The sequence below is a fragment of the Bradyrhizobium sp. 192 genome (assembly GCF_023100965.1).
Taxonomy (GTDB): Bacteria; Pseudomonadota; Alphaproteobacteria; order Rhizobiales; family Xanthobacteraceae; genus Bradyrhizobium; species Bradyrhizobium symbiodeficiens.
On sequence record NZ_CP064690.1, the window covers coordinates 8,002,501 to 8,114,996 of the forward strand.

Annotated in this window: 105 protein-coding genes, 1 tRNA gene, 1 rRNA gene and 1 riboswitch; of the genes, 53 read left to right on the forward strand and 54 right to left on the reverse strand. The window is 65.1% G+C overall.

Annotated elements, in window-relative coordinates; translation table 11 throughout:
* Positions 1-101: 101 nt before the first annotated feature.
* Positions 102-1,590, reverse strand: a 16S ribosomal RNA gene (locus IVB24_RS37630).
* A gap of 1,188 nt (positions 1,591-2,778) precedes the next feature.
* On the opposite strand from IVB24_RS37630, the gene IVB24_RS37635 reads away from it, so the two are divergent.
* The gene (locus IVB24_RS37635; RefSeq protein ID WP_140482495.1) at positions 2,779-4,845 is read left to right on the forward strand and encodes a M23 family metallopeptidase; all 2,067 of its coding nucleotides are present in this window, start codon (positions 2,779-2,781) and stop codon (positions 4,843-4,845) included.
* A 151-nt stretch (positions 4,846-4,996) separates the two neighbouring features.
* Positions 4,997-6,607 (forward strand): hypothetical protein, encoded by a 1,611-nt coding sequence (locus IVB24_RS37640; RefSeq protein ID WP_247771573.1) that lies wholly within the window; start codon positions 4,997-4,999, stop codon positions 6,605-6,607.
* Between the two features lie 145 nt (positions 6,608-6,752).
* Here IVB24_RS37640 and clpB read toward each other — a convergent pair whose 3' ends face one another.
* A complete protein-coding gene (gene clpB / locus IVB24_RS37645) occupies positions 6,753-9,392 on the reverse strand; it encodes an ATP-dependent chaperone ClpB (RefSeq protein WP_247771574.1) in 2,640 nt (879 codons plus the stop codon).
* 254 nt (positions 9,393-9,646) lie between these two features.
* Between clpB and IVB24_RS37650 the strand changes: the two genes are divergently transcribed.
* Entirely contained in the window at positions 9,647-10,435 is a 789-nt protein-coding gene (locus IVB24_RS37650; RefSeq protein WP_247774248.1) for an MOSC domain-containing protein, read from the forward strand.
* A 108-nt stretch (positions 10,436-10,543) separates the two neighbouring features.
* On the opposite strand, the gene IVB24_RS37655 is transcribed toward IVB24_RS37650, so the two are convergent.
* Entirely contained in the window at positions 10,544-11,296 is a 753-nt protein-coding gene (locus IVB24_RS37655; RefSeq protein WP_247771575.1) for a TIGR02594 family protein, read from the reverse strand.
* A gap of 217 nt (positions 11,297-11,513) precedes the next feature.
* On the opposite strand from IVB24_RS37655, the gene IVB24_RS37660 reads away from it, so the two are divergent.
* The gene (locus IVB24_RS37660; RefSeq protein ID WP_247771576.1) at positions 11,514-12,377 is read left to right on the forward strand and encodes an alpha/beta hydrolase; all 864 of its coding nucleotides are present in this window, start codon (positions 11,514-11,516) and stop codon (positions 12,375-12,377) included.
* A gap of 137 nt (positions 12,378-12,514) precedes the next feature.
* Here the strand turns inward: IVB24_RS37660 and metW are convergent, their stop codons facing one another.
* Both metW and IVB24_RS37670 read right to left on the reverse strand, forming a co-directional pair.
* The gene (metW, locus tag IVB24_RS37665; protein WP_162308336.1) at positions 12,515-13,177 is read right to left on the reverse strand and encodes a methionine biosynthesis protein MetW; all 663 of its coding nucleotides are present in this window, start codon (positions 13,175-13,177) and stop codon (positions 12,515-12,517) included.
* Position 13,178: 1 nt separating this feature from the next.
* Positions 13,179-14,375, reverse strand: a complete 1,197-nt coding sequence (locus IVB24_RS37670; RefSeq protein WP_247771577.1) for a homoserine O-acetyltransferase — start codon at positions 14,373-14,375, stop codon at positions 13,179-13,181.
* A 91-nt stretch (positions 14,376-14,466) separates the two neighbouring features.
* Positions 14,467-14,546, reverse strand: a riboswitch (SAM riboswitch).
* Positions 14,547-14,703: 157 nt separating this feature from the next.
* On the opposite strand from IVB24_RS37670, the gene IVB24_RS37675 reads away from it, so the two are divergent.
* Genes IVB24_RS37675 through IVB24_RS37685 form a run of 3 tightly spaced genes read left to right on the forward strand, consistent with a single transcriptional unit; the run spans position 14,704 to position 17,618 of the window.
* Positions 14,704-15,552 carry a chorismate mutase gene (locus IVB24_RS37675; RefSeq protein WP_094973254.1) on the forward strand — a complete coding sequence of 283 codons (849 nt, stop codon included), beginning with the start codon at positions 14,704-14,706 and terminating at the stop codon, positions 15,550-15,552.
* 36 nt (positions 15,553-15,588) lie between these two features.
* Positions 15,589-16,686: a histidinol-phosphate transaminase gene (hisC, locus tag IVB24_RS37680; protein ID WP_247771578.1), complete on the forward strand. Its 1,098-nt coding sequence runs from the start codon at positions 15,589-15,591 to the stop codon at positions 16,684-16,686.
* Positions 16,683-17,618: a prephenate/arogenate dehydrogenase family protein gene (locus tag IVB24_RS37685; RefSeq protein WP_166467297.1), complete on the forward strand. Its 936-nt coding sequence runs from the start codon at positions 16,683-16,685 to the stop codon at positions 17,616-17,618. Before hisC ends, IVB24_RS37685 begins: the two co-directional genes overlap by 4 nt.
* A gap of 86 nt (positions 17,619-17,704) precedes the next feature.
* Here the strand turns inward: IVB24_RS37685 and IVB24_RS37690 are convergent, their stop codons facing one another.
* The gene (locus tag IVB24_RS37690) at positions 17,705-18,889 is read right to left on the reverse strand and encodes a DUF2125 domain-containing protein (protein ID WP_247771579.1); all 1,185 of its coding nucleotides are present in this window, start codon (positions 18,887-18,889) and stop codon (positions 17,705-17,707) included.
* Positions 18,890-18,999: 110 nt separating this feature from the next.
* Here IVB24_RS37690 and IVB24_RS37695 point away from each other — a divergent pair, with 110 nt between their 5' ends.
* Complete coding sequence (locus IVB24_RS37695) at positions 19,000-19,608, forward strand: gamma-glutamylcyclotransferase (RefSeq protein ID WP_162406986.1); 609 nt, start codon at positions 19,000-19,002, stop codon at positions 19,606-19,608.
* Here the strand turns inward: IVB24_RS37695 and IVB24_RS37700 are convergent.
* The 4 genes from IVB24_RS37700 to ftsE all read right to left on the reverse strand — a co-directional run bounded on the left by IVB24_RS37700 (position 19,605) and on the right by ftsE (position 22,810).
* Positions 19,605-20,378, reverse strand: a complete 774-nt coding sequence (locus IVB24_RS37700; protein WP_166467299.1) for a lysophospholipid acyltransferase family protein — start codon at positions 20,376-20,378, stop codon at positions 19,605-19,607. The two genes, IVB24_RS37695 and IVB24_RS37700, sit on opposite strands and share 4 nt — an antisense overlap.
* Before the next feature lie 34 nt (positions 20,379-20,412).
* On the reverse strand, positions 20,413-21,117 hold the full coding sequence (locus tag IVB24_RS37705) for a YdcF family protein (protein WP_094973260.1): 705 nt from the start codon (positions 21,115-21,117) through the stop codon (positions 20,413-20,415).
* Between the two features lie 72 nt (positions 21,118-21,189).
* A complete protein-coding gene (locus IVB24_RS37710) occupies positions 21,190-22,158 on the reverse strand; it encodes an ABC transporter permease (RefSeq protein ID WP_094973261.1) in 969 nt (322 codons plus the stop codon).
* Positions 22,151-22,810 (reverse strand): cell division ATP-binding protein FtsE, encoded by a 660-nt coding sequence (ftsE, locus tag IVB24_RS37715; protein WP_063694655.1) that lies wholly within the window; start codon positions 22,808-22,810, stop codon positions 22,151-22,153. The genes IVB24_RS37710 and ftsE overlap by 8 nt, the downstream gene beginning before the upstream one ends.
* A gap of 161 nt (positions 22,811-22,971) precedes the next feature.
* Between ftsE and IVB24_RS37720 the strand changes: the two genes are divergently transcribed.
* Both IVB24_RS37720 and IVB24_RS37725 read left to right on the forward strand, forming a co-directional pair.
* Positions 22,972-23,853, forward strand: coding sequence for an MJ0042-type zinc finger domain-containing protein (locus IVB24_RS37720; RefSeq protein WP_247771580.1), 882 nt, complete (start codon positions 22,972-22,974; stop codon positions 23,851-23,853).
* A 46-nt stretch (positions 23,854-23,899) separates the two neighbouring features.
* On the forward strand, positions 23,900-24,277 hold the full coding sequence (locus IVB24_RS37725; protein ID WP_094895924.1) for a response regulator: 378 nt from the start codon (positions 23,900-23,902) through the stop codon (positions 24,275-24,277).
* Positions 24,278-24,423: 146 nt separating this feature from the next.
* On the opposite strand, the gene IVB24_RS37730 is transcribed toward IVB24_RS37725, so the two are convergent.
* On the reverse strand, positions 24,424-25,569 hold the full coding sequence (locus tag IVB24_RS37730) for a DUF4175 family protein (protein WP_247771581.1): 1,146 nt from the start codon (positions 25,567-25,569) through the stop codon (positions 24,424-24,426).
* On the reverse strand, positions 25,557-27,494 hold the full coding sequence (locus IVB24_RS37735) for a TIGR02302 family protein (RefSeq protein WP_094973264.1): 1,938 nt from the start codon (positions 27,492-27,494) through the stop codon (positions 25,557-25,559). Before IVB24_RS37735 ends, IVB24_RS37730 begins: the two co-directional genes overlap by 13 nt.
* Before the next feature lie 168 nt (positions 27,495-27,662).
* Here IVB24_RS37735 and IVB24_RS37740 point away from each other — a divergent pair, with 168 nt between their 5' ends.
* Complete coding sequence (locus tag IVB24_RS37740; RefSeq protein ID WP_247771582.1) at positions 27,663-28,046, forward strand: carboxymuconolactone decarboxylase family protein; 384 nt, start codon at positions 27,663-27,665, stop codon at positions 28,044-28,046.
* A 212-nt stretch (positions 28,047-28,258) separates the two neighbouring features.
* On the forward strand, positions 28,259-29,164 hold the full coding sequence (locus tag IVB24_RS37745) for an NAD(P)-dependent oxidoreductase (RefSeq protein ID WP_247771583.1): 906 nt from the start codon (positions 28,259-28,261) through the stop codon (positions 29,162-29,164).
* A gap of 191 nt (positions 29,165-29,355) precedes the next feature.
* Here IVB24_RS37745 and lysA read toward each other — a convergent pair whose 3' ends face one another.
* The 3 genes from lysA to argH all read right to left on the reverse strand — a co-directional run bounded on the left by lysA (position 29,356) and on the right by argH (position 32,432).
* Positions 29,356-30,621, reverse strand: a complete 1,266-nt coding sequence (gene lysA / locus IVB24_RS37750; protein ID WP_247771584.1) for a diaminopimelate decarboxylase — start codon at positions 30,619-30,621, stop codon at positions 29,356-29,358.
* A gap of 23 nt (positions 30,622-30,644) precedes the next feature.
* Positions 30,645-30,941: a lipoprotein gene (locus IVB24_RS37755; RefSeq protein WP_094973268.1), complete on the reverse strand. Its 297-nt coding sequence runs from the start codon at positions 30,939-30,941 to the stop codon at positions 30,645-30,647.
* Positions 30,942-31,034: 93 nt separating this feature from the next.
* Positions 31,035-32,432 carry an argininosuccinate lyase gene (gene argH / locus IVB24_RS37760; protein WP_247771585.1) on the reverse strand — a complete coding sequence of 466 codons (1,398 nt, stop codon included), beginning with the start codon at positions 32,430-32,432 and terminating at the stop codon, positions 31,035-31,037.
* A 101-nt stretch (positions 32,433-32,533) separates the two neighbouring features.
* On the opposite strand from argH, the gene IVB24_RS37765 reads away from it, so the two are divergent.
* Positions 32,534-33,199, forward strand: coding sequence for a TlpA disulfide reductase family protein (locus IVB24_RS37765; RefSeq protein ID WP_166469956.1), 666 nt, complete (start codon positions 32,534-32,536; stop codon positions 33,197-33,199).
* A gap of 6 nt (positions 33,200-33,205) precedes the next feature.
* Here IVB24_RS37765 and IVB24_RS37770 read toward each other — a convergent pair whose 3' ends face one another.
* The 6 genes from IVB24_RS37770 to IVB24_RS37795 form a co-directional block, all read right to left on the reverse strand.
* Positions 33,206-33,400, reverse strand: coding sequence for a hypothetical protein (locus tag IVB24_RS37770; RefSeq protein WP_094973271.1), 195 nt, complete (start codon positions 33,398-33,400; stop codon positions 33,206-33,208).
* Between the two features lie 176 nt (positions 33,401-33,576).
* The gene (locus tag IVB24_RS37775) at positions 33,577-34,458 is read right to left on the reverse strand and encodes a 3-hydroxybutyryl-CoA dehydrogenase (RefSeq protein ID WP_094973272.1); all 882 of its coding nucleotides are present in this window, start codon (positions 34,456-34,458) and stop codon (positions 33,577-33,579) included.
* Positions 34,459-34,668: 210 nt separating this feature from the next.
* A complete protein-coding gene (locus tag IVB24_RS37780; protein ID WP_094973273.1) occupies positions 34,669-35,613 on the reverse strand; it encodes an FAD-binding protein in 945 nt (314 codons plus the stop codon).
* Positions 35,613-36,362, reverse strand: a complete 750-nt coding sequence (locus tag IVB24_RS37785; RefSeq protein WP_247771586.1) for an electron transfer flavoprotein subunit beta/FixA family protein — start codon at positions 36,360-36,362, stop codon at positions 35,613-35,615. The genes IVB24_RS37780 and IVB24_RS37785 overlap by 1 nt, the downstream gene beginning before the upstream one ends.
* A gap of 126 nt (positions 36,363-36,488) precedes the next feature.
* A complete protein-coding gene (locus IVB24_RS37790; protein ID WP_094973275.1) occupies positions 36,489-37,061 on the reverse strand; it encodes a cob(I)yrinic acid a,c-diamide adenosyltransferase in 573 nt (190 codons plus the stop codon).
* Between the two features lie 2 nt (positions 37,062-37,063).
* The gene (locus tag IVB24_RS37795; RefSeq protein ID WP_014491643.1) at positions 37,064-37,258 is read right to left on the reverse strand and encodes a twin transmembrane helix small protein; all 195 of its coding nucleotides are present in this window, start codon (positions 37,256-37,258) and stop codon (positions 37,064-37,066) included.
* A gap of 320 nt (positions 37,259-37,578) precedes the next feature.
* On the opposite strand from IVB24_RS37795, the gene IVB24_RS37800 reads away from it, so the two are divergent.
* Positions 37,579-38,472, forward strand: a complete 894-nt coding sequence (locus tag IVB24_RS37800; protein ID WP_094973277.1) for a YihY/virulence factor BrkB family protein — start codon at positions 37,579-37,581, stop codon at positions 38,470-38,472.
* Here the strand turns inward: IVB24_RS37800 and IVB24_RS37805 are convergent.
* A complete protein-coding gene (locus IVB24_RS37805; protein ID WP_247771587.1) occupies positions 38,399-39,661 on the reverse strand; it encodes an ATP-binding protein in 1,263 nt (420 codons plus the stop codon). The genes IVB24_RS37800 and IVB24_RS37805 overlap by 74 nt on opposite strands.
* Before the next feature lie 105 nt (positions 39,662-39,766).
* Positions 39,767-40,636, reverse strand: coding sequence for a tRNA glutamyl-Q(34) synthetase GluQRS (gene gluQRS / locus IVB24_RS37810; RefSeq protein ID WP_247771588.1), 870 nt, complete (start codon positions 40,634-40,636; stop codon positions 39,767-39,769).
* Between the two features lie 181 nt (positions 40,637-40,817).
* On the opposite strand from gluQRS, the gene IVB24_RS37815 reads away from it, so the two are divergent.
* Complete coding sequence (locus tag IVB24_RS37815) at positions 40,818-41,471, forward strand: DNA-3-methyladenine glycosylase 2 family protein (RefSeq protein WP_247771589.1); 654 nt, start codon at positions 40,818-40,820, stop codon at positions 41,469-41,471.
* Here IVB24_RS37815 and IVB24_RS37820 read toward each other — a convergent pair.
* Positions 41,468-42,355 (reverse strand): LysR family transcriptional regulator, encoded by an 888-nt coding sequence (locus IVB24_RS37820; protein WP_247774249.1) that lies wholly within the window; start codon positions 42,353-42,355, stop codon positions 41,468-41,470. The genes IVB24_RS37815 and IVB24_RS37820 overlap by 4 nt on opposite strands.
* A 179-nt stretch (positions 42,356-42,534) precedes the next feature.
* Between IVB24_RS37820 and IVB24_RS37825 the strand changes: the two genes are divergently transcribed.
* The 6 genes from IVB24_RS37825 (at position 42,535) to IVB24_RS37850 (ending at position 50,018) form a co-directional block, all read left to right on the forward strand.
* Positions 42,535-43,509: a nitronate monooxygenase family protein gene (locus IVB24_RS37825; protein WP_247774250.1), complete on the forward strand. Its 975-nt coding sequence runs from the start codon at positions 42,535-42,537 to the stop codon at positions 43,507-43,509.
* 34 nt (positions 43,510-43,543) lie between these two features.
* Complete coding sequence (locus tag IVB24_RS37830; protein WP_247771590.1) at positions 43,544-44,728, forward strand: ABC transporter substrate-binding protein; 1,185 nt, start codon at positions 43,544-43,546, stop codon at positions 44,726-44,728.
* Between the two features lie 24 nt (positions 44,729-44,752).
* On the forward strand, positions 44,753-46,279 hold the full coding sequence (locus IVB24_RS37835) for an acyl-CoA synthetase (RefSeq protein ID WP_247771591.1): 1,527 nt from the start codon (positions 44,753-44,755) through the stop codon (positions 46,277-46,279).
* Positions 46,280-46,443: 164 nt separating this feature from the next.
* On the forward strand, positions 46,444-48,219 hold the full coding sequence (locus tag IVB24_RS37840; protein WP_247771592.1) for an NAD(P)/FAD-dependent oxidoreductase: 1,776 nt from the start codon (positions 46,444-46,446) through the stop codon (positions 48,217-48,219).
* A gap of 48 nt (positions 48,220-48,267) precedes the next feature.
* Entirely contained in the window at positions 48,268-49,245 is a 978-nt protein-coding gene (locus IVB24_RS37845; protein ID WP_247771593.1) for a peptidyl-alpha-hydroxyglycine alpha-amidating lyase family protein, read from the forward strand.
* Between the two features lie 215 nt (positions 49,246-49,460).
* On the forward strand, positions 49,461-50,018 hold the full coding sequence (locus IVB24_RS37850; RefSeq protein WP_094973281.1) for an HNH endonuclease: 558 nt from the start codon (positions 49,461-49,463) through the stop codon (positions 50,016-50,018).
* Positions 50,019-50,027: 9 nt separating this feature from the next.
* Here the strand turns inward: IVB24_RS37850 and IVB24_RS37855 are convergent, their stop codons facing one another.
* From IVB24_RS37855 to IVB24_RS37865, 3 genes are all read right to left on the reverse strand, one after another.
* A complete protein-coding gene (locus tag IVB24_RS37855) occupies positions 50,028-50,201 on the reverse strand; it encodes a hypothetical protein (protein ID WP_247771594.1) in 174 nt (57 codons plus the stop codon).
* Between the two features lie 2 nt (positions 50,202-50,203).
* Positions 50,204-51,205: a glycoside hydrolase family 16 protein gene (locus IVB24_RS37860; protein WP_247774251.1), complete on the reverse strand. Its 1,002-nt coding sequence runs from the start codon at positions 51,203-51,205 to the stop codon at positions 50,204-50,206.
* 140 nt (positions 51,206-51,345) lie between these two features.
* Entirely contained in the window at positions 51,346-52,227 is an 882-nt protein-coding gene (locus IVB24_RS37865) for a DMT family transporter (protein WP_247771595.1), read from the reverse strand.
* 163 nt (positions 52,228-52,390) lie between these two features.
* Between IVB24_RS37865 and IVB24_RS37870 the strand changes: the two genes are divergently transcribed.
* Both IVB24_RS37870 and IVB24_RS37875 read left to right on the forward strand, forming a co-directional pair.
* Positions 52,391-52,612 (forward strand): dodecin, encoded by a 222-nt coding sequence (locus tag IVB24_RS37870; RefSeq protein WP_094973283.1) that lies wholly within the window; start codon positions 52,391-52,393, stop codon positions 52,610-52,612.
* 80 nt (positions 52,613-52,692) lie between these two features.
* Positions 52,693-53,340 (forward strand): HAD family phosphatase, encoded by a 648-nt coding sequence (locus IVB24_RS37875; RefSeq protein WP_346771351.1) that lies wholly within the window; start codon positions 52,693-52,695, stop codon positions 53,338-53,340.
* Between the two features lie 16 nt (positions 53,341-53,356).
* Here the strand turns inward: IVB24_RS37875 and IVB24_RS37880 are convergent, their stop codons facing one another.
* The 6 genes from IVB24_RS37880 to IVB24_RS37905 all read right to left on the reverse strand — a co-directional run bounded on the left by IVB24_RS37880 (position 53,357) and on the right by IVB24_RS37905 (position 60,659).
* Positions 53,357-54,325: a dipeptide ABC transporter ATP-binding protein gene (locus IVB24_RS37880; protein ID WP_094973285.1), complete on the reverse strand. Its 969-nt coding sequence runs from the start codon at positions 54,323-54,325 to the stop codon at positions 53,357-53,359.
* A complete protein-coding gene (locus tag IVB24_RS37885) occupies positions 54,322-55,317 on the reverse strand; it encodes an ABC transporter ATP-binding protein (RefSeq protein WP_247771597.1) in 996 nt (331 codons plus the stop codon). Before IVB24_RS37885 ends, IVB24_RS37880 begins: the two co-directional genes overlap by 4 nt.
* On the reverse strand, positions 55,317-56,234 hold the full coding sequence (locus IVB24_RS37890) for an ABC transporter permease (RefSeq protein ID WP_166467315.1): 918 nt from the start codon (positions 56,232-56,234) through the stop codon (positions 55,317-55,319). Before IVB24_RS37890 ends, IVB24_RS37885 begins: the two co-directional genes overlap by 1 nt.
* Positions 56,200-57,159 (reverse strand): ABC transporter permease, encoded by a 960-nt coding sequence (locus tag IVB24_RS37895; RefSeq protein WP_140482449.1) that lies wholly within the window; start codon positions 57,157-57,159, stop codon positions 56,200-56,202. The genes IVB24_RS37890 and IVB24_RS37895 overlap by 35 nt, the downstream gene beginning before the upstream one ends.
* Before the next feature lie 29 nt (positions 57,160-57,188).
* On the reverse strand, positions 57,189-58,979 hold the full coding sequence (locus tag IVB24_RS37900; protein ID WP_094973289.1) for a peptide ABC transporter substrate-binding protein: 1,791 nt from the start codon (positions 58,977-58,979) through the stop codon (positions 57,189-57,191).
* Between the two features lie 261 nt (positions 58,980-59,240).
* Positions 59,241-60,659, reverse strand: a complete 1,419-nt coding sequence (locus IVB24_RS37905; RefSeq protein ID WP_247771598.1) for a M20 family metallopeptidase — start codon at positions 60,657-60,659, stop codon at positions 59,241-59,243.
* Between the two features lie 286 nt (positions 60,660-60,945).
* On the opposite strand from IVB24_RS37905, the gene IVB24_RS37910 reads away from it, so the two are divergent.
* The 3 genes from IVB24_RS37910 (at position 60,946) to IVB24_RS37920 (ending at position 63,298) form a co-directional block, all read left to right on the forward strand.
* Positions 60,946-61,917, forward strand: coding sequence for a S1C family serine protease (locus IVB24_RS37910; RefSeq protein ID WP_094973291.1), 972 nt, complete (start codon positions 60,946-60,948; stop codon positions 61,915-61,917).
* Between the two features lie 22 nt (positions 61,918-61,939).
* Entirely contained in the window at positions 61,940-63,010 is a 1,071-nt protein-coding gene (locus IVB24_RS37915; protein WP_247771599.1) for a phospholipase, read from the forward strand.
* Positions 63,011-63,091: 81 nt separating this feature from the next.
* Entirely contained in the window at positions 63,092-63,298 is a 207-nt protein-coding gene (locus IVB24_RS37920) for a hypothetical protein (RefSeq protein ID WP_094973293.1), read from the forward strand.
* Positions 63,299-63,381: 83 nt separating this feature from the next.
* Here IVB24_RS37920 and IVB24_RS37925 read toward each other — a convergent pair whose 3' ends face one another.
* The 3 genes from IVB24_RS37925 to IVB24_RS37935 all read right to left on the reverse strand — a co-directional run bounded on the left by IVB24_RS37925 (position 63,382) and on the right by IVB24_RS37935 (position 65,231).
* Positions 63,382-64,041: a DsbA family protein gene (locus IVB24_RS37925; protein ID WP_166476924.1), complete on the reverse strand. Its 660-nt coding sequence runs from the start codon at positions 64,039-64,041 to the stop codon at positions 63,382-63,384.
* Positions 64,042-64,128: 87 nt separating this feature from the next.
* The gene (locus IVB24_RS37930; RefSeq protein ID WP_247771600.1) at positions 64,129-64,851 is read right to left on the reverse strand and encodes an LrgB family protein; all 723 of its coding nucleotides are present in this window, start codon (positions 64,849-64,851) and stop codon (positions 64,129-64,131) included.
* Positions 64,848-65,231: a CidA/LrgA family protein gene (locus tag IVB24_RS37935; RefSeq protein ID WP_106949364.1), complete on the reverse strand. Its 384-nt coding sequence runs from the start codon at positions 65,229-65,231 to the stop codon at positions 64,848-64,850. Before IVB24_RS37935 ends, IVB24_RS37930 begins: the two co-directional genes overlap by 4 nt.
* A gap of 195 nt (positions 65,232-65,426) precedes the next feature.
* On the opposite strand from IVB24_RS37935, the gene IVB24_RS37940 reads away from it, so the two are divergent.
* Positions 65,427-65,975 (forward strand): TetR/AcrR family transcriptional regulator, encoded by a 549-nt coding sequence (locus tag IVB24_RS37940; RefSeq protein ID WP_247771601.1) that lies wholly within the window; start codon positions 65,427-65,429, stop codon positions 65,973-65,975.
* 46 nt (positions 65,976-66,021) lie between these two features.
* Here the strand turns inward: IVB24_RS37940 and IVB24_RS37945 are convergent, their stop codons facing one another.
* Positions 66,022-66,522 carry a hypothetical protein gene (locus IVB24_RS37945; RefSeq protein WP_247771602.1) on the reverse strand — a complete coding sequence of 167 codons (501 nt, stop codon included), beginning with the start codon at positions 66,520-66,522 and terminating at the stop codon, positions 66,022-66,024.
* A 198-nt stretch (positions 66,523-66,720) separates the two neighbouring features.
* Between IVB24_RS37945 and IVB24_RS37950 the strand changes: the two genes are divergently transcribed.
* On the forward strand, positions 66,721-67,002 hold the full coding sequence (locus IVB24_RS37950; RefSeq protein ID WP_094973298.1) for a PsiF family protein: 282 nt from the start codon (positions 66,721-66,723) through the stop codon (positions 67,000-67,002).
* Between the two features lie 99 nt (positions 67,003-67,101).
* The gene (locus IVB24_RS37955; protein WP_247771603.1) at positions 67,102-68,187 is read left to right on the forward strand and encodes an AbrB family transcriptional regulator; all 1,086 of its coding nucleotides are present in this window, start codon (positions 67,102-67,104) and stop codon (positions 68,185-68,187) included.
* A gap of 169 nt (positions 68,188-68,356) precedes the next feature.
* On the opposite strand, the gene IVB24_RS37960 is transcribed toward IVB24_RS37955, so the two are convergent.
* Positions 68,357-68,896: a disulfide bond formation protein B gene (locus IVB24_RS37960; protein ID WP_247771604.1), complete on the reverse strand. Its 540-nt coding sequence runs from the start codon at positions 68,894-68,896 to the stop codon at positions 68,357-68,359.
* Positions 68,897-69,054: 158 nt separating this feature from the next.
* On the opposite strand from IVB24_RS37960, the gene IVB24_RS37965 reads away from it, so the two are divergent.
* The 6 genes from IVB24_RS37965 (at position 69,055) to IVB24_RS37990 (ending at position 76,334) form a co-directional block, all read left to right on the forward strand.
* Positions 69,055-69,139, forward strand: a tRNA-Leu gene (locus IVB24_RS37965).
* 185 nt (positions 69,140-69,324) lie between these two features.
* Positions 69,325-69,627 (forward strand): hypothetical protein, encoded by a 303-nt coding sequence (locus IVB24_RS37970; RefSeq protein WP_094973301.1) that lies wholly within the window; start codon positions 69,325-69,327, stop codon positions 69,625-69,627.
* Between the two features lie 770 nt (positions 69,628-70,397).
* Positions 70,398-70,625, forward strand: coding sequence for a hypothetical protein (locus IVB24_RS37975; RefSeq protein ID WP_247771605.1), 228 nt, complete (start codon positions 70,398-70,400; stop codon positions 70,623-70,625).
* A gap of 179 nt (positions 70,626-70,804) precedes the next feature.
* Positions 70,805-73,564, forward strand: a complete 2,760-nt coding sequence (locus IVB24_RS37980; RefSeq protein ID WP_247771606.1) for a DUF2235 domain-containing protein — start codon at positions 70,805-70,807, stop codon at positions 73,562-73,564.
* 143 nt (positions 73,565-73,707) lie between these two features.
* Positions 73,708-74,391, forward strand: coding sequence for a response regulator transcription factor (locus IVB24_RS37985; protein WP_247774252.1), 684 nt, complete (start codon positions 73,708-73,710; stop codon positions 74,389-74,391).
* Positions 74,388-76,334, forward strand: coding sequence for an ATP-binding protein (locus tag IVB24_RS37990; RefSeq protein ID WP_247771607.1), 1,947 nt, complete (start codon positions 74,388-74,390; stop codon positions 76,332-76,334). Before IVB24_RS37985 ends, IVB24_RS37990 begins: the two co-directional genes overlap by 4 nt.
* Before the next feature lie 135 nt (positions 76,335-76,469).
* On the opposite strand, the gene IVB24_RS37995 is transcribed toward IVB24_RS37990, so the two are convergent.
* Positions 76,470-76,775 carry a hypothetical protein gene (locus tag IVB24_RS37995; RefSeq protein WP_247771608.1) on the reverse strand — a complete coding sequence of 102 codons (306 nt, stop codon included), beginning with the start codon at positions 76,773-76,775 and terminating at the stop codon, positions 76,470-76,472.
* A 236-nt stretch (positions 76,776-77,011) separates the two neighbouring features.
* Between IVB24_RS37995 and IVB24_RS38000 the strand changes: the two genes are divergently transcribed.
* Complete coding sequence (locus IVB24_RS38000) at positions 77,012-77,236, forward strand: hypothetical protein (protein WP_036020653.1); 225 nt, start codon at positions 77,012-77,014, stop codon at positions 77,234-77,236.
* Between the two features lie 224 nt (positions 77,237-77,460).
* Here the strand turns inward: IVB24_RS38000 and IVB24_RS38005 are convergent, their stop codons facing one another.
* Positions 77,461-77,883: a GFA family protein gene (locus tag IVB24_RS38005; protein WP_094973306.1), complete on the reverse strand. Its 423-nt coding sequence runs from the start codon at positions 77,881-77,883 to the stop codon at positions 77,461-77,463.
* A 215-nt stretch (positions 77,884-78,098) separates the two neighbouring features.
* The gene (gene mddA / locus IVB24_RS38010) at positions 78,099-78,887 is read right to left on the reverse strand and encodes a methanethiol S-methyltransferase (RefSeq protein ID WP_166467319.1); all 789 of its coding nucleotides are present in this window, start codon (positions 78,885-78,887) and stop codon (positions 78,099-78,101) included.
* Between the two features lie 133 nt (positions 78,888-79,020).
* On the opposite strand from mddA, the gene IVB24_RS38015 reads away from it, so the two are divergent.
* The gene (locus tag IVB24_RS38015; protein ID WP_247771609.1) at positions 79,021-80,568 is read left to right on the forward strand and encodes a winged helix-turn-helix domain-containing tetratricopeptide repeat protein; all 1,548 of its coding nucleotides are present in this window, start codon (positions 79,021-79,023) and stop codon (positions 80,566-80,568) included.
* A 145-nt stretch (positions 80,569-80,713) separates the two neighbouring features.
* On the opposite strand, the gene IVB24_RS38020 is transcribed toward IVB24_RS38015, so the two are convergent.
* Positions 80,714-81,334: a TetR/AcrR family transcriptional regulator gene (locus IVB24_RS38020; protein WP_247774253.1), complete on the reverse strand. Its 621-nt coding sequence runs from the start codon at positions 81,332-81,334 to the stop codon at positions 80,714-80,716.
* Positions 81,335-81,596: 262 nt separating this feature from the next.
* On the opposite strand from IVB24_RS38020, the gene IVB24_RS38025 reads away from it, so the two are divergent.
* Complete coding sequence (locus IVB24_RS38025; RefSeq protein WP_247771610.1) at positions 81,597-82,586, forward strand: alpha/beta hydrolase; 990 nt, start codon at positions 81,597-81,599, stop codon at positions 82,584-82,586.
* A gap of 88 nt (positions 82,587-82,674) precedes the next feature.
* Here IVB24_RS38025 and irr read toward each other — a convergent pair whose 3' ends face one another.
* A complete protein-coding gene (gene irr, locus IVB24_RS38030; RefSeq protein ID WP_247771611.1) occupies positions 82,675-83,163 on the reverse strand; it encodes a Fur family transcriptional regulator Irr in 489 nt (162 codons plus the stop codon).
* Between the two features lie 186 nt (positions 83,164-83,349).
* Here irr and IVB24_RS38035 point away from each other — a divergent pair, with 186 nt between their 5' ends.
* The 5 genes from IVB24_RS38035 to IVB24_RS38055 all read left to right on the forward strand — a co-directional run bounded on the left by IVB24_RS38035 (position 83,350) and on the right by IVB24_RS38055 (position 89,036).
* A complete protein-coding gene (locus IVB24_RS38035; protein WP_094973309.1) occupies positions 83,350-83,661 on the forward strand; it encodes a hypothetical protein in 312 nt (103 codons plus the stop codon).
* A gap of 296 nt (positions 83,662-83,957) precedes the next feature.
* The gene (locus tag IVB24_RS38040) at positions 83,958-85,508 is read left to right on the forward strand and encodes an ABC transporter substrate-binding protein (protein ID WP_094895868.1); all 1,551 of its coding nucleotides are present in this window, start codon (positions 83,958-83,960) and stop codon (positions 85,506-85,508) included.
* Positions 85,509-85,606: 98 nt separating this feature from the next.
* Positions 85,607-86,578, forward strand: a complete 972-nt coding sequence (locus IVB24_RS38045; protein WP_094973311.1) for an ABC transporter permease — start codon at positions 85,607-85,609, stop codon at positions 86,576-86,578.
* Positions 86,575-87,414 (forward strand): ABC transporter permease, encoded by an 840-nt coding sequence (locus IVB24_RS38050; RefSeq protein ID WP_166476917.1) that lies wholly within the window; start codon positions 86,575-86,577, stop codon positions 87,412-87,414. The genes IVB24_RS38045 and IVB24_RS38050 overlap by 4 nt, the downstream gene beginning before the upstream one ends.
* A 2-nt stretch (positions 87,415-87,416) precedes the next feature.
* Positions 87,417-89,036 carry an ABC transporter ATP-binding protein gene (locus IVB24_RS38055; RefSeq protein WP_247771612.1) on the forward strand — a complete coding sequence of 540 codons (1,620 nt, stop codon included), beginning with the start codon at positions 87,417-87,419 and terminating at the stop codon, positions 89,034-89,036.
* 18 nt (positions 89,037-89,054) lie between these two features.
* Here IVB24_RS38055 and IVB24_RS38060 read toward each other — a convergent pair whose 3' ends face one another.
* From IVB24_RS38060 to IVB24_RS38070, 3 genes are all read right to left on the reverse strand, one after another.
* The gene (locus IVB24_RS38060) at positions 89,055-89,321 is read right to left on the reverse strand and encodes a hypothetical protein (protein WP_247771613.1); all 267 of its coding nucleotides are present in this window, start codon (positions 89,319-89,321) and stop codon (positions 89,055-89,057) included.
* Between the two features lie 99 nt (positions 89,322-89,420).
* A complete protein-coding gene (locus tag IVB24_RS38065) occupies positions 89,421-89,705 on the reverse strand; it encodes a hypothetical protein (RefSeq protein WP_094973518.1) in 285 nt (94 codons plus the stop codon).
* A 116-nt stretch (positions 89,706-89,821) separates the two neighbouring features.
* Positions 89,822-90,163: a hypothetical protein gene (locus IVB24_RS38070; RefSeq protein ID WP_094973315.1), complete on the reverse strand. Its 342-nt coding sequence runs from the start codon at positions 90,161-90,163 to the stop codon at positions 89,822-89,824.
* A gap of 118 nt (positions 90,164-90,281) precedes the next feature.
* Here IVB24_RS38070 and IVB24_RS38075 point away from each other — a divergent pair, with 118 nt between their 5' ends.
* The 4 genes from IVB24_RS38075 (at position 90,282) to IVB24_RS38090 (ending at position 95,065) form a co-directional block, all read left to right on the forward strand.
* Positions 90,282-90,602 carry a hypothetical protein gene (locus tag IVB24_RS38075; protein WP_094973316.1) on the forward strand — a complete coding sequence of 107 codons (321 nt, stop codon included), beginning with the start codon at positions 90,282-90,284 and terminating at the stop codon, positions 90,600-90,602.
* Positions 90,603-90,828: 226 nt separating this feature from the next.
* Positions 90,829-91,554 (forward strand): outer membrane beta-barrel protein, encoded by a 726-nt coding sequence (locus IVB24_RS38080; protein WP_166476912.1) that lies wholly within the window; start codon positions 90,829-90,831, stop codon positions 91,552-91,554.
* A gap of 164 nt (positions 91,555-91,718) precedes the next feature.
* Positions 91,719-93,872, forward strand: coding sequence for a methyl-accepting chemotaxis protein (locus tag IVB24_RS38085; protein WP_140482411.1), 2,154 nt, complete (start codon positions 91,719-91,721; stop codon positions 93,870-93,872).
* A 131-nt stretch (positions 93,873-94,003) separates the two neighbouring features.
* Positions 94,004-95,065: an MBL fold metallo-hydrolase gene (locus IVB24_RS38090; protein WP_247771614.1), complete on the forward strand. Its 1,062-nt coding sequence runs from the start codon at positions 94,004-94,006 to the stop codon at positions 95,063-95,065.
* Between the two features lie 39 nt (positions 95,066-95,104).
* Here the strand turns inward: IVB24_RS38090 and aroQ are convergent, their stop codons facing one another.
* Complete coding sequence (gene aroQ / locus IVB24_RS38095; RefSeq protein ID WP_094973319.1) at positions 95,105-95,536, reverse strand: type II 3-dehydroquinate dehydratase; 432 nt, start codon at positions 95,534-95,536, stop codon at positions 95,105-95,107.
* 343 nt (positions 95,537-95,879) lie between these two features.
* Between aroQ and hemA the strand changes: the two genes are divergently transcribed.
* Both hemA and IVB24_RS38105 read left to right on the forward strand, forming a co-directional pair.
* Positions 95,880-97,109, forward strand: coding sequence for a 5-aminolevulinate synthase (hemA, locus tag IVB24_RS38100; RefSeq protein ID WP_247771615.1), 1,230 nt, complete (start codon positions 95,880-95,882; stop codon positions 97,107-97,109).
* Positions 97,110-97,513: 404 nt separating this feature from the next.
* Positions 97,514-101,023 (forward strand): PAS domain-containing hybrid sensor histidine kinase/response regulator, encoded by a 3,510-nt coding sequence (locus IVB24_RS38105; protein ID WP_247774254.1) that lies wholly within the window; start codon positions 97,514-97,516, stop codon positions 101,021-101,023.
* Between the two features lie 6 nt (positions 101,024-101,029).
* Here IVB24_RS38105 and IVB24_RS38110 read toward each other — a convergent pair whose 3' ends face one another.
* The 4 genes from IVB24_RS38110 to IVB24_RS38125 all read right to left on the reverse strand — a co-directional run bounded on the left by IVB24_RS38110 (position 101,030) and on the right by IVB24_RS38125 (position 103,981).
* Positions 101,030-101,860 (reverse strand): SDR family NAD(P)-dependent oxidoreductase, encoded by an 831-nt coding sequence (locus tag IVB24_RS38110; protein ID WP_094973321.1) that lies wholly within the window; start codon positions 101,858-101,860, stop codon positions 101,030-101,032.
* Positions 101,861-101,871: 11 nt separating this feature from the next.
* A complete protein-coding gene (locus tag IVB24_RS38115) occupies positions 101,872-102,429 on the reverse strand; it encodes a cytochrome P460 family protein (RefSeq protein ID WP_247771616.1) in 558 nt (185 codons plus the stop codon).
* A 71-nt stretch (positions 102,430-102,500) separates the two neighbouring features.
* Entirely contained in the window at positions 102,501-103,529 is a 1,029-nt protein-coding gene (locus IVB24_RS38120; RefSeq protein WP_247771617.1) for an alpha/beta hydrolase, read from the reverse strand.
* Between the two features lie 32 nt (positions 103,530-103,561).
* The gene (locus IVB24_RS38125) at positions 103,562-103,981 is read right to left on the reverse strand and encodes an organic hydroperoxide resistance protein (RefSeq protein WP_166476907.1); all 420 of its coding nucleotides are present in this window, start codon (positions 103,979-103,981) and stop codon (positions 103,562-103,564) included.
* Positions 103,982-104,177: 196 nt separating this feature from the next.
* Between IVB24_RS38125 and IVB24_RS38130 the strand changes: the two genes are divergently transcribed.
* Positions 104,178-107,027 (forward strand): tetratricopeptide repeat protein, encoded by a 2,850-nt coding sequence (locus tag IVB24_RS38130; protein ID WP_247771618.1) that lies wholly within the window; start codon positions 104,178-104,180, stop codon positions 107,025-107,027.
* 78 nt (positions 107,028-107,105) lie between these two features.
* Here the strand turns inward: IVB24_RS38130 and IVB24_RS38135 are convergent, their stop codons facing one another.
* Positions 107,106-107,777 carry a response regulator transcription factor gene (locus IVB24_RS38135; RefSeq protein WP_247771619.1) on the reverse strand — a complete coding sequence of 224 codons (672 nt, stop codon included), beginning with the start codon at positions 107,775-107,777 and terminating at the stop codon, positions 107,106-107,108.
* Between the two features lie 342 nt (positions 107,778-108,119).
* On the opposite strand from IVB24_RS38135, the gene IVB24_RS38140 reads away from it, so the two are divergent.
* Complete coding sequence (locus tag IVB24_RS38140; protein WP_247771620.1) at positions 108,120-109,745, forward strand: MFS transporter; 1,626 nt, start codon at positions 108,120-108,122, stop codon at positions 109,743-109,745.
* A gap of 122 nt (positions 109,746-109,867) precedes the next feature.
* Here IVB24_RS38140 and IVB24_RS38145 read toward each other — a convergent pair whose 3' ends face one another.
* Complete coding sequence (locus IVB24_RS38145; RefSeq protein ID WP_140482397.1) at positions 109,868-110,341, reverse strand: secondary thiamine-phosphate synthase enzyme YjbQ; 474 nt, start codon at positions 110,339-110,341, stop codon at positions 109,868-109,870.
* 8 nt (positions 110,342-110,349) lie between these two features.
* Positions 110,350-110,871, reverse strand: coding sequence for a hypothetical protein (locus IVB24_RS38150; protein ID WP_140482395.1), 522 nt, complete (start codon positions 110,869-110,871; stop codon positions 110,350-110,352).
* 360 nt (positions 110,872-111,231) lie between these two features.
* On the opposite strand from IVB24_RS38150, the gene IVB24_RS38155 reads away from it, so the two are divergent.
* Both IVB24_RS38155 and IVB24_RS38160 read left to right on the forward strand, forming a co-directional pair.
* Positions 111,232-111,606: an AtpZ/AtpI family protein gene (locus IVB24_RS38155; protein WP_094973329.1), complete on the forward strand. Its 375-nt coding sequence runs from the start codon at positions 111,232-111,234 to the stop codon at positions 111,604-111,606.
* Between the two features lie 112 nt (positions 111,607-111,718).
* The gene (locus tag IVB24_RS38160) at positions 111,719-112,468 is read left to right on the forward strand and encodes a F0F1 ATP synthase subunit A (RefSeq protein ID WP_094973330.1); all 750 of its coding nucleotides are present in this window, start codon (positions 111,719-111,721) and stop codon (positions 112,466-112,468) included.
* The last annotated feature ends 28 nt before the right edge of the window (positions 112,469-112,496 follow it).

A 112,496-nucleotide genomic window follows, 5' to 3' on the forward strand; every position in this document is an offset into this window, starting at 1 on the left:
ATCCCGCCAATGCAGCTCAACAATCCTGACGATCGTTGGCCACTGATGTTTCTAAAACGATCCGATAGTTAGCCGAAGCTAAGCTGAAGGATCATCCTTAGAAAGGAGGTGATCCAGCCGCAGGTTCCCCTACGGCTACCTTGTTACGACTTCACCCCAGTCGCTGACCCTACCGTGGCCGGCTGCCTCCCTTGCGGGTTAGCGCACCGTCTTCAGGTAAAACCAACTCCCATGGTGTGACGGGCGGTGTGTACAAGGCCCGGGAACGTATTCACCGTGGCGTGCTGATCCACGATTACTAGCGATTCCAACTTCATGGGCTCGAGTTGCAGAGCCCAATCCGAACTGAGACGGCTTTTTGAGATTTGCGAAGGGTCACCCCTTAGCATCCCATTGTCACCGCCATTGTAGCACGTGTGTAGCCCAGCCCGTAAGGGCCATGAGGACTTGACGTCATCCCCACCTTCCTCGCGGCTTATCACCGGCAGTCTCCTTAGAGTGCTCAACTAAATGGTAGCAACTAAGGACGGGGGTTGCGCTCGTTGCGGGACTTAACCCAACATCTCACGACACGAGCTGACGACAGCCATGCAGCACCTGTGCTCCAGGCTCCGAAGAGAAGGTCACATCTCTGCGACCGGTCCTGGACATGTCAAGGGCTGGTAAGGTTCTGCGCGTTGCGTCGAATTAAACCACATGCTCCACCGCTTGTGCGGGCCCCCGTCAATTCCTTTGAGTTTTAATCTTGCGACCGTACTCCCCAGGCGGAATGCTTAAAGCGTTAGCTGCGCCACTAGTGAGTAAACCCACTAACGGCTGGCATTCATCGTTTACGGCGTGGACTACCAGGGTATCTAATCCTGTTTGCTCCCCACGCTTTCGTGCCTCAGCGTCAGTATCGGGCCAGTGAGCCGCCTTCGCCACTGGTGTTCTTGCGAATATCTACGAATTTCACCTCTACACTCGCAGTTCCACTCACCTCTCCCGAACTCAAGATCTTCAGTATCAAAGGCAGTTCTGGAGTTGAGCTCCAGGATTTCACCCCTGACTTAAAGACCCGCCTACGCACCCTTTACGCCCAGTGATTCCGAGCAACGCTAGCCCCCTTCGTATTACCGCGGCTGCTGGCACGAAGTTAGCCGGGGCTTATTCTTGCGGTACCGTCATTATCTTCCCGCACAAAAGAGCTTTACAACCCTAGGGCCTTCATCACTCACGCGGCATGGCTGGATCAGGGTTGCCCCCATTGTCCAATATTCCCCACTGCTGCCTCCCGTAGGAGTTTGGGCCGTGTCTCAGTCCCAATGTGGCTGATCATCCTCTCAGACCAGCTACTGATCGTCGCCTTGGTGAGCCATTACCTCACCAACTAGCTAATCAGACGCGGGCCAATCTTTCGGCGATAAATCTTTCCCCGTAAGGGCTTATCCGGTATTAGCACAAGTTTCCCTGTGTTGTTCCGAACCAAAAGGTATGTTCCCACGCGTTACTCACCCGTCTGCCGCTGACGTATTGCTACGCCCGCTCGACTTGCATGTGTTAAGCCTGCCGCCAGCGTTCGCTCTGAGCCAGGATCAAACTCTCAAGTTGGACTTGAACTTTGAACCGGCTGATCACAACGTTTGACGAGGTCCCACCATTATCGACCGAAGTCGATGTGCTGCCTGCGATTCACATCGCGGGCAACGATGGTGTTTCCTTGAAAACGTGTACCGCCGAAGTCTTTCGTCCGGTCCCGATCCAAAAAGCCGAAGCTCTTTAAATGCGAGACCCGCAAGGACTCCGCCGTCCACGTTTCTCTTTCTTCATCTTCACTTGTCAAACAGCCCGGGACCCAGAGGCCCCATCCTTCCCTAGAGGAAAGGTTCCGACACCCTTACTGACGACGAACGAACTCCAACCGATTTGTGTCGGCTGTTGTGCACTCAACGAGGTGAGGAGCATCAGTGGCGCGTTCGCTCGCCTTGGTCAGTGACCCGGCGGCGCCGCGCTCAGTGGTCGGGTTATAGGCCCCCGCACTCGGGATTGTCAACGCCCATTGTCAACAAATCGTCGCACGGTGGATTGTCGCAAAAAACAACGTGTTTCCAGATGGTTAGAAGGGCCGCAAATGCGCCAATCCGATCGGGCCGGTGAAAAAACTTGAAAAAAGTTTGCCCCCCAGGGGGCTCCCGGAGCCGACCTGAGGGGGGTTGTGGAGGGGGCGTGGGAAGCGACCTGTGAAGCCAGGGGAACGGCCTGGCGAGGGGATTGCGCGCGGGTCGGGCGACTTGGACAGGATGCTTGGCCGCATACTTGGACAGGATGCCTGGGCCGGATACTTGGGCCGGATATCTGGGCCGGATAGTTGGGGAGGCTGGAGGGACGGCTTGCCGTACCATTGCGGTGGAAGCGGCTTGTGGCGCCCTCTCGGGAGGCCCCCGCCCCCGGACGTTCAGGAAACTTTTTCCATGACAGGCGCCGTACTTGAGCCACAATCCCGCGGCGTTCTGATAAGAGACGAGCTTGAATCGCAGGGATGCCAGTGGGGGCTGCCGGCGGTTTTCATGGTGTCAGAGGAAGGCGATCTTGCAGATGACGCGGCCTTCCTCCGACATTCGAGAGACATCGAGAGAGCTTTTTCCGTCCAGCTGTTCGTAATTTCGGCCGGGCCCTCCGCGAGGCCTTCTGAGCGCGAACAACTGCGCGGCTTGCCTTTTCCCGGCGATCCCCCTTCAAGAGGGCGGCTAGGGACAGGGCTAGAATCGGGCTTCTTGGGTCGTTGATTGGGGGACTTGAGTGAACCACAGGACATCACGCGGCGCTTACGGGCGTGAGACCGGGATCATCGATCTCGGCCACGAGCCGCCGCTGTCCGTCGATGGTTCCGAGGCCGCCGTGATCGATCGCCGCCGCGTCTCGGTGCAATGGTTCAGCGGGACAATCCTGACCGGACTCTGCGGCGCAGCCCTGATCGGCGGCGCCGTTTTCGCATCGCTCGACGGCGAGATGACCTTCGCCAAGGTGCCGGAGCGGGTCGAGGGCGCGCTGCGCGGTGCATTCGGCGCCGCCGATCGCGCCGCCACGCTGCACAAGAGCGACCGCCTGCCGCCGCCGAGCGAATCCACGGCGTCCCGCAACATCGTGCGCGTCTCCACCGTCGCCCGTGTCGGCAACCGCGACGTGATGCGGGTGCGTCCCTTCGTGCGGATCGCCGGCAATCTGTCGATGACCACGAGCGACCTGTCGGCGAAGATCCCGCCGTTCAACGCCCAGCGCCTGCTCACCGATGTCGGCTCCGATCCGAAGACGGCAGCCGAGGACCCGAACAACCCGGAAGCCGTCGAGCCCGACGCGGAAGTCTCCTTCGTCACCAAGGACCTGTCGGCGGTGCTGCCGAAGGCCAAGATTTCCGCCGTGGTGGCGCTCGACGACATCCTGATGCGGGTGCGCGACGCCGCCAACTGGCGCGGCAATGGCGGGGTGCGCTACGCCTCGCTCGCCAACGCCGCCGCCGACATCTCGGGCGCGACCGGCCCCTCCGACATGAGAAGCGCCTACGCCGCCGAAGCCTCGCCGTCCGATCCCTATGCCGGCTTCGAGACCCGCGTGGTGCCGGAAAACGTGACGCTGCTGCCCAAGACCAAGGAGCAGATCACCGGCGGCAATCCCAACGGCGAACGCGTCCATCTGGTCAAGAAGGGCGACAGCGTCGCCTCGGTGCTGCGCGATCTCGGCGCGACGGCCGAGGAAATCAAGGCGATCGCCGCGACGCTCGGGCCCCGCGGCCGCGACGGCGGCCTGAAGGAAGGCGAGAAGCTTCGCATCCTGATGGCGCCCGCAAGCCCCGGCGCCCGCCTCCAGCCCTATCGCGTCGTGGTTGCAAACGAAACCGTGGTCGAGGCGATCGCGGCGCTGTCCGATCTCGGCAAATACGTCGCGGTCGACGTCTCCAGCATGAACACCGTTGCCGACGCTGCCGCCAACGCGAGCAGCGAAGACGATGAGGACGATGACGGCAGCGGCGTGCGGCTCTACCAGAGCATCTACGAGACCGCGATGCGCAACAAGGTCCCGATGCCCGTCATCGAGGACATGATCAAGATCTACTCCTACGACGTCGATTTCCAGCGCAAGGTGCAGCCGGGCGATTCCTTCGACGTGTTCTACGCAGGCGAGGACGAGGGCGTAACCTCGAGCGAAAAGAACGACGTGCTGTTCGCCTCCCTCACCGTCGGCGGCGAGACCAAGAGATACTATCGCTACCAGAGCCCCGACGACGGCGTCGTCGACTACTATGACGAGACCGGCAAGAGCGCGAAGAAGTTCCTGGTCAGGAAGCCCGTCAACAACGCCATCATGCGCTCGGGCTTCGGCGGCCGCCGCCACCCGATCCTGGGCTATGTGAAGATGCACACCGGCGTCGACTGGGCCACCGCCTACGGCACGCCGATCTTTGCCTCCGGCAACGGCGTGATCGAGAAGGCCGGCCCCGAAGGCGGCTACGGCAAATATATCCGCATCAAGCATTCCAACGGCTACGAGACGGCCTACGGCCACATGTCAGCGTTCGCCAAGGGCATGGAGCCGGGCAAGAAAGTGCGGCAGGGCCAGGTGATCGGCTTCGTCGGCTCGACCGGCCAATCGACGGGCCCGCACGTCCACTACGAAATCCTCGTCAACGGCCGCTTCGTCGATCCGCTGCGCGTGAAGCTGCCGCGCGGCCGTTCGCTGGAAGGCGCGGTGCTGGCGGGCTTCGAGAAGGAGCGCGACCGGCTCGACAGCATGATGAGCGGCCGCGGCGGCGCGATCGCCCGCATGTCGGATGCGACCGGCGGCCCCTTGCAGGTCAGCAACCGGCAGTAGCAGCCGGCCGGCATCGGCCTGACAATCTCCAGCTACGATCCGAACTCCGACGTTCTCGCGCGCGGCCCGCGTCACAGCTTCACAATTTAAAGTTTCGTTTGCCAAACCCGCATCAGGGGCGAATACTTTCCAGAAAACGGGAGGTCTCGCCATGGACGACAGGCTCGCCTGCGCAGCATTCGTTGCAGCTCTTTTTGCCACCACGAGCGTATCGGCCGAGGTCACCAAGCTGGTCCAGGGTTCGGCATTCCATGGCGTGCACGGGCTCGGCATCGACAAGGCCGGCCGCCTGTTCGCCGGCAGCGTCGCCGGCGCGGCGCTCTACGAGGTCAACATATCCGGCGGTACCGCCAAGGTTGCAATCCCTATTCCGGTCGGCATGGCCGACGACATCGCCTTCGCGCCCGACGGTACCATGGCCTGGACCGGATTCCTGACCGGCGATCTCTATTCGCGCAAGGGCGACGGCCCGATCAAGAAGCTCGCCAGCGGCCTTCCCGGCATCAACTCGCTCGCCTTCCGCAAGGACGGCAGGCTCTACGCCACCACAGTCTTTCTCGGCGACACGCTCTATGAGATCGACATCGAGGGTGTAAAACCGCCGCGCCAGATCATGGAGAAGATGGGCGGCCTCAACGGCTTCGAGTTCGGTCCCGACGACAGGCTCTACGGTCCGCTCTGGTTCAAGGGCCAGGTCGCAAAAGTCGACGTCGACAAGGCCGAGCTGACCGTCGTCGCCGACGGCTTCAAGATCCCGGCCGCGGTGAACTTCGATTCCAAGGGCAATCTGTTGGTGGTCGACACCGCGCTCGGCCAGCTCGTCCGGGTCGATCCCAAATCGGGCACCAGGACCACGGTCGCGCAGCTGAAGCCGTCGCTGGACAATCTCGCCATCGACGACAAGGACCGCATCTTCGTCTCCAACATGGCCGACAACGGCATCCAGGAGGTCGATCCCGCGACCGGCCAGGCCAGGCAGATCATCATCGGCAAGCTCGCGCTGCCCGGCGGTATCGGCATCACGTCGGAGAGCGGCAAGGATACGATCCACGTCGCCGACGTGTTCGCCTATCGCACGGTGGACGGTGCGACCGGTGAGGTCACCGAGAAGGCGCGCATGCACGCCGCCGGCACCACGCTCGAATATCCGATGAGTGCGACGGCGCGAGGCAACGACGTGGTGCTGTCGAGCTGGTTCACCGGCACCGTGCAGGTGATCGACGGCAAGACCGGCGCGACGCGCGACATGCTGCACGGCTTCAAGGCGCCGCATGATGCGATCGTGCTCGCGGACGGCAGCATCCTGGTGGCCGAGCTCGGCACCAAGTCGCTGGTCAAGGTGAGCGGCGAGCACGGCAAGGATCGCACCACGCTGATCGGCAACCTCGAGGGCCCGGTCGGGCTCGTCCGTGGCAAGACCGACGAAGTCTACGTCACCGAGGCCTTTGCTGGCACCGTATCCCGGATCGACACCAACGGCGAAAAGACCGTGATCACCAAGGAGCTGAAAATGCCGGAAGGCATTGCACGCGGCCGCGACGGCACGCTGGTCGTCGCGGAAGTCGGCGCCAAGCGGCTGATCGCGATCGCGCCGGATAGCGGCACGGTCACGGAGATCGCCGCCAATCTCCCGATCGGCCTGCCGAGCACGCCTGGCGGGCTGCCAACGAATATTCCGACGGGCGTGGGGGTCGGCACGACTGGGGTGATCTACTTCTCGTCAGACATCGAGAACGCGATCTACAAGGTAACAAAAAAATAGCGTCTGATCCGCAGTGCAAGCTTCGTGGGGTGCTGCGCACCGTTTCGGACCACGCTTTTAGCCAGCAGACGCGACCAAAAAACCGCCCCGGAGAGGCTGTCCTCCCCCGGGGCGTTTTATCTTTTCAGGCTTCGATCGCCTGCCCTCAGTTCAGCTTCCGCTTCGTCACCGGCGCCTCGAACGGGGTGATCTCGGCGGTCTGCGGGGCCTTGCCGTTGAAGGTCAGCACGTTGCCTTCGGACGAGATCGCGACACTGTCGCCGTCCCTGACGTCGCCGGCCAGGATCATCTCGGCGAGCGGGTCCTGGACATGGCGCTGGATCACGCGCTTGAGCGGCCTTGCGCCATAGGCGGGGTCCCAGCCCCTTGCGGCGAGCCAGTCGCGGCCGGCGGCGTCGAGCGTCAGCACGATCTTGCGATCGGTCAAAAGCTTCTGGAGCCGGGAGAACTGGATCTCGACGATCCGGCCCATCTCGCTGCGCTGCAGGCGGTGGAACAGGATGATCTCGTCGACGCGGTTGAGGAATTCGGGGCGGAAGTGCCCACGCACCATTCCCATCACCTGCTCGCGCACGGCCGAAGTGTCCTCGCCCTCCGGCTGGTTCACCAGGAATTCCGAACCAAGATTCGAGGTCATGATGATCAGCGTATTGCGGAAGTCGACCGTGCGGCCTTGGCCGTCGGTCAGGCGGCCGTCGTCGAGCACCTGCAACAGGACGTTGAAGACGTCGGGATGCGCTTTCTCGATCTCGTCGAACAGCACGACCTGGTAGGGCCGGCGCCGCACCGCCTCGGTGAGCGCGCCGCCCTCGTCATAGCCGACATAGCCCGGAGGCGCGCCGATCAGCCGCGAGACCGAGTGCTTCTCCATGTACTCGGACATGTCGAGGCGGACCATCGCGGTCTCGTCGTTGAAGAGGTACTCCGCAAGGGCCTTGGTCAGCTCGGTCTTGCCGACGCCGGTGGGGCCCAAGAACATGAACGAGCCCATCGGCCGGTTCGGGTCCTGCAGGCCCGCGCGCGAACGGCGCACGGCGGTCGCAACCGCATGCACGGCTTCGGCCTGTCCGACGACGCGCTTGCCGAGGGAGTCCTCCATCTTCAGGAGCTTGTCTTTCTCGCCCTCCAGCATCTTGTCGACGGGCACGCCGGTCCAGCGCGAGACCACCTGCGCGATGTGGTTGGCGGTGACCGCCTCCTCCATCATCTCGCCGGAGTTCTCCTTGGCCTCGATGTCGGCAAGCTGCTTCTCGAGCTCGGGGATCCGGCCATAGGCCAGCTCGCCGGCCTTCTGGAATTCACCGCGCCGCTGGGCGTTGGCAAGCTCGACCCGCAAGCCGTCGAGCTCGGCCTTCAGCTTCTGGGCGTCGGAGAGCTTGTTCTTCTCCGCACTCCAGCGTGCCGTCAGCGCCGCGGACTTCTCCTCGAGGTCGGCCAGCTCCTTCTCCAACGTCTGCAGGCGGCTCTTCGAACCGGCATCGTTCTCCTTCTTCAGTGCTTCCTGTTCGATCTTCAGCCGGATGATTTCCCGATCCATCGAATCGAGCTCCTCCGGCTTGGAATCGACCTGCATCTTCAGCCGCGCCGCGGCTTCGTCCATGAGGTCGATCGCCTTGTCGGGCAGGAAACGGTCGGTGATGTAGCGGTTGGACAGCGTCGCCGACGCCACGAGCGCGGAATCGGTGATCCGCACGCCATGGTGCTGCTCGTACTTGTCCTTGAGGCCGCGCAGGATCGAGATGGTGTCCTCGACCGAGGGCTCGCTGACGAAGATCGGCTGGAACCGCCGCGCCAGCGCAGCGTCCTTCTCGACGTGCTTCTGGTATTCGTCGAGCGTGGTCGCGCCGATGCAGTGCAGTTCGCCGCGGGCCAGCGCCGGCTTCAACAGGTTCGACGCGTCCATCGCGCCGTCGCCCTTGCCGGCGCCGATCAGCGTGTGCATCTCGTCGATGAACAGGATGAAGGTGCCCTCGCTCCCGGTCACTTCCTGGAGCACGGCCTTCAGCCTTTCCTCGAACTCGCCGCGGTATTTTGCACCCGCGATCAGCGCGCCGAGATCGAGCGAGAGCAGCTTCTTGTCCTTCAGGCTCTCCGGCACGTCGCCATTGACGATGCGGAGCGCGAGCCCTTCGGCGATGGCGGTCTTGCCGACGCCGGGTTCGCCGATCAGGACGGGATTGTTCTTGGTCCGGCGCGAGAGCACCTGGATGGTGCGGCGGATCTCCTCGTCGCGGCCGATGACCGGATCGAGCTTGCCGTCGCGCGCGGCCTGGGTCAGGTCGCGGGCATATTTCTTCAGCGCGTCGTACGCGTTCTCGGCTGTGGCCGAGTCGGCCGTGCGGCCCTTGCGCAGCGCCTCGATCGCGGCATTGAGATTTTGCGGGGTGACGCCGCCCTTGGCGAGGATCGCGCCGGCCTCGCTGGTCTTTTCCAGCGTCAGGCCGAGCAGCAGCCGCTCGACCGTGACGAAGCTGTCGCCGGCCTTCTCGCCGGCCTTTTCGGCGGCATCAAAAGTGCGGGCGAGCTCGGGCGCCAGATAGATCTGGCCGGCGCCGCCGCCGGAGACCTTCGGCACCTTGCCGAGGGCGTCCTCGGTCGCCTTCAGGATTGCGCGGGAATTGCCGCCGGCGCGGTCGATCAGACCGCCGGCCAACCCCTCGCTGTCGTCGAGAAGCACCTTGAGGAGGTGCAGGGTCGAAAATTGCTGGTGCCCCTCGCGCATCGCAAGCGACTGCGCGGACTGGATGAAGCCCCTGGAGCGTTCGGTATATTTGTCGATATTCATCTTTTCTGTCCCTCGGCCTGCCCCTGGAGCCCACTAAGGCACTCCAAACGGCATCTTCATTGGGTTTCCGATGACCGCATTGACGTTTCTCAACCGGTAACGGTCGTGTTTCGCCGACGTTGCCACCGGCCTGAGGCAGATGTGGGAAGCAGGTTGCAGATGCGAAAGAGGCGAGTTCACAATTTCGTGCGCCGACCCGCCGGCTTGGCGGGACCGGGTCGAATCCCTTAAGTAGCAGCATGACCCCGACCGCAATGCCAGTCAGCCACACTGCCGAAATCACCGGGCTCTTCCGCTACCCGATCAAGGGCCTGACGCCGGAACCGCTTACCCGCGTTCCCCTACAGCCCGGCCGGACCCTTCCCGCCGACCGCCGCTACGCCATCGAGAACGGCCCGAGCGGGTTCGATCCCGAGCAGCCCGAATGGAAGCCGAAAATCCAGTTCCTGATGCTCGCGCGCAATGAGCGGCTTGCCTCTCTCGACAGCCGCTTCGACGACGCCACCAATGTCTTGACCATCCGCCGGGACGGCCAGACCGTCACCAGCGGCGATCTCGAGACCGCGGCCGGGCGGGCCGCCATCGAGAGGTACTTCGCGGAGAATTTTCAGCCGGAGCTGAAGGGTCCGCCGAAGCTGCTGTCAGGCCGCGACCACAGCTTCTCCGACGTCGCCCGCAAGGTCGTCTCCATCATCAATCTCGGCAGCGTCCGCGCCATCGAGACCATGCTGGGCGGCACTGCCGTGCATCCGCTGCGCTTTCGCGCCAATCTCTACCTGAAGGGCTGGCCGGCCTGGTCCGAGCTCGACCTAGTCGGCCAGACGCTGGCGATCGGCGCGGCACGGCTGAAGGTGGTCAAGCGCATCGTCCGCTGCCCGGCGACCAATGTCGACCCGGTGACGGCCAAGCGCGATCTCGAAATCCCGCCGACACTCTCGCGCAACCTTGGCCACATGGATTGCGGCATCTATGCCGAGGTGATCGAAGGTGGCGAGATCGGCGTGGGTGATGCGGTGGCGATCGAAGAGCCGAAACTAATCTGACGACTTGCCTGTTCAACGACTGCCGTCATTGCGAGGAGCGAAGCGACGAAGCAATCCAGACGAATTCCGCGGAGGGATTCTGGATTGCTTCGCTCGCAATGACGGGCGTTAGTTCGGCATCACATAGGCGTAGATCCGGCCGCGCGAGACCGGGGCTTCGCGGACGCGGTTGCCGTTGTTGCCGGAGATCATGATCGGATTGCCCTGCGCGTCGACGCCGGTGATGATGCCGACATGACCGCCACGGCGGCCGCGCGACATCACTGCGATGGCACCCACCTGCGGGCCGGAGACACGCGTGCCGTAATGCGCGAACGAGTTCGCCATGTCAGATCCGGTGCCGCGGTGGCCGGTTTTCTCCAGTACCATGTTCATGAAGCGCGCGCACCAAAGGCTCCCGCGGCCGGTCGGATTGCCGCCGACGTAACGGCGCGCCTCGGATACGAGGCTCGATCCGCCGCCGAAGCCGCCGCTGCTCGTGGCATCACTCGCCATGCCGCTGTTCGCGCTCATGGCCGCGCGACGGGTAGCGCTCGTGACCATTCGTCCGCCGCCGCTGATGATCGTCCCACCATTGCCGCTCATGGCAACGCCGGGGCTATTGGTGTTCGGATCATAGCTCGCAAATGTGTTGCCAAATCCGCTCGCCTGCAATTGCGCCGCGCCGCGCTCGAAGCGCGAGCTGCGTACGTGGTGGCGGTAATGATGATGTCTGGCGTGATGCACGTGAGTGTGCCGCTCTGCGCTGTGACGATGATGCGGCCGCGCTGAGGCCGGAGAAGCCAACGCGGCGACCGCCGCGAACAAGATCGCCAGCGCGACAACACAACGCGACAGGCGAGACGCAAACAACTCAAACATTCTTCATCCTTCGTTGACACCCCACTTCCCAATCGGCCCGTGCAACGGCCGACATCGGTCTGGCCGTTAAGCCGCCCGATGTGGCGAGAAAAAGACGCGGGCTGCCAGCGAATAGCTGCGATGATTTTGTGCCGATACTGGCTTGAGGCTGCCGCATTGCCGACAACAACATTAACTGCAATCCTGCAAAGGCGGCTTCAAGAGAGGGAAACGGTTAATGCCCCACGCCACGACCAGGGACGACGTCCGCATTTATTTCGAAGAGGCGGGCCAGGGAACGCCGATCATTTTTCTGCACGAGTTCGCGGCCGACCATACCAACTGGGAGCCGCAGATGCGCTACTTCGCGCGCGGCCACCGCTGCATCACCTATTCGGCGCGCGGCTACGCGCCGTCGGGCGTGCCTGATGGCGAGGTCTACAGCTACACGCATTTCTACACCGATGCCCTCGCGGTGCTCGACCATCTCAAGATCGAGCGCGCGCATCTGGTCGGCCTGTCGATGGGCGCCTACTCCTCGCTCCAGATCGGGCTCAACGCGCCGCAGCGCGCGCTGTCGATGACGCTGGCCGGCGTCGGCTCCGGCTCCGAGATCGAGAATCTGGAGGCCTGGCGCAAGCAGTGCCGCACCAATGCCGAGCAGTTCGAGACGCTGGGCTCCGCCGAGGTCGCGAAAGTCACGCGCGAGGCGCCGAGCCGGATTCCCTTCCTGGTGAAGGACCCCCGCGGCCATGCCGATTTCTATGCCGCGCTGGCGCGGCACGATTCCAGGGGATCGGCAAACACGATGCGTGGCTTCCAGGGCGGCCGCCCCTCGATCTACACGATGACGGATGCGATCAAGAAAGCGTCCACGCCGGCGCTGATCGTCTGCGGTGACGAGGACGATCCCTGCGTCGGACCGAGCCTGTTCCTGAAGCAGCATCTGCCGGCGGCCGGGCTCGCCATGTTTCCGAAGTCGGGCCACGTGCTCAACCTCGAAGAGCCCGCGCTGTTCAACGAGACGGTGGCGCGGTTCGTGACGCTGGTGGAAGCGGGAAGATGGCCAGTGCGCGATCCGCGGTCGCTGGCGGCGCATTAGAGCTGTCATTCCGGGATGCGCCGAAGGCGCAGCCCGGAATCCATGAGACCATAAATACTGTTGCGCGATGGATTCTCAGATGCGCAATTGCGCATCATAGCTCGCGCTACGCGCGCCCCGGAATGACGCCTACAGCGTCACTTCCCCCCGCCCCTGCTCAGCAGAAACACGCCCTGCTCGCCGAACATGTTCCACACCCACCATGGCAGGTTCAGCGGGATCGGGCGACCATAGAGATCGAGCGCGATGGCGCGCTCCATCTTGACGTTGATCTCGTCGCAGAGCTCGACGAAATCCTTGATGGTGCAGAAATGGATGTTGGCGGTGTCGTACCAGGTCGCCGGCAGATTCTCGGTGCGCGGCATGTGGCCGCCGATCAGGAGCTGGAGCCGCATCTTCCAGAAGCCGAAATTCGGGAACGAGACGATGGCACGGCGGCCGATGCGCAGCAGATTCTCCAGCACCACGCGCGGCTGCCGTGTTGCCTGCAGCGTCTGCGACAGGATCACGTAGTCGAAGGCGTCATCCGGATAATTGACGAGGTCGGTGTCGGCATCTCCCTGCACCACCGCGAGCCCCTTGGCGACGCAGCGGTTGACGCCCTCGCGCGACAGTTCGATGCCGCGGCCGTCGATGCCGCGGGTTTCCAGCAACTGAAGCAGATCGCCCTCGCCGCAACCGACATCGAGCACTTTCGAGCCGGGCTTGACCATCTCGGCCACCAGCCGATGATCGGTGCGAAAATCACCGGACTGCCCGGTCGCGACGCCGCCCAGCGGCAATACTTCCTGCACGGACATGCTAGCCATCCTTCAGTCCGCGCGCCTTGCCTGCCGATTGCAGGAAAGCGCGGGAGATATCGAGGAATTCGGGCACGTCGAGCAGAAAGGCGTCGTGGCCGCGATCGGTCTCGATCTCGGCGAACGACACCCGCGCGCTCGACGCATTCAGCGCATGCACCAGCGCGCGCGATTCCGAGGTCGGGAACAGCCAGTCGCTGGTGAAGGAGACGACGCAGAAGCGGGTCTTGATTTCCGCGAACGCCTTCGCGAGCACGCCGCCATGGTCGGCGGCGATGTCGAAATAATCCATCGCGCGCGTCAGATAGAGATAGGAGTTGGCGTCGAAGCGCTCGACGAAGGACGAGCCCTGGTAGCGCAGATAGGACTCGACCTGGAAGTCGGCGTCGAACGAGAAGGTCGGCAGCTCACGGTCCTGCATGCGGCGGCCGAACTTGCGATGCAGCGCGGCGTCGGAGAGATAGGTGATGTGCGCGGCCATCCGCGCCACCGCCAACCCGCGATGCGGATGGATGCCCTGATCGGCGTAGCCGCCAGCGTGCCAGTCGGGATCGGCCATCACGGCCTGACGGCCAAGCTCGTGAAAGGCGATGTTCTGCGCCGAGTGCCGCGTCGCGCAGGCAATCGCCAGCGCGGAGAACACGCGAGCAGGATAGGCCGCGGTCCATTGCAGCACCTGCATGCCCCCCATCGAGCCGCCGACCACCGCGAACAGCGTGTCGATGCCGAGCCGGTCGATCAGCATGGCCTGCGCGCGCACCATGTCGGGGATGGTGATGACGGGGAATTCCAGGCCCCAGACCTTACCGGTGGCGGGATTGATCGACGCCGGCCCGGTCGAGCCCATGCAGCCCCCGATCACATTGGAGCAGATGATGAAGTAGTGCTTGGGATCGATGGGGCGGCCGGGACCGACCAGCGTCTCCCACCAGCCGGGCTTGCCGGTGACGGGGTGCACGTTGGCGACATGCTGATCGCCGGTCAGCGCATGGCAGATCAGCACCGCGTTGGAGCGATCGGCGTTGAGTTCGCCATAGGTCTGGTAGGCGATCTGAAACGGGGTGAGATCGACGCCGCAATCGAGCCGTAGCGGCTGCTCGCCGCCGAAATGTGCGACCTGCGAACTCGGATGACCCACCTCGTGCGATCGCTCGTCGGCGCTGATCGCAGGACTCGGTATCGACTTGACGTCACCCATCTGACCATCGACCTCGTTTGCGGTCGAGCTCGAGACCGCATTTGAAATCAGGCCATGAAAAACCCGGCCTGAACGAAAGGTTCGGCCGGGATCGAAAACGTCCCCGGCCTGTTTAGCGAGTTTTTTAACGTGGCTGCAAGCCGGCCGGCTCAAATGACCACGGAACGGGCAAAAGCTACCGTCTTGGGCGGTTTTCGTCAAGTCGCGGCCCGGATCGACCAAATTCGCCTGCTGCGCCTTCGGCGGAAAGCAGCGTCATTTCTCTTTGCTTTCGCGGCCCCGACTGCCTAATCAGGGCATTCCCCATCGGAACAATCGACAGCCAGACATGTCCCAAATTCCGCCCGCGCCACCATCGCTGCAGGAACTGCGCAAGGAGATCGACGCGATCGACGACGGCATGCATCGTCTGTTGATGCAGCGTGGCGACATCATCGACCGCCTGATCCAGGTGAAGCAGACCCAGGAGGTCGGCTCGGCGTTCCGCCCGGCGCGCGAGGCCGCCATGATGCGCGACCTCGTGCAGCGGCATCGCGGCATCCTGCCACTCGACACGGTCGAGAGCATCTGGCGCGTCATCATCTCGACGTTCACTTACGTGCAGGCGCCGTTCTCCGTGCATGCTGACATCTCCGTGAGCGAGCCGGCGATGCGCGATTCCGCGCGCTTCCATTTTGGTTTCACCGTGCCTTACGTCGCGCATTTCAGCGCGCAGGCCGCGGTCGAGGCGGTGGCGAAATCCAAGGGCGACCTGGCGCTGGTCTCGGCGACCTCCAGCCGCACGCCGTGGTGGCTCTCGCTCGAGGAAAAAGGCGCGCCGAAGATCATCGCGCGCATGCCGTTCGTCGAGCGCGCCGACCATCCGGCCGCACTGCCGGTGTTCGCGATCTCGCGCGTCCCCGACAGCGCCCTAGTGACCGAGGTCGAGACCTTCAGCGTGCGCGTGTCCGGCTGGAACGCGGAGGTGGCGCGCGCCCTGTCGCCGCTCGCCGAAATCGTGGCGGTGCCCGATACCGCCTTCGACGGCGCGGCGCTGCTAGTCTCGGTCACGAGCGCGACCAGCATCGACAAAATCAGGGCTGCCCTGATCGAAGCGGGGGCCTCGGTGCGCTCCACGGCCCTCGTCGGCAGCCACGCAACGCGCTATACGGTGCCCCCGACCGGGGCGAAATCGTAAGTCACGCGCCGCGCCCCGCCATTTTCGGAGTTCAAGATGTCACGCCCCGTGCCGAATCCCGGCATTCTCGATATTGCGCCCTACACGCCCGGCAAGAGCCCGGTCGCCGAGCCGGGCCGCAAGGTGTTCAAGCTCTCCGCCAACGAGACGCCGTTCGGGCCCTCGCCCAAGGCGATCGAGGCGTTCAAGCACGTGGCGGATCACCTGGAAGACTATCCGGAAGGGACCTCGCGCGTGCTGCGCGAGGCGATCGGCCGCTCTTTCGGGCTCGATCCCAACCGCATCATCTGCGGCGCCGGCTCGGACGAGATCCTCAATCTGCTCGCCCACACCTATCTCAGCCACGGCGACGAGGCGATCTCCACCACGCACGGATTCCTGGTCTACCCGATCGCGACCATGGCGGTCGGCGCCAAGAACGTCGTCGCGGCCGAAAAGAACCTCACTTGCGACGTCGACGCCATTCTCAAGGCGGTGACGCCGAAGACCAAGCTGGTCTGGCTCGCCAACCCCAACAATCCGACCGGGACCTATATTCCATTCGACGAGGTCAAGCGGCTGCGGGCCGGCCTGCCCTCGCACGTGCTGCTGGTGCTCGACGCCGCCTATTCCGACTACGTTTCGCGCAACGACTACGAGATGGGGATCGAGCTCGTCGCCACCACCGAGAACACGGTGGTGACGCACACCTTCTCCAAGATCCACGGCCTCGCCGCGCTGCGCATCGGCTGGATGTTCGGCCCCGAGCACATCATCGACGCGGTCAACCGCATCCGCGGTCCCTTCAACGTGTCGACGCCGGCGATGTATGCCGCGGTCGCCGCGATCGAGGACACCGCGCACCAGGCGATGTCGAAGCAGTTCACCGAGACCTGGCGCAACTGGCTGACCGAGGAGATCGGCAAGCTCGGGCTGAAGGTGACGCCGAGCGTCGCCAATTTCGTGCTGATCCACTTCCCGACCGACAAGGGCAAGACCGCTGACGAGGCCGATGCGTTCCTGACCAAGCGCGGCCTGGTGCTGCGCGGCCTGAAGAACTACGGCCTGCCGCATTCGCTGCGCATGACCATCGGCACCGAGGAGGCCAACCGCCTCGTCGTAGAGGGCCTGCGCGACTTCCAGGCCGGCAAATGAGCAGCGCGCCGCACTTCCAGCGCGTCGCGCTGATCGGCTTCGGCCTGATCGGCGGCTCGATCGCGCGCGCTGCGAAGCTCCAGGGCCTGGCCGGCGAGATCGTCACCACCGCGCGCTCGGAAAAGACCCGCGCGCGGGTGATGGAGCTCGGCATCGTCGACCAGGTCGTGGCGACCAATGCAGACGCCGTGAAGGATGCCGATCTCGTCATCCTCTGCATTCCCGTCGGCGCCTGCGGGCCGGTGGCGCAGGAGATTGCCGCTCACCTGAAGCCCGGCGCGATCGTCTCCGACGTCGGCTCGGTCAAGGGCGCCATCGTCAGGGACATGGCACCGCACCTGCCGAAGACGGTTCATTTCGTGCCCGCGCATCCTGTCGCCGGCACCGAGCATTCGGGACCGGATTCGGGTTTCGCCGAGCTGTTCATCAATCGCTGGTGCATTCTCACCCCGCCGGAAGGTGTCGATGCCGCGGCCACCGATCGCCTGCGCGCGTTCTGGGCGGCAATGGGTGCCAAGGTCGAGGTGATGACGCCGGATCATCACGATCTCGTGCTGGCGATCACCAGCCATCTGCCGCATCTGATCGCCTACACCATCGTCGGCACCGCCGACGAGCTGGCGCAAGTGACGGAATCCGAGGTGATCAAGTTCTCGGCCGGCGGTTTCCGCGATTTCACCCGCATCGCGGCCTCCGACCCGACGATGTGGCGCGACGTCTTCCTCGCCAACAAGGAAGCCGTGCTGGAGATGCTCGGCACTTTCACCGAGGATCTCGCAAAACTGACGCGCGCGATTCGGCGCGGCGACGGCGAAGCGCTGTTCGACCATTTCACCCGCACCCGCGCCATCCGCCGCGGCATCGTCGAGATCGGCCAGGATTCGGCAGCCGCGGATTTCGGCCGCCAGCACGGGGCGCTGAAGAAGCCGTAGCGGACAGACCCGTAGCCCGGATGAGCGAAGCGACATCCGGGACGGTCCCCGCATGTCGCTTCGCTCATGCGGGCTACGGCATCCAACTAATACAGCGGCGGGATCTGGCCGACCTTGACCGGGCCGAGCAGCACGGCGCCGTCGACGAATTTCAGCGGGAAGCTGCGCGCCTTCCTGCCTTCCAGCGTGCTCTCGGTACCGATCGAGTTGATGCCGGCGGCGACGCCGGCATTGGCGTTCTGCTTGATGACCTTGCCGAGACCGGGAACGGCGCGATCGAGCGCACCGAACAGATTGTTGAGGTCCTGCGACTTCACGCCGGGCGCGACGCGGTCGAGCGTGGCCTGCGGCACGCCCTCTTCCAGCATCTTCTCGATGCCGAGCGCCGGGATCACGCGTTCGAGGCCAGTCACCGTCATCTGCAATTCGCCGTCGAGCCGGCCGTTGACCGAGAGGCCGAGCGTGCCGGCCGCAACCGCGATCATCTCGCCCTGCTGGATCCGCGACTGCACGATCTCGATGTGGCCGCCGGCGGCCTGGATCTCGCGGAACCGCTGCGGCCAGGGCTTTGGCGTGAGGTCGGACAGGCCGGTGATCTTCGCGCGCGTGTCGGCCTCGAACGGCTCGGCGAGCAGGGGATGAACGCCCTGGATGCTTCCTTGCGCGACATGGAGCACGGTCTCGATCACAGGGTGATCGGCTGGCGAGCCCTCGGCGAGGCGCCCGTGCAGCTCAACCTGCTTGGCGCGCGCGAGCGGCACCTGCACGCTGCCGTCGAGACGATTGAGACTGGGATCATCGAACACGAGCGAGGCGCGGTCCGGGATGGCCGGCAGGCCGACCACGCTGCTGCGGCCCTTGCTCCAGTTCACCACGAAGGTATTTTGCGTGACGCCGTCGGTCAGCGTCGCGGGCGCGGAGAATTCGGCGATGACGAGCTTGGGATCGTACACCTGGGCAACGACCAGGATGTTGTCGAGCTTGGCCGTGAACGGCGTCTTGCTCGCGTTCTGCGACACCAGCGAGACGCTGGCGCCGGCGCACTGGACCTCGAAGCGGAACGGGAAGCCGGCGATCGAGCGCTTGGCGCAGTCATAGATGCGGCCGGACTTGGCCTCCTGCGCCCGCCAGGCGTCGGCGGCCACTTCGGCCTGCGAGGCCGCATAGAACCAGAAACAGCTCCACGCGACGGCAAGGATCAGGACGAGGACGGGGGCGATGAAAAGGCCCCAACGGGAGCGCCGGCCTGCGGAAACGGTCATATCGGACATGCGGCGACCCTTTGACCCCAGATGATGGCAAATGTAAGCGAGGTTCGGCTGCGACGAAAGGCGGAGAATCCGCTTCGCTTGGGAGCGCGGTTCTGGTAGCCGTGCCCGAAATGTCCGAAATCACCCTCCCCTCCGTCACCACAGCCACGGGCGACCTCTGGGTGTTCGGCTATGGTTCGCTGATGTGGCGGCCGGGCTTCGAGTTCGAGGAGCGCGTCCCGGCGCGGCTGGTCGGCGAGCACCGCGCGCTCTGCGTCTATTCCTTCGTCCATCGCGGCACGCCGGAGAAGCCGGGCCTGGTGCTCGGGCTCGACCGCGGCGGCGCCTGCCGCGGCATTGCCTTTCGCGTCGCTGAAAAAAACCGCGCTGACGTCGTCGCGTATTTGCGCGCGCGCGAGCAAGTCACCTCGGTCTATCGCGAGGTGATGCGCTCGGTCTGGCTGGAGAACGATGCGCGCCAGCGCGTCCCTGCGCTCGCCTATGTCGTCGACCGCGGCCATGTGCAATATGCCGGCCGTCTCTCGCTCGCCGAGCAGCACCGCCACGTCGTCCAGGGCCACGGCCAGTCCGGCGCCAACCGCGACTACGTCACCGCGACGGTGAAGGCGATCGAGGCCGAAGGTTTTCGCGATACGCAACTGCATCAGCTCGCGACCATGCTCCATGGCGATGCGCATTCGCTGCACGCGCCGGCTCCCGACGATCGAGACGGCCGCTAGCTCTCCGACGGCGCGTAACTCGGCGATGCGCCGATCAATTGCTCCTGCTCCTTGCGGCCGGCTTCGACGAGGCGGCTCGTTGCCTCTTCGATCGCCGTTTGCACACGAGAGAGAAACTCATCCTTCGGCAGGCCCGACGGCAACGGATCGAGGAATTCCACCACGAGCGTTCCGGGATAGCGCATGAAGGTGCGGCGCGGCCAGAACAGGCCGGAGTTGAGCGCGATCGGCAGGCACGGCACGCCGCAGGACGAATAGATCTGCGCAAAGCCGGTCTTGTAGTCGGGCGGCGCGCCCGGCGCGCGGCGCGTGCCTTCCGGAAAGATCACGAGCTGCTTCCCACTGCGCACCGCCTCGCGCGCCCGCCGGGTCATGTCCAGCAGCGCCTTCACGCCGGCCTTGCGGTCGATCGCGATCATCCCGGTCTTGACCAGGAATTGACCGAACACCGGGATCTGCATGAGCTGACGCTTGAGGATGAAGATCGGACGATTGAAGAATCCGGGCAGCACGAACGTCTCCCAGAACGACTGGTGCTTGGCCGCGATCACCAGCGGTCCTTGCGGGATGTTCTCGACGCCGCGGAATTCGACCTTGATGTTGCAGACCACGCGCATCAGCACCAGCGTCGCCTTCGCCCACCATTGCGCGACGGTCAGCATGGCGCGCGGCGGCAGCAGGAAGGTCGGCAGCGCCACGATCGCGAGGCACACCAGCACGGTGTAGAACAGCACGTTGAACACGAGCGAGCGCAGGAAAATCAGGAACATCGACGATCCGATTAATTTGCCGATCAATTGCCGGTCAATTGGCCTGTGCGGTGGCGGGCCGCTTCGGTTGCTGACCTGCAGGCTGCTCCGACATCTCGGGCGAAAGGTCAATCCCGAAATCCTCCAGCCGCACCCTGAGCTCGGCCGCGATGTACTTGACATATTCCAAAAGCAGCAGCCGCAAGGTGGACGCCGAAGTCCACCACGGCTCCTCGCGCCATTTGTCGCCGACCACCGCGAACGGGATCAGCGTCGTCTGTGGCATCGCGTGCGAGAATTCCACCAGCGCGCGCGGCATGTGATAGTTTGAGGTGACCACGATCAGCGACTTGAACCGGCGGCCCTCGGCCCAGCGCCGCGCCTCCGCCGCATTGCCGCGGGTCGAAAGCGCGGTGCGGTCGAGATCGACGCAACAGGTCATGAAGGACTGGTTCTCCGGCAGCGTCCGGGAGATGTCGCTCGCCGTCGACGTCGGGTGCACGCCGGAGATCAGCAGCCGCCTGCCGTAGCCGGAAGCAAGCAGCTCCATCGCATCCGACACCCGCGAGGAACCGCCGGTCAGGACCACGATGCCGTCTGCCTTCCGGCTTGGGGCGATCTCGGCGCCGCGCAATTGCGACAGGAACGCGATGAAGCCCGCCGCCGCCCCGACAAAGGCGAACGCAATCGTCGACACCAATGCCGCGCGCAGCCAGCCGCGCGGCAGGTTCGGCGATCGATCGTCGGTCGGCGAGGTCATGTGATGTCAGTGAACCCTTCCCTAGAGTGATTTTAAAACGTTTTGAGGCGAAGTGGAGTCCGGTTATCAACCCTAGTCGACATCGTTCAATGTCGCGAACAGGGTCTGGCGTGAGGCCACCGCGGTGATGGCGCCGATCAGCACGGCCTGGACCACGAGCACGATGTAGCCGGACGGCCGCAGCGAGAAGGTGCCGAGCAGCGCGGCGAACTGATCGCCGACGGGGGTACCGGAAAACCAGCCGGCGATCGACTCGGAGAAGCCGAACACCAGCATCGCGGCGCCGCCGCCGATCACGCCGCCCTCCAGGCCCAGCCTGAGGAAATGGCGCAGGAAGCGATTGGCGATGTAGCGATCGCCGGCACCGACGAAATGCAGCACCTCGACGATCGGACGGTTCGCCGCCATGGCGCCGCGGGTCGCGAACGAGACCGAGATGATGGTGGCGACGATGACCAGCGCGAGGATGCCGAGGCCGGCGAGCACGGTGGCGTTGGTCATGGAGCGCATCCGCTCGATCCATGCGCGGTGGTCATCGACGCTGGCACTTGGCGCGACCTGGGTCACGCGCGCGCGCAGGACGCCGAGATCGAGCGGCGTGCCGGGTTGCACGCGCGCGATGATCATGCGCGGCACCGGCAGATCGTCCATCGACAGCCCGGTGCCGAGCCAGGGCTCGAGCAGCTTGCCGCTCTCCTCCCGGGTGAACGGCTTGACCTCGACGATTCCGGCTTGCGCGCGCATCGCCTCCGTCACTGCCGCGGTGTCGCGTTCGAGATCGCGGCCGGGCTGCGGGCGAACCTGGATGGTGATCTCGCTCGCGACGTCCGACTGCCATTCCGCGGCGGAGGCACTCACCAGCAGCACCGTGCCCGTGGTCATTGACGCCAGGAAGGTCATGATGGCCACGACGGCGACCAGCGCGCGGCCCTGGATCGAGGCGCGCGGCACGATCGGCGACATGTTGCGCGCGTTGGCCGGAAGCTGCGGACGCTCCTGTCCGAGGTCGACCAACACGCCGCGCTCGTCGGTTCTATTCATAGACGTGCAGCCGTCCCTGATGCAGCACGAGACGGCGGGCCTCGTACTGGTCCATCAGGCCGATGTCGTGGGTCGCGATGATGACGGCGGTGCCCGATTTGTTGAGCTCGATGAAGAGCCGCAGCAGGCGGCGCCCCAGCGTCGGATCGACGCTGCCGGTCGGCTCGTCCGCGAGCAGCAGTTGCGGCCGCGAGATCACGGCGCGCGCGATCGCCGCGCGCTGCTTCTCACCGCCCGACAGGATCGGCGGCAGCGCGTCCATGCGCTCGCCAAGCCCGACCCAGCGCAACAGATCGATCACCTCCTTGCGATAGCTCGACTCGCTGCGGCCCATGACGCGGAACGGCAGCGCCACGTTCTCGTAGGTCGTCATGTGATCGAGCAGGCGGAAATCCTGCAGCACGATGCCGATGCGCTTGCGCAGATCGGCGATCTCGTCCTTGCCGAGCTGCGAGATGTCGTGGCCGAACAGATTGACGAGGCCCCGCGTCGGTCGGTGCGACAGGAACAACAGGCGCAGCAGCGAGGTCTTGCCCGCACCGGAGGGGCCGGTGAGGAACTGGAACGAATGCGCCGGGATCTGGAAACTGAGGTCGCGCAGGATCTCCGGCCCCAGACCGTAACGCAATCCGACATTTTCGAACCGAACCAAGTTCAGCTCCGTTCGAGAGGGGGCGCGGGTCGCATGGCTGCGCTCCGCCATGCGCGATCAACCGGTTTTGCCGCCGTTATGGTTTCCGGTTCGTTAACGGTCGCCTTGTAGCATCCAGGGCGCCCGGTTCGGCACGACTGGGTCATCGTCGAGGCTCGTCCATGCATATCGTCTGCCCCCATTGTATGACATCCTACGCCATCAAGCTCGCGAGCCTTGGGGCGAACGGACGGGCGGTCCGCTGTTCCCGCTGCAAGGAGACCTGGATCGCCCATGCCGAGGATGCCATCGAGGAGACATCCGTCCCGGCCATGGCCGCGGCCAGCCAGGCCGACGATCAGGCCGACCTTGCCGAGCAGTGGAACTCCTACGCCAAGGACGACGGCGACACTGATGCGCCTGTCGTTGACAGCCCCTCGATCGCCAGCGACTGGCCCGAGGAAGAGGCTCCCAATGAAACCGAGGACGAGTGGTCGGCGGCGGCCCGGGAGGCCGAGGAAGAGGTCGTCGGCGCGCAGCACCAGTCCTGGTTCCGCAGCCTGTTCCCCCGCCGCGGCGCACGGGTCAGCCGACCGGTCACCACCGCTGCGCCCCAAAAATCCCATTTCGGCGTGCCGACCGCCTGCGCCGGCATGGGCGCGCTGGTGCTGGCGCTGGTGATCTGGCGCGGCGACATGGTGCGGCTGCTGCCGCAGACCGCCGCCTTCTACAAGATGGTCGGGCTTGAGGTGAACCTGCGGGGCCTCGCCTTCAGGGACGTGAAGCTGTCCAGCGAGACCGTGGACGGTAAGCAGGTGCTGGTGATCGAGGGCGTGATCGTCGGCGAGGGCAAGAAGCCGCTCGATATTCCGCGGCTGCGCTTTGCCGTCCGCGACGGGCAAGGCGCGGAGATCTACGCCTGGAATACGGTGCTGGAGCAGACCGTGCTGCGGCCCGGCGAGCGCGCCTTCTTCCGCTCCCGCCTCGCCTCGCCGCCGCCGGAAGGCCGCAATATCGACGTTCGCTTCTTCAACCGGCGCGACATTGCCGGTGGCAGCGTATAATCGCGCCGCCAGGTGCCGCCCGGGAGTTGGTCCGAAGGTTGATCCCATGCCGAAGATCCTGATCGCTGACGACGAGGATTCGATGCGCACGCTGGTGGCGCGCGCCATCGCCATGGACGGGCACGAAACGGTCACCGCGCAGGACGGCGCCGAAGCGCTGGAGATCCTGACCCGCGAGGACGGCGCGTTCGACCTGCTCCTCACCGACATCCAGATGCCCGTGATGGACGGCATCGCGCTGGCGCTCTCCGCCGCGCGCGATTTTCCCGATTTGACCATCCTGCTGATGACCGGCTTTGCCGACCAGCGCGAGCGCGCCTCGAATCTCAACGCGCTGGTGCACGACGTCGTGACAAAACCGTTCTCGATCGCCGATATCCGCATCGCCGTGGCGGACGCGCTGGCGGCGAAGAAGGGGTCTTAGGCGACACTAGCCACATATACTGCTGTCATGCCCCGCGAAGGCGGGGCATCCAGTACGCCGCAGCCTATCGATTAAATAACAACCGTCTCGGAGTACTGGATCGCCCGATCAAGTCGGGCGATGACAGTGAGCTTGTGGCGTCCGCCTCAAAAATCCTTCAGCAGCCGCTCGATGTAATCGAGCTCGATCTGCGGGCGCGAGCTGTCCCCTAAGCGGCGGCGGAGCTCTTCGAGAATGCGGCGGACGCGCTGGGCGTCGATCTCGCCCGGGATCTTGACGGTGTAGTCGTCGCTGAGATCCCGGCCGTGCAGCGGCCGGCCCAGCGGATCGGTCTGATTGCCGCCGCTCTGCTGACGGCCGGCCCGGTTGCCGGGACCATCGCCCTGCCCCTCGCCATCGCCCTGCTGCATCGCCTCGGCCATCTTCTGCGCGCCCTTGCGCATCGCGTCGAGAGCCTTGCCCTGCGAGTCCACGGCGCCATCGGCATTGCCATCGCCGAGCTTCGAACCGGCATCGCCCATGGCACCGTCGGCGTCGTCCAGGCTGCCGTCGTCCTCCCCCTGATCGCCGTCCTGATCGCCGCTCTGGCCCGGATCGCCCTGCTGGCCTTTCTGACCCTGCTGACTCTTCTGGCCTTTTTGTCCCTTTTGCGCGAGGCCGCGCTTGGCGAGTTCGTCCTGCAGCTTCTTCAAACGGTCACGCAACGACTGCTGATCCTGCTGCAGCTCCGACATCGACTGGTCGCCCTGCTGCTTGCCGCGCGAGCGGTCACGCCGGGAATCCTGGCCCTGCTTGAAAGTCTTGTCGCGCAATTGCTGCTGCTTGCGGATCATGTCGCTGAGCTCGTTCAGCGCCTGCTCCATCTCGCTCTCGCCGGATTGCCCGGGCTGCGCCATCTGGAGGTTTTCCATGATCTGCGCGAGCTGCTCGAGCATGCGCTGGGCCGCCTCTTTATTGCCTTCGCGCGCCGCCTTCTCGATCTGCCGCAGAAGGTCATCCAGATCGCGCTGCGTGATGACGTTGCGATCACGGCTGGAGGATTGGCTCCGTTCCGTCGCCCGCTTGTACTCCTCGAGCTTCTGGATGGCGTCGGACTGGTTGCCCAGGCTCTTCCCGGATTCCTTCTGCCGGAGGCTGTCGCCGGATTCCTGCATCGCCTTTTCCGCGCTGTCGAGCAGCGCGTCAGGATCCTGATCCAGCTGGGCAGCGGCCGGCCAAACGCCGCCCAACAGCAAGGCGAGGCAGGCGATCGACATCGCCTTCAAGACTGGCGCGCGTGCTAGCTTCCGCATTTCCGGTCCCGCGTGAACTGGTTGGTCTTGTCGTCTCCCGCCTTGTTGGCACGGCTGTTCGCCGACTTCCGGTAGGCCTGAAGCTGCTCGCGCAAGACGTCCTGCTGCTGCGCAAGATCCGCGAGCTGCTCGGGCGTCGCCTTCTGGGTCTTTTGTCGCAACTCGACTGCCTTGTCGAGGATGAGCTGGACCTCCGCGGGGAACGGCTGCCGGGCACCGAGCGGATTCTGCTCGGCGCGGCGGGCGAGATCGCGCACCTTGCCGGCCATGGCCTCGCGCAGCTTCTGCGTAAGCACCCTGAGTTCGTCCTCGCTGGCGCCTCGTTCCAGCGCCGCCTTGAGCGCGTCCTGCGCCGAGCGCAGCGCGGCGTTGACGCTGCCGGCGACACCGTCGTCCTCGATGGTGGTCGCGAAGGCCCACATGCTCGCCACCACGTTGCGCAACGCATCGTCGGTACGGGCAGCCTCGAGCTGGGTCGCGAGACTCCGGAGGCCGAGATAGCAGCCGGCATCCGGCGTGAACAATTCGGGTGCGATCATCAGCGCGTCGAGCGCGGTGTAGACGTCCGAGTTCCTGTTGGCGTCGAGCGCGAGAATGCGGCGCTGCTCGATCAGCGCACGCGCGAGAGAGTTGGTGAACAGACGCTCGGGCAAGCGCATGTTGAAGGGTTCGCTCCTGGCCTCGTTGCCGGCCTCGTCCTTGGCGGTGAGCGTCAGCGTGACGTCGGCGCCGGCATAGGGGTCCTCGCTGAGGTCTTTCACCGTCTGGCCGACGCCGTTGCGGGTGCGCGCGTTCGGCAGCACGAGCGGGAATTGCGGCGGCTGGAACAACGGCCGCGGCGCAGCCTTGCCGTCGGAATCCTTGCTGCCGTCTTTGGTGTCGGCGGGGCGCAGCGCAATCTGCGCATCCGCGCCGGTGACGCCGTAATCGTCCTCGATCTTGTAGGAGAGCTGCAGCCCGCCGCGCGCCTGGCGCTCGGGATCCTTGGCGAGCGCGATCGTCGGCGCATGGTCCGGCGTGGCCGCAAACGCCCATTGCGGCTGGCCGGAGGGCGCGCGGACATGTGCGGTGCCGTCAGCGGTGATGGTGAAATGCTTCTCGTTGGTGCCCTTGGGCGCGACTTCCGCGGGGGCGACCTCCTTGAGGCCGCCGGAGACGACGACATCCAGACTGCCGCCGGAGGAGCGCACGATCAGGGTCGAGCCTGCGGGAACGGCCAGGGGACCGGAAGCCGGCAGCGCCGCGGCCTCCTTGTTGGCGGCCGACAGGATGACCGGCGGCTTGCTGGTGTAGAGCGGCGGGGTGACCCAGGCATCGACGCGAACATTGGCCGGCGCCAGCACGCCGTTCCAGTCGAAGGCGGCCCCGAGCCGCATTCCGCGCTCGTCGCCGGCGGCGAAGAAGGTCGCAACCAGCATCACCATGACCAGCGCGCGCAGCGCCCAGGGATCATGCAGCGCCAGCCGCGGATGCGGCAGGCCGGCGCGGATGCGCTTGAGCGAGGCCAGCGTACGCTCGCGCTGCGCCTGCCACAGCGCCTGTGCGACCGGGTCCTGCGAGGACAACGTGTCCGTCAGCGTCGTGGCCGGGCGATGACGGATGCCGGAGCCACGATCGAGCCGGGCCAGCGCCTCCTCGCGGCTCGGCCAGCGGAAGCGAATCAAAGGAAACAGGACGGCAATTGCGATGCCGGCGAAAACGACCAGACCGACGGCACGGGCGACGAACGGCAGCGCCAGCCAGAGGCCGGCCCAGGACACCACCAGGAACAGGCCGACGACGGTCAGAAGCCGCGCCAAATTCGGCCAGGCACGCTCCCATGCGATGGCATAAATGGCCCGATCGAGGGCCTGCGCCAGCTTCAGCCGCGACAGAGCATCGCTGTTGCGGATCGGGTCTGACGGGTCGGGGGTGACGCCGTTCAATCAACTCTCCAGGTTGCCCGGGAGAGAAGCCTATCACAACGGCAGCACTGAGGCATCCGTTCCGGTACGGGAGACACCCCTTTTCCCGCATAACACGAGGACGTGACTGGCCCCGCACAACCCCGTAATTTCCGCGCCGCCATCCGAAGGAGACGAGAGGAAAACGCCATGGACAAGAAGATGCACGACAAGGGCCTGGAAGTCCGCAAAGCGGTGCTGGGCGAAGCCTATGTCGACAACGCCCTGAAGAACGTCGACGATTTCAACCGCCCGTTCCAGGAGATGCTGAACGAATATTGCTGGGGCACGGTGTGGGGCCGCGAGGAGTTGCCGCGCAAGACCCGCAGCATGCTCAACATCGCCATGATCGCGATCCTGAACCGCCAGCACGAGTTTCGCGCGCATCTGAAGGGCGCGCTGACCAACGGCGTCAGCCGCGAGGAGATCCGCGAGATCCTGATGCAGGTCGCGATCTATGGCGGCATGCCCACCGCAGTCGACAGTTTCCGCATCGCGCGCGAGGTGTTTGCGGAGATCGACGGCAAGGCGTGAAGGGAACTCCGTCGTCCCGGGGCGCGCGAAGCGCGAGCCCGGGACCCATAACCACAGGACGACGTGGTTAGCGGGACTCGGAGTGACCGGCTTCGCGCAACAACTTCTCCCTGGGGTTATGGGTCCCGGGCTCATCGCTCCGCGATGCCCCGGGACGACACCGCGGGTCGATCAAGCATCTCTCACAACAACGAAGAAAAGAAGGAAATACCATGGACATCGGATTCATCGGGCTCGGAAACATGGGTTTGCCGATGGCGCGGCGGCTGATCGAGGCGGGACACAGGCTCGTCGTGTTCGACACACGCAAGGAGGTCACGGACAAGCTCGTGGCGCTCGGCGCGACGGCGGCGACATCGCCGAAGGACGTTGCCGACCGGGTCGAGACCGTGATGGCGAGCCTGCCCTCGCTGCAGGCTTCGCTCGAGGTTGCAACCGGAGCGAACGGCGTGATCGCGGGCAGCCGGGCAAAGCGCTTCATCGATCTTTCCACCGTCGGCTCCGCGATGGCCGTGAAGATTCACGGCCTGCTCGCCGAACGCAACATCGTGCAGATCGACTGCCCCGTCTCCGGCGGCGTCGGCGGCGCCGAGAAGGGCACGCTGGCGGTAATGGTCTCAGGGCCGAAGGCGGAATTCGAGCTGCTCAAGCCGGCGCTCGACGTGATCGGAAAAGTGTTCTTCATCGGCGAGAAGCCCGGCGCGGCGCAGACCATGAAGCTCGCCAACAATTTCCTGTCGGCCACCGCGATGGTGGCGACGTCGGAAGCCGTGGTAATGGGCGTGAAAGCCGGGCTCGATCCCGCCGTGATGATCGACGTCATCAATGCCGGCTCGGGCATGAACACCGCGAGCCGCGACAAGTTTCCGCGCGCGGTGCTGCCGCGCAGCTTCGATTTCGGCTTCGCCACCGGGCTGATGGTGAAGGACGTGCGGCTGGCGCTGGAGGAGATGAAGCAGCTCGGCCTGTCGATGGAGGTCGCCGACGCGGTCGGGCGGTTGTGGGAGACGGTAATAGCTGCGGAAGGCGCCGAGTCGGATTTCACCGCGGCGATCAAGCCGATCGAGAAGAAGGCCGGCGTGGTGGTGGGCGGGAAAGTTGGGTTGGCGGGTAAGTAGCCGCCCCGCATTCCGCTCGTCGTCCCGGGGCGCGCGCAGCGCGAGCCCGGGACCCATAGCCACAGGGAGACGTTTGGCGAGGACTCGGAGTTACCAGCTTCGCGTGACAACCACTCCCTGTGGTTATGGATCCCCGCCTACGCGGGGATGACGCCGAGTGTGAGGCGCTGACTTACCGCCCTCTCACACACTCACAACCAAGGCGCCGGCTTATCCATCGCAATGAGTTCTTCGACCTCCACGCGCGGGCGCACCACGGCGTATTGATCGTCCTTCACCAGCACCTCGGGCACCAGCGGCCGGGTGTTGTAGGTGCCGGCCTGCACCGCGCCGTAGGCGCCGGCGGTCATGATGGCGATGAGATCGCCGGGCGCGGGCGTCGGCAGCGTGCGGTCGAGCGCGAGATAGTCGCCGGTCTCGCAGACTGGGCCGACGACATCGGCCCGGATTGTCGCGGCGTCCTTGGCGGGTTGCTTCACCGGCAGGATGTCGTGATGCGCCTCGTACAGCGTCGGACGGATCAGGTCGTTCATCGCGGCGTCGATGATCACGAAATTCTTGCCGTCGCCGTGCTTCACATAGATCACCCTGGCGACCAGGATGCCAGCATTGCCGACGATCATGCGGCCCGGCTCGAACATCAGCGTGCAGCCGAGATTGTGGCTGACGCGCTTGACCATGGCGGCATAGGCCGCCGGTGCCGGCGGCGCCTCGCGGTCCATGTAATAGGGGATGCCGAGGCCGCCGCCGAAATCGACATGACGGATATCGTGGCCGTCGGCGCGCAGCGTCTGCACGAATTCGGAGAGGATGCGGAACGCCGTCTCCATGCCGGAGAGGTCGGTGATCTGGCTGCCGATATGCACGTCGGTGCCTGTTACCTCGATGCCCGGGAGTTTCGCGGCGCGGGCATAGACCTCGCGGGCATGCACGATCGGGATACCGAACTTGTTCTCGGACTTGCCGGTCGAGATCTTGGCGTGGGTGCCGGCGTCGACATCGGGATTGACGCGCAACGAGATCCGCGCGGTCTTGCCGGCCTCGGTGGCCAGGCGCGACAGCAGTTCGAGCTCCGGCTCGGATTCGACGTTGAGACAGAGGATGTCGGCGGCGAGCGCGGCGCGCAGCTCTGCTTCCGTCTTGCCGACGCCGGAGAAGACGATCTTGCTGGCGGGAATGCCGGCCGCCAGCGCGCGCTTCAACTCGCCGCCGGAGACCACGTCGGCGCCGGCGCCGAGCTTGGCCAGCGTGCGCAGCACCGACTGGTTGGAGTTCGCCTTCATGGCGTAGCAGACCAGCACCTTCTCGCCGGCGAAGGCCTCGGTGAAGACGCGATAGTGCCGCTCCAGGGTCGCGGTCGAATAGCAATAGAACGGCGTGCCGACGGTCGCGGCCAGCTCGGACAAATTCACCGCCTCGGCGTGCAGCACGCCGTTGCGATAGTCGAAATGATTCATGGCGCAGGCTCGGTTGTCCCGGCTTATCTCTTGCCGGGAGGTTCGTCCAAGAGCGGATCGAGAATGAACGGTTTCTTCCTGCCCTTGGCCGCCGCGGGCTCGGCATCCGCACCTGATGAAGTGGGATTGAACATGCTCGACGTCTTCTGGGCTGCGGTGTCGGTGTCGGTTGGAGCTGCGACGTTGGCCGTGGACGCGCTGGAGGCCGTCGGCGGCAGATCCAGCGGACCCTTGCGGCCGCAGCCGGCCAGCGCAAGCGCCGTCAGGCTCAAGACAATGATGGCCCACACCGAGCCGGCCGGGCGAAACTTTGACGTCACGACGAAATCCCCACTACGCGGACCGCACCATACAGAGATTGGCGCACTCTGGCGAGAGCCGGATGACCATGAAACATAAGCGAAATTTTGCCCTCAGCCCAATTTTCGCTCCTTTTCCAGCCGCTTCGCCCAGGCCTTCGCCTGCGACGCCACGTTCTTCGGCGCGGTGCCGCCGAAGCTGGTCCGGCTCTTCACCGACGATTCGACCGAGAGCACGCCGAGCACGTCCTTGGTGATTTTTGGCTCGATCACCTGCATCTCCTTGAGCGGTAGCTCATGCAGGGCGACGCCGCCCTCGGCGGCCTTGGCAACGATGCGGCCGGTGACGTGATGGGCCTCGCGGAACGGCATTTTCAGCGTCCGCACCAGCCAGTCGGCGAGGTCGGTCGCGGTGGCGTAGCCCTCGCCCGCGGCCGCCTTCATCCTGGCTTCGTCAGGCTCGAGGTCGCGGACCATGCCGGTCATGGCGCGGATCGCCAGCGACAGCGCGGCGAAGCCCTCCATGGCGCCCTGCTTGTCCTCCTGCATGTCCTTTTGATAGGCGAGCGGCAGGCCCTTCATCACGATCAGGAGACCGTTGAGCGCGCCGATGACGCGGCCGGTCTTGGCGCGCACCAGCTCGGCGGCATCCGGATTGCGTTTCTGCGGCATGATCGAGGATCCCGTGGTGAACTTGTCGCTGAGCCGGATCAGGCCGACCAGCGGCGAGGTCCAGATCACGATCTCCTCGGCAAAGCGCGACATGTGCACGGCGCAGATCGAGGCCGCCGACAGCGTCTCCAGCACGAAGTCGCGGTCGGAGACCGCGTCGAGCGAGTTCGCCATCGGGCGGTCGAAGCCGAGCGCCTTGGCGGTGGCGTGGCGGTCGATCGGGAACGAGGTGCCGGCGAGCGCGGCGGCGCCGAGCGGGGATTCGTTCAGCCGCTTGCGCGCGTCCTGGAAACGGCCGCGATCGCGCCCGGCCATCTCGACATACGCGAGCAGATGATGGCCGAAGGTCACGGGCTGCGCGGTCTGCAGATGGGTGAAGCCGGGCATCACTGTTGCGGCATGCTCCAGCGCGCGATTGACCAGCGCGGCCTGGAACGCGGCCAGCGCCGCGTCGGTCTCGTCGAGGACATCACGGACATAGAGACGGAAATCGGTCGCGACCTGGTCGTTGCGCGAGCGCGCGGTGTGCAGGCGGCCGGCGGCGGGGCCGATCAGCTCGGTCAGGCGGCTCTCGACATTCATGTGAATGTCCTCGAGTGCGCGCTTGAACTCGAAGCCGCCGTTGCCGATCTCTGACAAAATCGTGTCTAGACCCTTGCCGATATTTTTCGCATCAGAGCCCGTGATGATGCCCTGGCTGGCAAGCATCGCAGCGTGGGCCTTGGACGCGGCAATGTCCTGGGCGAACAGGTGACGATCGACGTCGATGGAGACGTTGATCTCTTCCATGATCTCGTCGGGACGTTCCGAGAACCGGCCGCCCCACATCTTGTTGCTCATGATCCCCTGCTCACGCCTTGATTTGCCGCACGTTTGCCGGCCGCCGCCAGCCGTACTAAGAGGCCCCTGATAGCCATATCTGCGACCGGATGACAAACGATATGCTCGACAAGAAGCCCTCCGCCACGCGCCGGGTCCCCCTCGTCATCGCCACGGTGGCGATCGGAGGGCTGGCCGGCTTCGCCGCGTTGTACGGGCTGGGCCTGAGCCGGGCACCGTCAGGCGATCCGGCCTGCAAGCCGGCGGTGGCGACGGCGCAAAAGATCGCCCCCCTCGCCCATGGCGAGCTGGCGGCGCTGACCATGGCAAGCGCGCCTCTCAAGCTGCCCGACCTCACCTTCGAGGATTCCGACGGCAAGCCGAAAAAGCTGTCCGATTTCCGCGGCAAGACGCTGCTGGTGAACCTCTGGGCCACCTGGTGCGTGCCGTGCCGGAAGGAAATGCCGGCGCTGGACGAGCTCCAGGGCAAGCTGTCGGGCCCGAATTTCGAGGTGGTGGCGATCAATATCGACACCCGCGACCCCGAGAAGCCGAAGACGTTCCTGAAAGAGGCCAATCTGACCAGGCTCGGCTACTTCAACGATCAAAAAGCCAAGGTATTTCAGGATCTTAAATCGATAGGCCGGGCCTTGGGCATGCCGACCTCGGTGCTGGTCGATCCGCAAGGCTGTGAGATCGCGACGATCGCGGGGCCGGCGGAATGGGCGAGCGAGGACGCGCTCAAGCTGATCCGGGCGGCGACGGGCAAGGCCGCCGCAGCGCTCTAGGGATTTTTAAGCCGTGACGTTGAGATTGCCGCCGACGCCGGCACCGACATTGGCGAGCGAGGGCTGACCGGCGCCCATCAGCGTCAGGACGGTGGATTTCTCCATATCCGCGTTCTGCTTGGCCAGTGTAGCAGAGATATTCGACTGCAGCGCGCCTTGCTGAGCGGCCAGCATGGTGCTGACCATTGCCATCATGTCCATTACGCGAACCCTCGTACTGGCCGTAACCTAGGGCGGATGGGTTAACGCGACATGAATTGTCACATGGCCGAGGTGCCGTAGGGCGGGCAAAGCGAAGCGTGCCCGCGCACTTTTTGCGACCGAGAGAGATGGTGGGCACGGCGCAGGTGCGCTTTGCCTACCCTACGAGACCCGCCTTAGCGCGTCGGAACCGGCTTGGCGCCGCGGTAATCGTAGAACCCGCGCTGGGTCTTGCGGCCGAGCCAGCCGGCCTCGACGTATTTCACCAGCAGCGGACACGGGCGGTATTTGGAATCCGCCAGCCCCTCATGCAGCACCTGCATGATGGAGAGGCAGGTATCGAGGCCGATGAAATCGGCGAGCTCCAGCGGGCCCATCGGATGGTGGGCGCCGAGCTTCATCGCCGCGTCGATCGCCTCGACATTGCCGACGCCTTCATACAGCGTGTAGATCGCCTCGTTGATCATCGGCAGCAGGATGCGGTTGACGATGAAGGCCGGGAAATCCTCGGAGACCGCGACCTGCTTGCCGAGCTTGGCGACGAATTCCTTGGACGCCTCGAAGGTCGCATCGTCGGTGGCGATGCCGCGGATCAGCTCCACCAGCTCCATCAGCGGCACCGGATTCATGAAGTGAATGCCGATGAAGCGCTCGGGCCGGTCGGTGGCGGCGGCCAGCCGGGTGATCGAGATCGAGGACGTGTCGGAGGCGACGATCGCCTCGGGCTTCAACACTGCGCAGAGCTCGTGGAAGATCTTGCGCTTGACCTCTTCCTTCTCGACCGCAGTCTCGATCACGAGATCGCAGTCGGCGAGACCGTCGAGCTTCTCGGCGAGCGAGATACGGGCGATCGCCTTGGCCTTGTCGTCCTCGGTGACTCCCTTCTTGGAGACCTGGCGCGCCAGATTGCCATTGATGGTGGCCATGCCCGATTTGAGACGGTCAGACGAGACGTCGTTGAGCACCACGTCGAAGCCGGCCAGCGCGGCGACATGCGCGATGCCGTTGCCCATCTGCCCCGCGCCGATCACGCCGACCTTCTTGATCACTGCCGCCATAATGTCATCCACCGGAACGGCGCGCGACGCGCGCGCCTGCCTATCTCCCAAGCCGGGAGGTCTGATTTGATCAGAAGCTCGATTTAATCAGAACCCGGGCTCGAAACCTAGATTGGATCGCCTCCCCGGCGTGCCCCACGCCAAAGAAAACGCCTCAGAAATGAAACACCGGCCGGAGTTTATCCCTCCGGCCGGTGTTTTCGACGTGTTTTACTTGCCGAGCTTGCCGAGCTCGGCCGTCAGCTCCGGAACCGCCTGGTAGAGATCGGCGACCAGGCCGTAATCGGCAACCTGGAAGATCGGCGCGTCCTCGTCCTTGTTGATCGCGACGATCACCTTGGAGTCCTTCATGCCGGCCAGATGCTGGATCGCGCCGGAAATGCCGATGGCGACATAGAGCTCGGGGGCCACCACCTTGCCGGTCTGGCCGACCTGCCAGTCGTTCGGCGCATAGCCGGCGTCGACCGCCGCGCGCGAGGCACCGACACCGGCCCCAAGCTTGTCAGCGAGCGGCTCGATGTACTTGGCAAAATTCTCGCGGCTCTGCATGGCACGGCCACCGGAGACGATGATCTTGGCCGAGGTCAGCTCGGGACGGTCGCTCTTGGCGACCTCCTCACCGATGAAGGACGACAGGGCCGGATCGGCGGCCGCCGCGACGGTCTCGACCGGCGCGCTGCCACCCTCGCCGGCTGCGGCGAAGGTGGAGGTGCGGACCGTGATGACCTTCTTGGCGTCCTTGGACTTCACCGTCTGGATGGCGTTGCCGGCATAGATCGGGCGCTCATAGGTGTCGGGGGCGACAACCTTGATGATCTCCGAGACCTGCATGACGTCGAGCAGGGCGGCGACGCGCGGCATCACGTTCTTGAAGCGCGAGGTCGCGGGCGCGACGATGGCATCGTAGCCCGAGGCGAGCGAGACGATCAGCGCGGCCAGCGGCTCGGCGAGATCGTGTGCGTAGAGCTCGCCGTCGGCGAGCAGCACCTTCTTGACGCCGGCAAGCTTGGCGGCGGCATCCGCCGCGGCCTTGGCGTCCTGGCCGGCAACGAGGACCTCGACATCAGCGCCGAGCGCGGCGGCCGCGGTCAGTGCCTTGTTGGTCGAATCCTTCACCGACGCATTGTCGTGTTCGGCAATCAGCAGCGTCGTCATCAGAGCACCCCGGCTTCGTTCTTGAGTTTCGACACCAGCTCGGCGACGTCCTTGACCTTGACGCCCGCCTTGCGGCCCGCCGGCTCCGTCGTCTTGACGACCTCGAGACGGGGAGCGACGTCGACGCCGTAATCGGCGACGGTCTTGTCCGCGATCGGCTTCTTCTTGGCCTTCATGATGTTCGGCAGCGAGGCATAGCGCGGCTCGTTGAGACGCAGATCGGTGGTGACGATCGCCGGTCCCTTCAGTTTCACGGTCTGGAGGCCGCCATCGACTTCGCGGGTGACCTTGAAGTCAGAACCTTCGACCTCGAGCTTCGAGGCGAACGTCGCCTGCGACCAGCCGAGCAGCGCAGCCAGCATCTGGCCGGTCTGATTGCTGTCGTCGTCGATCGCCTGTTTGCCGAGGATGATCAGGCCGGGCTGCTCTTCGTCCGCAACCTTCTTCAGGATCTTGGCGACCGCGAGCGGCTCGACCGCGCCGTCCGCTTTGACCAGGATGCCGCGATCGGCGCCCATGGCAAGACCCGTGCGGATCGTCTCCGACGCCTGCGCCGGTCCAATGGAGACCACCACGACTTCGGTCGCCTTGCCGGCTTCCTTCAGGCGCAGCGCTTCCTCGACCGCGATCTCGTCGAACGGGTTCATCGACATCTTGACGTTGGCGAGTTCAACGCCCGATCCATCGCCCTTGACGCGGACCTTGACGTTGTAATCGACCACCCGCTTTACCGGCACAAGAACCTTCATCGATCCTCTTTCACTCAATTTGGGAGGGGGGTTATCAACTGGCGCGGAACCTAAAGGCCCGATCTGCCCCGGTCAACGCGCGAACGGGCCTAATTTTAGCCCTCTGAAATGCGAGAGTTCGATGGGTCAGCGGTTCTGGCCCGGAACCCAGAGCACGTCGCCGGCGCCATGACCGTTGGCCGCTCGGCTGGCCACGAACAGGAAGTCCGACAGACGGTTCATATATTGGATGCCAGCCGCGCCGACCTGCTCCTCGGGTCGGGCCGCCAGTTCCACGATCACCCGTTCCGCCCTGCGGCATATCGTACGCGCCACATGGAGATGGGCCGCAGCCGGCGTGCCGCCCGGAAGCACGAAGGAGGTCAGCGGCGCGAGCTTGTCGTTGAGCGCGTCGATGTCGCGCTCGAGCCGTTCGACCTGGCTCGCCACCACCCGCAGCCGCTCGGCTTTGCCTTCGCGTTCCGGCACCGCGAGGTCGGCGCCGAGGTCGAACAGATCGTTCTGGATGCGGCCTAGCATCGCATCGAGATCTGGCATGTCTGCGGTATGAAGCCTGACGACGCCGATCGCGGCGTTGGTCTCGTCGACGGTGCCGTAGGCCTCGATACGCAGATCGTATTTCGGACGCCGCTCGCCGGTTCCGAGCGCCGTCGTGCCGTCGTCACCGGTCTTGGTGTAGATGCGATTGAGCAAGACCATGATTACCGCCCCATCGCCCAGACCGCGAGCATCGCGATGACGATCGCCACGAACTGAAGCAGCACGCGCCAGCGCATCAGCTTCTGCGAGGTGTTGGGCGAGCCGCCACGCATCATGTTGACGAGCCCGAGCAGCAGCACCAACGCCACGGCGCCGGCTGCCACCGGCAGGATGAAAGTACTCAGGAGAGATGCCATTGGGGGGTGATAACACCGTGTGAGGCGGTCCGCCAAGGTGCCGCGGCAGCCTTCGGCGTCATTCCGGGGCGATGCGAAGCATCGAGCCCGGAATCCATCGGGCCACCACCCACATTGCGGCGAAATGGATTCTCAGATGCGCAATTGCGCATCATAGCTCGCGCTGCGCGCGCCCCGGAATGACAGCAGGGCGCTTCGCGAACTGGCTTTTGGGACAATAATATCAGATGGTAGCGCAATGATTTCCGATTTGTGCCCATTGCCTGTTCTCCTGCTCTCTCCCGACCTGCCGGGGAAGAGAGCAGCGGTGTAGGTGCCACGTGAAAGCGATCCGCACCATCTACGACGTCGCGATGGACGCGTTCTACACGTTCCTGGCCGACGACGGCTGGGCGATCGCGAGCCACATCGCGCTGTCGACGCTGATGGCGCTGTTCCCGTTCCTGATCGTGCTGACCTCGCTCGCGGGCTTCTTCGGCTCCAAGGAACTCGCCGACCAGGCCGCCAGCCTGATGCTGCAGATCTGGCCCAAGCAGGTCGCCGATTCGATCTCGGGCGAGGTGCATGACGTGCTGACCACGACCCGTACCGGCCTATTCACCATCGGCGCAGTGCTGTCGGTCTATTTCGCCTCCAACGGCGTCGAGGCGCTGCGGGTTGCGCTCAACCGCGCCTACGCGGTGGTGGAGATGCGGCCCTGGTACTGGCTGCGGCTGGAGTCGATCGGCTACACGCTGGTCGCAGCCTTCACCGCGCTCGCCATGGCGTTCCTGATCGTGCTCGGCCCTCTGCTCATCGAAGCTGCGCGCAGCCACATCCCGCTGTTCGTGGAATCCAACGAGCGGATTTTGACCGGCATCCGCTATGGCATCACCGTCGGCGCGCTGGTGGTGGCGCTGCTGATCCTGCACGCCTGGCTGCCGGCAGGACGGCGCAGCTTCGTCCAGATCCTGCCCGGCATCGTCTTCACCATCGTGGCGTCGCTGATCTCGGGCATCGTGTTCGGACAATATCTGGCGCGCTTCGCCAACAACTACGTGACGATGTATGCGGGGCTCGCCTCGGTGATCATCGCGCTGGTGTTTTTGTACTTCATCGCCGCGATCTTCGTTTACGGCGGCGAGCTGAACGCCGCGATCATCAAGTCGCGGCTTCCTCACGGCGTGTCGCTTCAAGCAGCGCAGTCGCTAGCGCCCGCGGAGACACAGGCTTGACCAGGAAGGCGTCGGCGCCGGCCTCGCGCGAGGCCGCCTCGTCCTCGCCGCGGCCGGACACCCCGATGATCGGGATCCGGGCCAGCGGCGCCTCCATGGTGCGGATCCGCCGGATGGCCTCGATGCCGTCGATGCCGGGCAGCACCATGTCCATCAGCACCGCGTCGAATGCGCCTTGCGCCAGCCGGCCCACGGCGTCCTCGCCGCGTCCGATGAACTCGGCATGATGGCCGAGCTCGGTCAGAATCGTGTTGAGCACGACCCGGCCGAACGGATTATCCTCGACGCTGAGGACGCGCAGCGCGGCGACCGCATCTGCCTCGGTCTCGCCCTTCGTCTTGCGGGTTTTGCCGGGGCCCGCCGCATCGAGCGACACCGTCAACGTAAAGGTGGCGCCGCCGCCGCGGCGCAGTGCGACGGTGATGTCGCCGCCCATCGCGCGCGCCAGTTGCTTGACCGAGGACAGCCCTAAGCCGGCACCGCCGAAGCGCGAGGCGATGGTGACATTGGCCTGGGTGAACGGGCGGAACAGCCGCTTGATCTCGGCCATGGTCAGGCCGATGCCGCTGTCGGACACCGCAAAGGCGACGCCGACCCTGCCCTTCGCCTTACCCTTGACGGGGCGCCAGGGCGCGACCTCGAGCCCCACGCCGCCCTGGTCGGTGAACTTCACGGCATTGTCGATCAGGTTCTCGAGCGCGGCGCGCAGGCGGACGGGATCGCCGACCACGAGGCCGGGGAGCTTGTCGGAAATCCCGACCTGGGCGTGGAGACCCTTGGCAGCGGCGCGGCCGGCGAGTGAATCGCCGGCGGTGCGGGCGAGTGTCCCGAGGTTGAACAGGTCCTGCCGCAGCGTACTTCCGGCTTTGCCGGCCCCCTTGCCGGTTCGGGCGGCATCCACGAACAGCGTGGCAAGGCTCGCCAGATGCTCGGCGCCGGCCTTGATGGTGTCGGCCCAGCGCCGCTCCCGTTCGCCAAGATCGGAGGTCGCGAGCAGATCGCTGATCGCCAGGATGCCGGTCAGGGGGGTACGGACCTCATGGGCAAAGGCGGCGAGCGCGGCCTGGACCACGTCCGGCCCGACCGCCTTGGTGCTGCGCTTGCGCAACGGGGCGGCCGGCCCGGGCCGCTTCCGAGGCGGCCGCCTGGACGTCCGCGTGGTGCGCGCTGGGCGCTTCTTCGCCGCCATAAATCCCCTTCGAAGTGTCGCCTTCGAACCCCCGGGCCTTCAGGCGAGCATGGCACGGCGGAACCCCCGGAGTCACGGCGACGTTTAGCTAAACCCCAGAGAAATCTAACCTAATCCCACCAAGGCGCGGATGCTCGCGGGCGAGGCCCCGGCGGCGCGTAACTCCCGCAGGCCGGTCGAGCGGCTCGATTTCGACAGCTTCCGCCCCTCGCCGTCGCAAATCAGCCGGTGATGGCGGTAGGCGGGTTCGGGCAGGCCGAGCAGGACCTGGAGCAGGCGGTGGACGGCGGTGGCGTGGAATAAATCCTGGCCCCGCACGATCTCGCTGACACCCTGGAGCGCGTCGTCGACGACAACAGACAGGTGGTAGCTGGTTGGCGTCTCCTTGCGGGCCAGGATCACATCGCCCCAAGCCTGCGGTCGCGCCGGGACGATGCCGCCCTCGCCGCCTTGCTCCTCGCCGAGCTCCCTCCAAGTCAGGCCGGCGACGCGCTGACAGGCGGCCGCCATGTCGAGCCGCAGCGCGTAAGGTACGCCCGAAGCGATCAGACGCGCCCGCGCGTCCGCCGGAAGCGATCTGGAATCGCCGGAATAGAGCGGCGCGCCGTCGGGATCACGTGGCCACGGCCCATCGGCCTCGCGCGCGGAAACGAGCCTTGCGATCTCGGCGCGGCTTTCGAAGGCGGGATAGACGAGACCCAGCGCCGACAGCTTGTCCAGCGCGGCGCGATAATCGGCGAGATGCTCGGACTGCCGCCGCACCGGAATCTCCCAGCTGGTCCCGAGCCAGGCCAGATCCTCGTAGATCGCCGCCTCGAACTCCGGCCGGCAGCGCGTCGTGTCGATGTCCTCGATCCGCAACAGCAGCCGGCCGCCGGTCTCGCGCGCGCGGTCGAAATTCAGTAGCGCCGAATAAGCGTGGCCGAGATGCAGGTGGCCGTTGGGGCTGGGGGCAAATCGGAAAACGGGCGGCATCGGTTTCAGGGACCTCGTCATTGCCGGGCTTGACCCGGCAATCCATCTTCCACGACTCTGTTACGATAGGAGATGGATGCGCGGGTCCCGCCTACGCCGAAGGCTTCGGCGGGCTTCGCGGTATTGGGCCGGCGGAGCCTTAGCAGAGACGGCAAGCCCGCGCATGACAAGTTGAGTGACCATGACCATCCACCTCGAAACCCAGTCCGATCTCGAAGAGGCCGTTCACACGCTGATCAAGCGCGACCCGCGCCTCAAAGCCGTGTTCGAGCTCGCGGGCATGCCGGCGTTGCGGCGGCGCGAGCCGGGCTTTGCGGGCCTTGCCCACATCGTCTGCGGCCAGCAGCTCTCGACCGTGAGCGCCGCGGCGATCTGGGGACGGTTGTCGGCCGCCTTCGATCCGTTCGACCACGACGCGGTGCGCCGGGCCGGCACCGAGCGGCTGGGGCGGCTCGGCCTGTCCGCCGCCAAGATCAAGACGCTGAAACATCTGGCACGCGAGATCGGCGCGCAGCGGCTGAACCTCGACGTGCTCGCGGAGGAAGATGCCGACGCCGCGCATCACACGCTGATCGCGCTGCCCGGCATCGGCCCCTGGACCGCGGACGTCTATCTGCTGTTCTGCCTCGGCCATGGCGATGCCTGGCCCGCCGGCGACCTCGCCGTGCAGGAGGCCATCAAGATCGGCCTCGGCCTTCCGGCGCGGCCGACGGAAAAGCAGATGGCGCCGCTCGCCGAACTCTGGCGTCCGCTTCGCGGCGCGGCGGCGCATTTGTGGTGGAGCTATTATCGCGCGGTGAAGAAGCGCGAGGGCGTGCCCGCCGGGTCGAACTAGCCCCGCAGCCTAGCGCGGTCGGCCCGCGCGCATTCGGCGACGAAATCCACGACGGCGCGCACCGCGGGAAGCTCGACGAGGTCGGGATGGGCCAGCAGCCACAGGTCCGCCACGCTGGCGAGCTTTTGCGGCGCGATGCGCACGAGGTCGGGATAGCTTTCCGCGACGAAGCACGAGAGCGCCGAGATCCCGATCCCGGCGCGGACCGCCGCCAGCATGTCACCCTGGGAAGAGCAGCGCATCACCACCCTGGCCTGCCGGGTGACGACATCGCTCCAGCGCGCAAGCTGTGCATTGGACGCCTGGTCGGCGAAGCCGACGACACTATGCTCCTTCCACTCGCCGCGCCGTTCAGGCAACGATCGCCCCGCGGCATAATCGCGCGAGGCATAGAATCCCGTACCGAGGCGGCCGATCTTGCGGCCGACCAGGTTTTCCTCGCCGCTGTCGAACGGCCGCAGCACCACGTCCGCCTCACGCCGGCGCACGCTCGCCGGAAACGGGTGGGTGATGATCTCGAGCTGGACATGATCATGCGCACGCAGGAAGGCGGGCAGGCGCGGCATCAGCCAGTGCGAGGCCAGCGTCGCGCCGATCGAAAGCTTGACAATGCCGCGTGCCTTATGTCCTCGGGCCGCGACCGCGGTCTCGGCCCGCAGCGCCGCCGCCGCCATGGCCTCGGCGTGCTCGCGCAATGTCCGTCCGTCCGCGGTCAGCGCCAGGCCGTCGGCAGCGCGCGCCACCAGTCTGGTGCCGAGCTGAGCTTCCAGCGCCGCGATCTCGCGGCTGACGGTGGGATGGCTGGTGTGCAGCCGACGGGCGGCGGCGGTGAAGCTTCCGGTATCGGCGACCGCGACGAAGGTCTTGCAGAGATCCCAGTCCAATCGGCCCCCGTTCATATCTGAATGGTCATCCGTTCATTATTGAACGACCGGAGCGCGCCGTCCAACCTTATAGTGGGGTCCAATCCGCGACACGGGCGGCAATCGCCAGTGCGACAATCGACAGGGAAACGCCTCGTCATCCGCCCCGCCGGCGGAGCCGCGTTTCCAGGGAGGACATGATGGCGCTGCCCGCTCTCTTGAAGGATTCGCTCGCGCTGCCCGTGGTGGGCTCGCCGCTCTTCATCGTCTCCGGCCCCGAGCTGGTAATCGCCCAGTGCAAGGCCGGCGTGGTCGGCTCGTTTCCGGCGCTCAATGCCCGTCCGGTCGAGAAGCTGGACGAGTGGCTGAGCCGTATCGAGGACGAACTCGGCGAATACAAATCGCGCAATCCCGGCAGGAAGGTCGCGCCCTACGCGGTCAACCAGATCTGCCACGCCTCCAACGACCGCCTGATGAAGGACATGGAGACCTGCGTGAAACATCGCGTCCCCATCATCATCACCTCGCTGCGGCCGCCGGCGGAGATCGTCGAGGCCGCGCATTCCTATGGCGGGCTGGTGTTCCACGACGTCATCAACGTCAAGCATGCGCGGAAAGCGGCCGAGCACGGCGTCGACGGCCTGATCCTGGTCTGCGCGGGCGCCGGCGGACATGCCGGAATGTTGTCGCCCTTCGCGCTGGTACGCGAGGTCAAGCAATGGTTCAAAGGCACGATCCTGCTGTCAGGCGCGATCAGCGACGGGTTCGGCATCGCCTCCGCGCTGACGCTGGGCGCCGACCTCGCCTATATCGGCACCCGCTTCATCGCGACCAGGGAAGCCAACGCCGACGAAGCCTACAAATCCGCGTTGACGCAGCATGCCGCGCACGACATCGTCTACACCAACTTGTTCACCGGGGTGCACGGCAACTATCTCGGGGCCTCCATCGCCGCCGCGGGACTCGATCCGGACAATCTGCCGGTCGCCGACAAGACCAAGATGAATTTCGGCTCGGGCGGCAACACGAAGTCAAAGGCCTGGCGCGACATCTGGGGGTCGGGCCAGGGCATCGGCCAGATCACCGACGCGCCGCCCGTCGCCGACCTGGTCGACCGGATGAAAGCGGAGTTCGATCAGGCCCGGCAGGATTTCCTGCTGCGCGCCAGTGCCTGACGTTTCGGGCAGACAAGAAAAACGGGAGGACACCATGAAGCTCGCAGCTGCATTGATCGGCCTATCGTTGCTGACGCTCGGCGCCGGCAGCGCCCACGCCGAAGCCGGCGCCGAGATCCGCATCGGACAGACCCTGCCCTATAGCGGCCCGGCCTCCGGCTTCGGCGCGATCGGACGGACGCAGGAAGCGTTCTTCGAGAAGATCAATGCCGAAGGCGGCATCAACGGGCGCAAGGTCAAGTTCATCACGCTGGACGACGCCTATTCGCCCCCGAAGACGGTCGAGCAGACCCGCAAGCTGGTGGAGCAGGACGAAGTCCTGATGATGTTCGGCTCGCTCGGCACCGCCACCAACAGCGCTGTCCAGCGCTATCTCAACGCCAAGAAGGTGCCGCAGCTGTTCGTGCTCTCGGGCGCCACCAAATGGGCCGAGCCGCAGAAGAACCCGTGGACGATGCCGGGGATGGCGGCCTACGAATCCGAGGGCGTGGTCTATGCCAAATACATCCTGCAGACCAAGCCCGACGCCAGGATCGCGATCCTAGCCCAGAACGACGATTTCGGTCGCGACTATGTCGCAGGCTTCAAGCGCGCGCTCGGAGCCAAGGCGGCCGGCATGATCATCGCCGAGCAGACCTATGAGACCAGCGCGCCGACCATCAGTTCGCAGCTTTCGACCCTGAAGGCCTCTGGCGCCAACGTGCTGTTCGGCGTCGTGCTCGGAAAGTTCACGTCGCAGATGGTCAAGGGCGTGGCCGAGATCGGCTGGAAGCCCGAGCTGTTCTTCGTGCCGACCTCGGCGTCGTCGATCTCGTTCCTGGAGCCGGCAGGCCTCGACAACGCAGTCGGCCTGATCTCATCGAGCAACCAGAAGGATACGATGGACCCGCAATGGGCCGACGATCCCGGCGTGAAGGCGTATTTTGCCTTCATGAAGCAATACATGCCGAACGCCGACCTTTCCAACTCCAACTACGCGGCCGGCTATCACTATGCGACGCTGCTGATGACGGTGCTGACGGCGTGCAAGGACGATGTCAGCCGCGACAACATCATGCGCCAGGCGGCCTCGCTGAAGGAGGTGAAGCTGCCGCTGCTGCTGCCGGGAATGTCGGTTACAACCGGCCCCGACGACTATCTGCCGTTTCAGCAGCTTCAGCTCCGCCGCTTCAACGGCAAGAGCTGGGTCGGCTTCGGCGACGTGCTGGACGATCGCTAGGCTCGCGCGGGACGAGGACACGCCATGATCATCAGCGGCGAGCGCCGGATTGGCTATGACGAAATCCAGTCACGCATCAGGCGGGCGGCAAGCGGATTCCGCGCCCTGGGCCTGGCCGAGGCCACGCCGGTTGCGATGATGCTGCGCAACGATTTTGCCCTTTTCGAGGTGGTCGCGGCCTCCGCCGCACTCGGCAGCCCGGTGGTGCCGATCAACTGGCATCTCAAGGCCGAGGAGGTCCGCTACATCCTGACCGACAGCGGCGCGAAGATCCTGGTCTGCCACGCCGACCTGCTGCCGCAGATTCGCTCCGGCCTGCCGGAGGATGTTCGCGTGCTCGTGGTCGCGACGCCGCCGGAGCTGGCGGCGACCTTCGCCATCGCTCCGGAGCTGACCGCGGCCCCGCCCGGACTGAACGATTGGGAGCGCTGGCGCGACGGCCACCTGGAAGCTCAGGAACCACCGCGCCGGGCCGCGGCGATGATCTACACGTCGGGCACCACGGGGATGCCAAAGGGTGTGCGGCGGATGGCGATGCAGCCCGAGCAGGCGGCCGCCTCCGAACGCGTCGGCGCGATCAGCTATGGCATCAAGCCGCGGGACAACCAGATCGTGCTGATCAACGGGCCGATGTATCACTCGGCGCCGCATTCCTACGGCATGATGGCGTTCCGCAACGGCTGCAACATCGTCCTCCAGCCGCGGTTCGATGCGGAGGAGTTGCTGGCACTGATCGAGCGTCACCGCGTCACGCACATCCACATGGTGCCGACCATGTTCGTGCGGCTGCTGCGGCTGCCCGAGGCGGTCAGGCGGCGCTACGACCTGTCGTCGCTGCGCTTCGTCGTGCACGGGGCTGCGCCCTGCCCGCCCGAGGTGAAGAAGGCGATGATCGATTGGTGGGGGCCGGTCATCAACGAGTATTTCGGCTCGACCGAGACCGGGATTCCGGTGTGGCATTCTGCCGAGGAGGCGCTGAAGAAGCCCGGCACCGTCGGCCGCGCCATCGAAGGCGGCATCGTCAGGATCTTCCGCGACGACGGCAGCCCGTGCAACGCCAACGAGGTCGGCGAAATCTACATGCGGCAGACCGCCGTGCCCGATTTCGACTATCACGGCAAGGCGCAGGCGCGCGCCGAGGCGGGGCGCGACGGCCTCGTCAGCGTCGGCGACGTCGGCTATCTCGACGAGGACGGCTATCTGTTCCTGTGCGACCGCAAGCGCGACATGGTGATATCGGGCGGCGTCAACATCTATCCCGCCGAGATCGAGAACGCGCTGATCGGCATGCCCGGCGTGCACGATTGCGCCGTGTTCGGCATTCCCGACCCGGAATATGGCGAGCAGCTATGTGCCTGCATCGAGGCCGATACCGGTGCGCGGCTCTCAGCTGGCGCGGTGCAAGCTTTTTTGCGCGAGCGGCTGGCGAACTTCAAGGTGCCGAAGGAGGTCCGGTTCCTGGATGCGCTGCCCCGGGAGGCGACCGGGAAGATCTTCAAGCGCAAGCTGCGCGATCCCTATTGGGCCGGCCGCGGTCCGGGCGGCGCCTAGTCCTCTCCGGCCGGCGTCCCGCGCGCGTTGAGGGCCATGCCATATTCCGTCCGGGCAGGGCTGCATGCCTGCCTCGCTCGGGTCCGTGGCTTTTGGCGGGCGAGGAAACCGTATAGCGTTCGACCTCACAGGAAACGCCGCGAAAGACGGCCACGAGGTCGCGCATGCTCGACAAGACCAAGAATCTATCCGTCAGCGCCCAGGCCTGGCTCGACGCATTCGAGCGCGCGCTGAACAGGCCCGATCCCGCCAAGCTGGACCGCCTTTTCGTGGCCGACAGCTTCTGGCGCGACGTGCTGGCGCTGAGCTGGAACCTGCAAACGATCGCCGGCCGCGAGACGATTGCGCAAACCCTGGCCGCGCTGGGGCCGAAGGCGGCACCAGCCAATTTCAAGGTCGCGCCCAACCGTGCGCCGCCGCGCTGGGTGACGCGCGCCGGCACCAACACCATCGAAGCGATCTTCGATTTCGAAACCGCGACCGGGCATGGTAGCGGTATCCTGCGGCTCATTCCCGACAGCGCCGACGACGACCGCCTGAAGGCGTGGACGCTGCTCACGGCGCTCGACGAATTGAAAGGTTTCGAGGAACAGCTCGGCACGTCGCGGCCGCGCGGCCAGGCCTATTCGCGCGATTTCCGCGGACCGAACTGGCTCGACCTGCGCAACGTCTCGCGCGACTATGCCGATCGCGATCCGGCCGTGCTGGTGGTCGGCGGCGGCCAGGCCGGGCTCGCGATCGCAGCACGGCTGAAGCAGCTCCAGGTCGACGCGCTGATCGTCGATCGCGAGTCGAGAATCGGCGACAATTGGCGCAAGCGCTATCACGCGCTGACCCTGCACAACCAGGTGCAGGTCAATCACCTTCCCTACATGCCGTTCCCGCCAAACTGGCCGACCTATATCCCCAAGGACAAGCTCGCCAATTGGTTCGAAGCCTATGTCGACGCCATGGAGCTGAACTTCTGGACCGCCACCGAATTCGAGGGCGGCTCTTACGACGAGGCGAACGGACGCTGGACGGTCACCCTGCGCCGCGCCGACGGCGGCCAGCGGACCATGCATCCGCGTCACGTCGTCATGGCAACCGGCGTCAGCGGCATCGCCAATATTCCCGATATTCCGACGCTCGAGAATTTCAAGGGAACGCTGCTGCATTCCAGCCGCTACGAGGACGGCGAGAACTGGAAAGGCAAGCGCGCGGTCGTCATCGGCACCGGCAACAGCGGTCACGACATCGCGCAGGATCTTCATTCCAGCGGCGCCGAGGTGACGCTGGTGCAGCGCTCTCCGACGCTGGTCACAAATATCGAACCGTCGGCGCAGCTCGCTTATGCGACCTACAATGAAGGCACGCTCGATGACAACGATTTGATCGCGGCTTCGATGCCGACGCCGCTGGCGAAGAAGACGCATGTGATGCTGACGCAGCAGTCGAAGCAGCTCGACAAGGAGCTGCTCGAAGGCCTTGCCCGCGTCGGCTTCAAGCTCGACTTCGGCGAGGCCGGCACCGGTTGGCAGTTCAAATACCTCACCCGCGGCGGCGGCTATTATTTCAACGTCGGCTGCTCCAATTTGATCGTCGAGGGTGCGATCAGGCTCAGGCAGTTCAACGAGATCGAGGGCTTCGTCGCGGAAGGCGCGCGGATGAAGGACCGCACGCTCCTTCCCGCTGATCTGATCGTGCTCTCCACCGGCTACAAGCCGCAGGAATATCTGGTGCGGAAGCTGTTCGGTGACGGCGTCGCCGACCGCGTCGGCCCGATCTGGGGCTTTGGCGACGGCGTCGAGCTTCGCAACATGTATGCGCGCACGCGGCAGCCCGGCCTCTGGTTCATCGCCGGCAGCCTCGCGCAATGCCGCATCAACTCGAAATACCTCGCGCTGCAGATCAAGGCGATCGAGGAAGGAATTTTGGGGCGAGAGGTGGGCGCCACTTGAGGCTCCATCATTGCGAGCATGACAGAGACAGTGAGAGGAAGGAACACAATGCCAGCCATTCTCGGCAGCGGCGAGCACCGCTACCGCGTCGTCGACAACTTCGCGAAACTGCCCGCAGGCTGGCAGCTCACCGATGTCGCCTCCGTCGCGGTCGACAGCAAGGACCGCGTCTACGTCTTCAACCGCGGCGCCCATCCGATGGTGGTGCTCGACCGCGACGGTAATTTCCTGCGCAGCTTCGGCGAAGGGCTGTTCTCGCGCGCGCACGGCCTGCACATCGACGCCGACGACAATCTTTACTGTACCGATGACGGCGACCACACCGTGCGCAAATGCACCACCGAGGGCAAGGTGCTGCTGACGATCGGCATTCCCGAGAAGCCGTCGCCATTCATGAGCGGCAAGCCCTTCCATCGCTGCACCCATACCGCGCTGTCGCCGAAGGGCGAGATCTACGTCTCCGACGGCTATGGCAATGCGCGCGTGCACAAGTACACGCCGGACGGCAAGCTGCTCAAGAGCTGGGGCGAGCCCGGCACCGATCCCGGCCAGTTCAACATCGTGCACAATATTGCCACCGATGCCGATGGCTGGGTCTACGTCGCCGACCGCGAGAACCATCGCGTCCAAGTATTCGACGGCAACGGCAAATACGAGACACAGTGGAACAATCTGCATCGGCCCTGCGCGCTGTGCTGTTGCGGTGGGGCCAAGAGCCCGACTTTCGTCATCGGCGAGCTCGGCCCGGGCCTTGCCATCAACCGCAAGGTGCCCAATCTCGGCCCGCGGCTGTCGATCGTGGACGCCAAGGGCAATCGCATCGCACGCCTCGGCGGCGAGGACGGGCCGGGCGTTGCGAGCGGAAAATTCCTGGCGCCCCACGGCATCGCGCTGGATTCGAAGGGCGACATCTATGTCGGTGAGGTCGGCGTCACCAATTGGGACACCAGCTTTCCCGACGAGGATATGCCAGCCGCGGTGCGCGCGACGCGATGCTTGCAGAAGCTGGAGCGGGTACGGGAGTAGCTGCCACAGCAGCGCCGCGACCCGCCTGTCGCGGCAGTTCCGCGCCAGCCGCGTACCTTCCTCAAATCGCGGCTTTTTGAGCGCTTTCGCCACCCCGGCGCCGCATTGCTTGCGCTTGAATAAGTCGCTCAACGGGCTTCACAATCCCGTCACGCTGCATGTAGTATGTCAGGACATGCTGCTTCGCAGCGTATGTTGGAGGCCGGGAGCGTTACTTGAACGCACATGTCTCGCAAGGCAGTTGGCCGGTGTTGGTGCTGAATGCGGACTTCCGGCCGCTGAGTTACTACCCGCTGTCTCTTTGGTCGTGGCAGGACGCGATCAAGGCGGTGTTCCTCGATCGCGTCAACATCGTCGCACATTACGATCAGGCCGTTCACAGCCCTACGCTGCAAATGCAGCTGCCGAGCGTCGTCTCGCTCAAATCCTTCGTCAAGCCGACCACCCATCCGGCCTTCACCCGGTTCAACGTCTTCCTGCGCGACCGTTTTGCCTGCCAATATTGCGGCTCGCCCGAAGATCTGACCTTCGATCACATCATCCCGCGCAGCAAAGGCGGCCAGACCACCTGGGAGAACGTGGTCGCGGCTTGCTCGCCCTGTAACCTGCGCAAGGGCAATCTCACGCCGGCACAGGCAAAAATGTTTCCGCGCCAGCACGCGTTCGCGCCGACCGTGCACCAGCTCCACCGCAACGGTCGCCTGTTCCCGCCGAACTATTTGCACGATAGCTGGCTGGACTATCTGTATTGGGATACGGAGCTGGATCCGTAGGGGCGTGTATCACCCCCCGATCGCATTCCTTGCCACCACGTCGGGATAGAACGCCGCGCTCAGTTCGGCGCGGTCGATCGATGCGGCCTTGTCGTTCTCCGCGTGGCGGGCGCCTGCGGCTACGCCCAGCGCGGCAAGGCCCGTGAGCTTGGCGAAATGGCGCCGCGAGACTTCGGCTGGCATCGCTATCTCCGCGCCTGCTCCATGTCGATCTGATAGGCGGAAATCCGGTCGATCTCGAATGCGACGCTTCGTGGCGATTCCGCATCGACGGGACTGACACCGGGAAAGAACTTCGATCCGATCGCAAGATTGACGATCATGTACATGGGATCGTCGAAACCGATCGGCACCTTGATGTCGGAGACCGGATTGCGATCGATGAAGTAGATCAGCCGATCCTCCTGCCACAGCACACCGTAATTGTGGAATGCGCTCGAGGCGTCGCCGACCGCAAAATCGAAACCGCAGGACTGGATCTTCTGGGTCGAGGGGATCCGCCAATGTGTCGTCATCACGAGATCGCCCGGCCGCTCGCCGCGGCCTTCCAGCACGTCGACCTCCGGCGGCCAGCCGCCATCGTCCGCCAGCATCCAGAACGCCGGCCACACCGCATGGCCGACCGGCACCTTGGCGCGGATTTCGAAATAGCCGTGCTTCTGGGCGAACGTGCCCTGGGTCGTCAGAATTCCGGAGATGTACTCGTTGTCGAACAGCAGCGGTTTCAATTCCGGCGGCGTGCGGCTGGCGACGATCGACAGCACGCCGTCCTTCACCCTGAACGGATCGAGGCCGAGCGGCGCGGCCGCGCGGCCGGCATAACGCGGATCGACATAGATCTGCTGCTCGCCATTGGCGCTGGTCTTGCGCTTGAAGTCGGAGCCGTCGCCGCCCCAATAGCGCGCCTCCGGCCAGGCCGCTCCGCCCGCATAATGCGGGACCCAGCGCCCGTTCGACAGCGGATGCTCGTCGAAATCCTCGCTGAACGTCCGGCGCAGCGGCAGGAAAACGAGCGAGGCCGGATTGACCGTTTCAAGCTTGCGGCACGCGATGGTGGAGGGATCGGTCGTGACCTGCAGCGACATGCGCAGCGGCGCGCCATCGAGCTCGTCCTGCGCGATGCCCGGCGCAGGCACGGCGCAAAGACCGATCGCGACCAGAGCGCCCCTCGTCCAACGCTCGATCATCATCGCACCTCGAAGAGACCAGGACAGGCGCGGAAGTTAGCTCACCCGTCTTCGCGCCGGCAACGGTGGCATCCGACGCCAGCGGGCGATTTGAAAACCTCCGTTCTCGCTCCCCGCTCCGCGGCCGGGGCGGGACGACCTTACCCGCGCTGCAAGGCAAGCGTCACGCCACCGAGCGTGATCGCCATCGCCGTCCACTCGCGATAGCCGAGCGGCTCGCCGAGAATGATGGCGGCAGAGACCACGCCGATCACGGGAACGATCAGCATGCCGGTCGAGGCCGTGGTCGGCGGCAGGCGGCGCAGCGTCTCGAACCAGGTCACGTAGCAGATGCCCATCGGCACCAGCGTCATGTAGACGAAGCAGCCGAGCCCCAGCGGGGTGATCGCGGTGACGTCAGGATGCTCAAACAGCACGCCGAGGACCAGCATGGTGGCGCAGCCGAGCCCGACCTGCCAGGCGACGACGACCAGCGGCGGCATCGGCAACGGCTTGCGGTTCAGCACGTTGCCGAGCGCGAACAGGATGGCGCAGAGCAGCGCGAGCGTGATCCCGATCAGCTTCTCGGCGCCGAACGCAAAGCCGTTGCCGCTGAGGAGCAGCGTCACGCCGGCAACGCCGAGGACGAGCCCGAAGACGTCCCGTAAGGCCGGCCGCGTATGCAGCACCGGCCAGGCGAACAGCATCGCCCAGATGGGCATGGTGTAGGCGAGCAGGGCGCCTTCGCTCACCGTCACATATTTCATCGCGACCGTGCCGAGCCCCATCCAGGCGAAGACGTTGGTGAAGGTCGCGAACAGCAGCCGCGGGATCGCCTCGCGCGGCACGGCGAACGATTCCTTCCGGCCCAGCACCAGCATGCCGAGAATGACCGAGGCGCACACGCCCGCAAGGCCGCGCGCGAACAGCGGCGGCCATTGCTGGAGCAGCAGCTTCATCAGCGGCCAGTTCAGCGCCCAGCCGAACGCCGTCACGCAGAGGCAGAGAGAGCCGATCGTCCTGTCGCGTCGTGCCGAATCCATGGATAGCGCTTAGCAGGCAAGCGCGGCCGGCTCCACCTCGGCCGGCGCATGCGGGCCATCACGGCCCCGGGGAACCCGAAGCGCGCAGGCCCGTTCAGAGTCGGCGCCATGCGCGTCGCACCGAAGGCCTTCGTCGGCCGCAAGATGAAACAGGAGAAGACCCATGCCCACACCCGAGAGTGATCATGTCTACAAGATCCTGGACCTCGTCGGATCCTCCGACAGCTCGATAGAGGACGCGATCAAGAACGCGATCAGCCGCGCGTCCAAGACCATCCGCGAAATGAAATGGTTCGAGGTGGTGCAGACGCGCGGCCACATCGAGAACGGCACTGTCCGCCACTATCAGGTGACGCTGCGCGTCGGCTTCACGCTGGAGGGATGAGGCGGCCTCGTCGCGGCGATCCGGCCTCACCCCGGATTGTCGCCTGCGTTCCGGCGAGATAAGACTCCGATCAAGGCCGGATGTCCGGCCGATCCGCGAGTGCTGCCGTGAGCGACGCCATCAAGCTCGTCCTATTCGACATGGACAATGTCCTATGCGCCTACGACAGGGCGACGCGTGTCGCCTATCTGGCGGAGCTCGCGGGAACGACGCGCGAAGCGGTCCACGTGGCGATCTGGGACAGCGGATTCGAGCTGCTCGGCGATTCCGGCGCGCTCGAGGCTGCCGATTATCTGGGAGGCTTTGGCGAACGCATCGGCTATCCGCTGTCACTCGAGGAGTGGGTGGAGGCCCGGCGCCGTTCAATGCAGCCAGATCGCGCGATGCTGGACATCGCCGGCCGCTTGCGAAACACCGTCGATATCGCCGTCCTGACCAACAACACCACGCTGGTCGCCGACCACATCGACACGCTGCTGCCGGAATTGCGCCCGCTGTTCGGCTCCCGGATCTACACCTCGGCGCAATTCAAGACGGCCAAGCCGGACCCGCAATGTTATCGCCGCTGCCTCACGGAGATCGACATGAGACCGCGGACCGCCCTGTTCGTGGACGATCTCGTAGCCAACGTCGCAGGCGCGCGCGAGGCGGGCCTGCTTGCGCACCACCACACGTCTGTTGAAAGCTTCAAGCAGGCGCTGTCGGAGCACGGCCTGCTTCGCGAGTGAACCCGCATTCGCGGCGTCAGGCGAGATGACACGCCACGAAATGCCCGCCCGCGCCTTCCCTCAGCACAGGCGCGCTTTCCGCGCAGCGCGGCTGGGCGATCGGGCAGCGGGTGTGGAAGTGGCAGCCCGACGGCGGCTTCATCGGGCTCGGCACGTCGCCCTTGAGGCGGATGCGCTCGCGCTTCAGCTTGGGATCCGGCACCGGTACCGCCGACAGCAGCGCCCTGGTGTAGGGGTGCTGTGGATTGCGGTAGAGATCGCTGGCCTTGGCAAGCTCGACGATCCGGCCGAGATACATCACCGCGACGCGGTCGGAGATGTGCTCGACCACCGAGAGGTCGTGCGCGACGAAGAGATAGGTGAGGTTCAGTTCGGCCTGGAGGTCTTCCAGCAGGTTGATGACCTGGGCCTGGATCGACACGTCGAGCGCCGAGACCGGCTCGTCGCAGACGATCAGCTTCGGCTCGACCGCGAGCGCGCGCGCGATCACGATGCGCTGGCGCTGGCCGCCGGAGAATTCGTGCGGATAGCGCCGCATGTGCTCGGCCTTGAGCCCGACCTTGACGAGCAGGCTGGCGACGCGCTCCTCGCGCTCCTTGGCCGATGATCCCAGCTTGTGGATGATCAGCGCCTCGCCGAGGATCGCGCCGACCGTCATGCGCGGATTGAGCGAGGCGAACGGGTCCTGGAACACCAGCTGCATGTTCCGCCGCATCGCGCGCAGATCGTCGCCGCCGAGCTGGCGAACGTCCTGTCCGTCGAACGTGACCTCGCCGTCGGTCGGCTCGATCAGTCGCAGCACGCAGCGTCCCGTCGTCGACTTGCCGCAGCCGGATTCGCCGACGAGACCAAGCGTCTCGCCGCGATTGACCGAGAACGACACGCCGTCGACCGCATAGACGGTGCCGACCTGGCGCGACAGCAGGCCGCCGAGCACCGGGAAGTGCTTCTTCAGGTTGGAGACTTGCAGCAAGGGTTCGCTCATGCCGCGCCTCCCAGATTTGTATCGCCGAGATGACAGGCCATGCGATGGCCGGGTGCGATCTCGCGCAGCAACGGCTCCTTCTCGGTGCAGACGTTCATGGCGAACTTGCAGCGCGCCGCAAAGCGGCAGCCGACCGGCGGATTGATCAGGATCGGGACCGAGCCGCCGATCGCCTCGAGCCGCGTCTTGTGCTCGGCGGCGAGATCGATGCGCGGAATCGAACGGATCAACCCTTGCGTATAGGGATGGCCCGGGTTGCTGAACAGATCGTCGACCGGCGCTTCCTCGACCACTTTGCCGGCATACATCACGACGACGCGTTGCGCGGTTTCGGCGACGACGCCCATGGCATGGGTGATCAGCATCACCGCCATGCCGAAGCGCTCCTTCATGTCCTGGAGCAGATCGAGGATCTGCGCCTGGATGGTGACGTCGAGCGCGGTGGTGGGCTCGTCGGCAATGATCAGCTTCGGCTTGCAGGCGAGCGCCATCGCGATCATCACGCGCTGGCGCATGCCGCCGGAGAACTGGTGCGGATAATTGTGCACCCGGCCTTCGGCGTTGGGGATCTGCACCAGCTTCAGCATCTCGATGGTACGATCGAGCGCCTGCTTTCTGGTCACGGACTCGTGGCGGCGCAGGCTCTCGGCGATCTGCTCGCCGATGGTGAGCACCGGGTTGAGCGAGGTCATCGGCTCCTGGAAGATGAAGCCGATCTCCTTGGCCCTGATCTCGTCGAGCTGGTTGCTCGTCAGCGGCACGAGATCGCGGCCCTCGAAGATGATCTGGCCCGCCGCGATACGGCCCGGCGGCATCGCGATCAGCTTCAGGATCGACATCGCGGTGACGGTCTTGCCGCAGCCGGATTCGCCGACCACGCAGAGCGTCTCGCCCCGGTTGATGGAGATGTCGACGCCGTCGACGGCCTGGAGGATGCCGTCGTCGGTTGAGAAATGGGTCTTCAGTCCCTTGATCTCGAGCAGCGGCGCCATCAGATCACCCGTCGCGCATCGAGCGCGTCACGCAGGCCGTCGCCGATGAAGTTGATGGCGACCACCGCGATGAAGATCGCGCCGCCCGGAAACAGCGCCCAATGCGGGCCGATGTCGAGAAAGTCCTTGGCATCGTACAGCAGCCGGCCCCAGGTCGGCGTATCCGGCGGGAAGCCGAGGCCGAGGAAGGACAGCGTCGATTCCGCGATGATCGCGGCGGCAACATCGATGGTACCGGCGATGATCACCGGGCCGAGCGCATTCGGCAGGATGTGCCGCACGACCTGCCGCACCGGGCTGGCGCCGAGCGCCCGCGCGGCCTCGACGAATTCCTTCTCGCGGATCGACAGGAACTGCGCGCGCACGAGCCGTGCCACCGGCATCCAGCGCAGCCCCCCGATCACGAGCACGATCAGGATGAAGATGCCGCCCTCGGGGCCGAACGCGGCCTTCAGCCCGTCGCGGAACAGATAGATCAACAGCAGCAGCAACGGCAATTGCGGCAGCGACAGGAACAGGTCGGTAAGCCACATCAGCCCGTGACCGAGCGCACCGCGCGACATGCCGGCGAGCGCGCCGATCAGCGTGCCGACGAATACCGACACCAGCATGGCAGCGAGGCCGACCGCGAGCGAAATGCGCCCGCCATAGATCATGCGTGCGAGGATATCCTGCCCGAGATCGTCGGTGCCGAAGGGATGGGCCGGCGAGGGCCCCTGGAGCCCGGCTACGATGTCGATGTCGTCGATCTTGACCCGCCAGACGAAGGGGCCGAGCACCACCGCCAGGATCAGAACGAGCAGCAGGAAGGCGCTGACCACGGCGAGCTTGTGGCGGCTGTAGCGCCGCCACGTCTCGCGCCAGGGCGAGTAGACGCGCCGCTCAGCGGAAGGAGATGCGAGGGTCAAGCCAGCCATAAAGGATGTCCGCGATGAGATTGAACAGCACGACCAGGCACGCGAACACGAAGGTGACGGCCATCACCACCGGCGTGTCGTTGGACAGGATCGAGGAGATCAGCAGCGAGCCGATACCGGGGATGCGGAAGATCTGCTCGGTGACGATGGCGCCGCCGAACACCGCGGGGATCTGCAACGCGATCAGCGTCACGACCGGGATCATGGCGTTGCGCATCACGTGCTTGACGATGACCTTGGCCTGTCCGAGCCCCTTGGCGCGGGCGGTGGTGACATAGTCGAGCCGGATCACATCGAGCATCGCCGACCGCACGAAGCGCGTCATCGACGCCGCCTGGAACAGGCCGAGCACCGCCACCGGCATGATCGCCTGCCGGATCATCTCGAACACCCAGTGGATGCCGGTGCCCTTGATGTCGGTGGTGTAGACGAAGGGCAGCCAGTCCAGCGTGACCGAAAAGATCAGGATGAACAGGATGCCGGTGAAGAAGGTCGGCAGCGAGAAGCCGACGAAGGCGAGCGTGTTGGCAACCTGGTCGAACAGCGAATACGGCTTCGTCGCGGCATAAACGCCGACCGGAATCGCGATCAGCAGCGCCAGGATCTGCGCCGAGCCGATCACGTAGAGCGTGGTCGGCAGGCGCTGGAGGATCAATTTGTCAACGTCCATCCGGCTGACGAAGGAGAAGCCCCAGTCGCCGTGCAGCATCGCGTTGAGCCAATGCACGTAGCGGAGGTAGATGGGATCGTCGAGGCCGAACTTGGCCCGAAGTGCAGCCTGCACTTCGGGGGGGACGTTCGGGTTCGTCGCCAGCTCCGAGAATGGATCGCCGGGCGCGAGCGCCAGCACGAAGAACAGCACGGCCGAGATTCCGAGCAGGCTCGGAATCGCGATCAGCAAGCGACGCAGAACGTATTGACTCATGAGGGAAGGCCCCGTCTAGAGCTTGGGGATCATTCCTCGCGGTACCAGTCGAACAGATTGTCGGTTTCGTTGGCCCAGCCTGAAATCACCGGACGCAAATTGTTCGCGGCTGCCTCGACCTTGAGACGATGCATCACGGGGATGAACACGGTGTCCTGCCACATCAGGTCGTTGGCCTTGATGTAGTACGCGGCGCGCTTGACCGGGTCCATTTCCATATCGGCCGCCGTGATCGCCTCGTCGTACTCCTTGTTCACCCAGCGGGGGAAGTTGGTGCCCTGCCACTTGTTCTCCTTGGTCGCGACGCTGGTGGACAAATAGCGGCGCATGTGCTGCGACGGATCCGGCTGGCTCAGCGGGATCTGGAACATCTCGAGGTCGGCGTAGAACTTCGGATAGGTGTCGGGATTGGCGACGTCGGACGAGAAGAACACTGAGGCCACCACCGACTTCAGCTCGACGTCGATGCCGGCCTTTTGACAGGCCTGCTTGACGATGGCCTGGGTCTTCTGCCGCGGACCGTTGATCGAGGTCTGGTACAGCAGCTTCAGCTTCTTGCCGTCCTTCTCGCGGATGCCGTCGGCGCCGGGCTTCCAGCCGGCGTCGTCGAGCATCTTGGCGGCCTTCTCGATGTTGAATTCCCAGCTGGTGTTCTTCGAGACGAACTTCTCGGGGCCATTGAGAAAGTTGGCGGTGGTGCGGCCGGCGCGGCCGTAGATCGCCTTCTTGACGGACTCGCGATCGACCAGCAGGGACAGTGCCTTGCGCACCACGGGATCCGAGAACAGCGGATGCTTGGTCTTCATCGACGAGCGCTCGCCATCGACCTCGACGTTCGGATCGGTGAAGTTGAGCGCGATGAACTCGGTATCCCCGCCCACGGCATAGACCGTCTTGCCCTTGCCACCCTTCTCCAGGCGCAGCAGAACATCGTCCTCGACCTGGATGTTCCAGCCGAAATCATATTCGCCGGTCTGGATCACCGCACGCGCGGCCGAGACGGCGTCACCGCCGCCCTTCATCTCGATCGAATCGAAATAGGGACGGTTGGCCATGTGGTAGTCGGGATTGATCACGCCGCGGATGAGATCGCCCGGTTTGAACTCGACGAACTTGTAGGGACCGGTGCCGACGGGCGCGAGGTTGGTGGGGGCTTCGCGCGACTTCGAGCCGATAAAATCTGCGAACAGATGCTTGGGCAGGATCTGGCCGGTCGCACCGACGAAGGCGTCGGCCCAGAACGGCGTCGGCTTCGCGAAGGTGATCTTGACCGTGAGATCGTCGATCTTTTCGACAGTGAGGTCGCGATAGGATGCGATGGTCACAGCCGCCGTGGCCGGATCCTTGATGTACTGCCACGTGAATACGACATCGTCAGCCGAGAAAGGTTTGCCGTCGTGCCATTTCACGCCGGGCTTGAGTTTCCACGTCACCGACTTGCCGTCGGCGGCGAGCAGGCCGTTCTGGGTCGAAGGAATCTCGGTCGCCAGAACCAGCTTCATGTTGCCGTCCGGGTCCCAACAGCCGAGCGGTTCGTAGAACAGGCGCGAGCCGTCCTGGTCCTTGGTGCCGGTGGCGAAATGGGGATTGAGCAGGGTCGGGCCCTGCCACCACAACAGCTTCAGCGCACCGCCGCCGCCACGCTTGGTCGGCTTGTAGGTCGAGGCGCCCTCGGCCATGGCAACGCCGCCCAGCGCGAGGATCTGATTGGCAAGGGGAGCGGTGAGACCGACAGCGGCCATGCGCTTGATGAAGGAGCGGCGATCCATCCGCCCGTCCTTCACGTCACCGATCATCGAACGCAGTTCTTTATCCAGCATGGTTGTCCCCGTCTGGTTTCCATCGTGATGATGACGGCCAACACGAGGTGGCCGCCCAATTAGCTGGCAGTAGATGGCACACCGAATGGGGGGTGCGTCAACTGGGACCGTGTGTATGCAAACGGTCTTCTGGCTGTCTGTTGGGCAAAACTGCGCTCCGCAGCCCATCCATTTGGCAATCCAGCATCAAAACGTGCTGGATTGCACGCTGCACTGCGGAAAATTTGTTCGCCGCATCAGACGAAGTGTCGAGGCGAAATTCTACGCGACGGACATGTCGAGCGGCGGATCAATGTGATCCGGCAGCGGACAGACATATGGCGTCTTGGCCGTCCGCTTTTTCAGGTCGGCCTTGGCCGCCTTGATCAGTTCCGGATCTGTCAGCGCCTTGATGCCGAGACCGGCCATCGCCTTGGCGGCCTGCACCATGGCCTTGTGGGCATGCGGGCTCTTGCCCTGCGCCACCACCTGCCAAGTGTGGAACGGCGTGCCGATCGCAACCGTGGGTGCGTGAACCTGTACGGTCGGCACCACCCAGCTGACGTCGCCGACGTCGGTCGAGCCGACCAGCGGATTGCGCTTGGCATCGAGCGGCACCAGGAAGTCGGCCAGCGGCCGATCGGTCTGTTCCATGCCGATCGCGTAATAGACCGACGCGATATCCTTGTCGCTCAACGTCGCGCGGATCTGGCTGGCAAACCCCTTGTCCGCATCGTCGAAATGCGGCGGTCCGAGTTCTTCCATGACCCGGTGCAGCGCCTGCTCCAGCGGCGCGTTCGGCAGGATGTTGGAGACCGCGGAGATGATCTTCATCTCCACCTTGGTCTCGGTCATCAGCGCCGCACCTTCTGCGATCTTGCTGACGCGCCCGACCAGTTCGTTCATGCCGGGAAGGTCACGGGCGCGGATCGAGTAGCGCACCCGCGCATGGGCCTGGACCACGTTGGGCGCGATGCCGCCGGTGTCGAGCAGCGCATAATGCACCCGTGCATCGCTCGGCATGTGCTCGCGCATGTAGTTCACGCCGACATTCATCAACTCGACCGCATCGAGCGCGGAACGGCCGAGATGCGGCGAGGCCGCGGCATGCGAGGTGCGGCCGGTGAAGATGAAGTCCGCGCGCGTGTTGGCGAGCGACGGCGTCACCGCGACCTCCCAGAAACTGTGCGGATGCCAGGTCACGGCGATGTCGGCATCTTCGAACGCACCGGAGCGCACCATGAAGGCCTTTGCCGCGCCGCCTTCTTCAGCCGGGCAGCCGTAATAGCGCACGCGGCCGGGCACCTTGTTTTCGGCCAGCCAGTCCTTCACCGCGGTCGCGGCAAGCAGCGCGGCGGAACCGAGCAGATTGTGGCCGCAGCCATGACCGTGGCCGCCGGTCTCGATCGGACGAAGCTCGGCGACGCCCGCTTCCTGGCTGAGACCGGGCAGCGCGTCATATTCGCCCATGAATGCGATGACAGGACCGCCCTCGCCCCACTCGCCCATGACCGCGGTCGGAATGCCGGCGACCTTCTCGGTGATGCGGAAGCCCTGGTGGCGCAGCTCGGCGAGGTGCTCGGCGGCGGACCGCGCCTCGGTGTAGCACACCTCGGGCATGCCCCAGACCTTGTCGCTGAGGTCGATGAAACGCCCCTTGATTGTGTCGATGCCACGCCAGATGTCGCTGCGGTTATCCATTGCTTCGGTCCGTGATCTCTTGGTCAAGGGAAGCGGCAATGGTTAGCAGCTTCATCGTACGCCGCCTAGCACCTCGCCGGACACCAGCCATGCGGCCGCATGCTGGATCGAGGGTCGCCTGCCATCCGCACGGGATGCCTCTGAGCCTTTCGAAGATTTCACGCGGGGTTCTACGAATAGTTGGGAACGAGGCTTTCAAGACGCCCTTCCTCAGCCTAAATTAACCGTGCTTCGCGCGTCGCTCGGCAGCAATCTCGGAGCGACGCACTAAAGCCAGGAGAACTCCATGCCCGCTTTGACCGAATGGAGAGTGCCGCCGGCCAATCAGCCGCGTGCGAGCGACTACGGTTTCGATCTCGACCGCGCACTCGCATCCGTCGTCGGCCTGCACGCCATCATTCCGCCGGACGCCTTCAGCGCCGAGACGCTGGGCACCGAACGCGCCGGCAATGGCGTCGTGATCGACCGCGGACTGGTGCTGACCATCGGCTATCTCATCACCGAGGCGGAATCGGTGTGGCTGCACCTCGGCGACGGGCGGGTGGTCGAAGGCCATGCGCTCGGCTTCGATTCCGAAACCGGCTTCGGCCTGGTGCAGGCTCTCGGCGACCTCGACGTCGAGCCATTGCCGATCGGCAGCTCAGCGAAAACTGGGATCGGCGACCGCGTCGTGGTCGGCGGCGCCGGTGGCCGTACGCGCTCGGTCGCCAGCCAGATCGTGGCCAAGCAGGAATTCGCCGGCTATTGGGAATATCTGCTGGACGAGGCCATGTTCACCTATCCCGCGCATCCGAACTGGGGTGGCACGGCGCTGCTCAACGAGCGCGGCGAGCTGATCGGTATCGGCTCGCTTCAGCTGGAGCGCGAACGCGACGGCAAGGCCGAGCACGTCAACATGGTCGTGCCGATCGACATCTTGAAGCCGGTTCTCGACGATCTGCGCAAGTTCGGTCGCGTCAACAAGCCGGCGCGACCATGGCTCGGGCTCTACTCGACCGAGATCGACAACCGCGTGGTCGTGATCGGGATCTCCCCGAACGGCCCTGCCGCGCGCGCCGAGCTCAAGACCGACGACATCATTCTCGCCGTGAACGGCGACAAGGTCACGAGCCAGACCGCGTTCTATAAGAAGATGTGGGCGCTCGGCGCCGCCGGCGTCGATGTGCCGCTAACCGTGTACCACCAAGGTGTCACCTTCGACGTCACGGTGACCTCGACCGATCGCTTCAAGCTCTTGAAGGCGCCAAAGCTGCATTGATCCGACGCTGAAGGAAGCCGCAATGAGCGAGGCCGTGGTCGACGACATCGTGGCCGTGCTGCCGCCGCTGCTCAATGCGCTGGAAGCGCTCGGCTTCTTCCAACGTCAATTGCATCCGCCGGCGTTCGCTTCCGTGATGAATGCGATCGGCGCACCGGATGAGGCGCTGCAAACGGCCCACGCGGCTATTGGAGCGTGGCCGGAGCAGTTCGCGAGCCTCCGCGAGCGGCTCGATCGCGCCTGCGACGAGACGCTTGCCGCCTTTGCCGGGATCCGCGAGGTCGAGCGCGGCAATGGCGATTTCGTCGCCGTGTTCCGCGCGCTGCGCCATGTGCCGCGCGCGCAGGAGGCGCTTTATCCGCTGTCGCTGCAGTTTCCTCCCGTCAGCAATTTCTTTCTCAACACCGCCAATCGCGACAATGCGGATCTGTTGTCGCGGCTCGAAGCCGGCACGAGTGAAAATGCCGGCATCTTCCACGACCACAACGAACCCGGCAGCCGCGGCGGCTTCTCGGTCTACGTGCCTGAGCATTATACGCCCGAGCGCGCCATGCCGCTGGTAATGGCGCTGCATGGCGGCAGCGGCAACGGACGCGGCTTTCTGTGGAGCTGGCTGCGAGACGCCCGCAGCCTTGGCGCGATCCTGGTGGCGCCGACCGCGACCGGTCCGACCTGGGCGCTGATGGGCGATGATGCCGATACGCCCAATCTCATGCGCATCCTCGAAACCGTGCGCAGCCGCTGGCGCATCGACAGCTCGCGCATGCTGCTGACCGGCATGAGCGACGGCGGCACCTTCAGCTATGTCAGCGGTCTCGACGGCGCCTCGCCCTTCACCCATCTGGCGCCGGTCTCGGCAACCTTCCATCCGCTGATGGCGGAGATGGCCGACGCCGCGCGCCTGCAAGGTCTGCCGATCTTCATCACCCACGGCAAGCTCGACTGGATGTTTCCGGTGCAGACCGCGCGCCAGACCCAGGCGGCGCTCGCGGCGGCCGGCGCCGATGTCACCTATCGCGAAATCGGCGACCTCAGCCACACCTATCCGCGCGAGATCAACGCGGAGCTGGTGCAGTGGCTGAAGGCGGGATGAACAAGTCCACTTCATCCGTGCCACAGTGCCGCGGAACCTTCGCTGCGGGCCGACGTTATCGGCCGTCACCGGAGGTTAGCCATGCGGACTTTTTTCGGAATGATCTTGGGCGCGCTGCTCCTTGCCGGAGGAGTCTATGTCTATGACTCCATGCAGACGTCGTCCGTCGCCAACGGCGAGGTCGCGAGCGTCAATCGCACGATCGTGAACTGGGACGTCGCGAAGGCCGATTGGGATGCGCTGCGCGATCGCGCGCACAGGGACTGGGTACGAATCTCGCAGAAGTAACGCCGCACTGTCGAACATGAACGAGGCGCCGTCGCGAATCCGCGGCGGCGCCTTTGTGTTGGCTGCGATCGACGCTGCGCGTATCAGTTCATCTTGGCCTTGCGGGCATCGGCGATGACCTGCTCGAACTCGGCCATGCTGAGCGCGCCCGGAACGCGATACTTGCCGACGATGAAGGCCGGGGTGCCGCGGAAGCCGAAGGCTTCGGCCTGCTCGTTGTTGCGCTTGAGCAGGGCGTCGATGTCGCTGCCGCGGCCGGCGAGATCGCGCTTCAGGCGGTCCATGTCGACGCCGGCGGCCGCGAGCAGCTCGTTGATGCGCGGCTCGGTCAGGCGCGAGCTGACGCCCATCATGGCGTCATGGGCCTGATGGTACTTGTCCTGGAATTTCGCCGCGAGCGCGGTCCGCGCCGCGGTGACCGAGACCGGCCCGAGGATCGGCCAATCCTTCATCACCAGCCGCACCTTGCCGTCGTCCTGGACGACCTGGCGCAGCTCGGGCTCGAGCTTGCGGCAATAGGGGCAATTGTAGTCGGACCATTCGACGATGGTGACGTTGCCGTTGGGATTGCCGGCGACGGGCGTGTCGGGGTCGCGCAGCACCTTGGCTTCGGTCAGCACCTCGTTCTCGTCGGTCGCCGCGCGCACCGAGGCGCCGCCCGTCAGTGCGAAGGCGCCTGCCCCGATCAGCGTCAGCGCCGCGCGCCGCGTCGGCCCAAGGCCCTTAGTCCCAAATCCAGCCATATCTCGTCCCGTTTCGGTCCCATCTCCCCGAATACGGTTCGGGACCGGGAATTGTTACTCGTCATATAGAGTGTCGCGGCAGCGATGTCATCGCACCAGCAGCGTGACCGCGAGGGGGACCAGGAACGAGGTCACCAAGGCGTTCAGGCTCATGGCGATGCCGGAGAAGACGCCGGCAATCTCGTCGACCTGGAACGCACGCGCGGTGCCGATGCCATGCGCGGCCAAGCCAGCCGCAAATCCGCGCGCGCGGTAATCGGTGACGCCGGTGCGGTTCATCAGCGGCGTCACGATGATGGCGCCCATGATGCCGGTGAGGATCACCGCAACCGCCGCCAGCGAGGGATCGGCGTGCAGGGATTCGGCGATGCCCATGGCGACGCCGGCGGTGACCGATTTCGGCGCCAGCGACAGCACCACGTCGCGCGGCAGGCCGGCGCACTCGGCCAGCAGCACCACCGACACCACCGCCGTGATCGATCCCGCGAGCAACGCCACCAGCATCGGCACGATGGATGACACGACGCGCCGGCGGTTCTCATAGAGCGGTACCGCGAGCGCGACGGTGGCAGGCCCCAGCAGGAAGTGGACGAACTGCGCGCCGGCGAAATAGCTCGTATAGGACGTGCCGGTCGCGAGCAGGAACGCGCCGATGATCCACATCGCGTGCAGCACGGGATTGGCGAGCGGATGGCGCCGCGTCGCCAGCGACACCGCATCCGTGGTCGCATAGACCAGCAGCGTCACGGTCAGCCACAGCAGCGGCGACTGCGAGAGATAGACCCAGAGCGAAAACGGATTGTCACTCATCGCGCGTCCTGCTGCTTCAACAGGCGGCTGACGAGGCGAAAGGTCAGCACCGTCGCCAGCAGCGTGACGACCACGGAGAGCGCGAGCACCAGGACGATGGCGATGCCGTGAGAGGCTAGCAGGTCGAGCTTCTGCACGACGCCGACGCCGGCCGGCACGAACAACAGCGACAGATGCGCCAGCAGGCCCTTGCTGGCGGTTTCCACACCGTCATTGCGCAGCGGCCCGTGTGCAAGCACAGCGAAGCGATCGCGGGCGAGCAGCAGGATCAGGAGCAACAGCAGGCCGAGCACCGGCCCCGGCAAGGGCAGACCGATGCCGCGCACGACGGCTTCGCCGATCAATTGGCACAGCAGGATGAGGCCGAGACTCGCAAGCATGACCGGCACATCAAGGGATGCGTCGGCAGGCTTGTCAATCGGCGCTATGCACAGGACGTGCGCGGCTCGTGCGAAGCAGCAATGCGGGGCAGCATCGAACGCGATTGCGCTTTTCGTCTCCTGATACGGTAGCGTATCAGGGCCTCCTCGCGTTAGCAATACGGCACCGTATCAAGAATCGGAGAGGCCTCTTTCATGAGCGACGGCAAGGGCGATGTCTGGGTCGAGGCGGGCTTTATCGAGCTCGCCCGCGCCGGGGTCGAGGGTGTCCGGGTCGAGGTGCTCGCCAAGAATCTCGGCGTCACCAAGGGCGGCTTCTACCGTCGCTTCGCCGACCGCGCGGCGCTGCTCGAGGCCATGCTGCAGCATTGGCGCGAGGGGCGGGCTGAGTCGATCGCGCAGCAGACGCGCCTCGACGGCCAAGAGCCGCGCGAACGGCTGAAGGCGGTGATCCAGCTCTATTCCGAGCGGCTCAATCCGGAAGCGATGGCGATCGAACTCGCGATCCGGCAATGGGCCCGCTCCGACGAGAATGCCGCGGCAGCCGTGGCGAGCGTGGACGCAGCGCGGCTCAAGCATGTGGCCGAGCTCTATCGCGCGACCGGGCTCGCGGCCGAAGAGGCCGACGCACAGGCCTTCCTGTTCTACTGCTTCATCTTCGGCCAGAGCCTGTTGTTCGTCGACCGCGGCCCGCGCAAGCGAGCGCAGCTGGTGGCAAGGTCGGCCGAAAAGCTGCTGGGCTAGGCAACAAGGCCGGAGCGTTGCTCCGGCCTTGGCGTCAATTCGAAGCTCAGGCGGCGCCCTTCAGCTTCTTGTTGCATTCGCTGTAAAAGCCGCCGCCCTTCTGGATCCACTTCAAGCCGCCGTTGCCGTTGGTGGTCTTGTTGGCGTTGTACTGGTCGACGCAGGTGTGCAGGCGGCCCTTGCCCGGGGTCTCCTTGGCATATTTCGGATCGATCGCGTTCGGATAGATCGCGGGTCCGGCCGGCAGGGTCGGCGCGGCGGCGGGGGCCGCCTCCTTCTTGGCCTGCTTCGGCTCGGCGGGAGCGGCGGGCGCAGCCGCGGTCGGTGCAGGAGCAGCCGGTGCGGCGGCAGCCGGCGTCGCATCCGCACCGCACTGGGCCTTACGGAAGTCATTCCACTTCGTGGTGCCGAGCGAGCCGTCCTTCTTGGCGGCCTGGTATTTGGCGCTGCACTCCTGCGACGTCAGCGCCTGCGCCGGCGCCGACACCGTCAACGCCGCAAATCCCGACAACGCCATCGCGCAAAGCCATTTTGATTGAATGGTCATCCCTGATCTCCTCCTTGGTCTTCCCCGAGGGAAGTGAAACGAACATTACTATCCTAGCGTGCCGGCCGCCCGCGACAAGGATGCGATGCGTCGCCCCGGCAAAATTAGTGATCCCGTCATTCCCATCATTCATGTCGCGTTCAGCAACGCAGGCCGACGGTCTTATCCCTCCCAATTCTCCCAAGCAGAGTGCAACACATGACCTTCACGTCCCGCCTCGCCGCCGTCGCTCTCGCCTCTCTGCTCGTCAGCGGCACTGCCTTCGCGCAGACCGCCGCGCCGGCCACCAAGCCCGATGCAGCCGCCATTGCCGAAAGGAAGGCGCCGAAGGAGCGCTCGGCGGAATCGCTTGAATGCTCCAAGCAGGCGGACGCCAAGGGATTGAAGGGCAAGGAGCGCAAGAAATTCCGCCGGGAATGCAAGAAGGAAGCGAGGGCTGGCAGTGCGGCGCCCGCCGCCCCTGCCGCCGACAAGAAGTAAGTCCGTCGCGATTCTCCACCTGCATCAGACAGAGGCGCGCGCATTGCGGCATGACGAGCCTGCAATTGTGCGCCTCTCGCCGATTTGCGATAAGGCGGCGTGAAGCAGATCGCCGCCTCCCTGTCGTTCGAATGGCCGAGCCGTGCCAGGATCCTGAGCACGGCGGAGACGCTCGTCATCGGCACCGCCGGCGGCCTTGCGTTTCTGCTCGCCGGCCTTCCCGGCGGACTGATCTCCGGCTCGATGATCGCGGTCGGGATCGCCGCGATCGCCGGGCGCCAGCTCGCGCTGCCGCCGCTCCTGACCCAGACCGTGCTGGTGCTGCTCGGCATTTCGCTGGGCTCGGTGGTCTCGCGCCATCTGCTTCAGCAGGTCGGCGCCTACCCCCTCACCATCGGGCTGCTCGCGCTCGCGACCTTCTGCTCGACCTTCGGCTCGAGCTACTACCTCCAGCGCATCCATGGCTGGGACCGCACCTCGGCCTTCCTCGCCGGCAGCCCCGGCGCGCTGTCGCAGATCACGATTCTGGCGGTCGAGCGCGGCGCCGACCTGCCGGGCATCGCGGTGGTGCAGACCATGCGCGTCATCATCCTCACCGCGGCGCTGCCGATGGTGCTCGCGTTTGCAGGTGTCGCCCCCTCTGCCGCGCCGTCGCTGACGACGACGATCGCCTCGCCGCTCGATCTCGTCGAGCTGGTCGCGGCCTCGCTGGCCATGGCGCTGGTCCTGCGCCTGATCAAATTTCCGGCGAGCTGGATGTTCGGCGCCATGATCGGCTCCAGCGTGCTGCATGGCGCCGGCTGGGTCGAGGGCGGCCTGCCGAACTGGGTGCGCGGCGTGGCGCTGGTCGGCATCGGCGCGCTGATCGGCAGCCGTTTCGCGCGGATGCGGATCAAGACGCTGACCGGCCACATCAACGCGGCGCTGGGCTCGTTCACGGTCGCGATCGCCGTCTCTGCCATCTTCGTCGGCATCGTGGCGCTGACCACCCAGGTCAAGTTCTCCGACACCGTCGTCGCCTTCGCGCCGGGCGCGATGGACGCCATGCTGGCTCTGGCACTGACGTTACACATCGACCCGATCTTCGTCGGCGCCCACCACCTCTCGCGCTTCGTGTTCGTGACGATCGCAACGCCGGGCATCGTGCATCTGTTCGGACGCACGCAGGACGACGTGGATGATTGAGGGAACGCAGCGGGCGTAACGGGCTTCGCTCTTGTAGGGTGGGCAAAGGCGCGCTTGCGCCGTGCCCACGTTCTCTTTCGGCCTTATCAAGACGAACGGCCATGAATAGCGATGCATCGTGGGCACGGCGCGCGAAGAGCGCGCCTTTGCCCACCCTACGGCAGCTAGCCTAGCCTCTCGCCGTCCGTGCAAATCCCCACGCCGCGATCGCGGCCATCAGCAGCGAGATCAGCACATTATATCCGGCGAGCGAGAGGCCGAGGAAGCGCCACTGCACCTCGTCGCAACGCACCACCTTCACGGTGTCGAGCTTCGAGAAGAGATCGCCGGCATTGCCGAGGTTGACGACCGGACCAGTGCAATCGGTCGGCCCCTGCCAGAGTCCCCATTCGACGCCCGAATGATAGGTGCCGAGACCGGCATTGGCGAGCGTCGTCAGCGCGAGGATCGCGAGCCCCGCCAGCAGAAGCGGCCGCGGCGCGCCGCTCCGCGCGGCAAACGCCGTCAGCACACCGAGCGGAATCGCGAGGTAATAGGCGTAGCGCTGCTCCAGGCAGAGCGGACAGGGCAGGATCTCCAGCACGAGCTGGAAGAACCAGGCGCCCGCGATGGTCGCAGCCGCAATCAGCGTGACGAGCAGCGAGGCGGTCAACGCGGGGTTCGCGGCCGCCGGCTTGAAGGCAGGTATTGCGGCACTCTGGGTCGTCACGGCAGCCTCTTTCCGGTCGGTTGCTCTCTCAAGCCTCTAGCCCCGGTCCATGCGGCTGTCGAGAACGGCCGACATCACTTTGGCGCGGGTTGACCCCGCTTTGTCCATGGCTATAGTCCGCCGACTTCGCGACGCTCGCCTCATAGAGCCGACCGAGGGCCCCTGTGGCGGAACTGGTAGACGCGCTCGACTCAAAATCGAGTTCCGCAAGGAGTGCTGGTTCGATTCCGGCCAGGGGCACCACGCTTCGCCCTTGGGCTACGCGTGGCGGCCAAGCTGGACCGGAAGACGAGCATGTCGAGGGTGAAGCGTGTCCGGCGAAGCCTCTTGGCGAAGACGGACTGCCTCAACATTTCCCCCTCCCCTTCCAATCGTCATATCCCGACTGTATAAACCGGTAGCTTCTTCCGTTACTCGAAGGAGCTCATATGAACGATTTGCACGCGTGGCTTTCGCAACAGCACCACGGCTTGCGGACCTTCCAGACCTTTCAGCACATGCTCGAGACGCTCGGCCGGAGCGATCCCGCCCAGCGCGGCCTGTGCCGCCTGCTCAGCGGTATCGTCGGCAGCTACATCGAGGCCTTTGACGAGGCGCCGCTGCCGGTCGACATCGCCGAAATCGCCTATCGGCGCCTGCTGACGCTGGTCGAAAGCCTCGATCTGCACGGAAACGCCGCGCGCCGCCTCGCCGACATCAACCGCGTGGCGACCTGCGAGTTGTGGCGGTGATCGACAAGACCAGCCCGCCCACTTCAATTTCTGGATAACGAGACGCGCCGCTACGGCCTCGCGACGCATGACGCCCGAGTCTTGTGCTTCTCTCGACGCCCCTTCCTTGGAAAGGGCGCAGGGAAGGCCGGGCGCCGGCTGGCACCCGCGGTCCGCTGTGCGCAAATTGCGCGAAAACAAATGCACAGCGGCATACAGGGCAGCCTGGGACATCCCGGCCTTTCCCTGCGCAGTGGTTTGACGGCTTATGGCGCGCTCTCCCCGGGGAGCGATGCACTATTGCCCCCGTCGCCTTGCGGATGGCTGATGCGCACGCCCGGTCGGGCAGCCACATCACCGCAAGCCTTGACGCACAGACCACGGGCGTCAGGACGACACGCTTTTGCCGTACGCGGACCGCACCGGTCGTGTGCGCACTGCTCGACCGCTCACGGGCCAAACCCGCCCTGCGATTGCTGGCGCGCCGATGCACTCCACGTCCACCGCCACCCGGCCCGCGCATCGTGACGATCGCGAAACGCCCCTTATCCATGGGCCGGGATGAGCGACACATACGACATTTCCGAATTTCGGTCAAGCAGAATTTATCTTCCCGCGGTCAGGGCAATCCTACTCGAGAGCGATTTCCCTGCGCCATCCTTCGAGATGCGCGCTGAGGCGGCCCAGAATGCCACCCGACTGTCCTGCTCCGACCAGCCGCGTGCAGTTCGACTTCGCCGCGCCAATCCCTATATCCTCCAGCAACCCGATGTGATGCAGCGGACAGCTTGATGGCCAGGACACGCACGACTGACGCCGACGACCTTCCCCGCTACTTCGTCTGGGTCCGGGGTCTCGAAGGCCCCGAGCCGCAGAAATGGATGGCGATGGATTTCGGCGTCGGTGACTGGAAGCGGCCGCTGGTGCTGGCTTATCTGGAGCTGCCGCAGGACGAGCGGCGTCTGTCGCTGTCGATGCTGGCCCAGCGCTATCCGCCGCCGCGGGTCGACGTGTCATAGACCTGGTCGGCGTCAGCGATACCCATCACTATCTCGTCATGGTGAAGCGGCTGGCTTGCTACCTCAACGGGATCGTGTGCAGGCTTCACCTGCATTTCATGACGCAGCGATTGATGGATTCCGGGGAGTGCAGCCCGGTTCAGGCCTGACACTTTCCGGTTGCATTGCCGGTGAGACCCATGACGCATCATGACGAGCGGAACGCCGACTCTCCCAAGGCCGATTCTCCCAGGCCGGAACGCACGTCCAGCGCCGGGGATGACGGAGGCGCGGCCCTGCCAAGACGCAAGCTGGTGCTGTTCGCCGACGGCACCGGCAATGCGTTCACCACGAAGGAATCCAGCGTCTGGCGTCTCTATGAGGCGCTCGACCATACCCAGCCGGATCAGATCGCGCATTATATCAAGGGGGTCGGCACCGCCGGCTGGGCACCGCTTGCCGCGCTCGACGGTGCCACCGGCGTCGGCGTTCCCGGCAACGTCCGCAAGCTCTATCGCTTCCTGTGCTGGAACTGGCGTCCCGGCGACGACATCTACATCTTCGGCTTCAGCCGCGGCGCCTTCACCGCGCGCACGCTGGCCGCGCTGATCTCGAGCCAGGGCCTGGTGCCGGCGGAGATCGACGACACGCCGGTGTCGCATGCCGAGATGGGGCGCAACGTCAAAGCCGCCTGGCGCGCGTACCGGCGCGACACCGTGCCCTGGACCAGGAGCCTGCCGACGATCTGGGTGACGCGCTGGATCCGCGACTTCCTGCTGTTCGTCTATCACTGGCTTTGCCGGCACCGTACCTACGCCGAGGTGCGGAGCAAAATGAACGGGCGCAGCGAGGTCGAGATCGCATTCCTCGGCCTGTTCGACACCGTCGAGGCGTTCGGCGTCCCGATCGAGGAGCTCCGTCTCGCCGTCGACTGGGCGCTCTGGCCGATCTCGTTCCGCAATCACCGGCTGTCGCACAAGGTCAGGCACGCCTGTCACGCGCTCGCGCTCGACGACGAACGCACCACCTTCCATCCGCTGCGGATCGACCAGAGCCATCTGGCGCAGGGACAGATCGTCAAGGAGGTGTGGTTCACGGGCGTTCATTCCGACATCGGCGGCGGCTATCCGGAATCCACGTTGTCCTTCGTCCCGCTGGTCTGGATGGTCGAGCAGCTCGGCGGCCGGCTGCGCTTCAAGGACGGCGAGATCGAGCATTTCAGCGACTATCAATCGGCGCTCGGACCACGGCACGATTCCCGCGGCGGCGCAGCGGTGCTGTACCGCTACGGACCGCGTCCGATCGTCGGCGGCGACGTGAATGGCGGGCTGCCGGTGGTGCACTTCGCGGTCATCGAGCGCATGCTGTTCGGCTGTGACGATTACGCGCCCATCATGCTTCCGGCGAACTGCCTGGTGCTGCTGCCGGACGGAACGAAATTGCCGCTGCGGTCGGAGGGAGACGACAAGGATCTCGACGAGCAGCATGTGCGCGAGGTCATGAAGGCCGCCTATCTGCAAAAGGCGACGGGACCGCGTCGTGCCGAGGAGGCCAGGGCCTTCACCAAGATGAGCACGCCCGACGCCACCATGTCGAGCCTGACGCGCGACACCGTGTGGTGGCGGCGCGTCGCCTATTTCTCGCTTCTGTTCATGGTCGGCGTGATCGCCGCCTGGCCGTGGATCGCGCACGCGCTGGTGCAGTGGTCCGAAGACCGCGCCCTCGAGGGCACCGGCGCGCTGTCCTTCATCACTAATATCGACTGGGTGATGGGCGCTGTGGTGGCGCCGCTGACCAATCTGCTGCGAGACGTGCTGCCGTCCTATGCGGCCCCCTGGCTCAACATCGCGACCTACTATCCCTTCCTGACCTCGATCGTAGTGATCGTCACCTGGTGGATCTGGTACAAGAACGGAACGTTGCGTGACGACATCCAGGAGCGGGCGCGTCTCGCCTGGAACACGCCGCGCCGCAGGGCGAGCATGGAGCACGTCGACCAGCCGGGGCCGTTAATGCGGTTCGGACACTGGATGCGCCTGAATGCCGGCCCGGCGCAGCGCGTCATCACCAAGGGATTGGTGCCGGCGGTCTTCCTGATCGCGATCTTCGGCTCGGCCGCCCTGATCGTGTCGAGCAGCCTGTTCACCGGACGTCTTGCTCTCGGATCGGTCTGCTCGCCGCCTGCGGCCAAGGGCTCGCCCTCGTTCCAGACCGGCACGCCGGTGACGGACGAGCCGCTCGAGGCGCGCGCGTCATTCGACACCAGGGACTTCTGCTGGTGGAGCGGGCTCGCCGTCGAGAAGGGCCGCAAATACCGCGTCTTTCTCGAGATCAAGGAGCCATGGTTCGACCGCACCATCATGAGCGGCGCGAACGGATTTGCGACCTACGAGCCGCATCATTACGTGGCGCTGCCGGAGCGTCGTCTGTTCGCCGCGGACTGGTTCCAGCCGGTGGTGCGCATCGGCAGCAAGGGCATCAACGACCTGCCGCTGACCGCAGTCAATGTGATGCCGGCCGACGAATTCCCCCGCCGCATGAAGCCCACTTTGCCCGCCGAGGACGACATCAGCCGAACCCGCAACAGGTACCCCGTGCGGCTCGACGACACGGCCGAGTTCAAGGACCGGCTCGACGGACTCGGCAAATTCGAACCGATTCCGCCGGCCATGCTCGCCGAGGCAGGCCAGGTCTGGACCAGGCAGCTGTTGACCGGCCGCCTCGTCGCCGAATTCGTCGCGCCCGACTCCGGCGAGCTGTTCTTCTACGTCAATGACGCCGTCCAGATCTTCCCGCGTCTGCTTCCGGAATCGTGGGTCCCGTCCTGGCTCGATGCGATCCAGGGACCGCGCGATCTCTTCTACCGAAACAATAGCGGCACTGCGAAGATCAAGGTCCAGCGCCTGCCGGCCGCGCCGATGCCGCCGGACATGCCGGCATCACCGCTGGCGCGCAACTGAGACCCGGCGGGGATCCCGCGTCGGCGTTCTCCGCGCCGCGACTTGGACACCCCGCCCCCATGATTATGGGTGTCGCTGCCTGCGCCCGGCGGCTAAACTTGCCCTTGCGCCGCGGGGGACACGCGGATCGCGGGACCATGATCATGACTGAACAGGGCGAGACGGGTGACATCATCACCATCCTCCTCGTCGAGGACGACGCGCCGACCTGCTGGCGGTTGCAGGACGCGCTGGTCAAGGCCGGCTACGAGGTGCGCAGCGCCGGCACGCTCGGCGAAGCCCGTTCGGCGCTGGCCGCCGGCGCGCCCCGCGTGCTGCTGACCGATCTGCGGCTGCCCGACGGCCACGGCATCGAGCTGATCCGCGAAATGAGGCAGCGCTTCCCCGACACCGAGATCATGGTGATCTCGGCCCTCGGCGACGAGGAAAGCGTGATCTCCGCGATCACGGTCGGCGCCACCGGCTATCTGCTCAAGGACGCCTTCCCCACCGACATCGCCACCACCGTGCGCGATCTGGTCGCCGGCCATTCGCCGATCTCGGCCTCGATCGCGCGCTTCATCGTGCGCAGAACACAGGACGCCGCGCAGAGCTCGGCGGAGCCGCCGCCCGGCCCCGCGCTCAATACGGCCAGGCTGACGCCGCGCGAGATCGACATCCTCTGGGGCATCGCAAAAGGCTTCAGCTATGCCGAGATCGCCAGCCATCTCGGCCTGTCCAAGCAGACCGTGCCCGGCCACATCAAGAACATCTATCGCAAGCTCGAGGTGCACACGCGCAGCGAAGCGGTGTTCGAGGCGGTGCAGCAGGGCCTGATCAAGCTGTGAGCGAGATCACGGCCAAGGTACCTGCGAAGGTACCTGCGAAGGCACCCACGCGCCCGCGGCGCCGGCTGATCGCCTCGCGTCTCGTGCCCTATCTGCTGCTGCAGGCCCTGATCGTGATCGCCACCCTTCTCGGGCTGCGGCTGCTGCAGCCGAGCGACCCCGACGAATTTGCGCTGAGCGGATTTTCGCTGCGCCAGGACGGCGTGACGCACCCCGTGACGCTGCCGCATTTCACGACTTCGCGCAATTCCCTGGACGACCCGCCGCTCTACACCGGGACCTTCACGTTCCGGCGCGGCGACGCGGCCTCGGGCTGGTCGGTCTATCTGCCGCGCTTCAGCAACGCGGTCGAGGTTGCCGTCGACGGCGTCGTCGTGCTCGACTCCCGGCGCGATGCCAATGCCAACCGGCCCGATCGCAACACGCCGCAGATCGCAGCCATTCCCTCTTCGCTGCTGCGCGAAGGCGCCAACGAGATCACGGTGCGGCTGTTCGTGTGGGGACCGTTGAAGGGTTTTCTCGACACGGTGTATGTCGGTCCGGACGCCGCCCTGCGTCCGGCCTACGAGACGCGCACGCTGCTGTTCGTCACCCTGCCGGTGGTGTTCTCGGCCTGGCAGTCGATCCTGGCCGTCATCCTCGCGATCATGTGGCTGATGCGGCGCCGCGAGCCGGTCTACGGCGTGCTGGCGGCTGCGATGGTGATCGGCGTGGTGCAGGCGTACGTCCCGCCGCCGGTGCCGCCGGCCGCCGCGTCGCGCCTTGCCGCAGTGCTGCTGGCGTCCGCGCCGACCGAAAGCGCGTTGGTCGTCATGTTCGGCGTGCTGTTCTTCGGCTGGCGCTGGCCGCGCTCCGGCGCGCTGCTGTTCGTGCCGGGAATCGTCGTGTTCGTGGTTGGGCTGATCGGAGGTCCGCCGCTGCCGCGCATCCTCTTCCTGGTGCTCGGCATCCCCACGGTCGGGCTTTGCCTGCTGCTGATGGCCTGGGTGACCACGATCGCGGTCGTGCGGCGGCAGGACGCCGCAAGCTTCACGATCGGCTGCGCCGTCACCATCGTGCTGGTCTGCTGGATCCAGGATATGCTGACGGTGCTCGAGATCGTGAACACCGACCGCATCTTCGTTTCGCGCCTGTCCTATTCGGCGATGCTGGTCGCGATCGGCGCGGGACTGACCTGGCGCTTCGCCCGCGCGCTGAACCAGGTCGACAGCTTTGCCGGTCAGCTGGTGACGCGCGTGCGGGAGGCCGAGGAGCGGCTGAAGGCGAGCTTCGTCCGCGAGGAGGAGCGCGCGCGCGCCGCCGCGCTCGCCAATGAGCGCACGCGCCTGATGCGCGACCTGCATGATGGTCTCGGCGGCCAGCTCGTCAGCATCGTCGCGCTATCCGAGCGCGGCCATGAGGGCGCGACCATCACCGACGCGGCCCGTGCCGCGCTGAAGGATCTGCGTCTCGTCATCGATTCCATGGACGACATCGGCGGCGACCTGATGCTGGCGCTCGGCTCCTGGCGCGAGCGCGCCAGCGCGCAATTGCGGCCGCACGACATCACGCTCGACTGGCGGGTGGCGACCGTGCAGGGCCTGCCGCTGCACCCCGAACTGCGGCCGTGGCACGTCATCCAGATCGTGCGCATCCTCGACGAGGCCGTGACCAACGCGGTCAAGCACGCGCAGGCCCGCCACATCGCGGTCACCATCGAGACGCTCGACGCAAGCGAGGGGCCGTGCGGCCTGATCAGCGTGACCGACGACGGCCGCGGCTTTGCACCGGCCGGCCACGGCGAAGCCGGACGCACCGGCCAGACCGCGCGCGGCCTGCGCAACATGAGAAATCGCGCCGCGCGCTGCGGCGCGGTGCTCGATCTGAGGTCCGATGCCTTCGGGACGCGCGTGCGGCTGCAATTGCCGCAACGTTTTCCCGACAGCGACGCGGCTGCGGGCTGAAAAGCCCCCTCTCCGACGCGTGGGACGCGCGGAGAGAGGGAACGGGCCGGGTGATATGCCGGCGGAGGACGGGGGGTTCGTCCGCAGGGCGCCCTGGGCCCGAAGCGATGCAATCAACTCAATCGAATGGAAATATCAGCGCACGCCGACGCGATTGACCGGGCCGCCGCGATTCATCGGTGTTCCCGCGCGCACGCCGACACCGGGCGCGCCGACGCCGGGCGTTGCGACCGCGGCCCTTGCGACCGGCGCTCCGGGCGCGACCACCACCGCCGCCGTCGGCCGCACCACGCAGCCCTTGGGTACGCCGACGGTCTTGCAATAGACCACCGCCTGCGCCGGGCTCGTACCCAGCGACACCATCGCCACGCCCGCCAGCGCCATGACAGTCAGCGCCATGACCGTCAGCCTTGCACCCAGCGCTCCAGCTCTCTTCGACATCCTAGCTCTCCTGCTTCCCGTTCGGCGTCCCGATGCAATCACCGGGTCTCGCAGCCGAGGTGCAGCCTGAATGACAAAAGACGGCGTGCGGATACATGCCATGAAGATGGGGGTCCCGCCGCCGTGAGGGCTTGTCGGTGCCATGAACATGGCATGGACCGGCGCGCAGGCTTTGCGGGATGGTCCGGCCCGATTGATCCCGGTCGGGACCAACGAGGATTCACAAGAGGTGCTTCATGAAGATTTCCGTTCTTGCCGCGCTGCTGCTCGCTGCAGCCGCCCTGCCCGCTGCCGCGCAATCCGGTCCATCGGTCCAGGAGCAAATGGCCTGCCGCGGCGATGCCAGCAAATTCTGCGCCGAACATATCGGCAAGCCGCCGCAGATGAACGCCTGCCTGCGCGAGAACAAGTCGAAGCTCTCAGACAGCTGCCGCAAGGTCGTCGAGTCGCGCGGCGGCTGATCCGCCGTCCTCTTCCTTAGGAAGGCGGAGAGAGCGGCGCTGAGCCGCCCTCTCGAGAGATTTGAGCGCACGCCTCGTTCTTCGAGACGGCGCTGAGCGCCTCCTCAGGATGAGGCCAAGCAGCATTGGTGCTCGCTACAACTGACGCAACACACGCCGTCCTCATCCGGAGGGTCCGCCAACGGCGGACGGCTCGAAGGATGGCCGCAGGCGACGGCCTTGCGCTACTCCTGCATCATCTCGCCGCTGCCGCCGAACTCGGCCGGGAAATCCTTCAGCTTGGGCAGGCCGTCGCGCATCGGTAGCACCGTCTCGGCATAGTTGACGTGAACGCCGGGCGCGAAGGCGAGCGTCGGGATGGTGGCGGTGAAGACGTCGACCAGGCCGAGCGGCGGATGGTTGGTCATGAGGTGGCCGCCGCACTGCTTGCAATATTTGCGCTGGCTGAGCGGCGTCTTTGCAAACGTCTCGACATTCTGCGCGCCTTCGGTGACGCGCACCGCCTCAGGCTTCCACAGGCTGAAGGCGTTGACCGGGCCGCCCGACCAGGAGCGGCAGGAGCGACAATGGCAATAGCCCATCGCCTCCGGCGCGCCCGTGACCTCGATTGTGACCGCGCCACAGAAGCAGCTTCCGACATGTTTCATTGGGTCGTCTCCGTTTTATGAAGGGTGAAAAATCCTCTCCCCGCTCCTCGTCCACAATATGTCGTGACCGATGGGATGCGGGGAGAGGTGTCGGGGTGAAGGGGGATATCACCTCGGGGGACGTTGGGGGGACGGGCGTGTGAGATGCTCGGGTAGCCGACTTCAAGCGGCCGCGCGTCCTCCGTTCGGCGGACGCGCGCGATGGAGTGCAAAGGCTAGAGTGACCGGCGCCAGGGAATAAGCATCGAGACCCGTTGTTTGTACTGCCGGTACTCGTCGCCGAAGAGAGCGACGAGGTCGTGCTCCTCCAGCGCGATGCCGACGAAGATGTAGAGCGTGGTGACGACCGCGAACAGCAGATGGCCCGCGGTCATGGTCGGCGCCGCCCAGAACGCAACGATGAAACCGAGATAAATTGGATGGCGCACGAAATTGTAGAGCAGCGGCGTCTTGAAGCGCGGCGGCGTCATCTCCTTGCCGACCAGATGGTTGGTCACCTGATGCAATCCGAACAATTCGAAATGATTGATCATGTAGGTGCTGGCGAACACCAGGACCCAGCCCGCGAAGGACAGCGTGACCAGAGTCACGGCGAGATCCGGATTCTCGACGTTCCATATGACCGCAGGCAACGGGCGCCACTGCCAGAACAGGAGCAACAATGACAGGCTCGCCAACAGCACATAGGTCGAGCGCTCGACCGGCTTGGGGACGAATTGCGTCCACCATGCCTTGAACTGCTTCCGCGCCATCACGCTGTGCTGAACGGCGAACAGCGTCATCAGGAGTAGATTGACGATGATCGCCTCGACCGTCGGCGTGTCGGTTCCGGTGTCGATGGTCTTCGGCACCATCACCCCCATGACGAAGCCGATGGCGTAGAGAATGGTGACGAAGAATACGAGATAGGCCGTAATTCCGTACAGAAAGGCGACGAGCTTGAAAATGCGTGAGCCCGCAACCTCCGGGCCGGTGGAATGAATCTGGTGATCAAGTTGGGTCATGAAACGCTCCGTTGTGCCGAGACATCGACACTGTTTGGTCTTCGCAGCATGCCGGATCGGACATCCGCAGACTTTGGCGGACGGTTGATTTTCGCCTGAGACGACTTTGATTTTTGCTTGAGACGACGGAAACGTGCGATTTCGCTTTGAAAACAACGTGCTCGACGGCGACCTGCGGGAACTCACCTGCGGCGGGGCAGCCGTGCCGTTGCAGCCGCAGGTGTTCGATCTCCTGCTTTATCTCGTCGCGCAACGCGCGCGTGTGGTCAGCAAGGATGACCTGATCAGCGAGATCTGGAGTGACCGGATCATCTCGGATTCCGCGCTGAACAGCCGGATTAACGCCGCGCGCAAGGCGATCAGTGACGACGGCACAACGCAGCGGCTGATCAAGACCATTCCGCGCAAGGGCTTCCGCTTCGTCGGCGAGGTCCGGGAAGAAGTGGCAGCATCGATCGTGCCGGCCGAAGCCAGGCCCGCGCCCTCGCGCGTGGCGGACCGCCCGGCGATCGCGGTGCTCGCCTTCGAGAACATGAGCGGCGATCCCGCGCAGGACTATTTCGGCGACGGCATCAGCGAAGACATCCTCACCGCGCTGTCGAAGCAGCGCTGGTTCATGGTGATCGCCCGCAACTCGTCCTTCACCTACAAGGGACGCGCGGTCAACATCAGGCAGATCGCCGAGGAGCTCGGCGTCCGCTACGTCGTCGAAGGCAGCGTGCGCAAGGCAGGCAGCCGGGTGCGCATCACCGCACAGCTGAACGATGCCAATTCGGGCAGCCATTTGTGGGCCGAGCGCTACGACCGCGAGCTGGTCGACGTCTTCGCCGTCCAGGACGAGATCACCAACGCGATTGCCGCTGCGATCGAACCGCGGATTCACGCAGCCGAGAGTTTTCGCGCCCACCGCAAGGGACCTGCGAGCCTGGACGCATGGGATCTGCTGATGCGGGCGTTGTCGCATTTCTGGCGGGTGACCCGGGGCGATCACGAGACCGCACGGATGCTGCTCGAACGCGCGATCGGGATCGATCCGAATTACGGCCAGGCGCTGTCGGTGCTGGCGGCAAACCACATGTTCGGCGTGCATCTCGGCTGGGCCGAGCTCGCCGCGGTGGCGCCGGCGGCGGAAGCCGCCGCGCTGGCTGCGGTGCGCTGCGATCATGAGGATGCCTGGGCGCATGTCGCGCTGGGCAGCGTCTGCTTCTCGACACGCAGGCTTGCGAACGCGCTGGCCGCGTTCGAGCAGGCGCTCGCGCTCAATCCGAACTTCTCGCTGGCGCAGGGCTATTACGCGCTGGCGCTGTCCTATGCCGGACGTTCGAAGGATTCGTTCGAGGCCGCACAACGGGCGATCCGGCTGTCACCGCGCGATCCGTCGCTGGCGATCTATCACGGCATCGCCGGCTATGCGCGCTTCACCGAACGCCGCTATGACGAGGCCATCGCGCTCGCGCGCGAGGCGATCCGCCATCGCGGCGATCTCACCGGCGCCTACCGCGTGCTCGCGGTCTCCGCCGGCATGACCGGCGACGCGATGCTTGCGGAGACGGCGCTGAGCGAGCTCCGCCGCACCCAGCCCGACATTTCGCTGCACTGGATCGCGACGCAACTGCCGTGGGCCAATGACGGCGATCGCGAGCACTACCTCGAAGGCTTCCGGCGCGCGGGGCTGCGCTAGGCGATCGCCTTGCGGGGGTCTCGCCAGGCGCTGGCGCGTCGGGCGCAGGCCGGCGTCAACAGGCAGACCATGCTGCACGCCCGCATCGCGAGATAGCGTGACGACGGCCGGCCAATTGCAGCGGCAAGGAAGTCCGGAGTTGGAGCTATCGTCTGCGCCGCCGGGAGCTGAGCTCGAAAGCGGGTTTCCCCTCGGGGGCCGCCCACCCTTGGACGCTGACATCCGCCAGGGCCTCGAATATGGCCGCTGTGCGTTCCAGGCGGGCAATCGTTCGTGCGCCTTCGACGGCAGCGACCAAGGCGGCTGCGGTAGACGATGCGCGCGCGGACGTGAAACCGCAACCCCTGAAGTGCTCCGCAACGATCTCGGTTGAATCAACAAATCCGCGCGCTACCCGTTTGGTCAGATCGGCGTCGAGTGCAGGAAGCTCATTCGCGAGATTTTGCATCAGACATCCATACTGGAAATCAGAGGCGACCATTTCGGCCGCGAACGTGCCGAAAATCCGACGAACAAAACTCAGGGCATCACCCGTCGTGGTCGCCGAGATGTCGCGCAATACGGCAATCCTGGTCGCAACGTAATGATCGATTGCCTCTTCTGCGAGCTGTGCCTTGCCGCGCGGAAAATGAAAATAGAACGACCCCTTGGGCGAGCCGCTTTCTTCAATGATCTGGTTCAGTCCCGTCGCAGTGTAGCCCTGGATGCGAAACAGTCGCTCGGCAGTGGCAATCGCGCGATCACGGGCGTCAGTTTTACGGGGCATCCCGTGAGCATACCACGCTTGGCTTGACACCGCTATGGTGATCGCCATACTATGGCGATCACCATAGTAACTGTGGCCCGCCATATCCCCGTTATCAAATGACCATCCAGAAGTTGCACACAGGGACATCTCCCTCTCAAAGATTGCTGCGCAGGAGAACCTCGAATGGGCTTGAGCAACTTCGATTTCGGCGACTGTTCCGGCAAACGGGATCACTGAGATGGCCTTCAGAACCTGCTCGATGATGCTTTTAGGAGCTGCCATGTTCGCTGCGATGTTCACTCGCGTTGTCTCCGGAGAGACTGCAAGCGATGCCATCTGGCACAATAAAATCCCCGCCGCTTCGAGTGAGCCTAGCGTTGATATCGATCGGGATCCGAACCTTCTGCACAAGTATGCGGAAAATGCGGGAACGAAGATCCACTACGTCACGATGGGATCCAGTCAAAAACCGCTTATGGTGTTCGTGCACGGATTTCCCGACTTTTGGTATTCCTGGCGAAATCAGATCCAGGCCTTTTCAGCAAATTATCAGGTGGTCGCTCTCGATCTGCGCGGGTACGATTTGAGCGATCAGCCAGAAGGTGTCGAGAACTACAAGTTTCCGGTTCTCCTTGATGACATCCGTGCCGTGATCAATGCAGAGGGAAACGGTCGCAAGGCCATCCTGATCGGGCACGACTGGGGCGCTGCTTTGTCGTGGCTGTTCGCCGGGCAAAATCCGGATCTGATCGAAAGACTTGTCGTCCTTAGCGTTCCTCATCCTGGCGCCATCACGAGGGAATTGCTCCCCTGGAACCATCCCATCGCGCAGGCCAGGGCCAGCGCCTACGCCACACGGTTTTTCGCTCAAGGCAAAGGCGACCATTTGACTGCGCAAGATTTGGCATACTGGGTTGTAGATCCACAGGTTAAGGGTCGATACATCCAGGCTTTCGCGAAATCTTCCATCTCGTCCATGATGAGTTATTACAAAGCCAACTACGCGTTTTCTCAGCTTGCGCTCAATCTTTTCGATCCGGCCATGAAGAAACTCTACGGTGCCGTGATCAAATGCCCGGTCTTGCACGTGCACGGACTCGAGGAGAGCCACGCTTTGCTGAGCACTATTGAATTGGAAAAGTCGTGGATTGAAAATCCCGAAAATCTCACGGTCAAAATCGTGCCTGGAGTTGGCCACTTCATTCAGCATGAAGTGCCGGACGACCTCAATCAGATGATTGCCTCCTGGTTGAAAGATTTGGGAAGCTGACGCAACTGCCGTGGGCCAATGACGGCGATCGCGAGCACTATCTCGAAGGCTTCCGGAGGGGGCGCGCTGGTCGACCGCCTTGCCGGGCCTACGGCCCCCGCTTGCGGCGCAGGTGGACGATGACGTCGAGCCGTGCGATCTCGTGGCCGGGAAGCGCCTCGGGAATCCTGGTGAAGGCGAGTCCTTCGGCGACGTCGACCAGCATATCCTCGCCTTCGAGATAGAAATGCGGATGCACCGACGTGTCGGTGTCGAAGAACGACTTGATGCCGTCGGCTGCGATGCGGCGCAGCAGGCCAGCCTCCGTGAACTGGTTCAGCGTGTTGTAGACGGTCGCGAGCGACAGATAGGCGCTCGTCGCCATCGCTTCTTCGAACAGGCTCTCGGCGGTGACATGACGATGGCCGCGCAGGAACAGCAATCGGCCGAGCGCCAGGCGCTGGCGCGTCGGGCGCAGGCCGGCGTCAACAAGCAATTTCAGACAATGCTGCACGCCCGCATCGGGCGGCAGCTCAAGGCCGGCGACGTCAGATCCGCTATCGTCAACCGCAGGGATATTCGTGGCCTGGATGTCCATCAACGGTCTCACGCGTCTCACAGCTCAAGGGCGCGGGACGCGCAGTGCCGCGTCGCCAGTTGCCATTCGATCGCAAAAGCGGCGGCCCGGCTTTGATCCGGATCAAATCCGAAAGCCGCCTCTGACTTATCGCAAGGCGATCCGCTTTATTCCCAACCAGAATGGGTTGAGATCAACGAGGTTCAGATGTCCCGCCCGGTTCCCGACAAGGCAGAGATCGCGCTCGAATACCCCGACAAGTTCTATGTCGGCACCTTCGAGCATTCGTCGCGGTTCGAGGCGCGGCTCGACGGCAGCGGCGTTGCGCTGGTGCTGCAACATCCGGGCGCTGCCGACGAACGCAAATCGGTGCACCTGCACCTCAATTTCGGCCTGCTCGCCGGCATCCTGCGTGAGCTCGCCGGCAGCGTTGCTGGCCTCCCCAAGGACGACATCGCACATCGCGAGCAGCTTGCGGAGGCGCTTGCCGAGTTGCAACGGGCGCTCGGCGCGAAATGATGACCTGACGCTTTTGGTCGCAGGCGCAGCCTTGTGCATCACCTCTACCAAGTCCCGACATGACTGAGGTCGCCTGATCAGCGGGAGCGGCCGATCCGCCGTGGCGGAGAGCATGTGGGATAACAGGACGCGCTGTACATTTTTTGTGCGAACACTGTCGCGACTTTCATCTTGCGGCGCCGAACGGGACTGTGTGAGCCTCGCTCCCGGATGGGGACTGGGATGGGCCGGCCGTAGCTTTGCGCGCCATGACGTGCGAAGCGCTGACGGCTGGTCACGCTTGAGAAAGATACGATATGCCAAAACGAGTGTTGCTTGGTCTTCTGCTGGCTTGCGGCCTTGCGGCCCCGACACTGGCGCAGGAGCCGAAAACGGGCGGTGTAATCAATGCGGTGATCCAGCCCGAGCCGCCCGGCCTGATGCTTGCGATGGTCCAGAACGGGCCGACCCAAATGGTGTCGGGCAACATCTTCGAGGGCCTGCTGCGCTACAGCCCCAAGCTCGAGCCGCAGCCGGAGCTCGCCGAGAGCTGGAGCGTCAGCGAGGACGCCAAGACCTATACCTTCAAGCTCCGGAAGGGCGTCACCTGGCATGACGGCAAGCCCTTCACCGCCGCGGACGTCTTGTTCTCGATCGAGATGCTGAAGCAGACCCACGCCCGCGCCCGCACCAACCTCGCGCAGGTCGACAAGGTCGAGGCGCCGGACGACCATACGGTGGTGTTCACGCTGAAGCAGCCGTTCGGCCCGTTCCTCGGCATCTTCGAGGTCGGCTCGATGCCGATGGTGCCGAAGCATCTCTATGAAGGCACCGACTGGAAGACCAATCCCTACAACAACGCCCCGGTCGGCACCGGCCCCTTCATGTTCAAGGAATGGCAAAAGGGCTCGTTCATCCGCCTGGTCAAGAACCCGAACTATTACGAGAAGGGCAAACCCTATCTCGACGAGATCTACTGGCAGATCATTCCCGACGCCGCGGCGCGGTCGGTGGCGTACGAGACCGGCAAGGTCGACGTGCTGCCCGGCGGCTCGGTCGAGAATTTCGACGTGCCGCGGCTGACCAAGCTGAAGGACACCTGCGTCACCGGCGCCGGCTGGGAGTTCTTCTCGCCGCTGGCCTGGCTGTGGCTCAACAACCGACAGGGCCCGCTTGCCGACAAGCGGGTGCGGCAGGCGGTGATGTATGCGATCGACCGCGACTTCGCCAAGGACGTGATCTGGAACGGGCTCGGCAAGGTTGCGACCGGCCCCTCGGCCTCGACCATCAAGTACTACACCGACGACGTGAAGAAATACCCTTACGATCCGGCCAAGGCCAAGGCGCTGCTGAAGGAAGCCGGCTACAAGGGCGAGAAGATCCGCCTGCTGCCGCTCGCCTATGGCGAGACCTGGCAGCGCTGGGGTGAAGCCGTGAAGCAGAACCTCATGGACGTCGGCATCAACATCGAGACCATCGCCACCGACGTCGCCGGCGGCAACCAGAAGATCGGCGACTGGGATTACGACATCGCCTTCACCTATCTCTACCAGTACGGCGATCCCGCGCTCGGGGTGGGGCGCAACTATATCTCCAGCAACATCGCCAAGGGCCAGGTCTTCAACAACGTCGAAGGCTACTCCAATCCGGAGATCGACAAGCTGTTCGCCGACGGCGCGGTCGCGACCCCGGACTCCAAGCGCAAGGAGATCTACGAGAAGGCGCAGAAGATCCTGGTCGAGGACGTGCCGGTGGCCTGGATGCTCGAGCTGCAATTCCCGACCATCATGCGCTGCAAGGTCAAGAACCTGATCACCACGGGGATCGGGGTCAATGACGGCTTCAAGGACGCATGGCTCGACAAGTGAGCCCTGCTCTTTCACCTCTCCCGCTCGCGGGGGGAGGTGCTCTAGGAGCACCCCCGCCTCCGCGGCCGCAGGTCACCCCACCGGTATGACTCTCTGATATGCTCTCCTTCGTCGCTCAACGTGTCGTGAAGGGCGTGATCGTCCTGCTCGCGATCGTCGTCCTCAACTTCTTCCTGATCCGCCTTGCGCCGGGCGACCCGGCGGTCGTCATGGCCGGCGAGGCCGGCGCCAGCGACCAGGTCTTCGTCAAGCAGCTCCGGGAAAAGTTCGGTCTCGACAAGCCGCTGCCCGAGCAGCTCTTCATCTACGTCAAGGGTGTCGTCACCCTCGACCTGGGCTTCTCCTTCCGCCAGCAGGCGCCGGTCGCAAAGCTGATCGGCGAGCGGCTCCCGGCGACGTTGCTGTTGACGCTGACGGCATTCGCGATCTCGCTGATGCTGGGCGTTCTCTTTGGCACCTTCGCCGCGCGCTTTGCCGGAACCTTTCTCGACACCGCCATCACCATCTTTGCACTGATCTTCTACGCCATGCCCCTCTTCTGGGTGGCGTTGATGGGCATCCTGCTATTTTCGGTCACCATGGATTGGCTGCCGAGCTTCGGCTACGAGACAGTCGGCGCCAATCTGACCGGCCTTGCCCACGCGGTCGACGTCGCAAAACATTTGATCATGCCGGCGATGACGCTCGGCCTGTTCTTCATGGCGACCTACACCCGCATGACGCGCGCCTCGATGCTGGAGGTGAAGCGGCTCGACTTCGTCAAGACAGCGCGCGCCAAGGGCCTATCCGACGCCGTGATCCAGCGCCGCCATGTGCTGCGCAACGCGCTGCTGCCCGTCGTGACGCTGGCCGGCGTGCATTCGGGAACGCTGATCGGCGGCGCCGTCATCACCGAGACCGTGTTCGCCTGGCCCGGCATCGGGCGGCTGATGTACGACGCGCTGTTGCAGCGCGACTACAATCTGCTGCTCGGCGTCTTCGTGATCTGCTCGGCCATGGTCCTGATCTTCAACCTCATCACCGACCTGGTCTATCGCCTGGTCGATCCGCGCATCGAATTCGCCTCATGAAACAGTTCTGGAAATCGATGCTGCGTAGCCCGAGCGGCGTCATCGGGCTCATCATCCTGCTGCTCGCGATCTCGGTCGCATTGTTCGGACCGATGCTGTTCCCGAACTCGCCCTGGCGTATGGTGCAGCGGCCGTTCCTGCCGCCGTTCACGCTCTCGACCGTGCCGCTCGGCACCGACGCGCTCGGTCGAGACGTGTTCGCCGGCATGATCTTTGGCGCACGCGTCTCCCTCCTCGTCGGCCTCGTCTCCACGCTGGTCGCGCTGATCGTCGGCGTTCCCATCGGTGCCATGGCCGGCTATTTCGGCGGCAGGGTCGACGACGCCCTGATGCGCTTCACCGAGTTCTTCCAGACCATCCCGAGCTTTGCGCTCGCGATCGTGCTGGTCGCGATCCTGCAGCCCTCGATCTATTCGATCGTGACCTCGATCGCGCTGGTGAGCTGGCCGCCGGTCGCCCGCCTCGTGCGCGGCGAGGTGCTGTCGCTGCGGACGCGCGAATATGTCCAGGCCGCCGTGGTCACCGGCCAGAGCAACAGCTGGATCATCATGCGCGAGATCCTGCCCAACGCGCTGTCGCCGGTGATCGTGCTGGCCTCGCTGATGGTGGCGACCGCGATCCTGCTGGAATCCTCGCTGTCGTTCCTCGGCCTCGGCGATCCCAATCTGATTTCCTGGGGCTACATGGTCGGCGCCGGCCGCACCGTGATCCGCCAGGCCTGGTGGATCACGGTGTTTCCCGGCGTCGCCATCCTGATCTCGGTGCTCGGGCTGAACCTGATCGGCGAAGGCCTCAATGACGCGCTCAATCCGCGCCTGTCGCGGGAGGGACGCTGACGATGACCGCTCCGCCCGCCGTCTCCATCAAGAACCTGCGGATCGCGCTGCCCGAGGGCGCCGAGCGTCCATTTGCCGTCGACGGCGTCTCGCTCGATTTGCGGCCTGGCAAGATCGTCTGCGTCGTCGGCGAGTCCGGCTCCGGCAAGTCGATGTGCGCGCATGCGCTGATGGGCCTGCTGCCCGACACGGTGTCCATCGCCGCCGGCGAGATCCAGTTCGAGGGCCGCGACCTGCTCAAGCTCGACGACGACGGCTGGCGCGATCTGCGCGGCCGCCGTTTCGCGATGATCTTCCAGGAGCCGATGACCGCGCTCAATCCGTTGATGCGGATCGGCGACCAGATGGCGGAGATGTTCGAGGCCCATGGCCTGCTGACCCCGAGGGAGCGGCGCGCCAAGGCGCTGGCGCTGGCGCGGGAGGTCGGGCTGCCCGACCCCGAAAGAATCGTGCGCGCCTATCCGCACCAGCTCTCCGGCGGCCAGCGCCAGCGCGCCATGATCGCGATGGCGCTCGCGCTCGAGCCGGCCGTGCTGGTCGCGGACGAGCCGACCACCGCGCTCGACGTCACCACGCAGGCGCAGATCCTCAAGCTGATCCGCAATCTCCAGCAGAGCCGCAACATGGCGGTGATGTTCATCACCCACGATTTCGGCGTGGTCGCCGACATCGCCGACCAGGTCGTGGTGCTCCGCCACGGCAAGGTTGTGGAGGAAGGCCCGGCCGCAACGGTGTTCAACGCGCCACAGCACGACTACACCAAGGCGCTGCTCGCTGCCGTGCCGTCGATGCACCCGCCGGCGCGCGCGCCGCTCGACGACAGGGCCAGGGCGGTCGAGGTGATCGGGCTCGACAAGACCTATGTCACGTCGGGCGGCTGGTTTCGCGAGGATCGCCGCGTCGATGCCGCGCGCGCGGTCAATTTCAACATCCTCAAGGGCGAGACGCTCGGCCTGGTCGGCGAATCCGGCTCGGGCAAATCGTCGGTGGCGCGGCTGGTGATGCGGCTGATCGAGGCCGACCGCGGCACGGTGTGGATCGGCGACACCGAACTCACCTCGCTCTCGGGCAAGGCGCTGCGCGCCGAGCGCCATCGCATCCAGATGATCTTTCAGGATCCGTTCGCCTCGCTCAATCCGCGCCGCAAGGTCGGCCACATCATCGCCGACGGTCCGATCGCGGCCGGCACCGACCCGAAGGTCGCCTTCGACCGCGCCCGCGATCTGCTCAAGATGGTCGGCCTCGATGCCGGCGCGCTCGAGCGCTATCCGCACGAGTTCTCCGGCGGCCAGCGTCAGCGCATCGGCATTGCGCGCGCGCTCGCGCTCGAGCCCGAGATCATCGTCGCGGACGAAGCCGTCTCCGCCCTCGACGTCTCCGTGCAGGCGCAGGTCTTGCGGTTGCTCGAAGATCTCAAGGCGCGACTCGGCCTCTCGATGCTGTTCATCACTCACGACCTTCGCGTCGCAGCCCAGATCTGCGACCGCATCGCGGTGATGCAGCGCGGCGCCGTCGTCGAGCTAAAGCCGACCGCACAGCTGTTCGCATCGCCCGAGCATGCCTATACGCGCGAACTACTGGCGGCGGTGCCGGGACGGAAAGAGCGCGCGCTGGCCGACTGAAAACCGGGCGGCCGGATCCTACTTGGCGGGAGGATTGGTGTTTCGCCAGGTGGGGACCGAGTTGGTCACGCCGACCGAGGGCCGGTTATAACTTCCCACCGACGGTGCCGTCGACGTCCCGACGGTCTGTCCCGAGCTTCCGTAAGGCGCGCCCTGCGTCGCCGGCACTCCCGGACTTCCGGTCGTGTTGCTCTGGGTGCCCGAGGTTTGCGCCCCGGCGGCGAATGGCAATGCCACGGCTCCGGCTGCGGCGAGTATGGCAAGGAAGCGTTTCGTTCTCGTCATGTTTGATCCTTTCGGATGCGCTGCGATCTCTCGTCCGACAACGCCTCGCGGACGAAAATGTGCCGCGGCGGGCCCGGGAGGCGGTCCCGGATCACACCTCTATCTCGTCGTGTTGCTCCAGGTGGGCACCGAGTTGGTCACGCCGACCGACGGCCAATTATACGATCCGACCGACGGCGCCGTGACCGTTCCGACCGTCTGTCCGGACGAGCCGTAAGACGCCCTCGGCTGCACCGCGGGCGCTCCGGCACCTCTATAGGTCGGAGCCACCACGCCCGTGCTGTAATGTCGGCTCGACCGTGCCTTCTTCGCCTCAGCCGCGAAGGGCGCTGCAAGCAGCCCGGTCGTGATGAGCGCGGCAATCGCGAATTTGATGCTCGTCATGGCTGATCCCTCGGTCGCTGGGGCCCCCTTGTGCCATGTGTTCATGGATCGGACGATGTCCATAGGCACGAGTTCATATCTCCGTGCGCGGGCGAATGTGCCGACATTGCCGTTCGTCACCTCCGCTTCGGACGGCAGGCATGACGGCCATGCCGGTCCTTCACGGTTGCGACCGAATGCATCAATTCCCTGAAAGCGGTGATCGCCTTGTCCTCATCGAGCGCGCCGCCGTGATTGGCCTCCAGATGCTCGATCACGGCCAAAAGCGCATCGGCGACCTGCCCGATCTGCTTGCCGTAGCTGCCGACATCCGACAGCACGTCCTTCTCGACATCAGGCGCCGAGGATTGCCCGACCGTGATGTTGACCAGGCCGAACTGGCCGCCGGTTGGGCTGAAGAACGATGGGTAGATGGACTGGACGACATCTCCCGACAGGGGCAGCTTGAACACGGGCATGCAATTTCCCTCGCTGACTTCGACCGGCGAAAAAACACTATCACGATCATGCCGGCCTTCGCATGGACCCGAATCAGCCCTAGGGCATTGCCTCATCGACTTCGCGTCTTGAGGCGACATGACCGGGCCCGAACTGAAGCAACTCCGCGCCGACCTCTCCGATGCCCTGGAGCGGAAGCTCACGGCGGCCGACATGGCAAAGCTCTGCGGATTGCCGGAGAAGGGCGGCGGCGACACCATCCGACGCTGGGAGGTGAGCGGCCCGATGCCGGAGGCCACGAAACTGCTGCGCGTGCTTGCGATGGCGAGCGAGCGCTATCCCATCCTGGAGAAGTTCGACATCTTCGATCGCCATGACGTGCGCGAGGAGGATCGCCCTGCAAAGCGCGCGGCGTTCCGCGAGCAGATGCGGGATGAGGCGCGACGGCGTCTTGGTTAACGAAAGACGCGAGATCGTTGCCGGCAGGCTGCGAAGTTAAGCCTTCCTTCACCACTTCTTAAGCCGGCATTAAGCACGAAAATCATTTGCAGCCCAATAAGTTAGGTTGGGTGCCGCTGTGCCACGCATGTGACAGCATTTTCGTCAAAAGAGAGCTATCTGCAAAACCAACGAAGGCCGCGGAAAGCGCGCCTGCCGGGGACCTATAGTGTCGGAGTTCAAGACGATGAAGAAGATTCTGTTTGCGACCGTTGCGCTGCTCGTGGTGGGCGCGGCTGCGCCGGCCGTCGGTGCCGATCTCGGCAACCGCAACTATTACAAGTCGCCCGCGCCGGCCTATGCCGCGCCGATCTACAACTGGACCGGCTTCTATGTCGGCGGCCATATCGGCGGCGCGTTCTCCAGCGACAACAATTTCAGCGGCCTCTCCACCGGCAACAACGGCAACGGCCGTTTCCTCGGCGGCGTGCAGGTCGGCGGCGACTGGCAGTTCCACCCGAACTTCCTGGTCGGCGTCGAAGGCCAGTATTCCTGGCTCTCCGGCAGTGTCGGCGCCGTGTTTCCGGGCGGCATCGCCTACACCAACGACCAGCGTGGCCTCGGCTCGATCACTGGCCGCGTCGGTTACACCTGGGGCCCCGGCCTCGTCTACGTGAAGGGCGGCTACGCCTATTCGGACAACAACGAGAAGGTGACCGTCGGTGGCGTGCCCGCCGCCTTCGTCATCACCGGCGATCACCGCAACGGCTACACCGTCGGCGCCGGCCTCGAATACATGTTCGCCCCGAACTGGTCGGCCAAGGCCGAGTACCAGTACTACAATTTCGGCGACGCGAGCTTCACCGGCGGTCCGCTCACCGGCACCGGCAGCTTCACCACCGACGACCACACCATCAAGGCGGGCGTCAACTACCGCTTCAACTGGGCAAGCCCGGCCGTCGCGCGTTACTGATCGGTTACCACAACCTTACCATGACAGGGGGCCGGCGATTTCGCCGGCCCTTCTTTTTTCGCTCTGCGGAACTGGCGCAACCGTTTACGGAGATTGCGAATTTTTAACCCGCGGTGCGGATACTGCCGGCCACAACCAGAAGCAAGAACGTTGGGGGAATTTCGATGGCGATCCGTTTCAGCCTTGGCGGCCGACTTGGCCGGATGCGGCCTCGTTTCAAAATGCCGACCTGGGGCGTGCGTGGCAGCCTGTTCGCGGCCTTTGCGGTGGTCGCGGGCATGGGCCTCGTGATCGCAGCCGGCGCCGGCCTGGCGCTGCAGAATCTCGGCGGACGGATGACCGACCTGAGCGGACGGGACATTCCGCGCCTTGCCGCCAGCCTGCAATTGTCGGCATTGAGTGCGAGCCTTGCGGCACAGGGACCGGCCCTGCTCGCGGCGCAAAACGAGGAAGCCCTGAACGAGCGCACCAAGAAGCTCAAGGAATTGCAGGAGCAGACCCAGCAGAAGCTGACCGAGATCATCCAGCTCGGCGGTGACAAGACCGTCGTCGCCGGCCTCAGCGAAACGATGAAGAGCATCAACGAGGCGGCCCAGAGCCTGGCCAAGGCCGCCCGCGAACGGCTGGACATTGCCGCCCTTCACGACAAGCAATATGACGCGCTGCGCAACGCGCAAGGCGCCTTCGTCGGCGCGGCCAGCCCGGCCATGCTGGACGCCCAGACCCGGGTCAATGCCATTCTCGGCTCGGCCGACCTGTCCGCCGCGGATGCCAACGACGCCGCGCAGACCGTCGGCCAGCTCGGCAACGTCGTCGCCAGCGGCAATCTCGCCGCCGCCGACATGAGCGCGGCGCTGTCGGCCAACACCAGCGACAAGCTCGACGACATCCAGAAGGAATTCAAGACGGCCCAGGGCCGCCTGCGCTCCAACCTCGATCTGCTGCCCGACAACCAGGGCAACAAGATGCTGCGCGAGACGGCGGAGAAGCTGCTCGCGCTCGGCACCGGCAAGACCGGCGTGTTCAACCTGCGTGAGAAGGAGCTCGACTCGGTCGACTACGGACAGACCATCCTGGACGAGACCCGCAAGCTCAATGTCGGCCTCGGCATCAGCGTGCAGCAGCTCGTCGACGGCGTGCAGAAGGAGACCAACGCCTCGACCTCTCAGGCGCAGCAGGAGACCTCGCTCGCGACGACCGTGATGCTGGCGCTGGGGGCCTTGATGCTGGTCGGCTCGGCGCTGTTCGTCTGGCTCTATGTCGGCCGCAACATCCTGCGCCGCATCCGTGAGCTTCAGCACGCCATGCAGCTGCTCTCGGCCGGCGACCTCGACACCGAGATCGTCCGCTCCCGGCAGAACGACGAGATCGGCGTGATGAAGGAAACGCTGACCGTGTTCCGCGACAGCATGATCGAAGCCCGGGCGCTCGCCGGCGAGCAGGAGAAGGACCGGATCGCCAAGGCGGAGCGGGCCGCGCGCATGGAAGCCAGGATCGCCGAATTCGAAAACACGGTGCGCTCGGCGCTCGAGAATCTGGCGCAGTCGGCCAATTCGATGCAGTCGACCGCGCAGAGCATGTCGACCACCGCCGACCAGTCCAACGCGCTGGTCAACGCGGTCGCCTCCGCCGCCGAGGAGACCTCGGTCAACGTGCAGACCGTATCGTCGGGCACCGAGCAGCTGTCGTCCTCGATCGAGGAAATCAGCAAGCAGGTCGTGACCTCTGCCGCGATCGCCAAGAAGGCGGTCGACGAGGCGGGGGCGACCGACGCCACGGTGCAGAGCCTCGCAGACAGCGCGAGCCGCATCAGCGTCGTGGTCGACCTGATCCAGACCATCGCCTCGCAGACCAACCTGCTCGCGCTCAACGCCACCATCGAGGCGGCGCGTGCGGGCGAAGCCGGCCGCGGCTTCGCGGTGGTCGCCTCCGAGGTGAAGAGCCTCGCCAGCCAGACCGCCAAGGCGACGGAAGAGATCCGCGCCCAGATCGCCAGCATGCAGAACATCACGACCTCGGCTGTCGGCGCCATCCAGGGCATCGGCCGGATCATCGGCGAGATCGACGACGTGACCACGACCATCGCGGCCGCGGTCGAGGAGCAGGGCGCGGCCACCCGCGAAATCGCCCGCAACATCCAGCACGCGGCCGGCGGCACCAGCGAAGTCTCCAGCAACATCGTCGGCGTCTCCACCGCATCCGCCGAAGCCGGTGCCGCGGCGAACGAAGTGCTGGGCGCCTCCGACGCACTCCGGCGCGAAGCCGACATGCTGCGCGGAGAGATCGACGCGTTCCTCAACAACATGCGGGCGGCGTAAGCCGTTCGTCGGTAGCCCGGATGGCAGCGTAATCCGGGCTACGGAAAACTGCCCGGAATGACCGCCATGCGGGCGGGCCGCCTAGCCTTTTTCGGCTGGCGCCCCGGTCGCACTGGGTTTAAGCCGATAGCATGAACGCGAAAACCGACACCGCGCAGTCCTCGGCGGAGGCCCTGCGCTATCCCTGGGAACAGCATCCCGGCCACGACGAGGTCGTCGAGGTCAGGCCCGGCGTGTTGTGGGCGCGGCTGAAGCTGCCGTTCCGCCTCAACCACGTGAACATCTACCTGCTCGCCGACGGCGACGGCTATGCGATGGTGGATACCGGCTTCGGCAACGAGGAGACGATCGAGGCCTGGACCAAGCTGTTCGACGGACCGCTGAAGGGCGTCCACATCACGCGCCTGATCGTCACCCATTCCCACCCCGACCATGTCGGTCTTGCAGGCTGGGTCGTCGAGCGGTTCAACTGCCCGCTGGTGATGTCGCAGGTCGAGTATCTGCAATCGGTCTATCACCAGAACCGCGGCACCGCGGAGCGGCAGGAAGCGCAGCGGCTGTTCTTCCGCCGCCACGGCATGGACGAGTCGCTCACCGAAAAGCTGCTGGGCCGCGGCCAGGATTATCTCAAGCGCGTTTCGGTGCTGCCGCCCTCCTACCGCCGCATCTCGCACGGCGAGGACGTCGTGATCGGAACGCGCCGCTTCAGGGTGATCACGGGCGGCGGCCACGCGCTCGACCAGGTGATGCTGTATTGCGCCGACGACAAGCTGTTCCTCGCCGCCGACCAGGTGCTGAGCAAGATCTCGCCCAATGTCAGCGTCTGGGCGGTCGAGCCCGACCAGAACTCGCTCGGCGAATATTTGGCCTCGCTCGCCAGCCTCACCACGACGCTGCCCTATGACGTGCTGGTGCTGCCCGGCCACGGCGTGCCGTTCTACGGATTGAAGACCCGCATCAAGCAGCTGGCCGACCACCATGAAGAGCGCTGCCGGCTGATCGCGGAAGCCTGCCGCGAGGTGCCGCAGACCTCGCGCGCCCTGGTGCCCGTCGTGTTCAACAAGCACGTGCTCGACGAGCACCAGATGGGCTTTGCCGCCGGCGAACTGGTCGCCCACGTCAACTACATGATCGTCGAGGGCCGGCTGACGGCGGAGATGAAGGACGGCGTGCTGCAGTTCAAGACGACGTGATGTCTCCTCCTCTCGCGCAAGCGGGGCGAGGGAGCAGACTCACTTCATGTTCGCAATCGCGTGCAGCGCCGCGATGTAGCCGAACGGGCCCAGCCCACAAATCACCCCGGTCGCCACAAACGAGATCTTCGAGTGCCGATGATATTCGTCGCGGGCGTGGATGTTGGAGATGTGGACTTCCAGCACCGGACCTTCGAACGTCTTGATCGCGTCCATGATCGAGACCGAGGTAAAGGAGAGGCCCGCCGGATTGATGACGATCGCATCGGCGTCCTGCCGCGCCGACTGGATCAGGTCGACCAGCACGCCTTCATGGTTGGATTGGTGGAAGGCGAGCTGGAGCCCGAGCGGTGCGGCAGCCGCCTCGCAGCCCGCGTTGACCTCGGCGAGTGTCGTGGTGCCGTAGATGTGCGGCTCGCGGATGCCGAGCATGTTGAGGTTGGGACCGTTGAGGATCATCACGCGCTTCATGGAAGGGTCCTTTCGAAGACCTGGTTGAGCATGCTCTCCGGGCAAATGGCGCATGCGCTGCGAAATTCGGATCGATCGGGCCGGCAGCAGCGTCAAGGAAAGCGCGTGCCGGGCCGCCAAGGAAGACCGAGCTGGCCAGAATCCGGCCCCCCCCCCGGCGGATGCTGCAGAGCAACATCATATGTTGCGCAAACTTGATCGGGATCAAATTTCAAATCGCACGATAGGGCATTTTGCCCAAATGCTCCTCACGGCCAAATGTGGGATAGCGCATAGACATTGGAGCTGGAAAAGCTCTAAGAAGATGCGGCCCTCTTGGTCAGTTCCGTCTTAGGTTTCGCCGATGGATTACAACCAGTTCTTCGATTCCGCCCTCGATCGTCTCCACGCCGAGCGCCGCTACCGGGTGTTCGCCGACCTCGAGCGCACGGCCGGCCGATTCCCGCACGCGACTTGGCACTCGCCCAAGGGCAAGAGCGACGTCGTAATCTGGTGCTCCAACGATTATCTCGGCATGGGCCAGCACCCGAGAGTGGTTGGCGCCATGGTCGAGACCGCGACGCGCGTCGGCACCGGTGCCGGCGGCACCCGCAACATCGCCGGCACGCATCATCCGCTGGTCCAGCTCGAGGCCGAGCTCGCCGATCTCCACGGCAAGGAAGCCGCGCTGCTGTTCACCTCGGGCTATGTCTCGAACCAGACCGGCATCCCGACCATCGCAAAACTCCTTCCGAACTGCCTCATCCTCTCGGACGAACTCAACCACAATTCGATGATCGAAGGCATCCGCCAGTCCGGCTGCGAGCGGGTCGTGTTCCGCCACAACGATGTTGCGCATCTGGAGGAGCTGTTGAAAGCGGCCGACCCGAAGCGGCCGAAGCTGATCGTCTGCGAGAGCCTCTATTCCATGGACGGCGACGTCGCTCCGCTCGCCAGAATCTGCGATCTCGCCGAGAAGTACGACGCGATGACCTATGTCGACGAGGTCCACGCGGTCGGCATGTACGGCCCGCGCGGTGGCGGCATCGCCGAGCGTGACGGCGTCATGCATCGCATCGACATCCTCGAAGGCACGCTGGCGAAAGCGTTCGGCTGCCTCGGCGGCTACATCGCCGCCAACGGCCAGATCATCGACGCCGTGCGCTCCTATGCGCCGGGCTTCATCTTTACCACCGCGCTGCCGCCGGCGATCTGTTCGGCCGCGACCGCCGCGATCAAGCATCTGAAGACCTCAAGCTGGGAGCGCGAGCGCCACCAGGACCGTGCCGCCCGCGTCAAGGCGATCCTCAACGCCGCCGGCCTGCCTGTGATGTCGAGCGACACCCACATCGTACCGCTGTTCATCGGCGATGCCGAGAAGTGCAAGCAGGCGTCCGACCTGCTGCTCGAGCAGCACGGCATCTACATCCAGCCGATCAACTATCCGACGGTCGCCAAGGGCAGCGAGCGGTTGCGCATCACGCCCTCGCCCTATCACGACGACGGCCTGATCGATCAGCTCGCCGAAGCCCTGCTGCAAGTGTGGGACCGTCTCGGCCTGCCGCTGCGCGCAAAGTCGATGGCGGCGGAATAGGCTTTCGCCTCTCCGAACTCACTTCTGGCGTCCCACACCAGGGCTAAGGCACATGGCGCTTGGCACGACCTGAGCGCGCGCCTCGTCCTTCGAGACGACCGCTTCGCGGTCTCCTCAAGATGAGGCAAAGCAGCATAGGTGCTCGCGGAAACTCGCGCCGCGTACCCGGTCCTCATCTTGAGGGCCCGCCAACGGCGGGCGTCTCGAAAGATGGCCGCCTGCGAAATGGCTCCCATATGCGATAGCCCTGCGTCCCGCACAGGGACTCTCTCCGAACTTAACGACAACCCCGGATCCCGCCCCTTCCCGGCATTTCGCTGTCGCCTCGCCCGGCCCAACGCGCTAGATTTGCAGCGAAAATGAACTCGGGCGCGGTCGGCGCCCAGGGAGAAGCGCACCTCGCCATGCTGCACGACTGGGGCGTGATCGCCGCCGCCTTCGGCTATATCGGCTTCCTGTTCCTGGTGGCGAGCCATGGCGACCGCCGCTCGCCGGCCGGGCGCGGCCGTGCCTCCGGGCTGATCTATCCGCTCTCGCTGGCGATCTACTGCACCTCCTGGACCTTCTTCGGCTCGGTCGGCTTCGCCACCCGCACCTCGACCGACTTCCTCGCCATCTATGTCGGCCCAATCCTGATGATCGGCCTCGGCGCCGGCGTGCTCCGCCGCGTGATCGAGCTGGCGAAAGCCAACAACATCACCTCGATCGCCGACTTCATAGGGGCCCGCTACGGCAAGAGCCAGGCGGTGGCGGCGACCGTGGCGCTGATCGCGATCATCGGCTCGGTGCCCTACATCGCGCTGCAGCTCAAGGCGGTCGCCTCGTCGCTCGAAACGATCCTGAGCGAAGACCAGGCCTTCTCCCACATCCCGATCGTCGGCGACGTCGCGCTGATGGTGACGCTGGCGATGGCGGCCTTCGCCGTGCTGTTCGGCACCCGGCAGACCGACGCCACCGAGCACCAGCACGGATTGATGCTGGCGGTGGCGACCGAATCCATCATCAAACTGGTCGCTTTCCTCGCCGCCGGCATCTTCGTCACCTTCTGGATGTTCTCGCCGCACGAATTGATCGAGCGCGCCATGAAGACGCCGGAGGCGGTGCGCGCCATCAATTATTCGCCGTCGATCGGCAACTTCCTCACCATGACGCTGCTGTCGCTCTGCGCGATCATGCTGCTGCCGCGCCAGTTCCACGTCAGTGTGGTCGAGAACTCCTCGGATGCCGAGGTCGGCCGCGCGCGCTGGCTGTTCCCGCTCTACCTCGTCGCCATCAACCTGTTCGTGATCCCGATCGCGCTCGCCGGCCTCGTGACCTTCCCGTTCGGCGCCGCCGACCCCGACATGTACGTGCTGGCCCTGCCGATGGAGGCCGGCGCGAATCTGCTCAGCGGCGCCGTCTTCGTCGGCGGCCTCTCGGCGGCGACCGCGATGGTGATCGTCGAATGCGTCGCGCTCTCCATCATGGTCTCGAACGATCTCGTGGTTCCGCTGGTGCTGAAGCGGCGGCCGGAAGGGCGCACCGGCGGCGCCGATTTCAGCGACTTCCTGCTGCGCTCGCGGCGGCTCGCGATCTTCGCCATCATGGTGATGGCCTATTTCTACTACCGCGCGCTCGGCAACACCCAGCTCGCGGCGATCGGCCTGCTCTCCTTTGCTGCGATCGCCCAGCTTGCACCGAGCTTCTTCGGCGGACTGCTGTGGCGGCGCGCGACCGCTCGCGGCGCGATCGGCGGCATGCTGGTCGGCTTCGTCGTGTGGCTCTACACGCTGTTCATCCCGAGCTTCATGGACACCTCGACATCGGGCATCCTGCTGCTGCAGCACGGCCCGTTCGGGATCGAGGCGCTGCGGCCGCAGGCGCTGTTCGGCGCCGATCTGCCGCCGCTGATGCACGGCGTGATCTGGTCGCTGTCGCTCAACATCCTGACCTATGTACTGCTGTCGCTGGCACGCAGGCCGTCGTCCATCGAGCTGTTGCAGGCCGATCTGTTCGTGCCCAATACGCTCGCGCCGATCTCGCCGAGTTTCCGCCGCTGGCGCACCACCGTCACCGTGCAGGACATCCAGACCACGGTGGCGCAATATCTCGGGCCCGACCGCGCCCGGCATTCCTTCGAGGCATTCTCCGCGCGGCGCAACGTTCGTCTGGAGGCGGGAGCGCCCGCGGATTTCGAGCTGTTGCAGCATGCCGAGCATTTGATCGCTTCTTCGATCGGCGCTGCCTCCTCGCGCCTCGTGATGTCGCTGTTGCTGCGCAAGCGCACGGTCTCGGCGAAGGCCGCGCTCAAACTGCTCGACGACTCGCACGCGGCCCTGCATTTCAACCGCGAGATCCTGCAGACCGCGCTCAACCACGTGCGCCAGGGCATCGCCGTGTTCGATGCCGACCTGCAGCTGATCTGCTCCAACCGGCAGTTCGGCGATCTCCTCAACGTGCCCCCGCACATCGTCCAGTTCGGCACGCCCTTGCGCGAGATACTGGAATTCATCGGCGTGAGCGATCCGGACGACCCGGTCGAGCGCGAGGCCATGCTGGAGCGGCGTCTCGCCGCCTACACCACCGACAGCGAGCCATATCTGGAACGCCTGCCGGAACGCCACATGGTGATCGAGGTGCTCACCAACCGCATGCCCGGTAGCGGCTTCGTCATCACCTTTACCGATGTCACGCCAACCTTCGAGGCGGCGGAAGCGCTGGAGCGCGCCAACGCGACGCTGGAAAAGCGGGTGCGCGACCGCACCGAGGAACTGACGCGACTGAACTCCGAGCTGGCATTGGCCAAGAGCGCGGCGGAAGACGCCAGCATCTCCAAGACGCGCTTCCTTGCGGCGGCCAGCCACGACATTCTCCAGCCGCTGAACGCGGCGCGGCTCTATGTCACGAGCCTGGTCGAGCGACAGCACAGCGGCGAGGAGACGCGGCTGGTCGAGAACATCGACGAATCGCTGCAGGCGATCGAGGAAATCCTCGGCGCGCTGCTCGACATCTCGCGGCTGGATGCCGGCGCGATGGCGACCTCGATCTCGAGCTTCAAGATGGCCGATCTGATGCGCTCGCTGGAAATCGAGTTCGCGCCGAGCGCACGCGCCAAGAATCTGGAGCTCGCCTTCGTGCCCTGCTCGCTGCCGGTCGAGTCCGATCGGCTGCTACTGCGGCGCCTGCTTCAGAACCTGATCTCGAACGCGATCAAATATACCCCGCGCGGCCGTGTGCTGGTCGGCTGCCGCCGCCAGGGTCCCTCGCTTAAGATCTGCGTCTACGACACGGGCGTCGGCATCCCCTTGGTCAAGCGCGGCGAGATCTTCAAGGAATTCCACCGCCTCGAGCAGGGCGCGCGGATCGCGCGCGGGCTGGGACTCGGCCTGTCGATCGTCGAACGGCTGGCGCGCGTGCTCAAGCACGGCATCGCCATCGACGGCAATAAAAGCGGCGGCTCAGTGTTCTCCGTGACGGTGCCGACGGCGAAAGCGATCACCCACACCGCGGCCGTGACCAGCGCGACGCCGCTAGTGCGCACGCCGATCTCGGGCGCCCTGATCGTCTGTATCGAGAATGACGCGGCGATCCTCGACGGCATGCGCACGCTGCTGAAGGCCTGGGACGCCGAGGTGATCGCGGTCGCCGATCCCCAAGGCGCGATCGCCGCCATCGAAACGGCGGGACGGCGCGTCACCGGCCTCCTGGTCGACTATCATCTCGACCGCGGCAACGGCATCGCCGCCATCCGCGAGATCCGCCGCCGCTTCGGCGACGCCATCCCCGCGATCCTGATCACGGCCGACCGCAGCCCCGCCGTGCAGGTGGCTGCCCGCGAGGAGAAGGTCGCGGTGCTCAACAAGCCGGTCAAGCCAGCCTCGCTCCGCGCGCTGCTCGGTCAGTGGCGTACGCAGCAGATGGTGGCGGCGGAGTGAACGCCTTCAGTAGTCCGTCGACACACTGAGTGCGCGCCAGCTCTCGAGCTCTTCGAGGCGTTGCCGGTCAGTCGCGGAGATGGCGTTGACGGCATCGCTGCCCAGCGCGATGCGCAAGGGTGGTCGATCCATCTCGACGAGCTTCAGGAGAACTGCTGCCGCCTTCGCTGGATCGCCGGGCTGACGGCCGTCGTAGTCTCGCTGCATCCTGACGGCGGCTCCGACGACGACATCATACTCGGCGCGCCCCTCTCCGGTCGCGTGCGCGGTCTGCGCGAAGCCGGTCCTGAAGCCGCCGGGCTCGACAATCGTCACGTGCACGCCAATCAGCGCCATCTCGCGCGCCAGCGACTCCGAGAAGCCTTCGACGCCCCATTTCGCCGCGGAATAGGCGGCACGGGCGGGAGCACCGATCCGTCCGCCGACGGACGAGACCTGCACGATATGGCCGCGGCGCTGACGACGCAGTACGGGGATCGCCGCCTTGGTGACGATGATGGTGCCGATCAGATTGACTTCGATCTGCTGCCGAAAGGACGCCAAGCCGGTGTCCTCGACCGATCCGAGCTCGCCGTAGCCGGCGTTGTTCACGACCACATCGATGTCGCCATATGCCTCCACGGCGAGACCGATCGCGGCCTGCGCAGCGGCATCATCGGTCACGTCGAGTTTTGCCAGCCGCAATCGCTCCCCGAAACGTTCACGCAAAGGTTCGAGCGGAACTGTGTCGCGCGCGGAAGCGACAACACGATTCCCCGCCGCGAGCGCGGCTTCCGTGAGCGCGCGGCCGAGTCCGCGCGAGCTGCCGCTGATGAACCAGGTCTTCGACGCTGTCATTTCGGGGCGCTTCACGGCGCCAGCCGCGTGAAGACGTAGTCCCGGTTCTTGACCCGCGCTTCATGGCAGGCGAAGCAGGTGCGGTGCTGGGCCTCGTCGACCGGCTTGCCGTTGACGAAACGGCCGAAGCCCCAGCCGCCGGTCGCGGCATATTTTTTGGAATCCTTGACCATTACCTGCACCGTGGTCGCGGCGCCGGGAACCGTTGCGGATGCGAATTCCGGCGATTGCTTCCGCTTCCAGGCGCGCTTGACCAGGATGGTACCGTCGGGGAACGGAAGCTTTCCGGCCTGATAGGCGTCGATTGCGGCCTGGTTGCCGACGACAGCGCGAAGCTCGTCGAGCGGCGCGGCCTCTTCGGCCGGCGCGATCAACTCCCACTGCTTGTAGCCCGGCGGAATCGTGACACCGAAGATCGGCGACGCGTCGGCGCGCTCTGCCGCCTCCTCCGCAAGCGCGATCGTGACGAGATACGGCACGCATGTCAGGACAACCACGACAAGAATCGCAGCGAGCACGATCACCGTCGGGAAAGACGATCTCTTCTTCTCAGTTTCCGTCGACACCATGATCTTTCACCAGGTCGGGATTAACGAATGTCCTCGGTCCGGCGTGGCCGGACCGAGGCGCTGACGATCACTCAAGCGCCGTCGGCGTCGATGACAGCCTTGGCAAAGGCCTGCGGCGCCTCCTGCGGCAAATTGTGGCCGACGCCTCCCGTGATCAGCCGGAATTCGTACCGGCCGGAAAATTTCTTGGCATAGGCGCTGGGGTCGGGGTGCGGCGCACCGTTGGCGTCGCCTTCCATCGTGACGGTCGGGACGTCGATGACTGGAGCTGCCGCGAGCTTCTTTTCAAGCTCCTCGTATTTCGCTTCACTCTTGGCAAGGCCGAGCCGCCAGCGGTAATTGTGGATCGTGATCGCGACATGATCCTTGTTATCGAGTGCGGCTGCGCTGCGGTCGAAGGTGGCGTCGTCGAACTTCCACTGCGGCGAAGCCAGCTTCCAGATCAGCTTTGCGAAATCATGCGTGTATTTCTCGTATCCGGCGCGGCCGCGCTCGGTCGCGAAATAGAACTGGTACCACCATTGCAGTTCGGCCGATGGCGGCAGCGGCGCATTGCCCGCGGCCTGGCTGGAGATCAAATAGCCGCTGACCGAGACCAGCGCGCGGCAACGCTCCGGCCACAGCGCCGCGATGATATCGGCGGTGCGCGCGCCCCAGTCGAAACCGGCGATGACAGCCTTCTTGATGTCGAGCTTGTCCATCAGCGCGATGATGTCCGCCGCCATGGCAGCGGGCTCGCCATTGCGTAGTGTCTCGCTGGAAAGGAAATGCGTCGAGCCGTAACCGCGCAGATAAGGAATGATGACGCGATAGCCGGCCTTGGCGAGGATCGGCGCGACATCGACGAACGCGTGAATGTCGTAGGGCCAGCCATGCAGCAGGATCGCGACGGGACCGTTTGACGGGCCGGCCTCGGCATAGCCCACGTTGAGAACGCCGGCGTCGATCTGCTTGATCGTGCCGAACGAGGCATTCGATGCCGATGACCTTTGCGCTTCCGTCTCGGCGCGGGCGAAGTCGATGATGCCGAGCCCGACAGCGACGGTCCCCGCGGCGACGCCGAAGAATTTGCGGCGATGCTGGTCGATGATCTGCTTCATGGTCGTGTACCTCGTTGGTCGTTGGTGGCGCGTCAGATCAGCGCGACCGTGACGTCGATATTGCCGCGCACGGCGATGGAGTAAGGACAGGTCTGGTGGGCATCATCGATGATCCCGCGCGCGACCTCGGGATCGAGCCCGGGCAGGCTGACATTGAGGCGCGCCCGGAGAGCGAAGATGCCCTCATCAAGGAGAAGATCGATTTCCGCATCGATCGCGCTTTTTCTCGGAAGCACGATTTTCCGCTTGCGCGCGGCAATCTCCATCGCGCCCTCGAAACAGGCCGACCAGCCGGCGGCGAACAATTGCTCGGGATTGGTGCCGATGCCTGTGCCGCCCGGCGGCGACAGCTTGACGTCGAGGCGACCATCGGAGCTACGCGATATGCCGTCGTGTCGTCCGCCGCTGGTGTGGGTCCTGGCCGTGTAGAGTGTTTTCGCCGCTTGTGTCATGAACGTCTCCTAGCCGTCGAAGCAATGACTAGCAGCGATCGTCCGAGCATACCCGTTTGGACTTGTGAGAAATTGTAAGGTCGCCACGCGCGCGCCTCACAAGGCCTGCATGCGCTGTCTGATGCCGATGCAGGGCGGACTTGCCCGATCGTCGCCATCTGGTTATCCGGTCGGTTCGAAGGGACTAGATTTCACCATGACCGAGCCGGCCAGTATCGCGACGGGAACTTTATCGTTCGGGCCGTTCACCGTAACGCCACAAGAGCGGCTCGTTACGCGCAACGGCGTTGCGCTGCCGCTCGGCGCAAAAGCCTTCGACACGCTGATCGCGCTGATGTCGCGGCCGAACGCAGTCGTCAGCAAATGGGATCTGATGGCGCTGGTGTGGCCCGGCATCACCGTTGATGAAGCCAATTTGCGCTTTCACGTCGCAGCGCTTCGCAAGGCGCTCGGCGACGGCAAGGATGGCGCCCGCTACATCACGACACTCTCCGGCCGCGGCTATTGCTTCGTTGCGCCGATTTCACAAACGGGCATCGCGGCCGCGCAGCGCCCCGCGCCGCGGCTGGAATTGCCGCCTGTGAAACTGCCGAACCGGTTGCAGCGGATGATCGGGCGCGATGATGCGATCGCCGCCGTCTCCGACAAGCTCATCGCCACGCGCTTTGTCACGATTGCCGGCCCCGGCGGCGTCGGCAAGACCGCGGTCGCCGTGGCGATCGCTCACGACCTGCTCGAAACATTCTCCGACGTCGCGCACTTCATCGATCTCGCGGCGCTCAGCGATCCCGATCTCGTGATCACCTCGATTCTGCTGATGCTGGGTCTCCCGGCCCAAACTGACGATCCGCTGCCTGCTCTGCTCGCGCACTTGCGCGACAAGCGGATGCTGCTGATCCTCGACAATTGCGAACATGTCATCACGGCCGCGGCGCCGCTGGCCTCCGACATCTTCCACGCCGCGCCTGAGGTCCATATCCTCGCCACCAGCCGCGAAGCCCTGCGCGTCGAGGGTGAGCAGGTCCATCGGTTGGCGCCGCTCGCGGTGCCGCCTGACGGTTTTGGACTGACAGTTGCCGCCGCGCAGACCTATCCTGCGCTGCAACTGTTCCTCGAACGTGCCACGGCCAGCGGCGCACAGATCGCGCTCGACGACGCCACTGCCACGATCATCGGGGGGATCTGCCGCAAGCTCGACGGCATGGCGCTGGCGATCGAGCTCGCCGCTGGTCGGGTCGAAGCCTACGGCCTGGCGCAAACGGCTGTCTTGCTCGATGAGCGCCTCAATCTGCTCTGGCAAGGCCAGCGAACGGCGCCACCCCGGCAGAAGACATTGCAGGCCACGCTCGACTGGAGCTACCGACTGCTGTCGGATCTCGAGCGCCTCGTGCTGCGCCGGCTTGCGGTCTTCGCCGGGCATTTCACCCTCGACGCCGCGCTCGAGATCGTGCCGGACGAGCACGTCGACCGCTCCTGCCTGTTCGACGCCGTCGACAGCCTCGTTGCCAAATCAATGGTCGCGCCGCGGCCCATCGGCGCCATGATGCGCTACCGCCTGCTCGATACGACGCGCGCCTATCTGCTCGAGATCGAACCGGGCGATGCGTCTCTCTCCGCCCGCCACGCGACGTACTACCGGCGATGGCTGGAACAGGCCGGTATGACGTGGGCCACAGTACCGAGCGCGGACGAACGGGCGATACACTTCTCCGCGCTTCACAATGTGCGCGCCGCGCTCGACTGGTGCTTCGGCGCGGACGGTGATCCCGGCATCGGCATCGCGCTCGCCGCCGCCGCGACGCCGATCTTCCTGGCGATGTCCTTGTTGATTGAATGCCGGCGCTGGTCGGAGCGGGCGCTGCTGGCGATTGCCCCCTCCTCGCGCGGCAGCGCTGAGGAAATGCACATCCAGGCCGCCTTGGGACTGACCTTGATGTTCACCCGCGGCGGCAGCGAGGCGGCGCGTGACGCCTTGAGCAGGAGCCTTGCGATCGCCGAAGCGCGTGGCGACGAAATCAACCAGCTCCAGCTGCTCGGCCGGATGCATAGCTTTCACGAGCGGCTGGGAGAGTTCGACGCCGCGCTCGGCTACGCGCAGCAGAGTCTCGCGGTCGCAAGGTCGCTGGGCGACCCGGCGTCGATCGCCCTCGCCCATTCCCTCCTCGGCGTCTCGTTGCATCTGGCCGGCGAACATCGCGAGGCGCAGAAGATGCTGGAGGTCGCCTGGCAGGGACCCGGCACGGAACGAATCAGCACCGTTCACGGCTTCGATCATCGCAACCGGGCCGGCATCACGCTGGCCCGCGAGCTCTGGTTGCAGGGCCGGCCCGCAGATGCGCGGCAACTGGCGCAGCAGACGGTCACTGAGGCGGCGCAGATGGATCACCCGATCACGCTCTGCATCGCGCTGATCTGGGCGGTCTCGATCGACCTCTGGAGCGGAGACATCGACGCGGCAGAAGAGAACATCGTCCGCTTCGTCGCGCATGCCGAATCGCGTTCGATGGGCCCTTATCTGGCGGTCGGAAGAGGCGTCAAGGGCGAGCTGGCGATCCGGCGCGGCGACGCCGTCGATGGCGTCGAGACGATCAGGACTTCCCTGCGCGAGCTCCGCGATGCCGGCTACGAGCTGCTCACCACGGCGTTCAACATCGCGCTAGTTCAGGGCTTGCTGGCGCTCGGGCAGATCGAACAGAGCGCAGAACTGATCGACGATGCGATCCGCCTCGTCGCGCGAAGCGGCGACCATCTCTACACGCCCGAGCTGCTGCGCCTCAAAGGCAAGGTCCTGTTGTCGTTGCCGGAGCCCGATGTCGAGCAAGCAGAAGCCCGCTTCATGCAGTCGCTGGATTTGAGCCGTCGCAAAGGCGCAAAGGCCTGGGAGCTGCGGGCTGCGATCGACCTCGCCAGGTTCATTGCGGAACGTGGCCGGCGTGACGAAGCAAAACGGTTGCTTCAATCGGTTCTAAAGGGCTTTGCTGAAGGTTCCGAAACGGAGGACATCAGGATCAGCAACGAACTGCTACGGCTGTTATCACCTCCCTGATCCTGAGCTACAAGGCATGGGACGCAACGCGTTCAATGGGAGCCTCGAAGGAAGAGGGATTTGATAGCGCAGTAGCGCTCACCCCGTCGGCGTGCCCTGCTTCCACTGCCCGCCCGCGATCTTCGCCGCCGCGATCACCGCCTGGGTGCGGCTCTCGACGCCGAGCTTTTGCAGGATCGCCGAGACATGCGCCTTGATGGTGGCCTCGGAGACACCGAGCTCATAGGCGATCTGCTTGTTGAGGAGGCCTTCCGACAGCATCATCAGCACCCGGACCTGCTGCGGCGTCAGCGTCACCAGGCGGTCGCGCAGGCGCGTCATGTCGGGATCGGCCGCAGCCGACAGATCGGTATCGGCGGGAACCCAGACATCGCCCTCCATCACCTTGAGGATGGCATCGCGTAGGGTCTCGACGCCGAAACGCTTGGGAATGAAGCCGGAGGCGCCGAAATCGAGCGAGCGGCGGATCGTGGCGCCGTCGTCGGAGGCCGAGACGATCACCACCGGAATCGCCGGATATTGCGCGCGCAGATAGATCAGGCCGGAAAAGCCCGAGATGCCGGGCATCGAGAGGTCGAGCAGGATCAGGTCGACATCCGAGGTCTGTTCCAGGAGCTTGGTCAGATCCTCGAACGATCCGGCTTCGTCGATCCTGGCCGTGGTCAGGACGCCCGCCACCGCCAGCCGCAGTGCGTCGCGGAAAAGCGGATGGTCATCGGCGATGACGAGATGGGTCGAGGGAGCGTTCATCGTTCTCTTGCTGTCGTTCACGCCGGGCGGCGAGTCAACGCCGCGGCCCGCCAATTCTTCCCCGAGCAGCCGTGGCATGCAAGGGCACATTATCCCTTTGCCGCAAAGGGGTTAATCCGCAAGCTTCGCGGCTGCCCGCCAGCGCCCGATACCGCTGCGTCAGCTGCGCGTCAGTGCGCAAGGCCGAAAGTCGTATTGGGGCGGGTTTCACGCCGATGTTACTTTGTAATCAAGACCCAGGTTGATCCGGCATGCCCGGACACCTGGGACGCGAGGAAACGACTTTCGGGGAGCGATTCAAACATGTCGACAATTGCTGTGTCTGAAACACGCGCGGGAGGGATGACGAAGGACGAACGGTTCGTCATTCTCGCCTCCTCGCTCGGTACCGTCTTCGAGTGGTACGATTTCTACCTCTACGGTTCGCTGGCCGGGATCATCGGCGCGCAGTTCTTCTCGGCCTATCCGCCGGCGACCCGCGACATCTTCGCGCTGCTGGCATTCGCCGCGGGCTTCCTGGTCCGTCCGTTCGGCGCCATCGTGTTCGGCCGCGTCGGCGACATCGTCGGCCGCAAATACACATTCCTCGTCACAATCCTGATCATGGGTCTGTCGACCTTCATCGTCGGCCTGCTGCCCAACGCGGCGACCATCGGCATCGCGGCCCCGATCATCCTGATCGCGCTGCGTCTCGCCCAGGGCCTGGCGCTTGGCGGTGAGTATGGCGGTGCTGCGACCTATGTCGCGGAGCATGCTCCGAACGGCAAGCGCGGCTACTACACCTCCTTCATCCAGACCACGGCAACGTTGGGCCTCTTCCTGTCACTGCTGGTGATCCTGTTCACCCGTTCCGCGCTCGGCGAAACGGAGTTCGCGGCCTGGGGCTGGCGCATTCCGTTCCTGGTCTCGGTGCTGTTGCTCGGCGTCTCGGTCTGGATCCGGCTGCGGCTGAATGAATCGCCGATCTTCCAGAAGATGAAGGATGAGGGCAAGAGCTCGAAGGCCCCGCTGACGGAAGCCTTCGGCAACTGGCAGAACGGCAAGCTCGTGCTGCTCGCGTTGCTCGGCGGCGTGATGGGCCAGGGCGTGGTCTGGTACACGGGCCAGTTCTACGCGCTGTTCTTCCTGCAATCGATCCTGAAGGTGGACGGCTACACCGCCAACCTCTTGATCGCCTGGTCGCTGCTGCTCGGCACCGGCTTCTTCATCGTGTTCGGCATGCTGTCCGACAAGATCGGCCGCAAGCCGATCATCCTCGGTGGCTGCCTGATCGCGGCGCTGACCTTCTTCCCGATCTTCAAGATGATCACCACCAATGCCAACCCGGCGCTGGAAAAGGCGATCGAATCGGTCAAGGTCGACGTGGTGGCGGATCCCGCAGGTTGCGGCGACCTGTTCAACCCGGTCGGCACCCGCGTCTTCACCGCGCCTTGCGACACCGCACGTGCCTACCTCGCCCAGTCGTCGGTCAAGTACTCGACCTCTCCCGGCGCGGCTGGCTCGGGCGTGAAGGTGATGGTCAACGGCAAGGACGTTGCCTACGCCAACGCCAAGGACGGCAACCCGGCGGTCCTCGCCGCCGTGCAGGCGGCCGGCTATCCGAAGCCGGGCGACGCGGGCATCGTGAAGATGTCGCATCCGTTCGACATCTTCCGCCCGCAGGTGGCTGCGGTTATCGGGCTGCTGTTCGTCCTGGTGCTGTTCGTCACCATGGTGTACGGCCCGATCGCCGCGATGCTGGTCGAACTGTTCCCGACCCGCATCCGCTACACCTCGATGTCGCTGCCCTACCACATCGGCAACGGCTGGTTCGGCGGCCTGCTGCCGGCGACCGCCTTCGCCATCGTGGCCTCGACCGGCGATATCTATGCCGGTCTCTGGTATCCGGTCATCTTCGCATCCATCACGGTCGTGATCGGCTTGTTCTTCCTGCCCGAGACCAAGGACGTTGACATCAAGTCCAACTGATCGGAAGCACCGATCGCAACCAATACGAACCGGCCGCGGTCTCCGCGGCCGGTTTTTTCATGGGCTTCCTGGTTTGACGCGTTTTTTGCTGCGGACCGGCGCCCACTTCGCTCGAAAACGGCCTACTGATTGCTGCCGACGAATTGCAGCACCACCTCGCGCCGGTGCGGGCGTCTGCGATGCTCGATCAGATAGATCGCCTGCCAGGTGCCGAGCGCAAGCCTGCCGTTCAGGACCGGGACATGAAGCGAAGTTCCGGTCAGCATCGTCTTGACGTGCGCGGGCATATCGTCCGGTCCTTCGGTGTCGTGGGTCCACCCGGCATTCTCCGGCGCGAGGCGGGACAGCGCCGTGGCGAGGTCGACGAGCACGGATGGATCGGCGTTCTCCTGGATCGTCAGCGACGCCGAGGTATGGCGGATGAACAGCGTCAGCGCGCCGTCACGCGCGAGGACGTCGGCGATGAACTTCGCAGCTTCGCTGGTGAGATCGGTGAAGCCGCGGCCCGGCGTCTGCACGGTCAGCAGCGACGATGCAATGGTGGTGGCCTGCACTGACGATGGCGCCGAACGTGCGAGGCGTTTCTCAGTTGTCATTCAAACTCTCAAATCCTCCCCGACACGTCCTTCTGCACCCGGTTGGCCATGTCGATCAGCCGCCGCCAGGCCTTTTCCAGAAACGACATCACGCGGTCGACGTCCTGGTCGCTCGGCAGCGGGATCTCGATCTTGCGCTCGCCCTCGGCGCCCCTGGGCTCCGCCTTCTTCAGCGAGTCGGATTTCGGCAGCGCGTCGTCGATCTTGCCCGACACCGTCGGCCCGGCTGCGAGCTGTCCCTTCAGCCGCTCGACCTCGGCCTGGAGCCTGCCGATCTCGGCGTCGAGCGCGGTCCGCTCGTCGGGGACCGCGTAGCAGGCCCAGCCGGCGCCGTTCCTGGTGCAGGTCGATACCGTGCCGGTGCGCGTGTCGAGCCGCAGCACGCCCTCGGGGATGGGCGTCATGCTGTAGCGGCCGTTCTCGCTGTCGGGAGCGGACTGGGCGGCATCGAGGTCGCCGCCGATCGCCATCGCAGCGGCGAACGCCGCCACCGCAAGCCATGATGTTGTGGATGAATTCACTGGTCTCATCGCACCCTCCGCCACGACGTGAATGTGGCACTCTGGCAAAATTCTACACCCCGGTGAGGCGATCCGCCGCCCAAAACACGCAACCGTATCAACGATCGCGGCGGCATCTTCGATCCCGGCAGCGTGGCGAAAGGGCGGCACCATTCGCCGATCCTGAGGCGAGCTGCTGCGGTGCGGCGTCACGCCGTGTGCAGCGCTGCCGCGCACGCCAATATCGTCAATTAAATCAGCCACATAACCGAAAGCGACGCAATCGTGACTCGGCTTGACTTGATTATGGGCCATCAGTATGGTCCGCGCGGCTTTTGAGGGTGACGGGCGCAATTTCCATTCAGCCGCGGCGTTTCGGGTCTTCGTTGCATGACACAGGGCACGGGACACGGCGGGAATGGAGATCGCGATAGATCGTCCGAGGAAGCTGCGCTTTCCGAACGGCTCGGAAATCTTGATCAGCGGTTGTCCGAACTTCGGGACCGCCGGATCAAGACCGAGCAACCCGCAGGTGACGGTGAAGACAGGGCGGCCAGAGCTTCGGCGATGGCGCTTGGCTTCCGGTTATCCTCCGAGTTGGTCGCCGGGGTCGTCGTCGGAGCGGGGATTGGCTGGGGGTTCGACCGCTTGCTGTCGACGTCGCCTTTCGGGTTTATCGTGTTCCTGTTGCTGGGCTTCGTCGCCGGCGTGGTGAATGTGGTGAGAACGGCGGGCGCGGGTCAGAACAGGCGCGGTGATTCCTAAAGCGATCCGCCCAGGAGAGGAATGATCGTACCGGCATCGCCGGTACGGGCCGGCCCGGCCGGCAGACCGAGACCCGCCGGCATTGCCCGGCAGACCAAGAGATGCCGCGCTGATGAAAATCGATCCGATCCACCAGTTCAACATCGAGCCTCTCTTCACCCTGGGCCATATCGGCAATCACACGATCGCCTTCACGAATTCGTCGCTCTACATGCTGGTGACGATCGCGATCATCTCGCTCTTGATGCTCGCCAGCGGAACGCAGCTGGTTCCGGGGCGCCTTCAGTCGGTCGCCGAGATCTCCTACGAGTTCGTGGCTTCGACCATCCGCTCGACCGCCGGCGCGGAAGGCATGAAGTTCTTCCCGCTGATCTTCTCGCTGTTCATGTTCATCTGCGTTTCGAACCTGGTCGGCATCATCCCCTACACCTTTACGGTGTCGAGCCATCTGATCGTGACGGCAGCGCTCGCGCTTCTGGTCTTCTTCACCGTCCTGATCTACGGCGTTGCCAAGAACGGCCTGAAGTTCTTCTCGATCTTCGTGCCCCACGGCGTCCCCGGCTACATCCTGCCGCTGGTGATGTTCATCGAGGTCCTGTCGTTCTTCCTGCGGCCGGTCTCCCACAGCGTCCGTCTGTTCGCCAACATGCTGGCCGGCCACATCGCGCTGAAGGTGTTCGCGGGCTTCGTCGCCATGCTCGGCTTCTCGCTCGGGGCGCTTGGCTGGGTCGGCGGCGTGCTGCCGCTGGCTCTCACGGTCGCGCTGTACGCGCTCGAGATTCTGGTCGCGTTCCTGCAAGCCTATGTGTTTGCGATCCTGACCTGCATCTACCTCAACGACGCCATTCATCCGGGACACTGAGCGGTCCGGGGAATTTCCACCCAAAACC

Bases quoted from the DNA above. Each gene is read 5' to 3' on its own strand.
- IVB24_RS37640 (WP_247771573.1), top strand. From the start codon at position 4,997: ATGGACGACAGGCTCGCCTGCGCAGCATTCGTTGCAGCTCTTTTTGCC.
- clpB (WP_247771574.1), bottom strand. From the start codon at position 9,392: ATGAATATCGACAAATATACCGAACGCTCCAGGGGCTTCATCCAGTCC.
- IVB24_RS37650 (WP_247774248.1), top strand. From the start codon at position 9,647: ATGCCAGTCAGCCACACTGCCGAAATCACCGGGCTCTTCCGCTACCCG.
- IVB24_RS37655 (WP_247771575.1), bottom strand. From the start codon at position 11,296: ATGTTTGAGTTGTTTGCGTCTCGCCTGTCGCGTTGTGTTGTCGCGCTG.
- IVB24_RS37660 (WP_247771576.1), top strand. From the start codon at position 11,514: ATGCCCCACGCCACGACCAGGGACGACGTCCGCATTTATTTCGAAGAG.
- metW (WP_162308336.1), bottom strand. From the start codon at position 13,177: ATGTCCGTGCAGGAAGTATTGCCGCTGGGCGGCGTCGCGACCGGGCAG.
- IVB24_RS37670 (WP_247771577.1), bottom strand. From the start codon at position 14,375: ATGGGTGACGTCAAGTCGATACCGAGTCCTGCGATCAGCGCCGACGAG.
- IVB24_RS37675 (WP_094973254.1), top strand. From the start codon at position 14,704: ATGTCCCAAATTCCGCCCGCGCCACCATCGCTGCAGGAACTGCGCAAG.
- hisC (WP_247771578.1), top strand. From the start codon at position 15,589: ATGTCACGCCCCGTGCCGAATCCCGGCATTCTCGATATTGCGCCCTAC.
- IVB24_RS37685 (WP_166467297.1), top strand. From the start codon at position 16,683: ATGAGCAGCGCGCCGCACTTCCAGCGCGTCGCGCTGATCGGCTTCGGC.
- IVB24_RS37690 (WP_247771579.1), bottom strand. From the start codon at position 18,889: ATGTCCGATATGACCGTTTCCGCAGGCCGGCGCTCCCGTTGGGGCCTT.
- IVB24_RS37695 (WP_162406986.1), top strand. From the start codon at position 19,000: ATGTCCGAAATCACCCTCCCCTCCGTCACCACAGCCACGGGCGACCTC.
- IVB24_RS37700 (WP_166467299.1), bottom strand. From the start codon at position 20,378: ATGTTCCTGATTTTCCTGCGCTCGCTCGTGTTCAACGTGCTGTTCTAC.
- IVB24_RS37705 (WP_094973260.1), bottom strand. From the start codon at position 21,117: ATGACCTCGCCGACCGACGATCGATCGCCGAACCTGCCGCGCGGCTGG.
- IVB24_RS37710 (WP_094973261.1), bottom strand. From the start codon at position 22,158: ATGAATAGAACCGACGAGCGCGGCGTGTTGGTCGACCTCGGACAGGAG.
- IVB24_RS37720 (WP_247771580.1), top strand. From the start codon at position 22,972: ATGCATATCGTCTGCCCCCATTGTATGACATCCTACGCCATCAAGCTC.
- IVB24_RS37725 (WP_094895924.1), top strand. From the start codon at position 23,900: ATGCCGAAGATCCTGATCGCTGACGACGAGGATTCGATGCGCACGCTG.
- IVB24_RS37730 (WP_247771581.1), bottom strand. From the start codon at position 25,569: ATGCGGAAGCTAGCACGCGCGCCAGTCTTGAAGGCGATGTCGATCGCC.
- IVB24_RS37740 (WP_247771582.1), top strand. From the start codon at position 27,663: ATGGACAAGAAGATGCACGACAAGGGCCTGGAAGTCCGCAAAGCGGTG.
- IVB24_RS37745 (WP_247771583.1), top strand. From the start codon at position 28,259: ATGGACATCGGATTCATCGGGCTCGGAAACATGGGTTTGCCGATGGCG.
- lysA (WP_247771584.1), bottom strand. From the start codon at position 30,621: ATGAATCATTTCGACTATCGCAACGGCGTGCTGCACGCCGAGGCGGTG.
- argH (WP_247771585.1), bottom strand. From the start codon at position 32,432: ATGAGCAACAAGATGTGGGGCGGCCGGTTCTCGGAACGTCCCGACGAG.
- IVB24_RS37765 (WP_166469956.1), top strand. From the start codon at position 32,534: ATGCTCGACAAGAAGCCCTCCGCCACGCGCCGGGTCCCCCTCGTCATC.
- IVB24_RS37770 (WP_094973271.1), bottom strand. From the start codon at position 33,400: ATGGACATGATGGCAATGGTCAGCACCATGCTGGCCGCTCAGCAAGGC.
- IVB24_RS37775 (WP_094973272.1), bottom strand. From the start codon at position 34,458: ATGGCGGCAGTGATCAAGAAGGTCGGCGTGATCGGCGCGGGGCAGATG.
- IVB24_RS37780 (WP_094973273.1), bottom strand. From the start codon at position 35,613: ATGACGACGCTGCTGATTGCCGAACACGACAATGCGTCGGTGAAGGAT.
- IVB24_RS37785 (WP_247771586.1), bottom strand. From the start codon at position 36,362: ATGAAGGTTCTTGTGCCGGTAAAGCGGGTGGTCGATTACAACGTCAAG.
- IVB24_RS37790 (WP_094973275.1), bottom strand. From the start codon at position 37,061: ATGGTCTTGCTCAATCGCATCTACACCAAGACCGGTGACGACGGCACG.
- IVB24_RS37795 (WP_014491643.1), bottom strand. From the start codon at position 37,258: ATGGCATCTCTCCTGAGTACTTTCATCCTGCCGGTGGCAGCCGGCGCC.
- IVB24_RS37805 (WP_247771587.1), bottom strand. From the start codon at position 39,661: ATGGCGGCGAAGAAGCGCCCAGCGCGCACCACGCGGACGTCCAGGCGG.
- gluQRS (WP_247771588.1), bottom strand. From the start codon at position 40,636: ATGCCGCCCGTTTTCCGATTTGCCCCCAGCCCCAACGGCCACCTGCAT.
- IVB24_RS37815 (WP_247771589.1), top strand. From the start codon at position 40,818: ATGACCATCCACCTCGAAACCCAGTCCGATCTCGAAGAGGCCGTTCAC.
- IVB24_RS37825 (WP_247774250.1), top strand. From the start codon at position 42,535: ATGGCGCTGCCCGCTCTCTTGAAGGATTCGCTCGCGCTGCCCGTGGTG.
- IVB24_RS37830 (WP_247771590.1), top strand. From the start codon at position 43,544: ATGAAGCTCGCAGCTGCATTGATCGGCCTATCGTTGCTGACGCTCGGC.
- IVB24_RS37835 (WP_247771591.1), top strand. From the start codon at position 44,753: ATGATCATCAGCGGCGAGCGCCGGATTGGCTATGACGAAATCCAGTCA.
- IVB24_RS37840 (WP_247771592.1), top strand. From the start codon at position 46,444: ATGCTCGACAAGACCAAGAATCTATCCGTCAGCGCCCAGGCCTGGCTC.
- IVB24_RS37845 (WP_247771593.1), top strand. From the start codon at position 48,268: ATGCCAGCCATTCTCGGCAGCGGCGAGCACCGCTACCGCGTCGTCGAC.
- IVB24_RS37855 (WP_247771594.1), bottom strand. From the start codon at position 50,201: ATGCCAGCCGAAGTCTCGCGGCGCCATTTCGCCAAGCTCACGGGCCTT.
- IVB24_RS37860 (WP_247774251.1), bottom strand. From the start codon at position 51,205: ATGATCGAGCGTTGGACGAGGGGCGCTCTGGTCGCGATCGGTCTTTGC.
- IVB24_RS37865 (WP_247771595.1), bottom strand. From the start codon at position 52,227: ATGGATTCGGCACGACGCGACAGGACGATCGGCTCTCTCTGCCTCTGC.
- IVB24_RS37870 (WP_094973283.1), top strand. From the start codon at position 52,391: ATGCCCACACCCGAGAGTGATCATGTCTACAAGATCCTGGACCTCGTC.
- IVB24_RS37875 (WP_346771351.1), top strand. From the start codon at position 52,693: ATGTCCGGCCGATCCGCGAGTGCTGCCGTGAGCGACGCCATCAAGCTC.
- IVB24_RS37880 (WP_094973285.1), bottom strand. From the start codon at position 54,325: ATGAGCGAACCCTTGCTGCAAGTCTCCAACCTGAAGAAGCACTTCCCG.
- IVB24_RS37885 (WP_247771597.1), bottom strand. From the start codon at position 55,317: ATGGCGCCGCTGCTCGAGATCAAGGGACTGAAGACCCATTTCTCAACC.
- IVB24_RS37890 (WP_166467315.1), bottom strand. From the start codon at position 56,234: ATGGCTGGCTTGACCCTCGCATCTCCTTCCGCTGAGCGGCGCGTCTAC.
- IVB24_RS37895 (WP_140482449.1), bottom strand. From the start codon at position 57,159: ATGAGTCAATACGTTCTGCGTCGCTTGCTGATCGCGATTCCGAGCCTG.
- IVB24_RS37900 (WP_094973289.1), bottom strand. From the start codon at position 58,979: ATGCTGGATAAAGAACTGCGTTCGATGATCGGTGACGTGAAGGACGGG.
- IVB24_RS37905 (WP_247771598.1), bottom strand. From the start codon at position 60,659: ATGGATAACCGCAGCGACATCTGGCGTGGCATCGACACAATCAAGGGG.
- IVB24_RS37910 (WP_094973291.1), top strand. From the start codon at position 60,946: ATGCCCGCTTTGACCGAATGGAGAGTGCCGCCGGCCAATCAGCCGCGT.
- IVB24_RS37915 (WP_247771599.1), top strand. From the start codon at position 61,940: ATGAGCGAGGCCGTGGTCGACGACATCGTGGCCGTGCTGCCGCCGCTG.
- IVB24_RS37920 (WP_094973293.1), top strand. From the start codon at position 63,092: ATGCGGACTTTTTTCGGAATGATCTTGGGCGCGCTGCTCCTTGCCGGA.
- IVB24_RS37925 (WP_166476924.1), bottom strand. From the start codon at position 64,041: ATGGCTGGATTTGGGACTAAGGGCCTTGGGCCGACGCGGCGCGCGGCG.
- IVB24_RS37930 (WP_247771600.1), bottom strand. From the start codon at position 64,851: ATGAGTGACAATCCGTTTTCGCTCTGGGTCTATCTCTCGCAGTCGCCG.
- IVB24_RS37935 (WP_106949364.1), bottom strand. From the start codon at position 65,231: ATGCTTGCGAGTCTCGGCCTCATCCTGCTGTGCCAATTGATCGGCGAA.
- IVB24_RS37940 (WP_247771601.1), top strand. From the start codon at position 65,427: ATGAGCGACGGCAAGGGCGATGTCTGGGTCGAGGCGGGCTTTATCGAG.
- IVB24_RS37945 (WP_247771602.1), bottom strand. From the start codon at position 66,522: ATGACCATTCAATCAAAATGGCTTTGCGCGATGGCGTTGTCGGGATTT.
- IVB24_RS37950 (WP_094973298.1), top strand. From the start codon at position 66,721: ATGACCTTCACGTCCCGCCTCGCCGCCGTCGCTCTCGCCTCTCTGCTC.
- IVB24_RS37970 (WP_094973301.1), top strand. From the start codon at position 69,325: ATGAACGATTTGCACGCGTGGCTTTCGCAACAGCACCACGGCTTGCGG.
- IVB24_RS37975 (WP_247771605.1), top strand. From the start codon at position 70,398: ATGGCCAGGACACGCACGACTGACGCCGACGACCTTCCCCGCTACTTC.
- IVB24_RS37980 (WP_247771606.1), top strand. From the start codon at position 70,805: ATGACGCATCATGACGAGCGGAACGCCGACTCTCCCAAGGCCGATTCT.
- IVB24_RS37985 (WP_247774252.1), top strand. From the start codon at position 73,708: ATGACTGAACAGGGCGAGACGGGTGACATCATCACCATCCTCCTCGTC.
- IVB24_RS37995 (WP_247771608.1), bottom strand. From the start codon at position 76,775: ATGTCGAAGAGAGCTGGAGCGCTGGGTGCAAGGCTGACGGTCATGGCG.
- IVB24_RS38000 (WP_036020653.1), top strand. From the start codon at position 77,012: ATGAAGATTTCCGTTCTTGCCGCGCTGCTGCTCGCTGCAGCCGCCCTG.
- IVB24_RS38005 (WP_094973306.1), bottom strand. From the start codon at position 77,883: ATGAAACATGTCGGAAGCTGCTTCTGTGGCGCGGTCACAATCGAGGTC.
- mddA (WP_166467319.1), bottom strand. From the start codon at position 78,887: ATGACCCAACTTGATCACCAGATTCATTCCACCGGCCCGGAGGTTGCG.
- IVB24_RS38020 (WP_247774253.1), bottom strand. From the start codon at position 81,334: ATGCCCCGTAAAACTGACGCCCGTGATCGCGCGATTGCCACTGCCGAG.
- IVB24_RS38025 (WP_247771610.1), top strand. From the start codon at position 81,597: ATGTTCGCTGCGATGTTCACTCGCGTTGTCTCCGGAGAGACTGCAAGC.
- irr (WP_247771611.1), bottom strand. From the start codon at position 83,163: ATGGACATCCAGGCCACGAATATCCCTGCGGTTGACGATAGCGGATCT.
- IVB24_RS38035 (WP_094973309.1), top strand. From the start codon at position 83,350: ATGTCCCGCCCGGTTCCCGACAAGGCAGAGATCGCGCTCGAATACCCC.
- IVB24_RS38040 (WP_094895868.1), top strand. From the start codon at position 83,958: ATGCCAAAACGAGTGTTGCTTGGTCTTCTGCTGGCTTGCGGCCTTGCG.
- IVB24_RS38045 (WP_094973311.1), top strand. From the start codon at position 85,607: ATGCTCTCCTTCGTCGCTCAACGTGTCGTGAAGGGCGTGATCGTCCTG.
- IVB24_RS38050 (WP_166476917.1), top strand. From the start codon at position 86,575: ATGAAACAGTTCTGGAAATCGATGCTGCGTAGCCCGAGCGGCGTCATC.
- IVB24_RS38055 (WP_247771612.1), top strand. From the start codon at position 87,417: ATGACCGCTCCGCCCGCCGTCTCCATCAAGAACCTGCGGATCGCGCTG.
- IVB24_RS38060 (WP_247771613.1), bottom strand. From the start codon at position 89,321: ATGACGAGAACGAAACGCTTCCTTGCCATACTCGCCGCAGCCGGAGCC.
- IVB24_RS38065 (WP_094973518.1), bottom strand. From the start codon at position 89,705: ATGACGAGCATCAAATTCGCGATTGCCGCGCTCATCACGACCGGGCTG.
- IVB24_RS38070 (WP_094973315.1), bottom strand. From the start codon at position 90,163: ATGCCCGTGTTCAAGCTGCCCCTGTCGGGAGATGTCGTCCAGTCCATC.
- IVB24_RS38075 (WP_094973316.1), top strand. From the start codon at position 90,282: ATGACCGGGCCCGAACTGAAGCAACTCCGCGCCGACCTCTCCGATGCC.
- IVB24_RS38080 (WP_166476912.1), top strand. From the start codon at position 90,829: ATGAAGAAGATTCTGTTTGCGACCGTTGCGCTGCTCGTGGTGGGCGCG.
- IVB24_RS38085 (WP_140482411.1), top strand. From the start codon at position 91,719: ATGGCGATCCGTTTCAGCCTTGGCGGCCGACTTGGCCGGATGCGGCCT.
- IVB24_RS38090 (WP_247771614.1), top strand. From the start codon at position 94,004: ATGAACGCGAAAACCGACACCGCGCAGTCCTCGGCGGAGGCCCTGCGC.
- aroQ (WP_094973319.1), bottom strand. From the start codon at position 95,536: ATGAAGCGCGTGATGATCCTCAACGGTCCCAACCTCAACATGCTCGGC.
- hemA (WP_247771615.1), top strand. From the start codon at position 95,880: ATGGATTACAACCAGTTCTTCGATTCCGCCCTCGATCGTCTCCACGCC.
- IVB24_RS38105 (WP_247774254.1), top strand. From the start codon at position 97,514: ATGCTGCACGACTGGGGCGTGATCGCCGCCGCCTTCGGCTATATCGGC.
- IVB24_RS38110 (WP_094973321.1), bottom strand. From the start codon at position 101,860: ATGACAGCGTCGAAGACCTGGTTCATCAGCGGCAGCTCGCGCGGACTC.
- IVB24_RS38115 (WP_247771616.1), bottom strand. From the start codon at position 102,429: ATGGTGTCGACGGAAACTGAGAAGAAGAGATCGTCTTTCCCGACGGTG.
- IVB24_RS38120 (WP_247771617.1), bottom strand. From the start codon at position 103,529: ATGAAGCAGATCATCGACCAGCATCGCCGCAAATTCTTCGGCGTCGCC.
- IVB24_RS38125 (WP_166476907.1), bottom strand. From the start codon at position 103,981: ATGACACAAGCGGCGAAAACACTCTACACGGCCAGGACCCACACCAGC.
- IVB24_RS38130 (WP_247771618.1), top strand. From the start codon at position 104,178: ATGACCGAGCCGGCCAGTATCGCGACGGGAACTTTATCGTTCGGGCCG.
- IVB24_RS38135 (WP_247771619.1), bottom strand. From the start codon at position 107,777: ATGAACGCTCCCTCGACCCATCTCGTCATCGCCGATGACCATCCGCTT.
- IVB24_RS38140 (WP_247771620.1), top strand. From the start codon at position 108,120: ATGACGAAGGACGAACGGTTCGTCATTCTCGCCTCCTCGCTCGGTACC.
- IVB24_RS38145 (WP_140482397.1), bottom strand. From the start codon at position 110,341: ATGACAACTGAGAAACGCCTCGCACGTTCGGCGCCATCGTCAGTGCAG.
- IVB24_RS38150 (WP_140482395.1), bottom strand. From the start codon at position 110,871: ATGAGACCAGTGAATTCATCCACAACATCATGGCTTGCGGTGGCGGCG.
- IVB24_RS38155 (WP_094973329.1), top strand. From the start codon at position 111,232: ATGACACAGGGCACGGGACACGGCGGGAATGGAGATCGCGATAGATCG.
- IVB24_RS38160 (WP_094973330.1), top strand. From the start codon at position 111,719: ATGAAAATCGATCCGATCCACCAGTTCAACATCGAGCCTCTCTTCACC.